The 114,683-nt window shown below is 65.6% G+C and carries 103 protein-coding genes and 4 pseudogenes (2 of these 107 cut by a window edge); 59 read left to right on the forward strand and 48 right to left on the reverse strand.

Annotated elements, in window-relative coordinates; translation table 11 throughout:
* Positions 1 to 1,417, reverse strand: partial view of a TonB-dependent siderophore receptor gene (locus tag JN302_RS04455; RefSeq protein WP_202332016.1) — the 5' portion only. It extends 776 nt beyond the left edge of the window; the window shows 1,417 of its 2,193 coding nt (coding positions 1-1,417); its start codon is at positions 1,415 to 1,417; the stop codon falls past the left edge of the window.
* Between the two features lie 196 nt (positions 1,418 to 1,613).
* Between JN302_RS04455 and JN302_RS04460 the strand changes: the two genes are divergently transcribed.
* From JN302_RS04460 to JN302_RS04500, 9 genes are all read left to right on the forward strand, one after another.
* The gene (locus tag JN302_RS04460) at positions 1,614 to 2,390 is read left to right on the forward strand and encodes an ATP-binding cassette domain-containing protein (protein WP_202310288.1); all 777 of its coding nucleotides are present in this window, start codon (positions 1,614 to 1,616) and stop codon (positions 2,388 to 2,390) included.
* Positions 2,391 to 2,612: 222 nt separating this feature from the next.
* A complete protein-coding gene (gene dinB / locus JN302_RS04465; protein WP_202332018.1) occupies positions 2,613 to 3,860 on the forward strand; it encodes a DNA polymerase IV in 1,248 nt (415 codons plus the stop codon).
* Positions 3,861 to 4,136: 276 nt separating this feature from the next.
* Positions 4,137 to 4,331, forward strand: a complete 195-nt coding sequence (locus tag JN302_RS04470; RefSeq protein WP_202332020.1) for a hypothetical protein — start codon at positions 4,137 to 4,139, stop codon at positions 4,329 to 4,331.
* Between the two features lie 476 nt (positions 4,332 to 4,807).
* Positions 4,808 to 6,424, forward strand: a complete 1,617-nt coding sequence (locus JN302_RS04475; RefSeq protein WP_202332022.1) for a peroxidase family protein — start codon at positions 4,808 to 4,810, stop codon at positions 6,422 to 6,424.
* Positions 6,425 to 6,531: 107 nt separating this feature from the next.
* Entirely contained in the window at positions 6,532 to 6,798 is a 267-nt protein-coding gene (locus JN302_RS04480; protein ID WP_202332024.1) for a DUF2277 domain-containing protein, read from the forward strand.
* A 298-nt stretch (positions 6,799 to 7,096) separates the two neighbouring features.
* Positions 7,097 to 8,083: a sulfate ABC transporter substrate-binding protein gene (locus tag JN302_RS04485; RefSeq protein WP_202332026.1), complete on the forward strand. Its 987-nt coding sequence runs from the start codon at positions 7,097 to 7,099 to the stop codon at positions 8,081 to 8,083.
* Between the two features lie 75 nt (positions 8,084 to 8,158).
* The gene (gene cysT, locus JN302_RS04490; protein WP_202332028.1) at positions 8,159 to 8,980 is read left to right on the forward strand and encodes a sulfate ABC transporter permease subunit CysT; all 822 of its coding nucleotides are present in this window, start codon (positions 8,159 to 8,161) and stop codon (positions 8,978 to 8,980) included.
* Between the two features lie 2 nt (positions 8,981 to 8,982).
* On the forward strand, positions 8,983 to 9,873 hold the full coding sequence (cysW, locus tag JN302_RS04495; RefSeq protein WP_202310293.1) for a sulfate ABC transporter permease subunit CysW: 891 nt from the start codon (positions 8,983 to 8,985) through the stop codon (positions 9,871 to 9,873).
* The gene (locus JN302_RS04500) at positions 9,870 to 10,892 is read left to right on the forward strand and encodes a sulfate/molybdate ABC transporter ATP-binding protein (protein WP_202332030.1); all 1,023 of its coding nucleotides are present in this window, start codon (positions 9,870 to 9,872) and stop codon (positions 10,890 to 10,892) included. Before cysW ends, JN302_RS04500 begins: the two co-directional genes overlap by 4 nt.
* A gap of 19 nt (positions 10,893 to 10,911) precedes the next feature.
* Here the strand turns inward: JN302_RS04500 and JN302_RS38940 are convergent.
* A pseudogene (locus JN302_RS38940) lies at positions 10,912 to 11,117 on the reverse strand (NADH-quinone oxidoreductase subunit B family protein); the annotation flags it as partial.
* Between the two features lie 359 nt (positions 11,118 to 11,476).
* Here JN302_RS38940 and JN302_RS04505 point away from each other — a divergent pair.
* From JN302_RS04505 to JN302_RS04520, 4 genes are read left to right on the forward strand one after another with little or no spacing between them, the layout of a single operon-like run.
* Positions 11,477 to 11,923: a Csu type fimbrial protein gene (locus JN302_RS04505; RefSeq protein ID WP_244742958.1), complete on the forward strand. Its 447-nt coding sequence runs from the start codon at positions 11,477 to 11,479 to the stop codon at positions 11,921 to 11,923.
* A gap of 20 nt (positions 11,924 to 11,943) precedes the next feature.
* The gene (locus JN302_RS04510) at positions 11,944 to 12,663 is read left to right on the forward strand and encodes a fimbrial biogenesis chaperone (RefSeq protein WP_202332032.1); all 720 of its coding nucleotides are present in this window, start codon (positions 11,944 to 11,946) and stop codon (positions 12,661 to 12,663) included.
* On the forward strand, positions 12,635 to 15,070 hold the full coding sequence (locus JN302_RS04515; protein WP_202332034.1) for a fimbria/pilus outer membrane usher protein: 2,436 nt from the start codon (positions 12,635 to 12,637) through the stop codon (positions 15,068 to 15,070). Before JN302_RS04510 ends, JN302_RS04515 begins: the two co-directional genes overlap by 29 nt.
* A gap of 57 nt (positions 15,071 to 15,127) precedes the next feature.
* Positions 15,128 to 16,048, forward strand: a complete 921-nt coding sequence (locus JN302_RS04520) for a Csu type fimbrial protein (RefSeq protein WP_202334187.1) — start codon at positions 15,128 to 15,130, stop codon at positions 16,046 to 16,048.
* Between the two features lie 234 nt (positions 16,049 to 16,282).
* Here JN302_RS04520 and JN302_RS04525 read toward each other — a convergent pair whose 3' ends face one another.
* Positions 16,283 to 17,053, reverse strand: a complete 771-nt coding sequence (locus tag JN302_RS04525; RefSeq protein ID WP_202310298.1) for a GntR family transcriptional regulator — start codon at positions 17,051 to 17,053, stop codon at positions 16,283 to 16,285.
* A gap of 181 nt (positions 17,054 to 17,234) precedes the next feature.
* On the opposite strand from JN302_RS04525, the gene JN302_RS04530 reads away from it, so the two are divergent.
* The 4 genes from JN302_RS04530 to kynU all read left to right on the forward strand — a co-directional run bounded on the left by JN302_RS04530 (position 17,235) and on the right by kynU (position 21,262).
* Positions 17,235 to 18,221, forward strand: coding sequence for an ABC transporter substrate-binding protein (locus JN302_RS04530; RefSeq protein ID WP_202332036.1), 987 nt, complete (start codon positions 17,235 to 17,237; stop codon positions 18,219 to 18,221).
* A gap of 66 nt (positions 18,222 to 18,287) precedes the next feature.
* Positions 18,288 to 19,070 (forward strand): ABC transporter ATP-binding protein, encoded by a 783-nt coding sequence (locus JN302_RS04535; protein WP_202310300.1) that lies wholly within the window; start codon positions 18,288 to 18,290, stop codon positions 19,068 to 19,070.
* Between the two features lie 2 nt (positions 19,071 to 19,072).
* On the forward strand, positions 19,073 to 19,996 hold the full coding sequence (locus JN302_RS04540) for an ABC transporter permease (RefSeq protein WP_202310301.1): 924 nt from the start codon (positions 19,073 to 19,075) through the stop codon (positions 19,994 to 19,996).
* Between the two features lie 18 nt (positions 19,997 to 20,014).
* Positions 20,015 to 21,262: a kynureninase gene (kynU, locus tag JN302_RS04545; protein WP_202332038.1), complete on the forward strand. Its 1,248-nt coding sequence runs from the start codon at positions 20,015 to 20,017 to the stop codon at positions 21,260 to 21,262.
* 99 nt (positions 21,263 to 21,361) lie between these two features.
* Here kynU and JN302_RS04550 read toward each other — a convergent pair whose 3' ends face one another.
* The 21 genes and pseudogenes from JN302_RS04550 to JN302_RS04645 form a co-directional block, all read right to left on the reverse strand.
* Positions 21,362 to 22,399, reverse strand: a complete 1,038-nt coding sequence (locus JN302_RS04550) for an AI-2E family transporter (protein ID WP_202332040.1) — start codon at positions 22,397 to 22,399, stop codon at positions 21,362 to 21,364.
* A gap of 161 nt (positions 22,400 to 22,560) precedes the next feature.
* Entirely contained in the window at positions 22,561 to 23,331 is a 771-nt protein-coding gene (locus tag JN302_RS04555; protein ID WP_202332042.1) for a hypothetical protein, read from the reverse strand.
* 81 nt (positions 23,332 to 23,412) lie between these two features.
* Complete coding sequence (locus tag JN302_RS04560) at positions 23,413 to 23,817, reverse strand: YciI family protein (RefSeq protein ID WP_202332044.1); 405 nt, start codon at positions 23,815 to 23,817, stop codon at positions 23,413 to 23,415.
* 95 nt (positions 23,818 to 23,912) lie between these two features.
* Positions 23,913 to 25,055 carry a DSD1 family PLP-dependent enzyme gene (locus tag JN302_RS04565; RefSeq protein WP_202332046.1) on the reverse strand — a complete coding sequence of 381 codons (1,143 nt, stop codon included), beginning with the start codon at positions 25,053 to 25,055 and terminating at the stop codon, positions 23,913 to 23,915.
* A gap of 141 nt (positions 25,056 to 25,196) precedes the next feature.
* Entirely contained in the window at positions 25,197 to 25,433 is a 237-nt protein-coding gene (locus JN302_RS39545; protein ID WP_274609256.1) for a PTS sugar transporter subunit IIA, read from the reverse strand.
* Between the two features lie 79 nt (positions 25,434 to 25,512).
* Positions 25,513 to 25,971, reverse strand: a pseudogene (locus JN302_RS39750) (hypothetical protein); the annotation flags it as partial.
* Positions 25,871 to 26,563, reverse strand: a complete 693-nt coding sequence (locus tag JN302_RS04575; protein ID WP_202332048.1) for a response regulator transcription factor — start codon at positions 26,561 to 26,563, stop codon at positions 25,871 to 25,873. The gene JN302_RS04575 and the pseudogene JN302_RS39750, both read right to left, overlap by 101 nt.
* The gene (locus JN302_RS04580; RefSeq protein WP_202332050.1) at positions 26,560 to 29,268 is read right to left on the reverse strand and encodes a sensor histidine kinase; all 2,709 of its coding nucleotides are present in this window, start codon (positions 29,266 to 29,268) and stop codon (positions 26,560 to 26,562) included. Before JN302_RS04580 ends, JN302_RS04575 begins: the two co-directional genes overlap by 4 nt.
* Before the next feature lie 133 nt (positions 29,269 to 29,401).
* Positions 29,402 to 29,968 (reverse strand): potassium-transporting ATPase subunit KdpC, encoded by a 567-nt coding sequence (kdpC, locus tag JN302_RS04585; protein WP_202332052.1) that lies wholly within the window; start codon positions 29,966 to 29,968, stop codon positions 29,402 to 29,404.
* Positions 29,969 to 29,978: 10 nt separating this feature from the next.
* Complete coding sequence (gene kdpB, locus JN302_RS04590) at positions 29,979 to 32,048, reverse strand: potassium-transporting ATPase subunit KdpB (RefSeq protein WP_202332054.1); 2,070 nt, start codon at positions 32,046 to 32,048, stop codon at positions 29,979 to 29,981.
* 28 nt (positions 32,049 to 32,076) lie between these two features.
* On the reverse strand, positions 32,077 to 32,250 hold the full coding sequence (locus JN302_RS04595) for a hypothetical protein (protein WP_202310312.1): 174 nt from the start codon (positions 32,248 to 32,250) through the stop codon (positions 32,077 to 32,079).
* Between the two features lie 122 nt (positions 32,251 to 32,372).
* Positions 32,373 to 34,076, reverse strand: a complete 1,704-nt coding sequence (gene kdpA, locus JN302_RS04600; RefSeq protein WP_202332056.1) for a potassium-transporting ATPase subunit KdpA — start codon at positions 34,074 to 34,076, stop codon at positions 32,373 to 32,375.
* Positions 34,077 to 34,107: 31 nt separating this feature from the next.
* The gene (gene kdpF, locus JN302_RS04605) at positions 34,108 to 34,197 is read right to left on the reverse strand and encodes a K(+)-transporting ATPase subunit F (RefSeq protein ID WP_202332058.1); all 90 of its coding nucleotides are present in this window, start codon (positions 34,195 to 34,197) and stop codon (positions 34,108 to 34,110) included.
* A 12-nt stretch (positions 34,198 to 34,209) separates the two neighbouring features.
* A complete protein-coding gene (locus JN302_RS04610; RefSeq protein WP_202332060.1) occupies positions 34,210 to 34,422 on the reverse strand; it encodes a hypothetical protein in 213 nt (70 codons plus the stop codon).
* 147 nt (positions 34,423 to 34,569) lie between these two features.
* Positions 34,570 to 35,226 carry an amino acid ABC transporter permease gene (locus JN302_RS04615; RefSeq protein ID WP_202310316.1) on the reverse strand — a complete coding sequence of 219 codons (657 nt, stop codon included), beginning with the start codon at positions 35,224 to 35,226 and terminating at the stop codon, positions 34,570 to 34,572.
* Between the two features lie 62 nt (positions 35,227 to 35,288).
* Positions 35,289 to 35,948: an amino acid ABC transporter permease gene (locus JN302_RS04620; RefSeq protein WP_202310317.1), complete on the reverse strand. Its 660-nt coding sequence runs from the start codon at positions 35,946 to 35,948 to the stop codon at positions 35,289 to 35,291.
* 18 nt (positions 35,949 to 35,966) lie between these two features.
* Complete coding sequence (locus JN302_RS04625) at positions 35,967 to 36,797, reverse strand: transporter substrate-binding domain-containing protein (protein ID WP_202310318.1); 831 nt, start codon at positions 36,795 to 36,797, stop codon at positions 35,967 to 35,969.
* 57 nt (positions 36,798 to 36,854) lie between these two features.
* The gene (locus JN302_RS04630; RefSeq protein ID WP_244846193.1) at positions 36,855 to 37,940 is read right to left on the reverse strand and encodes an alanine racemase; all 1,086 of its coding nucleotides are present in this window, start codon (positions 37,938 to 37,940) and stop codon (positions 36,855 to 36,857) included.
* 55 nt (positions 37,941 to 37,995) lie between these two features.
* Positions 37,996 to 38,928, reverse strand: coding sequence for a substrate-binding domain-containing protein (locus tag JN302_RS04635; RefSeq protein ID WP_202310320.1), 933 nt, complete (start codon positions 38,926 to 38,928; stop codon positions 37,996 to 37,998).
* 50 nt (positions 38,929 to 38,978) lie between these two features.
* Positions 38,979 to 39,932 (reverse strand): ABC transporter permease, encoded by a 954-nt coding sequence (locus JN302_RS04640; protein WP_202314535.1) that lies wholly within the window; start codon positions 39,930 to 39,932, stop codon positions 38,979 to 38,981.
* 95 nt (positions 39,933 to 40,027) lie between these two features.
* Positions 40,028 to 41,563 (reverse strand): sugar ABC transporter ATP-binding protein, encoded by a 1,536-nt coding sequence (locus tag JN302_RS04645; RefSeq protein WP_202310321.1) that lies wholly within the window; start codon positions 41,561 to 41,563, stop codon positions 40,028 to 40,030.
* A 110-nt stretch (positions 41,564 to 41,673) separates the two neighbouring features.
* On the opposite strand from JN302_RS04645, the gene JN302_RS04650 reads away from it, so the two are divergent.
* On the forward strand, positions 41,674 to 42,402 hold the full coding sequence (locus JN302_RS04650; protein WP_202310322.1) for a FadR/GntR family transcriptional regulator: 729 nt from the start codon (positions 41,674 to 41,676) through the stop codon (positions 42,400 to 42,402).
* A 131-nt stretch (positions 42,403 to 42,533) separates the two neighbouring features.
* On the opposite strand, the gene JN302_RS04655 is transcribed toward JN302_RS04650, so the two are convergent.
* Positions 42,534 to 43,301 carry an SDR family NAD(P)-dependent oxidoreductase gene (locus tag JN302_RS04655; RefSeq protein WP_202332064.1) on the reverse strand — a complete coding sequence of 256 codons (768 nt, stop codon included), beginning with the start codon at positions 43,299 to 43,301 and terminating at the stop codon, positions 42,534 to 42,536.
* Between the two features lie 269 nt (positions 43,302 to 43,570).
* Here JN302_RS04655 and JN302_RS04660 point away from each other — a divergent pair, with 269 nt between their 5' ends.
* The 9 genes from JN302_RS04660 to JN302_RS04700 all read left to right on the forward strand — a co-directional run bounded on the left by JN302_RS04660 (position 43,571) and on the right by JN302_RS04700 (position 52,170).
* The gene (locus tag JN302_RS04660; RefSeq protein ID WP_244846194.1) at positions 43,571 to 44,329 is read left to right on the forward strand and encodes an IclR family transcriptional regulator; all 759 of its coding nucleotides are present in this window, start codon (positions 43,571 to 43,573) and stop codon (positions 44,327 to 44,329) included.
* Positions 44,330 to 44,383: 54 nt separating this feature from the next.
* A complete protein-coding gene (locus JN302_RS04665; protein WP_202332068.1) occupies positions 44,384 to 46,123 on the forward strand; it encodes a hypothetical protein in 1,740 nt (579 codons plus the stop codon).
* On the forward strand, positions 46,120 to 46,824 hold the full coding sequence (locus tag JN302_RS04670) for a hypothetical protein (protein ID WP_202332070.1): 705 nt from the start codon (positions 46,120 to 46,122) through the stop codon (positions 46,822 to 46,824). The genes JN302_RS04665 and JN302_RS04670 overlap by 4 nt, the downstream gene beginning before the upstream one ends.
* Before the next feature lie 17 nt (positions 46,825 to 46,841).
* A complete protein-coding gene (locus JN302_RS04675; protein ID WP_202334188.1) occupies positions 46,842 to 47,807 on the forward strand; it encodes a membrane dipeptidase in 966 nt (321 codons plus the stop codon).
* Positions 47,808 to 47,842: 35 nt separating this feature from the next.
* Positions 47,843 to 48,913: an extracellular solute-binding protein gene (locus tag JN302_RS04680; protein ID WP_202332072.1), complete on the forward strand. Its 1,071-nt coding sequence runs from the start codon at positions 47,843 to 47,845 to the stop codon at positions 48,911 to 48,913.
* Positions 48,914 to 48,917: 4 nt separating this feature from the next.
* The gene (locus JN302_RS04685) at positions 48,918 to 49,823 is read left to right on the forward strand and encodes an ABC transporter permease (RefSeq protein WP_244846196.1); all 906 of its coding nucleotides are present in this window, start codon (positions 48,918 to 48,920) and stop codon (positions 49,821 to 49,823) included.
* 1 nt (position 49,824) lies between these two features.
* Positions 49,825 to 50,607 (forward strand): ABC transporter permease, encoded by a 783-nt coding sequence (locus JN302_RS04690; protein ID WP_202332074.1) that lies wholly within the window; start codon positions 49,825 to 49,827, stop codon positions 50,605 to 50,607.
* A 78-nt stretch (positions 50,608 to 50,685) separates the two neighbouring features.
* Positions 50,686 to 51,750 carry an ABC transporter ATP-binding protein gene (locus JN302_RS04695; RefSeq protein WP_202332076.1) on the forward strand — a complete coding sequence of 355 codons (1,065 nt, stop codon included), beginning with the start codon at positions 50,686 to 50,688 and terminating at the stop codon, positions 51,748 to 51,750.
* A gap of 72 nt (positions 51,751 to 51,822) precedes the next feature.
* Complete coding sequence (locus JN302_RS04700; protein ID WP_202332078.1) at positions 51,823 to 52,170, forward strand: RidA family protein; 348 nt, start codon at positions 51,823 to 51,825, stop codon at positions 52,168 to 52,170.
* A 208-nt stretch (positions 52,171 to 52,378) separates the two neighbouring features.
* On the opposite strand, the gene JN302_RS04705 is transcribed toward JN302_RS04700, so the two are convergent.
* The gene (locus JN302_RS04705; RefSeq protein WP_342215921.1) at positions 52,379 to 58,480 is read right to left on the reverse strand and encodes a DUF4082 domain-containing protein; all 6,102 of its coding nucleotides are present in this window, start codon (positions 58,478 to 58,480) and stop codon (positions 52,379 to 52,381) included.
* Positions 58,481 to 59,020: 540 nt separating this feature from the next.
* On the opposite strand from JN302_RS04705, the gene JN302_RS39755 reads away from it, so the two are divergent.
* Positions 59,021 to 59,332, forward strand: coding sequence for a hypothetical protein (locus JN302_RS39755; protein ID WP_244743726.1), 312 nt, complete (start codon positions 59,021 to 59,023; stop codon positions 59,330 to 59,332).
* Between the two features lie 659 nt (positions 59,333 to 59,991).
* Here the strand turns inward: JN302_RS39755 and JN302_RS04710 are convergent.
* Both JN302_RS04710 and JN302_RS04715 read right to left on the reverse strand, forming a co-directional pair.
* Positions 59,992 to 60,453: a nuclear transport factor 2 family protein gene (locus JN302_RS04710; RefSeq protein WP_202332082.1), complete on the reverse strand. Its 462-nt coding sequence runs from the start codon at positions 60,451 to 60,453 to the stop codon at positions 59,992 to 59,994.
* Between the two features lie 28 nt (positions 60,454 to 60,481).
* A complete protein-coding gene (locus tag JN302_RS04715; RefSeq protein ID WP_202332084.1) occupies positions 60,482 to 62,131 on the reverse strand; it encodes an FAD-dependent oxidoreductase in 1,650 nt (549 codons plus the stop codon).
* Positions 62,132 to 62,437: 306 nt separating this feature from the next.
* On the opposite strand from JN302_RS04715, the gene JN302_RS04720 reads away from it, so the two are divergent.
* Positions 62,438 to 63,292, forward strand: a complete 855-nt coding sequence (locus tag JN302_RS04720) for a helix-turn-helix domain-containing protein (protein WP_202332086.1) — start codon at positions 62,438 to 62,440, stop codon at positions 63,290 to 63,292.
* A 211-nt stretch (positions 63,293 to 63,503) separates the two neighbouring features.
* On the forward strand, positions 63,504 to 63,896 hold the full coding sequence (locus JN302_RS04725) for a hypothetical protein (protein WP_202310336.1): 393 nt from the start codon (positions 63,504 to 63,506) through the stop codon (positions 63,894 to 63,896).
* A 79-nt stretch (positions 63,897 to 63,975) separates the two neighbouring features.
* On the opposite strand, the gene JN302_RS04730 is transcribed toward JN302_RS04725, so the two are convergent.
* The 10 genes from JN302_RS04730 to JN302_RS04770 form a co-directional block, all read right to left on the reverse strand.
* Positions 63,976 to 65,055, reverse strand: coding sequence for a DUF917 domain-containing protein (locus JN302_RS04730; protein WP_202332088.1), 1,080 nt, complete (start codon positions 65,053 to 65,055; stop codon positions 63,976 to 63,978).
* 13 nt (positions 65,056 to 65,068) lie between these two features.
* Positions 65,069 to 66,172, reverse strand: a complete 1,104-nt coding sequence (locus JN302_RS04735; protein ID WP_202310338.1) for a DUF917 domain-containing protein — start codon at positions 66,170 to 66,172, stop codon at positions 65,069 to 65,071.
* Positions 66,162 to 67,709, reverse strand: coding sequence for a hydantoinase/oxoprolinase N-terminal domain-containing protein (locus JN302_RS04740; RefSeq protein ID WP_202332090.1), 1,548 nt, complete (start codon positions 67,707 to 67,709; stop codon positions 66,162 to 66,164). The genes JN302_RS04735 and JN302_RS04740 overlap by 11 nt, the downstream gene beginning before the upstream one ends.
* A 25-nt stretch (positions 67,710 to 67,734) precedes the next feature.
* Entirely contained in the window at positions 67,735 to 68,607 is an 873-nt protein-coding gene (locus tag JN302_RS38860) for an ATP-binding cassette domain-containing protein (protein ID WP_274609067.1), read from the reverse strand.
* On the reverse strand, positions 68,604 to 69,449 hold the full coding sequence (locus tag JN302_RS38865; protein ID WP_210382586.1) for an ABC transporter ATP-binding protein: 846 nt from the start codon (positions 69,447 to 69,449) through the stop codon (positions 68,604 to 68,606). The genes JN302_RS38860 and JN302_RS38865 overlap by 4 nt, the downstream gene beginning before the upstream one ends.
* Positions 69,446 to 70,324 carry an ABC transporter permease gene (locus JN302_RS04750; protein ID WP_202310340.1) on the reverse strand — a complete coding sequence of 293 codons (879 nt, stop codon included), beginning with the start codon at positions 70,322 to 70,324 and terminating at the stop codon, positions 69,446 to 69,448. Before JN302_RS04750 ends, JN302_RS38865 begins: the two co-directional genes overlap by 4 nt.
* Positions 70,321 to 71,346: an ABC transporter permease gene (locus JN302_RS04755; RefSeq protein ID WP_202332092.1), complete on the reverse strand. Its 1,026-nt coding sequence runs from the start codon at positions 71,344 to 71,346 to the stop codon at positions 70,321 to 70,323. The genes JN302_RS04750 and JN302_RS04755 overlap by 4 nt, the downstream gene beginning before the upstream one ends.
* 290 nt (positions 71,347 to 71,636) lie before the next feature.
* On the reverse strand, positions 71,637 to 73,202 hold the full coding sequence (locus JN302_RS04760) for an ABC transporter substrate-binding protein (protein ID WP_202332094.1): 1,566 nt from the start codon (positions 73,200 to 73,202) through the stop codon (positions 71,637 to 71,639).
* A gap of 301 nt (positions 73,203 to 73,503) precedes the next feature.
* Positions 73,504 to 75,903 carry a helix-turn-helix transcriptional regulator gene (locus JN302_RS04765; protein ID WP_202332096.1) on the reverse strand — a complete coding sequence of 800 codons (2,400 nt, stop codon included), beginning with the start codon at positions 75,901 to 75,903 and terminating at the stop codon, positions 73,504 to 73,506.
* Between the two features lie 378 nt (positions 75,904 to 76,281).
* On the reverse strand, positions 76,282 to 76,929 hold the full coding sequence (locus JN302_RS04770; protein ID WP_202332098.1) for a TetR/AcrR family transcriptional regulator: 648 nt from the start codon (positions 76,927 to 76,929) through the stop codon (positions 76,282 to 76,284).
* Between the two features lie 316 nt (positions 76,930 to 77,245).
* On the opposite strand from JN302_RS04770, the gene JN302_RS04775 reads away from it, so the two are divergent.
* The 3 genes from JN302_RS04775 (at position 77,246) to JN302_RS04785 (ending at position 80,911) form a co-directional block, all read left to right on the forward strand.
* Positions 77,246 to 78,049 carry an SDR family NAD(P)-dependent oxidoreductase gene (locus JN302_RS04775; RefSeq protein WP_202310344.1) on the forward strand — a complete coding sequence of 268 codons (804 nt, stop codon included), beginning with the start codon at positions 77,246 to 77,248 and terminating at the stop codon, positions 78,047 to 78,049.
* Between the two features lie 145 nt (positions 78,050 to 78,194).
* Positions 78,195 to 79,316, forward strand: coding sequence for a DUF5938 domain-containing protein (locus tag JN302_RS04780; RefSeq protein WP_202332100.1), 1,122 nt, complete (start codon positions 78,195 to 78,197; stop codon positions 79,314 to 79,316).
* 56 nt (positions 79,317 to 79,372) lie between these two features.
* On the forward strand, positions 79,373 to 80,911 hold the full coding sequence (locus tag JN302_RS04785; protein WP_202332102.1) for an acyl-CoA synthetase: 1,539 nt from the start codon (positions 79,373 to 79,375) through the stop codon (positions 80,909 to 80,911).
* A gap of 250 nt (positions 80,912 to 81,161) precedes the next feature.
* Here JN302_RS04785 and JN302_RS04790 read toward each other — a convergent pair whose 3' ends face one another.
* Positions 81,162 to 81,980, reverse strand: coding sequence for an alpha/beta fold hydrolase (locus tag JN302_RS04790; RefSeq protein WP_202332104.1), 819 nt, complete (start codon positions 81,978 to 81,980; stop codon positions 81,162 to 81,164).
* A gap of 189 nt (positions 81,981 to 82,169) precedes the next feature.
* On the opposite strand from JN302_RS04790, the gene JN302_RS04795 reads away from it, so the two are divergent.
* Genes JN302_RS04795 through JN302_RS04815 form a run of 5 tightly spaced genes read left to right on the forward strand, consistent with a single transcriptional unit; the run spans position 82,170 to position 86,787 of the window.
* Entirely contained in the window at positions 82,170 to 83,426 is a 1,257-nt protein-coding gene (locus tag JN302_RS04795) for an ABC transporter substrate-binding protein (RefSeq protein ID WP_244846197.1), read from the forward strand.
* Positions 83,427 to 83,430: 4 nt separating this feature from the next.
* A complete protein-coding gene (locus JN302_RS04800) occupies positions 83,431 to 84,168 on the forward strand; it encodes an ABC transporter ATP-binding protein (protein ID WP_202332107.1) in 738 nt (245 codons plus the stop codon).
* On the forward strand, positions 84,165 to 84,884 hold the full coding sequence (locus JN302_RS04805) for an ABC transporter ATP-binding protein (RefSeq protein WP_202332109.1): 720 nt from the start codon (positions 84,165 to 84,167) through the stop codon (positions 84,882 to 84,884). Before JN302_RS04800 ends, JN302_RS04805 begins: the two co-directional genes overlap by 4 nt.
* Positions 84,885 to 84,901: 17 nt before the next feature.
* Positions 84,902 to 85,777: a branched-chain amino acid ABC transporter permease gene (locus tag JN302_RS04810; RefSeq protein WP_202332111.1), complete on the forward strand. Its 876-nt coding sequence runs from the start codon at positions 84,902 to 84,904 to the stop codon at positions 85,775 to 85,777.
* Positions 85,774 to 86,787, forward strand: a complete 1,014-nt coding sequence (locus JN302_RS04815; RefSeq protein WP_202332113.1) for a branched-chain amino acid ABC transporter permease — start codon at positions 85,774 to 85,776, stop codon at positions 86,785 to 86,787. Before JN302_RS04810 ends, JN302_RS04815 begins: the two co-directional genes overlap by 4 nt.
* A gap of 203 nt (positions 86,788 to 86,990) precedes the next feature.
* On the opposite strand, the gene JN302_RS04820 is transcribed toward JN302_RS04815, so the two are convergent.
* Genes JN302_RS04820 through JN302_RS04825 form a run of 3 tightly spaced genes read right to left on the reverse strand, consistent with a single transcriptional unit; the run spans position 86,991 to position 89,293 of the window.
* Positions 86,991 to 88,034 carry a M20/M25/M40 family metallo-hydrolase gene (locus JN302_RS04820; RefSeq protein ID WP_244846198.1) on the reverse strand — a complete coding sequence of 348 codons (1,044 nt, stop codon included), beginning with the start codon at positions 88,032 to 88,034 and terminating at the stop codon, positions 86,991 to 86,993.
* Positions 87,923 to 88,309: a hypothetical protein gene (locus JN302_RS38950; RefSeq protein ID WP_244846199.1), complete on the reverse strand. Its 387-nt coding sequence runs from the start codon at positions 88,307 to 88,309 to the stop codon at positions 87,923 to 87,925. The genes JN302_RS04820 and JN302_RS38950 overlap by 112 nt, the downstream gene beginning before the upstream one ends.
* Before the next feature lie 42 nt (positions 88,310 to 88,351).
* Positions 88,352 to 89,293 carry a MurR/RpiR family transcriptional regulator gene (locus tag JN302_RS04825; RefSeq protein ID WP_202332115.1) on the reverse strand — a complete coding sequence of 314 codons (942 nt, stop codon included), beginning with the start codon at positions 89,291 to 89,293 and terminating at the stop codon, positions 88,352 to 88,354.
* A 149-nt stretch (positions 89,294 to 89,442) separates the two neighbouring features.
* Here JN302_RS04825 and JN302_RS04830 point away from each other — a divergent pair, with 149 nt between their 5' ends.
* The 7 genes and pseudogenes from JN302_RS04830 to JN302_RS04860 all read left to right on the forward strand — a co-directional run bounded on the left by JN302_RS04830 (position 89,443) and on the right by JN302_RS04860 (position 94,776).
* On the forward strand, positions 89,443 to 90,108 hold the full coding sequence (locus JN302_RS04830) for a TetR family transcriptional regulator (protein ID WP_244846200.1): 666 nt from the start codon (positions 89,443 to 89,445) through the stop codon (positions 90,106 to 90,108).
* Positions 90,109 to 90,120: 12 nt separating this feature from the next.
* Positions 90,121 to 91,089 (forward strand): annotated as a pseudogene (locus tag JN302_RS04835) (DUF3604 domain-containing protein); the annotation flags it as partial.
* A 40-nt stretch (positions 91,090 to 91,129) separates the two neighbouring features.
* A complete protein-coding gene (locus tag JN302_RS04840; protein ID WP_202332117.1) occupies positions 91,130 to 91,753 on the forward strand; it encodes a hypothetical protein in 624 nt (207 codons plus the stop codon).
* A 59-nt stretch (positions 91,754 to 91,812) separates the two neighbouring features.
* A pseudogene (locus JN302_RS04845) lies at positions 91,813 to 92,372 on the forward strand (HupE/UreJ family protein).
* The gene (locus JN302_RS04850; protein ID WP_202332118.1) at positions 92,369 to 92,968 is read left to right on the forward strand and encodes a HupE/UreJ family protein; all 600 of its coding nucleotides are present in this window, start codon (positions 92,369 to 92,371) and stop codon (positions 92,966 to 92,968) included. Before JN302_RS04845 ends, JN302_RS04850 begins: the two are co-directional and overlap by 4 nt.
* On the forward strand, positions 92,965 to 93,840 hold the full coding sequence (locus JN302_RS04855) for a peptidylprolyl isomerase (RefSeq protein ID WP_202332120.1): 876 nt from the start codon (positions 92,965 to 92,967) through the stop codon (positions 93,838 to 93,840). Before JN302_RS04850 ends, JN302_RS04855 begins: the two co-directional genes overlap by 4 nt.
* Positions 93,841 to 93,846: 6 nt before the next feature.
* Positions 93,847 to 94,776 (forward strand): HupE/UreJ family protein, encoded by a 930-nt coding sequence (locus JN302_RS04860; protein ID WP_244846201.1) that lies wholly within the window; start codon positions 93,847 to 93,849, stop codon positions 94,774 to 94,776.
* Positions 94,777 to 94,914: 138 nt separating this feature from the next.
* Here JN302_RS04860 and JN302_RS04865 read toward each other — a convergent pair whose 3' ends face one another.
* Positions 94,915 to 95,184 (reverse strand): hypothetical protein, encoded by a 270-nt coding sequence (locus tag JN302_RS04865; RefSeq protein ID WP_244846591.1) that lies wholly within the window; start codon positions 95,182 to 95,184, stop codon positions 94,915 to 94,917.
* 56 nt (positions 95,185 to 95,240) lie between these two features.
* On the reverse strand, positions 95,241 to 95,993 hold the full coding sequence (locus tag JN302_RS04870; protein ID WP_244846202.1) for a DUF2092 domain-containing protein: 753 nt from the start codon (positions 95,991 to 95,993) through the stop codon (positions 95,241 to 95,243).
* 521 nt (positions 95,994 to 96,514) lie between these two features.
* On the opposite strand from JN302_RS04870, the gene JN302_RS04875 reads away from it, so the two are divergent.
* From JN302_RS04875 to JN302_RS04940, 14 genes are all read left to right on the forward strand, one after another.
* Positions 96,515 to 97,519: an AraC family transcriptional regulator gene (locus JN302_RS04875; protein ID WP_244846203.1), complete on the forward strand. Its 1,005-nt coding sequence runs from the start codon at positions 96,515 to 96,517 to the stop codon at positions 97,517 to 97,519.
* A 187-nt stretch (positions 97,520 to 97,706) separates the two neighbouring features.
* On the forward strand, positions 97,707 to 99,086 hold the full coding sequence (locus tag JN302_RS04880) for a hypothetical protein (RefSeq protein WP_202332122.1): 1,380 nt from the start codon (positions 97,707 to 97,709) through the stop codon (positions 99,084 to 99,086).
* Entirely contained in the window at positions 99,025 to 99,804 is a 780-nt protein-coding gene (locus tag JN302_RS04885; protein WP_202332124.1) for a hypothetical protein, read from the forward strand. The genes JN302_RS04880 and JN302_RS04885 overlap by 62 nt, the downstream gene beginning before the upstream one ends.
* An 18-nt stretch (positions 99,805 to 99,822) precedes the next feature.
* The gene (locus JN302_RS04890; protein ID WP_202332126.1) at positions 99,823 to 100,176 is read left to right on the forward strand and encodes a hypothetical protein; all 354 of its coding nucleotides are present in this window, start codon (positions 99,823 to 99,825) and stop codon (positions 100,174 to 100,176) included.
* Positions 100,177 to 100,709: 533 nt separating this feature from the next.
* A complete protein-coding gene (locus JN302_RS04895) occupies positions 100,710 to 101,561 on the forward strand; it encodes a metallophosphoesterase (RefSeq protein ID WP_202332129.1) in 852 nt (283 codons plus the stop codon).
* Positions 101,562 to 101,590: 29 nt separating this feature from the next.
* A complete protein-coding gene (locus JN302_RS04900; RefSeq protein ID WP_202332131.1) occupies positions 101,591 to 102,892 on the forward strand; it encodes an ABC transporter substrate-binding protein in 1,302 nt (433 codons plus the stop codon).
* Positions 102,893 to 103,245: 353 nt separating this feature from the next.
* Positions 103,246 to 104,172, forward strand: a complete 927-nt coding sequence (locus JN302_RS04905) for a carbohydrate ABC transporter permease (protein ID WP_202332133.1) — start codon at positions 103,246 to 103,248, stop codon at positions 104,170 to 104,172.
* Between the two features lies 1 nt (position 104,173).
* Positions 104,174 to 105,031, forward strand: a complete 858-nt coding sequence (locus JN302_RS04910; RefSeq protein ID WP_202332135.1) for a carbohydrate ABC transporter permease — start codon at positions 104,174 to 104,176, stop codon at positions 105,029 to 105,031.
* Positions 105,031 to 105,786: a tyrosine-protein phosphatase gene (locus JN302_RS04915; RefSeq protein ID WP_202332137.1), complete on the forward strand. Its 756-nt coding sequence runs from the start codon at positions 105,031 to 105,033 to the stop codon at positions 105,784 to 105,786. Before JN302_RS04910 ends, JN302_RS04915 begins: the two co-directional genes overlap by 1 nt.
* A gap of 263 nt (positions 105,787 to 106,049) precedes the next feature.
* Positions 106,050 to 106,889 carry a cytochrome c oxidase subunit II gene (locus JN302_RS04920; RefSeq protein WP_202310367.1) on the forward strand — a complete coding sequence of 280 codons (840 nt, stop codon included), beginning with the start codon at positions 106,050 to 106,052 and terminating at the stop codon, positions 106,887 to 106,889.
* Positions 106,890 to 106,969: 80 nt separating this feature from the next.
* Complete coding sequence (gene ctaD, locus JN302_RS04925; RefSeq protein WP_202310369.1) at positions 106,970 to 108,748, forward strand: cytochrome c oxidase subunit I; 1,779 nt, start codon at positions 106,970 to 106,972, stop codon at positions 108,746 to 108,748.
* A complete protein-coding gene (locus JN302_RS04930; RefSeq protein WP_202332139.1) occupies positions 108,745 to 109,443 on the forward strand; it encodes a cytochrome c oxidase subunit 3 in 699 nt (232 codons plus the stop codon). The genes ctaD and JN302_RS04930 overlap by 4 nt, the downstream gene beginning before the upstream one ends.
* 11 nt (positions 109,444 to 109,454) lie before the next feature.
* Positions 109,455 to 110,165 carry a heme-copper oxidase subunit III family protein gene (locus JN302_RS04935; protein WP_202310373.1) on the forward strand — a complete coding sequence of 237 codons (711 nt, stop codon included), beginning with the start codon at positions 109,455 to 109,457 and terminating at the stop codon, positions 110,163 to 110,165.
* 9 nt (positions 110,166 to 110,174) lie between these two features.
* Complete coding sequence (locus JN302_RS04940; protein WP_202310375.1) at positions 110,175 to 110,549, forward strand: cytochrome C oxidase subunit IV family protein; 375 nt, start codon at positions 110,175 to 110,177, stop codon at positions 110,547 to 110,549.
* 23 nt (positions 110,550 to 110,572) lie between these two features.
* Here JN302_RS04940 and JN302_RS04945 read toward each other — a convergent pair whose 3' ends face one another.
* From JN302_RS04945 to JN302_RS04960, 4 genes are all read right to left on the reverse strand, one after another.
* The gene (locus tag JN302_RS04945) at positions 110,573 to 111,586 is read right to left on the reverse strand and encodes a phosphotransferase (RefSeq protein ID WP_244846204.1); all 1,014 of its coding nucleotides are present in this window, start codon (positions 111,584 to 111,586) and stop codon (positions 110,573 to 110,575) included.
* Positions 111,583 to 112,866 carry an aspartate aminotransferase family protein gene (locus JN302_RS04950; RefSeq protein WP_202332141.1) on the reverse strand — a complete coding sequence of 428 codons (1,284 nt, stop codon included), beginning with the start codon at positions 112,864 to 112,866 and terminating at the stop codon, positions 111,583 to 111,585. Before JN302_RS04950 ends, JN302_RS04945 begins: the two co-directional genes overlap by 4 nt.
* Positions 112,867 to 113,223: 357 nt before the next feature.
* Complete coding sequence (locus JN302_RS04955; RefSeq protein ID WP_202332143.1) at positions 113,224 to 114,165, reverse strand: ornithine cyclodeaminase family protein; 942 nt, start codon at positions 114,163 to 114,165, stop codon at positions 113,224 to 113,226.
* Positions 114,146 to 114,683: the 3' portion of a TRAP transporter small permease gene (locus JN302_RS04960; RefSeq protein WP_202332145.1), read on the reverse strand. It continues 5 nt past the right edge of the window; the window shows 538 of its 543 coding nt (coding positions 6-543); its start codon lies off the right edge, out of view — the gene reads right to left on this strand; its stop codon occupies positions 114,146 to 114,148. The genes JN302_RS04955 and JN302_RS04960 overlap by 20 nt, the downstream gene beginning before the upstream one ends.

Consider the following 114,683-nt stretch of genomic DNA (forward strand, 5'->3'; position numbering starts at 1 on the left):
CGCCTGCCGTCAGCGCCCAGTTGCCGAGCTTCGCCTGGTCCTGCGCGTAGATGCCGAACTGGCTCTGCTTGTTTTTCGAATCCTGATAGACGGCGAGCGGCGGGAGCGGCGCACCATAGACGGGATCGAAGATGTCGATCGGATCGACATCGGCATAGGTGCCCCAGTCGCTGTAGTCGTTGTACTGGTAGTCGAGGCCCATCAGCAGCTTGTGCCTGACGGGGCCGGTGTCGAAGTCGGCCTGCGCCTGGTTGTCGACGGCGAAGTTGCCGAGCTGCGAGCGGCCTTCGTCGGCGTAGCGGTTATAGGTCCGCCCGTCGGGTTCGAGGCCACTGCCGAAGACGCCGTCCTGGACGTTGCGGAGATAGGCGTATCGCAGGTTCTGGCGCACCTGCCAGGTCTCGTTGAAACGGTGCTGGAATTCATAGCCGATCGTGGCCAGCGTCAGATCGTATTTGTCGAAGTCCGGCTCGCCGACGAAGCGGCTGGCGGGCAGCCTGCCGAAGGGATTGGGCTTGACCGTGCCGCTGGCCGGCAGAAACTGGATGCCCCAGCCGGCATTGTCCTTCTGGAGGCTCGCCAGCAGCGTCAGGCTGGTGTCGGCGTCGGGCCGCCATGTCAGGGCCGGCGCAATGAAGAGGCGATTGTCCTCGACATAGTCGACATGGGTGTCGCCGTCGCGCGCAAGACCGGTGAGCCGGAACGTCCAGACGCCGAGATCGTCGATCTTGCCGCCCATGTCGAACTGACCCTGGAAACGGTCGAAGCTGCCGGCGCTGAACTCGACCTCGCGCAAGGTCTGGTCCACCGGGCGCTTGCTGACATAGTTGACGATGCCGCCGGGACTGTTCTGCCCGTAGAGCACCGAGCTCGGCCCGCGCAGGATCTCGAGCCGCTCCGCACCGTAGGGATCGAACGCCAGGAAGCTCGCGAAATCGGTCCCCTTCAGGCGCAAGCCGTCCTTGTAGAAAGCCTCGTCCGAAACGCCGAAGCCGCGGATCTGAAGACCGAAACCGCGCAGATCGTTGCCGAACTGCTCGCCCGTCACACCCGCCGTATAGCGAAGCGCATTGCCGATGCTCTCGACACTCTGCGCGTCCATCTGGTCGGCGGTGACGACGGAGATCGATTGCGGCGTCTCGATCAGCGGCGTGTCGGTCTTGGTGGCGGTCGCGCTCTGATGGGCGACGTAGCCGTCGACAGGCCCCCAGGCATTCTCGATGCGCTCCCGGATCGTGATTTCTTCCAGTTGGGCCGTCCGGACGCTCTGCGCCTCCTGGGCAAATGCCGCGGGCGCGGCGACGACGCCGATAACGGTCGATGCGAGCAGAAGGAGGCCGTGTCGACGGTGCGAAAGCCCACTGCGCCATTCGTCCCCGCGTGGCTCGTCCTGCGGTGCAGTGCTGCTTCCAATCATGCCGATCCCCTTTGTCGAAGCCGCAACGCACCATTCGAACGCCGCTGCAGCAGATGGCGGAACATGGGTTGCGGCTCGTCCCTCTCACCGCTGCCTAGGGTTGCTCCATTCATAATGTTGACTATGCATCTCATGTTTAATAGTCAACGGCCGACGGCGCTCTTTCCCCGCGCCTCGCAACAGGGTGAACTGGCCTGTGACGAATGCTTTCACGGTGGACGGCGCGCGTTTCGCGGTGCGCGAGCGCACCCTGCTCGGCCCCATCTCTCTGGAGTTCGAGCGCGCCCGGGTCTATGGGCTCATCGGGCACAACGGTTCTGGCAAGTCGACGCTGGTCAAGCTGCTTGCCCGGCAGCAGGAGGCGACGGCGGGTTCGATCAGCTTCTTCGGGCGGCCGCTCGCCCATTGGGGCGCGCGGGAGCTTGCCCGGTCCCTCGCCTATCTGCCGCAGACGACACCTGGTGCGACCGGCCTGACCGTGGAGGAACTGGCGGCCCTCGGGCGCTATCCCTGGCATGGCGCCCTCGGCCGCTTCGGCGCCGAGGACCGCCGCCATGTCGAGGACGCGCTCGCGCTCACCGACATGTCCGGCTTCGCGGACCGGCTGGTCGATGAATTGTCCGGCGGCGAGCGCCAGCGGGCCTGGCTCGCGATGCTGGTGGCGCAGAATGCCGGCGTCATGCTGCTCGACGAGCCGACCTCGGCACTCGATCTCGCCCATCAGGTCGAGGTGCTCGGTCTCGTACGGGAATTAAGCCGCAAGCGCGATCTCTGCGTGGTGCTCGTGCTGCACGATCCGAACATGGCCGCGCGCTATTGCGACGAACTGGTTGCGCTCAGGCAGGGCCGGCTTCTGACGCGCGGCTCGCCCGACGAGATCATGCGCATCGGGGTGCTGCGGGACATTTTCGGCGTCGAGATGGGGGTGTTCCAGCACCCCGTGACCGGGCAGCCGATCGGGTATGTGCAATAGGCCGTATCCGAGCTGGAGTCGCTGCTGCCGGAAAGCCGCTGCCTTGAGGACAAGCGACAGCGGTCAGCGCCGGGTGCGATGCAGCAGGCCCCGGTTGGGGAACCGATCAAGCCGCCGCGCCGACTTGACTCTCGCGCCCGTTTGTTCTCTTTATGTTCCATATCGAAGTCATCCCACAACAGTTGCGGCGGCCTGTCGGCTGACCGCGCGTCGACGGTCGGCATGGAAACGCCAGCCACGATATTGCATGCCGATCTCGACGCCTTCTATGCGTCGGTGGAGCAGCTCCTCGACCCCTCGCTGCGGGGCAGGCCGATCGCGGTCGGCGGCGGCGTTGTGCTGGCGGCCTCCTATGAGGCCAGGGCGTTCGGGGTGCGCGGCGGCATGCCGGGGCGGCGGGCGCGCGAGCTCTGCCCGCAGCTGGTTTTCGTGGGCGGCCACTTCAAGGACTATCAGCGGCTCGGCGACGCCGCGATCGCGGTGCTCGGGGATTACACGCCGCTGGTCGAGCGCATCTCGATCGACGAGGCTTTCGCCGACGTCGCCAGCTGCACGCATCTCTTCGGCCCGCCGGCCGAAATCGCCGCCACGATCCGGCGCCGCGTGCGGGACGAACTCGGCCTGCCGATCTCGATCGGGGTGGCGCGCACCAAGCATCTCGCCAAGATCGCCTCGCAGGTGGCCAAGCCCGACGGGCTGGTGGTGGTCGATCCCTCAACCGAGCTCGCCTTCCTGCACGACCTGCCCGTCGAACTTATGTGGGGCGTCGGCCCCGTGACGAAGGCGAGGCTCGCCGAGGCAGGCGTCTCGACCATCGGCGAGCTGGCGCGGACGCCGGGCCGCTCGCTCGAAAGGCTGCTCGGGCCTGCAGCCGGCGAAAAACTCTCGGCGCTCGCCTGGAACCGCGACCCCCGGGAGATCAAGACGCATCAGCGGGCGCGATCGGCCGGAGCCCAGTCGGCGCTGGGGATGAAGCCGGCGAAGGAACGGATCTACCGCCCGGCGCTGCGCCATCTCGCCGACCGCGTCTGCAGCCGGCTGCGGGCGAAGGACTGGCCCGGCCGCACGGTCACGGTGCGCGTGCGTTTCGCCGACCTGCGGTCGGTGACGCGCTCGGTCACGCTGGACGCGCCGATCTCGGCCACCGGAATCCTGGCCGAGATCGCCGAGGAGCTGGTGCGCTCCGCGCTTGCCGACCATCCTCAGGAAAGGACGATCTCGCTGCTGGCGATCTCGGTGTCCCATCTGGAGACGGAAGCCGGCCTGCAGCTCGACCTGCCGCTGGGGCTCGACGACGAGAAACGCCGCCCCGGCAGCAGCAGGGGCGCTGCCCGCTGGGTGGCCGACCGCGCGATCGACAGGATACGCGACCGTTTCGGCTGGGACGCTGTAGGCTACGGGTCGGTGGCGCTGGAGATCTCGCGATCGGTGCCCGATGCGTTCCGCGAACTGGCGGAGAAGGAGCTGTGACCGTCGAGGTTGAATGCCGATCGTCGCGGCCGCCCGTCTTCTCCCCGGCTCTCACGGGGGTCCGAAGGACGGGCGAGGCCCGTGGCCCGCAGCGGAACGGGTAATGGTGGGGGCACTTTTTTGAGAGGTCGGCGGCGTTCCGGGACCACCGCCCCTGTTCCGCCGCAGCCGGACGTTTCGACGCATGGCCGACCCGTCGGAACAATGGCACTCGAGAGGCGTTGACCAAAGCGATCCACAACACGGAAAGGCCCTTCACCAGAAGAAACAGGATCAATGTCCAGCTTCCAGTATTTCTCACATTCGATCGACGAGCAGACGCTGTTCTGCACCGGCTGCGGCCGGTTCCTCTCCGACCTGCAGTCTACCCGGCGTTGGCGGGGCAACAAGGTCCATCCGACCTGCCTCGACAGTTCCAACGTCGCCGCCATCAGCCATATCGTACGGAACCGCGCGCACCGGTCGCGGTGAAGCCGACGGAACAGACGCGACGCCCGTCCCTCGCGAACGGCTTTGCGCGCGTGCCGATTGTCCGCGCGCCCCGGATGCTGTGGCGGGTTGATCAAAACGTGAATACGGCCCTTGTGAAATGCAGCAGGCCAAACCGGACGCCCTCCCCGGATTCGCCAAGACTTTCTCTTCTTGGTCCATCAATAAACATCCGAAATCGACTTCGGAGTGTTCGGTTCGGACTCGCGCTGACCGTTACTTGATATATTACGACGTCGAGGCTATACTTTCCTTGCAATGGATTGACATTTGAATTTCTTCATATGCTTCAGGAGAAACACTCCTGAATCCTGTATCTTGCCGTGCCCGACAATGGCGCTTCGAGGGGAGGGGCAGGGACCGCATCGGAATCCGGCCAGGGCTCGAACAGCAGGATGGATCGGAGCGGCAGCCAGGTGCCGGGCAATCAAGCCCGACACCCGGCCCAGGAGCTCGCCATGTCACTCAAGCCCACATCAGCAGCCCAGACCTCGCCGGCGGCGGTCTTCGCCGCCAAGGTCGCCAATCTCGAAGCCAAACCGGCCGCCAACGCCAATGCCGTGAAGGTGACGCCGGGACATGGCGTCGCCGGGCGCCACGCGACGCGGGCGCTGCTCGACATTCTGTCTGGCAACAAGGATCCGGGCATGTTCGGCCGGATGTTTCCCAAACTGGCGCCGCTCAACGTTCCGGATTCCAAGCTGGAGACGCTGTCGAAGGCCATGGTGGACAAGGACCCCACGGCCGAAACGGGCGACAACAAGCAAATCCCAAGGGGCTTCACCTTTTTCGGCCAGTTCGTGGACCACGACGTCACGCTGGATCTCACCTCATTGGGCGACAAGGAGAAGGACCCGCTCGGCATCGAGAATTTCCGCACGCCGGGGGTCGATCTCGATTGCGTCTATGGCCTCGGCCCGGACGGCAGCCCGCATCTTTATGCGCGCAACCCGGCCAACGGCAACAAGCCCGGTCCGAAGATGCTGATCGGCAAGAACATCACTGTTCCGTTCGGCAATGTCGTCGGCGACTTCCGCAACGACCTGCCCCGCAGCCCGGAAGGTTTCGCCCTCATCGGCGACCACCGCAACGACGAGAATCTGCTGATTGCACAGACGCACCTCGCGTTCCTCAAGTTCCACAACAAGGTCTGCGACATGCTTTCCGCCGGCGCCAATCCGCCGGCCGATATCTTCAGGGAAGCGCGCAGGATCGTAACCTGGCACTATCAGTGGATCGTGCTGCACGACTGGGTCGAACGGCTCGCCGGAAAGGGCACCGTCGCGAAGATCCTGCATGACGGCCGGAAGTTCTACCGCTTCAAGAAGGTGCCGTTCATGCCGGTGGAATTCTCGGCTGCCGCCTACCGTCTCGGACACAGCATGGTGCGACAGGGATACGGTCACAACAGGATTTTCCCCGGCACCCCGTTTCAGCTCTTCTTCGACTTCAGCGGGCTCTCCGGAGGCATCGTCGGCGACCTCGCGCCAAATCCTCCCATCGGTCAGATCCCGGTCGCGGCCCTGCCGAGCAACGGGATCATAGACTGGCGGCGCTTCTATGCGCTCGGCGACAGCGGAGGGGCAGCGGTCCCGATGAGCCCGTCGCGCAAGCTCGACACGCAGCTGGCCGAGGTCCTGCACGCGCTGCCCGGCGGCGGCGGCAACCTCGCCTTCCGCAACCTGAAGCGCGGCGTCAATCTCGGCCTGCCTTCCGGCCAGGACGTGGCAAAGCACATGCGGATGAAGGATCCGCTGACGCCGGATGAGATCGCGTCGGACAGCAACGGCTCCACTGATGGCGCGATCTGCAAACAACTGGGCCTGCATACGGCCACCCCGCTCTGGTACTACATTCTCAAGGAGGCCAAGGTCCGCCATGACGGGCTGCGCCTGGGGCCGCTCGGCTCGATCATCGTCGCGGAGGTCTTCGTCGGCCTCATCCATGGAGACCAGAACTCCTTCCTGTGGAAGGCCAAGAACTGGAAACCGACCCTGCCTTCGGCGAAACCCGGAGATTTCACGATGGTGGACATGCTCCGCTTCGTGAACGACATCAATCCGATCGGCGACTGAGGTCGACCCGTGGCCTGTCTCAGCGCCGCCGCAGCTGGCGGCGCTGTCATGCCGCCCAGAGTGATCTATACTGCACAGGCAACCGACGACGAGTTCGAGGCAGTTCCATGTGCAGAAACATACGCACGCTTTTCAACTTCGAGCCGCCGGCCACGGACGAGGAGATCCGTGCCGCGGCCCTGCAGTTCGTGCGCAAGCTGAGCGGCTTCAACAGGCCTTCGCGGGTCAACGAAGAGGCTTTCGACCGTGCGGTGGACGAAGTCGCGGCGGCAGCAAACCAGCTTCTCGACGCCCTGCAGACGGCAAGCGCGCCGCGCGACCGCGAGACGGAGGCGATCAAGGCCCGCGCCAGGGCGCGCGAGCGCTTCGCCTGACCTGCGATCGGCGGCTCATAATCCGAGGGACCTCAGTCGCCACCGCGCCCATCCGGAGCGCTTGGCCATCACGCCGCCAGGATACCGAAGATCCTCCGTCCTGCTTCCGTCGGGCCAGGAAGGACGTGGAGGGCCCGAAGCCGGATGCTCCCGGATATGTCGAAATCGGGAACCTCCATGTCGCTCAATTGAGGTAAAATTTTCCAACATGCTCGAAGCCGGCAGACGCCGATGCCTCGTTCGGACGGGCAGCGCATGGTTACTTCGCCGCGAAACGCTCAGACACGAAGGCACATCCATGAAACGCTTGCTTCTGATCGGCGTGGCCGCCGCCACGCTCTTTTCGGCCTCGCTGCCCGCCTTTGCCGCCGACAAGCTGCTCAACGCCTCCTACGACATCGCACGCGAGCTTTTCGTGCAGGTCAACGAGGCTTTCGTCGCCAAGCATCCCGGCGTGAGCATCGACCAGTCGCATGGCGGCTCTTCCAAGCAGGCACGCGCCATATTGGAGGGCCTGGAAGCCGACGTGGTGACCTTCAACCAGGTGACCGACATCGATGCGCTGGTGAAGGGCGGCTTCGTCTCGGACGACTGGAAGAGCGAGTTCCCCAACAATGCCTCGCCCTATTATTCGCTGCCCGCCTTCCTGGTGCATGCGGGCAATCCGAAAGGAATCAAGGACTGGGACGACCTTGTCCGCGACGACGTGAAGGTGATCTTCCCCAACCCCAAGACCTCGGGCAATGCGCGCTACACCTATCTGGCCGCCACGGCCTACGCCAAGGAAGCCTTCGCCAACGACGACGCCAAGGTGCGGGAGTTCATCGGGAAGCTGTTCACGAACGTGCCCGTCTTCGACACCGGCGGCCGCGCCGCCACCACGACCTTCGTCGAGCGCGAGATCGGCGACGTGCTGATCACCTTCGAGGCCGAGACCCGCGGCATCGCCAGGGAGTTCGGCGAGGACAAGTTCGACATCGTCGTGCCTTCCGTCAGCCTGCTCGCCGAGTTCCCGGTGGCGATCGTCGACAAGGTGGTCGACAAGCGCGGCTCGCGCGATCTCGCCAGGACCTATCTCGACTTCCTCTACACGCCCGAAGGCCAGAAGATCCTCGCCGAAAACGGCAACCGTCCCAACGACGCGTCCGTCGCGGCAGAGTTCAAGGATCAGTTCCCCGCAGTGCGGCTGGTCAAGGTCGAGGACGTGTTCGGCGGCTGGGACAAGATCCAGGAAGAGCATTTCAAGGCCGGAGCGACGCTCGACCAGCTCTACGGATCGCGTTGATATCGGGAACTTTCCGACGTTAGAGGCGTGGGCCGCCCGGATCGACCCCGCTTCGTTTCAAGAAGGCTTTCGCAAGTGGCACGTCGCGTCCTGCCGGGTTTTCCCCTGGCGCTCGGGATCACGCTCTTCTACGTCGCGATCATCGTCGTGTTGCCGCTGGGCGCGCTGGTGTTCAAGGCGGCGGGGCTGGGGCCGGCCGATTATTGGCGGATCGTATCGTCCCCCCGCGCCGTGGCCAGCTATCGCGTGACTGCGCTGTCGGCGCTTGCCGCCACCGTCTTCAACCTGTTCTTCGGCCTGGCGCTGGCCTGGGTGCTGGTGCGCTACCGTTTCCCCGGGCGCCGCATCGTCGACGCGCTGGTGGACCTGCCTTTCGCGCTGCCGACGGCGGTGGCCGGCATCGCGCTCACCACGCTCTTCGCCAGCAACGGCTGGTTCGGCTCGCTGCTGGCCGAGATCGGCATCAAGGTCGCCTACACGCCGCTCGGCATCATGGTCGCCATGTGCTTCACCAGCCTGCCCTTCATCGTGCGCACGGTGCAGCCGGTGCTCGAGGACCTCGATCCCGCGCTGGAAGAAGCGGCCCAGACACTCGGCGGCGGCGACCGGGCGATCCTTCTGCGCGTCCTCCTGCCCCTGCTCACCCCGGCGTTACTCGCCGGCCTTTCGCTTTCCTTCGCGCGCAGCCTGGGCGAGTTCGGCGCGATCATCTTCATCGCCGGCAACCAGCCGTTCGAGACCGAGATCACGGCGCTGCTCGCCTTCATCCGGCTCGAGGAATACGACTACCAGGCCGCGGCGGCGATCGCCTCGGTGCTGCTGGTCACCGCCTTCGCCATGCTCGCGGCCACCAACCTCATGCAGGCGCGCGCCCTTCGCTACACGAGGAAGAGCTGACCATGAAGCCGCATCGCAAGGGCCGCCCGCCCCGCGTGGGCGACACGCCGCGCGTGCGCCGCACGCTGATCGGGGTCGTCCTCTTCCTGACCGCGATCGTCATCGTGGCGCCGCTGCTGGTCATCGTCACCCAGGCCTTCTCGCAGGGCGCGGCCGTCTTCGCCGCGGCGATCATGCACCCCGACACGCTGCACGCCATCCTGCTTACAGTGGTCACGGCGCTGATCGCGGTGCCGGTCAACACCGCCTTCGGACTGGCGGCGGCCTGGGCGATCACCAAGTTCGACTTTCCGGGCCGGCGCCTGTTGCTGGTCGTGATCGAAATCCCGTTCTCGATCTCGCCGGTCGTGGCGGGCGTCGCCTATCTCTTCGTCTACGGCCTGCAGGGGCTGTTCGGGCCGGCGCTGCAGGAAGCCGACATCAAGATCCTGTTCGCGCTGCCGGGCATCGTGCTCGCCTCGATGTTCGTCACAGCGCCCTTCGTCGCGCGCGAGCTGATCCCGCTGATGCAGGCGCAAGGGCGCGATCTCGAGGAGGCGGCGACCTCGCTCGGCGCCTCCGGCTGGCGGACCTTCTTCTTTGTCACCTTGCCCAACATCCGCTGGGCGCTGCTTTACGGCGTAGTGCTGTGCAATGCCCGCGTAATGGGCGAATTCGGCGCCGTCTCGGTGGTGTCGGGCAACATTCGCGGCCAGACCAACACGCTGCCGCTGCATGTCGAGCTGCTCTATCACGACTATCAGACGGCAGGCGCCTTCGCCGCGGCCTCGATCCTCGCATTGCTCGCCGTGCTGACGCTCTTCGCCAAGGTGCTGCTCGAGCGCCGGGGAGCGGGCCGCGCCCGCCGGCCGGCGCTCGCCGCCCCGCAACCCGTACAGGAACAGACGCCGTGAAAATCCGCCTAGACAACGTCGTGAAGACCTTCGACACGTTCCGCGCGGTGCGCGGCGTCTCGCTCGACATCGGCAGCGGCGAGCTCGTCGCGCTGCTGGGTCCCTCCGGCTCGGGCAAGACGACGATATTGCGCATGGTCGCGGGCCTCGAATATGCCGAGGCCGGGCACATCTATTTCGGCGATCTCGACGCCACCGACATCCCGGTGCGCGACCGCGGCGTCGGCTTCGTGTTCCAGCATTATGCGCTTTTCCCGCACATGACCGTGGGCGAGAACATAGCCTTCGGCATGAAGGTCTCGAAGACGAAGCGCAGCCAGGCCGAGATCGACCGGCGCGTCGGCGAGCTGCTCGGACTGGTTCGGCTCGACGGGCTGGGCAACCGTTTCCCCGGCCAGATCTCCGGCGGCCAGAGACAGCGCGTCGCGCTTGCGCGCGCGCTCGCCGTCGACCCCAAGGTGCTGCTGCTCGACGAACCCTTCGGCGCGCTCGACGCCAATGTGCGGCGCGACCTGCGCCGGTGGCTGCGCAGCATCCACGAGGAGCTCGGCATCACAACGCTGTTCGTGACCCACGACAAGGAGGAGGCGATGGATCTCGCCGACCGCCTTGTCATCCTCAACGAGGGCAAGGTGGTGCAAGAGGGAACGACGGAAGAAATCTGCCGGTCGCCCAACTCGGCCTTCGTCATGAACTTCCTCGGCGACGCCAACCGGCTCGCGGTCACCGTCACGGGCGGCGCGGCCGATCTCGACGGGACCAGGATCGCCGCACCCGGCGTGCCGGACGGGGAAGCCGAGCTGTTCCTCTCGCCGAACGACCTCGACTGGCAGCCCGGCGGCGCGGGCATTCCGGCGACCATCCTGCGGGTCATGGACCGCATGCAGGCGCGGCGCGTGGTGGCCGTGTCGGCAGGTGGCCGCACGCTCGAATTCGACGTGCCGCCCGAAACGTCGGTCAGGGCCGGCGAACGCGGACATGTGGCGATCCGCAACGCACGGGTGTTCGCGGCCGGCTAGCCAGGTTTGCCGTCTGGTATCAGCGCTCGATCGTGCCGGACCGCCGCATCTTCTTCTGGCAGCAGTAGCACTGCACAAAACAGCGCGTCGGCGGGCAACCGGGGACATAGACATCGACCGGAAGCAGGCGGTCGCAGCCGTGCACCACCGCATAGGAATAGTGATAGCAGCCGCCGCCGTTGGCGGATGAGCCCGTGAGATGACGTAGCGCGGCATGGCGAACTGCATCATCGCGATCCCGCAATAAGCCAGGAGCGCGAAACCATAGAGATCAAGGGCAAAGGGCGGATGAACCCCTGGACGCTGGTCGCGCGCAGGTTGTCCTGAACTCGGCAAATGCCCGGCACGATTCGGAATCTGGATCGCAAACAAATATAACTTGGGCGCTCAAGTATCACTCATCATGTTTGCATGCATCCCGTATACAGAAGACAATTTTACAACCTTATCTCCTGATGGTAATTTTGATTCGGGGCTTGTGAACTCGATCTTGGCTGGAAGCTGTTTCGGCTGACAGACTAACAGCAGGTGCGTGCATGATACGACGCGCATTCCTACATGTTTGCTTTCTCGCTCTTCCGGCGATGTTCGACAGCAATGCCTTTGGGCAGACCGCCACCACCCAGTTCAACGTCACGATCACCATAACCTCATCCTGCCAGATCAACTCGGCGTCCAACATGGACTTCGGGTCGACCGGTGTGATCAGCGCGGCGATACCGGCCACCGGCACCATAGCCGTGCAATGCACCAATGGAACGCCCTATACGGTCGGACTGAACAACGGGGCGACCGCAGGCGGCACGATCGCCGTGCGCAAGATGGCCGGGCCGAGCGCGCAGACGGTGGACTATTCGCTCTACAAGGAGGCCGGCCACACCAACGTCTGGGGCGATACGGGCGCCGACCTCGTCTCCGGCACCGGCGACGGTTCCGCGCAGAACTATACCGTCTACGGTCAGGTGCCCGTGCAGCCGACCCCTGGCGCAGGAACGTACAACGACACGATCACGGTCACCGTCACCTACTGACGGCCACATCGGAGGAAAGCATGATTCGGTCATTCGCCCGGGCCGTCGCCGGCCTGGCCGTGACGCTGCTTGCCGTTTCCGCGCATGCAGCTTCGCTGCGCGTCGCTCCGGTGATGCTCGACATCAAGGCGCCGACGGCCACTTCGAGCATTCGCGTCTGGAACGATTCCAAGCGGCCGCTCAACGTCCAGATCCGTATCTTCCGCTGGACTCAGCGGGACGGACAGGACGTCTACGAAGCGGCCGACACGGTTGCGGTCAGCCCGCCCATGACCACGCTGCGGCCCGGCGGCGAGAACCTGGTGCGGGTGGTCCGGACCTCGAAACGCCAGGTCCAGGCGGAGGAGAGCTACCGCCTCATCGTCGACGAACTGCCCGACGCCAGGCGTCGCAAGGACGGCACGGTGGTGCTCGTGGTGCGCCACTCCATCCCGGTCTTCTTCACGCCGGCGGGCGCAGACGGGGCGGATGCCTCGTGGACGGTCGAGCGCAAGAAAGGCGGTTATGTCGTCACGGTGCGCAACGACGGCGCAACGCGGCTCAGGGTTTCGAACCTCATGCTCGGCAATCGCGGCGGCCCTTCGGCGCGCCGCGACGGGCTGGTCGGCTACGTGCTGGGAAACTCCACGGTGCGCTGGTTCGTCCCCGGCGGCGGCCGTTCGGCCGGCAGCGCACTGAAAGTGAGCGCGGAGAGCGAATCCGGACGTTTCGATGCGACGGCTCGTCTCAGGGGCGGCTAGCATCCTGCTCTCGACAGCCATGACGGTTCCCGCGCTGCGCGGCATGGATGCCATTGCGGAGGCGTTTGCCGCCACGGCCAGCGGCACGGAAGCGGCCGCACCCGATGGCCCGCGCGAGCTTCAGCTCGAAGTGTTCATCGACGGCGAGCCGACCGGGTGGATCGCGGCGTTCCGGCGCGACGCCGACGGAAGGCTTTCGATCGAGCCCTATCAGTTGCGCAATGTCGGCATCGAGCCGATCGACGCGGCGACGCGGCCGGACGGCCGCATCGACATCGGCGCATTGCCGGATGTCTCCTACGAATATGACGAGGCCGGCCAGGCGATCCGTTTCATCGTCGGGTTCGACGCGCGGTCGGCCCGCATCATCGAGGCCCAAGAATCCGACGCCGAAACGCCGCAGACCAAACCCCAAAGCAGCTACGGCGCGCTCGCCAACTACACGCTCTACGCCAGCACCGGCGGCAAGGAGATCGATGATCTGTGGGCTTTCAACGGCGTGTCCGGCTGGCTCGAGGGGCGCCTGTTCAGCCCGTTCGGCGTGTTCAGCTCCTCCTATGTGGCCACCAGCGCGCCGAACGAGATCTACAGCTCGACGCGGCTCGACACGACATGGTCCTATTCGAGCCGCGGCCTGCTCACCACCATCAGCGCCGGCGACGTCATCAATGGCGGGCTGAGCTGGACGCGACCGGTGCGCCTCGGCGGACTGCAGGTCCGCCGCAATTTCGGCCTGCGGCCCGATCTCGTCACCATACCGCTGCCCGAACTGTCGGGATCGGCAGCCGTGCCCTCGACGGTCGACGTCTATGTCAACAATGCGCGCCGGCTATCGCAAGACGTTCCGGCCGGCCCGTTCCAGATCACCGACTTGCCGATCGTGACCGGCAGCGGCACGGCCCGCGTGGTCGTCCGCGACGCACTCGGGCGTGAGACGGTGTCGGAAACGCCCTTCTTCGCCTCGGCCGAACTGCTGGCCCCGGGATTGTGGGATTATTCGGCCGAGGCCGGCTTCGCGCGCCGGCTCTACGGGGTCGAATCCAACGACTACGATTCCAGCCTGATGGCGTCGGGCACGGCGCGCTTCGGGCTTGACGACTGGATGACGCTGGAAGCGCATGCGGAAGGCGGCGGCGGGCTGGTGAACGGCGGCGCCGGCGCGGTGTTCGGCCTCGGCCGCTTCGGCGTCGGCTCGTTCTCGGCTACGGCGAGCAGCTTCGAGGGCGGGACCGGCTATCAGCTCGGCGGCAGCGTCGAGCTGCAGCTGTGGACCATGCGGCTCTACGCGCGCGTCCAACGGGCATTCGGCGACTACACCGACATTGCCGCGGTCACGGCCGATCTCGGAGAGCCCGCCACCCCGGAGTTCGACTTCACCACCGTCGCACCGCCGCGCGCGCTCGACCAGGTCTCGCTTTCCGTGCCGCTGTCCTTCGACCCGGCGACGCTCAACTTCAGCTTCACCCGGATCGAGACGATGGAGGACGACCGGGCGCGCATCCTGAGCTTTCTCGTCAACCGGCCGATCGGCAGCCGCGCGAGCTTGTTCGCCACGGCCTTCACCGACCTCGACGACGGCGATTCCTTCGGCCTGTTCGCCGGCCTGTCGGTCCAGTTCGGCAACGGCATCGACGGTTCGGCCGGCGTTTCGTCCGATTCCGAAGGCACCAGCGTCGTCACGGACCTCGTCAGATCCGGCGATGCCTCCATCGGCAGCCTGAGCTGGCGATTGCGGGAAGGTGAAGGCGCCCACACCAACCGCGCCGCCGCCGCGGCCTATCGCGCGCCCGTCGCACGGCTGGCGGCCGGCGTCGAACAGTATGACGGCGACTACCGGGTGACCGGCCAGGTCGACGGCGCCGTCGTGCTGGCCGGCGGCGACATCTTCCTGAGCAACCGCATCGATGACGCCTTCACCGTGGTCGACACGGGCGCTCCCGGCGTCGACGTGGAGTTGGAGAACCGCCCCGCCGGCCGCACCAACCGCAACGGCAAGCTGCTGGTCACGGGCCTGCGCTCCTACGAGCGGAACCAGATCTCCATCGATCCCGCCAATCTGCCCGTCGACGCGGTCGTCGACGGCACACGCGAAACGACGATGCCGGCCGACCGGAGCGGCACCGTCGTCAAATTCGGCGTCGACAGGAATTCCGACGCTGCGCTGATAACCCTCCGCGACGAAGCGGGGGAGTTCGTGGAGGCGGGCGCGGCCGGGACGATCGACGGCGCCGGACAGGAATTCGTCGTCGGCTATGACGGCCAGGCCTTCGTCGCCGGGCTCGGTCCGCGCAACAGGGTCACGATCGACCAGCCCACACGCGGCCGCTGCGCAGCGGAGTTCGGCTTCGCCAGACAACCCGGCAAGCAGGTTTCCATTCCCGATGTCGTCTGCCGCTCGATCCAATGAGGTCCAACGATGATGCTCCGCCCGTCCGTTTTCTTCGGTCTCGCGCTCTGCGGTCTCATGCTCCCTGGCGTGCGTCCGTCGGCAGCCCAGAGTTGCTCCTTCACCGTGTCCGACATCAATTTCGGCACCGTCGACACGCTGGCGGGCGCGGCGGTCGACATGACGGGCAGCGTCGACATCTCCTGCGGCAACACCGGATTGGTCAACCTCCAATACATCGTCTGCCTCAACATCAATGCGGGCTCCGGAGGGACGATCTCAGGCGTCCGCCAGGCGCGCAACCCGGCGAACGCGCCGCTCGCCCTCGGTCTCTACCAGGATGCGTCCCGTACAACGCCCTGGGGCTCGCGCGAACAGCCTGCTCTCGGCAACCCCGTGGAGGTGCTTTTGCTGGTTCTGCCGCTCACCAACGGGACGGCGAGCCGGACGATCTATGCGCGGGTGGCCGGCGGCCAGCAGAGCGCCGCGACCGGCCTTTACACGTCGACCTTCGCGGGGGCCGAGATCAGCTTCAACTGGCAGACCTATGTGCTGCTTCCGCCCGCCTGCAGCGCGGTCACCGCCAACCCGACCCGACCGACCTTCACGGTGCGGGCCAACGTGCCGGCGAACTGCCTCGTCACCGCCCAGAACATCGATTTCGGCAATCACGGGGTGCTAAGCAGCCAGGTCGACGCCGCCGGCGGGCTCGGCGTGACCTGCACCCAGGGCACTGCCTATACTGTCGGCCTCAACAACGGCGTCACCGGCACCGGCCCCATGGCGCGGCGTATGACGAAGGGCGCGGAGGCCGTGGTCTACGGCCTTTACAAGGACACCGGCCGCACCCAGCCCTGGGGCAATTCGGGCGGCGAGCTGGTCCCGGGAACCGGGTCTGGCGCCACGCAGAACCTTCCCGTCTATGGCCGCGTGCCGGCCCAGACGACTCCATCTCCGGGAACCTACACCGACACGGTGGTCGTGACCGTCACCTATTGAGCAGCCAGCCAGGCGCCTTCTCGGCAAGACGCTTGAACGCCATGGCCTTGGTCAGCATATCATCATCGATGGCGGCCAGCCGAACGGCGACGCATGGAGATGATTCACACGATATGCAGGCAGGCCAGGTTCGCCTCCGGCAAACCGCCGGATCCGGAGAAGCGCTGAAACCAGGACGGCCGCCAGAGGCGCCAGATATTCCTGCCCGGAATGATCGTCCAGAGGGATAGCTTGCTATTCGGCTGCGGGACGCGACTTCAGCCCGCCGGCGGGCGCCTGCCCGGCATCGTCCGCGCTATGGACATAGACATGCATGGTGTAGCCGATATGAGCGGCCATGAGAGTTTTGGCCCGTTCGATGTCGCGGTCGAGCGCGGCCTTCATCAATTCGGTATGGCTGTCGATGGCCATGGCCTCGCGCAAGGCGGCGACGGCGGCCTCGTAGCCGTGCTTCATGCCAGCCGCCGCACGCAATGTCGGCGACAGGCCCAGGAAGCGGTGATGGCGGCGCAACTGGTCGGCGATGGTCGACCGGAAGCGGAGCAGCCAGCTCGACGTCGCCGCACTCAGCAAAGCCGCATGGAAGGCCTCGTGCTTCTCGTCCCATTCGTCCACCGCCTCGTCCGAAGGGTCGTCGACCGCGATCTTGCAGCGCGACAGCCGATAGTGGGCGGTGACGACGGCGGCCTCCCAGTCGCTGTCGCCCTTCTCGATCGATTCCGCCAGCAGCGGCAGCTCGACCACCATGCGCGCCCGTGCCAGGTCCTCGAGTTCCTCCCGCGACACCGGGGCCACGGTGAAGCCGCGATTGCTGATGGCGGTGACCAGACGCTCGGCCTCCAGCCGGGAAAGCGCCTCGCGCAGCGGCGTCCAGCCGAGACCGTAGGCGCTGCGCAGCGCGCTGAGCTTGAGCGGGGCGCCAGGCATGAGCCGCGTCGTCAGGATGTCGCGGCGCAGCAGCCGATAGGCCGCTTCCGTCTTCGAGGAGTGCTCGTCGTCCTGCATCGTCGTCTTCACTGGCAAGGTCTGGCACCGGTAAAGGCTGGCCGATGCCATGATTATATATCATGCGGCCGGATGACAAGAATTATATATAATCTTGACATCACTCTGCCGGGCTGCGCATGATCTCCCCCAAGCGGCCGCCTTGGAGAGCGGCGCGTTCTCGAATTTTTGGGAGGAATTGATGAGAAAGCTGAAATCCGGCCTGCTGTCGGGCCTGCTGCTCGCCGGCGCGCTGGCCGCGGGCATCGGCGCCGCGATGGCCGATCCGATCAAGATCGGCATTGCCAATTTCGGCGAGCACCCGCAGCTCAACGCCTCGATCGCCGGGTTCAAGAAGGCGCTGGCCGATGCCGGCTATGTCGAGGGCAAGGACGTCGTCTACAGCGAGAGCCACACCAATTTCGACGCCTCGCTGGTGCCGCAGATGATCGCCAAGCTCCAGGCCGAGCAGCCGACACTGGTGTATACGGTGACCACGCCGGTGTCGCAGATCGCCAAGAAGGCGCTCGCTGGCTCGGGCATACCGATCGTGTTCACGGCAGTCACCGATCCGGTCGCGGCCAAGCTGGTGCCTTCCTGGGATTCCGGTGACGACGGCATGACCGGCGCCTCCGACCTGCAGGACATCGCCGCGGTGATGGAGTTCACCAGGAAGCTGCTGCCCGACGCCAAGCGGTTCGGTGTGCCCTACAATCCGGGCGAAGCCAATGACGTGGCCCTGGTCGAGAAAATCAAGGAATTGGCGCCCGCCGCCGGCTTCGAAGTGGTGGCCGTCGGCGTCGACAACGTCAACGACATCCAGCAGCGCATCGCTTCCTTCGCGGGCAAGGCGGACGTGATCTACACGCCGGCATCGAACCTGCTGCAGCCGGCGATCGCCGCCGTCTCGGCAGCCGCGCGGCAGGCCGGCATCCCGATCGTCAACTCCGACGATGGCGCGGTGCGCGACGGCGTCGTCCCGGCGAGCTTCGCCGTGAATTACGAGCAGGTCGGCATCAATGGCGGCAAGATCGCGGCAGAGATCCTCAAGGGCAAGGACCCCAAGACGATCGCGCCCTCGCGTCCGGCCTATGCCGACCATGCGCCAACGATCTCCAGGAAGACCATGGCGGCCTTCGGCGTCGAGATCCCGGAATCGCTGGCCGATTGCGGCTGCATCGTCGACTGACATTTTCCGCTTCGTCGAAACGGGCGGCGGCGCGTAACCGCGCCGCCGCCTTTCCGGGAGGGACGGATGCTCGAAATCCGATCTGCACGCAAAGTCTTCTACAAGGGCCAACCGGACGAAAAGATCGCGCTCGACGGCCTCGACCTGTCGCTGTCCACCGGCGAGTTCGGCGTCGTCATCGGCTCGAACGGAGCCGGCAAGAGCAGCATGCTCAACGCAGTCTCCGGAGCGCTGGTGCTGGATTCCGGCAAGATCGTCATCAATGGCGACGACGTGACCGAGATGCCGGTGCACAGGCGCGCCATGCGGCTCGCCCGCGTGTTCCAGGACCCCATGCGGGGCACGGCCGCCAGCATGACGGTGGCCGAGAACATGCTGCTCGCCGAGTTGCGCAGCAAGAAACGCACGCTGCGCCAGGGGCTCAACGCCAGACGCCTCGCCGACTACAAGGAGCGGCTTTCGCTGCTGGGGCTCGGGCTCGAGAACCGGCTCAACACCCGAGTCGAACTGCTTTCGGGCGGCCAGCGCCAGTCGCTGTCGCTGATCATGGCGGTCGGCGGCTCGCCCGAATTGCTGCTGCTTGACGAGCATACCGCCGCTCTCGACCCGCGCACGGCCGACATCGTCATGCAGGCCACCGTGCGCGCCGTGGAAGCGCTGAAGCTCACAACGCTGATGGTGACCCACAATATGCAGCACGCCGTCGATTTCGGGCACAGCGTCATCATGCTCGACGCCGGCAAGGTCCGCCTCGAGATATCTGGCGAGGAAAAGTCCCAAATCACCGTGCCCGATCTCATCGGCCATTTCGCGGTCAAGACCGACCGCATGCTGCTCGCGAGCCAGTGACCATGGATTTCATCCAGTCGATTCTGTCGAGCTTTGTCTCGCTCATCCCCGTCACGCTGGCGCAGAGCCTGATCCTCGCCTTCGTCGTGCTCGGCATCATGATCCCGTTTCGCACGCTCAACTTCCCCGACCTCACCAGCGAGGGCGCCTTCCCGCTGGGCGGCTGCGTGTGCGGCGTGCTGCTCGCCGCTGGCGCCTCGCCGCTGACGGCGATCGCGGTCGCGCTGATCGCCGGCTTCCTTGCCGGCTGCTGCACGGCCTTCATCCATCTGCGCTTCCGCATCCACACGCTGCTGGCCGGCATCCTGATGATGACGATGCTCTACAGCATCAACCTGCGCATCATGGGCAAGTCGAACCTGTCGGTGTTCGGCGCGCCGACGGTCTTCGACTGGGCGCCTTTCACCCAGCCCGGCTTCCCGGCGAGCAAGATCGTGGTCGCCGGCCTGATCGGCCTCGTCGTCTTCGTTCTGCTCAACCTGTTCTTCAAGACCGAGAAAGGCACTGCGATCCGCGCCGTCGGCGCCAACCCCGACATGGCCGAGGCGCAGGGCATCAATGTCTGGGTCGCCACGATCGGCGGCGTGGGTCTCGCCAGCGCCTTTTCGGCGACGTCAGGCGCGCTGATGGTGCAATCGCAGGGCTTCGCCGACGTCAATATGGGCCTCGGCATCCTGATCAACGGCCTGGCCGCGCTGATGATCGGCGAAGCCATCGTCGGCAAGCAGACGGTGCTGCGCCAGCTGGCCGCGCCCTTCGTCGGCGCGATCGTCTATTACCAGCTCGTCTCGCTCTGCCTCGCCGCCGGCATGCCGCCCCCGGACCTGAAGCTCGCCACCGGCCTGTTCGTGCTCGCCATGCTGGCGCTACCCAGCCTGCGCCGCAGCCGCGGGCCTGCGCCCGCCCGCGAAACCGTCCGTGAGTAAGAGAGGCCTGCCCGCATCATGAACGCTCTACCCGATCTCGCCGCGATCGAGGCGATGGACGAAGCGGACCGGCTGCGGCCGATGCGCGACCGCTTCGTCGTTCCCGAAGGGCTGATCTATCTCGACGGCAACTCGCTGGGCGCGGCCTCGCCGGCCGCCTTCGCCGAGCTGCAGCGGGCCGCAGCCCAGGAATGGGGTCAGGACCTGATCCGTAGCTGGAACAAGGCGGGCTGGTTCGACATGCCCATACAGCTCGGCGACCGGATCGGCCGCCTGATCGGCGCCGCGCCCGGCCAGACGGTCGTGTGCGACACCACCTCGATCAACATCTACAAGGCGCTGCACGCGGCGATGGGGCTGCGCCCCGGTCGCTCGGTCATCGTGGCCGAAGCCAGCAGCTTCCCGACCGACCTGTATGTCGCGGAAGGCGTGGCCTCGACACGGCCGGATGCGGTGCTGAGGCTCGAAGGCGTCGACGCGCCCGATATCGAGGAGCTGATCGACGAGACTGTCGCGGTCGTGCTGGTCAACCATGTCAACTACAAGTCCGGCGCCCTGCGCGACATGGCCGCGCTGACCAACAAGGCCCAAGATGCCGGCGCGCTCGTCGTCTGGGACCTGTGCCATACCGCCGGCGCGCTGCCGGTCGACCTCGACGGCGCCAAGGCCGATTTCGCCGTGGGCTGCACCTACAAATATCTGAACGGCGGGCCCGGCTCGCCTGCCTTCATCTATGTCGCTACGCGCCATCTCGGCGAGGCGCGCCAGCCGCTCAGCGGCTGGTGGGGCCATGCGCGGCCCTTCGCCTTCGAGCAGCGCTATGCAGCCGACGCCGGCATCCGCCGCTTCCAATGCGGCACGCAGCCGGTGCTGTCGCTGCGCGCGCTCAAAGGCGCGCTCGACATCTGGGACGAGGTCGACATGGCGGCGGTGCGTGCGAAGAGCATGGCGCTTACCGACCTCTTCATCCAGCTCGTGGAAGCGAAATGCGGCAGCCACGGTCTGAGGCTCGAAAGCCCGCGCGACGGGACCAGGCGCGGCAGCCAGGTGTCCTTCGAACATCCTCATGCCTATGAGGTGATGCAGGCCTTGATCGAACGCGGCGTGATCGGCGATTTCCGCGCGCCCTCGACCATGCGCTTCGGCTTCACGCCCCTTTATATCGGCTTCAAGGATGTGTGGCGGGCGGTCGAGATCATGGAAGAGATCCTGCGTAGCGGCGCATGGAAGGACGAGCGCTTCGCCGTTCGCGCAGCTGTGACCTGACAACCGGCCTGGCGTGGGCCACGCTGTCGCGCGCTCCAACGGTCGACAAGATCGACCGTTGGTAAGGGTGGCCTCAATCGCCGGCGCGGCTGCGTGACGTCAGCGCAGGACATGCTCTTCCGAGAAAAGCTGCCAGACGACGACGAACAGCGCCGCGATCGCGGGGCCGAGCACGAAGCCGCTGAGGCCCAGAACGCCCAGGCCGCCGATGGTGGAGACGAGCACGAGATAGTCGGGCATGCTCGCCTGCCGGCCGACCACCACCGGCCGCAGCAGGTTGTCGGCCATGCTGATCACGAGCACGCCGTATGCCAGCAGGATCACGCCCTTGATCCAGGCTCCGCCGGCCATCAGGATCAGGGCGGCCGGCACCCACACAAGCGCCGAGCCGACTGCCGGAACGACCGAAACCAACGCCATCACCGCGCCCCAGAAGACGGATCCGCCGATCCCCAGTATCGCGAAGATCGTGCCACCGAGCGCGCCCTGGACCAGGCCGATGATGGCCGTTCCCTTCAGCGTGGCGATCGACACTTCGGCGAATTTGCCGAACAGGCGCTGTTTCTGATCGTCCGGGAGGGGCACCGCCTGGAATATGGCGCGGTAGATGCCGTCGCCGTCGCGGAAAATGAAGAACAGCAGATAAAGCGTCAGGAAGAAGTTGATCACGAAGGCTGCCGCGTTCTGGCCGGCGCCGAGCAGCAGGGACAGCACGAATTCGCCGCCGCGCAGAACCGCGGCCTGAAGCCGCTCCGTGATGCTGCCGAGATCGATCCCGACACCGGTCAGCCAGTGGTCGATCTCGGGCAGAAGCAGGCCTTGCAGCCGGCGGAATGTCGCATTGGGATCGACTTCGCCGCTCTGGATGCGGGCATAGAACGACGCGCCCTCGGCGAGAATCATCGAGCCAAGGACGAAAATCGGGATCAGGACGAAGACGATGATCAACAGCACCGTCAGGGCCGCGGCGATGCCGTGGCGCCCGGACAGCCGGGTCTCCATCCATTTCATCACCGGGCGGAACAGCACGCCGAGCACGACGGCCCAGAATATGGCCTGCCATACGACCGTCAGGATGAACGCGAAGGCGACCGTCGCGCCGGTCGCCAGCAGAATCAGGACGGCGTTGCGGTTCACGGGCCTTCCTTCATGGCCGACGGCGCGGCATCCCGGCCCTTCCTTGGGGGTGAGTGCGCCCGGCTTTCGCTTCATCCATCAACACTTCGCCGACGCCGAATGTCCAGAAGAATCATACGGGACCCCGGATGGCCTGGGAGGCGCCGAACGGCCGGCCGCCGTCACAACGAGAGCGGCAGCTCCAGCCAGTCGGCATAGATCCTGTCGCGGTGTTCGAGCAGGATGGAATCGAGTGCCGCCTCGGTCGCGGCGTCGCGCGTCTCGAAGACTTTCCGGGTCACGGGATCCATAGCGCATTGCGCTTCGGGCAACGGCACGAACATGCCCATGAAGGCCGCGCCGTACACATCCACCGCGGTCAAGGCATTGCCCAGGTAGAAGGGGCTCCCTGCGTCGCGCTGCACCTTCAGACGCGACGCGAGCATGCCGAGCAGCTCGACGACACGGCCGCCCGCGGCCGCGCCGGTCTCGGGCCTGTGGCCGTATTTCCTGCCGAGATATTTTGCAACGGGCGCCGGAAAGCCGCCGGCCTGTGCCAGGCCCATATGCACCAGTTGCAGGCGGCGCGACCAGCCGAGGCCGCCCTCGCCGCAGATCTCATGGGCGAGGCCGAAGGCAAGGGCACGATCGGCTGGATCCCGCGGCAGCAATGGCGGCTCGGGCGCGAGACGTTCGGCCAGGAGCAGGATGTCGTCCCAGCGGTCGCGGGGCCGTTCGCCCTCATAGATCGCCACCGGGCCGCTGCGCTGCCCTGCCCACTCCTTCAGGGTCTCGCTGTCATAGGCCAGCCGCACCGCAGTCCAGTCAATGCCCTTGACGTGCAGGATGCCCTTGGCCGCTTCACCCCAGGGGCTGGGGATGCCGCTGACCACCACCATGCGCAAGCCGCCGCGGCCGATCGCCTCTTCCACGCTCACATAGTCGAATGCCATTTTCGCTCCTGCAGGCTTGCTTCAGTGAGCATGCACAGTTCCACACCGGCGGGCAGAAAGGCAAGCGACGGGGCGAGACCCTCACTCCGGTTCGCCGATGCCTTCGGGTTTGGGACGCGCCTCGCCGGTGACGCTGTGGGTGTGCTCGAGCGCCGGCCTGACTTCGATCGATCCCATGGCGGCCATAGGGCTCCGCGCGGCGAGGCTTATGGCCTCGTTGAGATCGCGCGCCTCGACGAGGAAGAAGCCGCCGAGGAACTCCTTGGTTTCGACATAGGGCCCGTCGGTGCTCGACATCCTGCCGTTGCGCACACGCACAACCGCCGCCGTGCCCGGCGGTTGCAACGGCTGGGCCAGGACGAGATGGCCGCGCCGCCTCAAGTCCCAGTCGAATTCGATGGAATCGTCGACGAGCTTGTTGCCCTCTTCGGGTGACAGGGCGGCCATGGCCTCGCCGTCGACATGGACCAGGCAGACATATTTCATCACAGACCTCCATGTTTTGCTTGCACCAATGGTCGCCCGGGGCCTGGCGGCTTCGACGGAGCCGGGGAAAAATTGTCTGCGATCGGGTCGTCGGCCTACCAGCCCCGGAAGCGCGGCCAGTATTGCAGCGCGCCGTCGCCGGCGGCCGGGATCACCTCGTAGCCGTCGAACTGCGCGGCCGTAGCGCAGGCGTGATTGGGCAGGATGCGCAGCATGGTGCCGACGGGAAGATCGGGAAGCACGGCGCGGCTGCCTGAGCGGACCGCGACGATGCCGTGTTCCTGGTTGGCGCCGATGACGACGAGATCGTCGATCACCCGGCCCTCGATGCCGCAGACCAGCCCGTAACCCTGGTCCACCGCCTGGCTCGCCGTCCCGCGATCGCGCGACATCGCCATCCATCCCGCATCGACCAGCACCCAGCCGCGCTCCTTCTGGTGGCCGATCACCGTGGTCAGGACGGAAAGCGCGATGTCTTCGACCGTGCAGACGCCGATGCCGGCCATGACGAGATCGAAGAAGACATGCACCCCGGCGCGGACCTCCGTCACTCCGGTCAGGTCACGCGCGAAATGCGCGGTTGGCGTGGAGCCGACGCTGACCATGGGGCAGGCATGGCCGCCCGTCCGCAGTTCCTTGGCCGCTGCCACGACCGCGTCGCGCTCGCGCTCCGCGAAGGCGACGAGTTCGTCCTCACCTCGCGCACCGTAGCTGCCGCCCGCATGCGTCATGACGCCTCTGAGCTCTGCGCCGCCCGACGCCAGGATCGTTGCAATCTCCAGGACCGTCGGGTCGCCGGGCCGCAGCCCGGCGCGATGGCCGTCGCTGTCGATCTCGATCACGGCAGGAATCGCGTGCTTCGCCTCGCGCGAGGCCTGCGCGACGCACTCGGCCTGGGCGACCGAATCGAGAAGCACGATCAGGTCGCATCCGGTGCCGCGCAGCGCGAGCACACGCGGCAGCTTCTGCGGCGTGATGCCGACGGCGTAGAGGATATCGGTGATGCCGGCCTTGGAGAAGACCTCGGCCTCCCGCAGGGTGGAGACCGTCGCGCCGCTCGCCCTGGCCATCACCTGTTTCGCCGCGTCCACGGACTTGACCGTCTTCAGATGCGGCCGGCCGGCCACGCCAAGCGCCGACAGGCGGTCGTCGAGACGCCCGATGTTCCGCATCATGATGGCCTCGTCGAGGACGAGGCAGGGGGTCGACAGTCGGCTCAGGCTACTGGCGTGGCTCATGGTTCCATCCGTTCGGTTCTTTCGCAGCTTATCCGGGCCGGTTCGAGATTTCGATCACCAGCTGGCGCGCCGGCCGATCACGACGAGCCGCCCGGGGAAGCTCGTGCTGCGCCATGGAAGACCCGGGGCGGGCGGCCGAAGTCAGCCATCGCCCCGGAGCACCTCGCCGGAGGTCACGACGGCCCAGCACGCCTCCGCGCTGCCCGCCTGCCGGAGCTTCTTCAAAACCTCAGGCGAACGGAGCTGCCGCGCCACGGCCGCGAGCAGATTGAGATGATCCTTGCCGCCGTCTGCGGGGACGAGCAGCAGGAAGACGAGGTCGACCGGGATATCGTCGATCGCATCGAAGTCGATCGGCCGCGCCAGCCTTACGAACATGCCGAAGGGCCCGGGCAAGGCCCGCGACCCTGGTGTGCGGGATGGCGACGCCCTCGCCGATGCCCGTCGAGCCCAGTTTTTCGCGGGCATGAAGAGGGTCGAGGACCTCATGTTCGGCCAGGCCGAGCGTCTCCCCGGCCCGCTTCGCCAGGAACTCCAGCACCTTCAGCTTCGACGGCGCGGCGAGATCGGCGACGACGTCCCCCGGCTGGAGGAATTCCGATAGCTGCATGACCCTGCTCTCCTGATCTTTCGGCCGGCGTCGGTCCCACGCCGAATGTTCCGATGCGCAATTCCGGACGCAGGACGCTGCGCGCCCCTGCCGGAATTGCCTTACAGAGCGTCGCGTGAAAAAGGATTCGCGCGACACGCTGCAGGTTCTTGATTTGGCGCATGTCTTTTCCCCGAAACCGTTACACACTTTCGGGAGACATGCTTCAGTCCGCCTCGCGCAGGCGATAGCCGACGCCGGTCTCGGTGGTGATGTATTGCGGCTGATCCGGCGTCCGCTCGATCTTCTGGCGAAGCTGGCGCACATAGACCCTCAGATATTGCACATCGGTCAAACCGCCCCAGACCCTGTCCAGCAGGAACCGATGCGTCAGCACCTTGCCGGCATGCTGCACCAGCAGGCGAAGGATGTCGTATTCCTTGGGCGACAGCTTCACCTCGCGGTCGCCCACCTTGACGATGCGCTTCACCAGGTCGACGGACAAGTCACCGGTGTGGAACACCGGCCTCTCCCCTTGCTGCTGCAGCCGATGGCGCAGAGCCACCCGGATGCGCGCCACCAGCTCGTTCATGCCGAAGGGTTTCGTGACGTAGTCGTCGGCGCCGAGCTCCAGCGCCTTGACGATGCCGGCCTCGTCTGTGCGGCTGGACAGGATGACGACGGGCAACTCCAGCCCCTCGTCGCGCCACTGCCTGAGAAGATCGTGGCCGGCCATGTCAGGCAGGCCGAGATCGAGCAGAACCAGGTCCGGCCGCTCGGCCCTGACCTGCTCGACGGCGGTGCGGGCATTGCCGGCCTCGACGATCGCATAGTCCTGCGTGCCGAGCCCGACGCGCAGGAGCTTGCGGATCGGCGGCTCGTCATCGACGACAAGTATCTTCACGCCGGATGCGGTCATGTCGCTTGCTCCACCTCGGGGGCCTCGGCCGCAGCCGTCATGCGAATCGTGAAGACGGCGCCGGGGCGGTCGGTCCGGCTGCCGGCCTCGATCGTGCCGCCCATCGCTTCGACGAAGCCCCGGCAGATGGACAGGCCGAGACCGGTGCCGGCGCGCACCCGATCGCCCTTGCGCACCCGGTAGAAGGTGTCGAAGATCCGCTCGAGATCCGCCGCCGGAATGCCAGGCCCCTCGTCCATGACCTGCACCACGACCCAGCCATTGTCGCTCCAGCCCCGGATAAGGATGGCGGTGTCGGGAGGGGAATATTTGGCGGCATTGTCGAGCAGGTTGAACAGCGCCTGCTCGAACAGCACGGGGTCGACCTTCAGCATCGGCAGGTCGGGCGGCAGTTCCACCTCCGTCCGATGATCGGCCGTCACCTTGGCGGCGCGGCGCAGCGCGGAGCCGACGATATCGCCGACATAGTGCCAGGCGAAGTTCGGCTCCATCGCGCCGGATTCGATCCTGGTCATATCGAGCAGGTTGGAGATGAAGCGGTTGAGCCGTTCGGATTCGTCAATCACCGTGGTCAGGAGCTCCGAACGGCCGCCGTCGGGCAGCGACGCGCCGAAATCGCGCAGCGTGCCCGCCGCCCCCATGATCGCCGCGAGCGGCGTCTTCAGGTCGTGCGATATGGAGGTCAGCAGCGCCGAGCGCAGGCGGTCGGCTTCCGCCGCGAGCTTGGCCCGGTCGACGTCGGCAACGAGCTGGATGCGCTCGATGGCGATCGCCGCCTGGTCGGCGAGCGCGTCGAACAGGCGCTGCTGCTCGGGCGTCAGAAGCGGTCCCTGCCGGTCGTCGTCGAGGCCGATGACGCCGACAGCCTCGCGGCCGGTGCGCAGAGGCAGATAGAGCCGCTTCGCGCCAGGCAGCGTGTCCGCACCGCGCCCGGCCGGCCGATTGTGCTCCCAGGCCCAGCGCGCCGCAGCGATGTCGGCATCGACCAGCGTGTCATCGGGCGGATATCCGGCCCGTACCGCGATGGTACCATCCTCAGGCATCAACACCACGACACGCAGCTTCAGCATCGAGGCGATCTGGAACACCGTCGCCCACAACACGTCGTCGAGCGTGCCGGCACCGGCGAGCTTGCGGCTGAACAGATAGAGATCCTCGGTGGCCCGGGCGCGTCGCCGGGCGGCAGCCGCCTGGCGCTGGACGCGGGCCGTGAGGTTGCTTGCGATCACCGCCACAACCAGGAAAAAGCCGAGCGCGATGACGCTCTCCGGGTCGCTTATGGTGAAGGTGTAGCGCGGCGTCAGAAAGAAGAAGTTGAAGGCGAGCGAACTCGCCAGCGACGCGAACAAAGCGGGCCACAGTCCGAGAGTCACCGCTACGGTGAGCACCGCCATCAGGAAGACAAGGGCGATGTTGCGGACGTCGAGGAACTGGTCCATGCCGATACCGACGCCGAGCGCGGCGACCACGAAGGCGAGGCTGAGCACATAGGGCCAGAGCTCGAACTGCAGCGGCTGCGCGGCAGACCTCACGCCACGCGCCGCTGGGACACTGTCCTGCTCGGTACCCGACGTCACATGGATGCTGAGGTTGCCGGCCTGGCGGATCAGATCATGCGTGACGGATCCGCCGAAGAACTCGCGCCAACGCCGCTTGGCCGGCTTGCTGATGACGATATGGCTGAAGTTGTGCGTCGTCGCATGCCGCACGATCTCGTTCGCTGCGTCCTGGCCGGGCACGGTGACGGCCTCGCCGCCCAGTTGCTCGGCCAGCCGCAAGGTCGCGGCGAGGCGGTCCTTGTCGGCTTCGGACATTGTGGCCGAACGCGACGTCTCGACATGAAGAGCGGCCCAGGGCGCGCGCAGCCGATCGGCCTGGCGGCGGGCATAGCGCACCAGCGATGCGCCGCGCGGATGTTCGTCGACGGCGACGAGCACCCGGTCCCCGGCCGCCCACGGGCCCGGAATGGCGTGGGCCTGCATGTGGCTCAGGAGCTGCTCATCGACGCGCTGGGCGGTGCGGCGCAGCGCGAGCTCGCGCAACGCCGTCAGATTGCCCGGCGAGAAGTAATTTTCGACCGCGCGCCTGGCGGTGTCGGGGACGTAAACCTTGCCTTCATGAAGCCGCTTGATCAGATCGTCCGGCGTCAGATCGATGATCTCGACGTCGTCGGCCCGGTCGATGACGGAATCGGGAACGGTCTCGCGGACGCAGATGCGGGTGATCTGGGCGACGACGTCGTTCAGGCTCTCGACATGCTGGATGTTCATCGTCGAGTAGACGTCGATCCCCTGACCGAGGATCTCGAGCACGTCGAGATAGCGCTTGGGATGGCGGCTGCCCGGCGCGTTGGTGTGGGCGAGTTCATCGACCAGCACCAGGGACGGGCGGCGCTCGACGATGGCGTCGATGTCCATCTCCTGGAGCCGACGACCCTTGTAGTCGACGGTCTTGCGGGGGATGACCTCGAAACCCTCGACCAGGACTTCGGTCTCCTTGCGGCCGTGGGTTTCCACGACGCCGATGACCACGTCGCGACCATCGGCCTTCGCTGCGCGGCCCGATATCAGCATTTCATAGGTCTTGCCGACGCCGGGCGCGGCGCCGAGGAAGATCCTCAGGCGCCCACGGTTTTCGCGCTCAGCCTTCTCCAGGAGCGCGTCCGGCGACGGTCTGTTGTCGGCATCGCGGTTATCGTCCGGCATCAGAGCAGATCCGTCCTGGAGCGAGGCAGGATGAGGGGCGCTTCCACCATGATCCGAATTATCTCAAGTTACTGCTCAGAATCGGAGGCGTATCAATCGACTCCAGTCAATCTAGACCCACGGCATCGACCTGTCAGGGCCGGGCGGCGTCGAGCGCCATGTTGAGCGCCAGAACGTTGACCACAGGCTCGCCCATGAAGCCGAGCTTGCGGCCCTCGATGCCGGCATCGACGAGCTGCCGCACGGCAGCCTCGTCCATGCCGCGCGCTTTGGCCACGCGCGGCGCCTGGAAATAGGCTGCTTCCGGCGAGATGTGCGGATCGAGGCCGCTGCCCGAGGTGGTGACCAGCTCCATCGGCACCGGTGTATTCGGATTGGACACCTTCAGGGCCTCGGCTTCCACTTTGATACGCTCGATCAGTTTCGCGCTGGTCGGGCCAAGGTTGGAGCCGCTCGAGGCCGCCGCATCGTAGCCGTCGCCCGCGGCCGAGGGCCGGCCGTGGAAATAACCCTCTCCCGTAAAGGCCTGGCCGATCAACCCGGATCCGACGACCTTGCCGTCCTTCTCGACCAGGCTGCCATTGGCCTGGCGCGGAAACAGCACCTGGGCGAGTCCGGTCATCCCCAACGGATAGGCGAGCCCGGTGATGACGGTGAGCGCGACGATCATGACGATCGCGGGTCGCAATTGTTTCAGCATGGGGCGTTCCTTATGCGAGGCCGAGGGCCGTGACGGCGATATCGATCGCCTTGATTCCGATGAAGGGCACGATGATGCCGCCGAGGCCGTAGATCAGCAGGTTGCGGGACAAAAGCGCGCCGGCGCCGACCGCCCGGTATTTGACGCCTTTCAGCGACAGCGGGATGAGCGCCACGATGATCAGGGCGTTGAAGATGATCGCCGACAGGATCGCACTCTGGGGGGTGGTGAGCCCCATGATATTCAACGCGCCGAGTTGCGGATAGAAGGCGAGAAACATCGCCGGGATGATGGCGAAATATTTGGCGATGTCGTTGGCGATCGAGAAGGTGGTGAGGGCCCCGCGCGTCATGAGGAGCTGCTTGCCGATCTCGACGATCTCGATCAGCTTGGTCGGGTCGCTGTCGAGATCGACCATGTTGCCGGCCTCGCGTGCGGCGACCGTACCGGTGTTCATGGCGACGCCGACATCGGCTTGGGCAAGCGCCGGCGCGTCGTTGGTGCCGTCGCCGCACATGGCGACCAGCTTGCCTTTGCCCTGTTCTTCACGGATCAGCGACAGCTTGTTCTCGGGCGTGGCCTGGGCGAGGAAGTCGTCGACGCCGGCCTCGGCCGCGATCGCCGCGGCAGTCATCGGATTGTCGCCGGTGATCATGACGGTGCGGATGCCCATGCGCCGGAGCTCGGCGAAACGCTCCCGGATGCCGCCCTTGACGATGTCCTTGAGATGGACGACGCCGAGCAGGCGGCCGTCCCGCACCACGGCGAGCGGCGTGCCGCCGGCCTTGGCGATCTCGTCCGCGATCGCCTGGATGTCGCGGATCACCTCGCTGCCCGGGCGTGCGGCCGGCGACGCCGTCGCTGCACCGACATAGGCCAGCACAGCATCGACGGCGCCCTTGCGGATCGACGATCCGTCGAAATCGACGCCGCTCATGCGGCTCTGCGCGGTAAAGGGCACGAAGCTCGCGTGAAGCGTACCCATGTCGCGGGCCCGGATGCGGTATTTCTCCTTGGCGAGCACGACAACGGAGCGGCCCTCCGGGGTCTCGTCGGCAAGCGAGGCGAGCTGGGCCGCGTCCGCCAGCTCCTGCTCGGTGACGCCCTTGACCGGACGGAACGCCGTCGCCTGGCGGTTGCCGAGCGTGATCGTGCCTGTCTTGTCGAGAAGCAGCGTGTCGACGTCGCCGGCGGCCTCGACGGCGCGGCCCGACATGGCCAGCACGTTGAACCGCACCAGGCGGTCCATGCCGGCGATGCCGATGGCCGACAGCAGCGCTCCGATCGTGGTCGGGATCAGCGTCACGAACAGCGCGACCAGCACGATGAGCGGGATCGAGCCGCCTGCGTAGGAAGCAAAGCTCGGGATCGTCGCCACCGCCAGCACGAAGATCAGCGTCATACCGGCGAGCAGGATGTTGAGCGCGATTTCGTTGGGCGTCTTCTGGCGCTCCGCACCCTCGACCAGCGAGATCATCCGGTCGAGGAAGGTCGAGCCGGAGGCTGCGGTGATGCGCACGCAGATCCAGTCGGACAGCACCTGGGTGCCGCCGGTCACGGCCGAACGGTCGCCGCCCGATTCGCGGATGACGGGTGCCGATTCGCCCGTGATCGCGGCTTCGTTGACCGAGGCCACCCCTTCGATCACCTCGCCGTCGGACGGGATGATGTCGCCCGCCTCGACGATCACGAGGTCGCCGACCTTGAGGCTGGTGCCGGGGACCAGCTTGAACTTCGTGCGATCGTCGCCCGATAGCAGCTTGGCCTGCGTCTCGGTACGCGCCTTGCGCAGCGAATCGGCCTGCGCCTTGCCGCGGCCTTCGGCGACGGCCTCGGCGAAATTGGCGAACAGCACAGTGAACCAGAGCCAGAGTATGATCTGGAACGAGAAGCCGAGGCTTCCGGCGCCGGTGACGACATCGCGCAGGAAGAGCACTGATGTGAGCAGCGACACGACGGCCACCACGAACATGACAGGGTTGCGGGCGAGGCTGCGCGGATCGAGCTTGCGGAAAGCGCCGCCGATCGCGGGGACGAGTATGCCGGCATCGAGGATGCTGGCGGATCTGGGTTGGCTCATGACGAGACTCCGGAATTCGTGACGGCGCTCAGACTGCTGCGAAAAGCCGGGTGAGCGCGGAGGCGACAAGCACGACGCAGGCCATCACGAGCATCAGCCCGACGATGACGTCGGAGGCGCGGACGGGTTTCCTGGGCTCCCACGCCGACCATTCGGCGCGGGGATGGATGTGCTTGCGCAGGATGTTGATCGGGCCGGACATGGCGCACCTCTTGCTTTGACCTCAGTCGCCGGCGCGGCCCATCCGGGCCGCTTGGCTTTCGCGCCAACGGGCGTGGGCCGCGCAGTCGCGCGCTCCAGCGGTCGATCTATCGACCGCAGACATCAGAAGGTCTGCCCGAGTTGCATGGCGAAATGCTCGACGATCGGGCCCACCGCCAGAGCGGGAAAGAAGGTCAGGCCGCCGACGATCAGGATGACGCCCACCAAGAGGCCGACGAAGAGCGGCCCATGGGTCGGGAAGGTGCCGGCCGAGGCAGGATGGATCTTCTTCGCCACGAGCGAGCCGGCGATGGCGAGCGCCGGGATGATGACGAGGAAGCGACCCGTCAGCATCGCGAGCCCGATGGTGACGTTGTACCAGGGCGTGTTGCCGCTGAGGCCGGCGAAGGCCGAGCCGTTGTTGGCCGCGCCCGAGGTATAGGCATAGAGGATCTCGGAGAAGCCGTGCGGGCCGGGCGTACCGATCGAGGCGACGCCGGTCGGCAGCAGCACCGCGATCGCGGTGAAGATCAGCATGGCCGCCGGCAGACAGAGGATGGCGAGCATGGCCATCTTGACCTCCTTGGCCTCGATCTTCTTGCCGATATATTCGGGCGTCCGGCCGACCATCAGCCCGGCGACGAAGATCGCGATGACCACGAACAGCAGGATGCCGTAGAAGCCTGCCCCGACGCCGCCGACGATGACTTCTCCGAGTTCCATATTGATCAGCGGGATCAAGCCGCCGAGCGCGGTGAAGGAACCGTGCATGGCATTCACCGCGCCGCAGGAGGCAGCAGTCGTTATCACGGCGAACAAGGCCGACAGCGCAACGCCGAAGCGCACCTCCTTGCCTTCCATATTGCCGCCCTCGATGCCCAGCGCATGGACAAGCGGATTGCCGGCGGCTTCGGCCCAGTAGCAGACGGCGACGCCGGCCAGGAACAGCACGCCCATGGCGGCGAAGATCGCCCAGCCCTGGCGCTGGTCGCCGACCATGCGGCCGAAGACATTGGTCAGGCCGGCGCCGATGGCGAAGATCGAGACCATCTGGATCAGGTTTGAGATCGCGCCGGGGTTCTCGAAGGGATGCGACGAGTTGGCGTTGAAGAAGCCGCCGCCATTGGTGCCGAGAATCTTGATGGCAAGCTGCGAGGCAACCGGACCGACGGCGATGGTCTGCCGGGCGCCCTCCAGCGTGGTCGCCTGGACATAGCCGCCGATCGTCTGCGGCACGCCGAGCGCGACATAAACAAGCGACAGCACGATGCAGAGCGGCAGGAGCACATAGAGCGTTGCCCTCGTCAGGTCGGCCCAGAAATTGCCGATCGAGCGGCCGGAGGCACGCGCGAAGCCGCGGATCAGGGCGATGGCGATGGCGATGCCGGTCGCCGCCGAGACGAAGTTCTGCACCGTCAGCCCGGCCATCTGCACGAGATAGGACATCGTGCTTTCGCCGCCGTAGTTCTGCCAGTTGGTGTTGGTCATGAAGCTGGCGGCGGTGTTGAACGAAAGCTCGGGCGGCACGGCGGCCATGCCGGCCGGATTGAACGGCAAGCCGCCCTGCAGGCGTTGCAGGGCATAGAGCAGGAGGAAACCGGCAAGGTTGAAGAGCAGCATGCCGACCGCATAGGTCGTCCAATGCTGCTCCTCGCGATCGTTGGTGCCGGCAAGGCGGTAGAGGCCCCGTTCCACCGGACCGAGGATCGGTGAAAGGAAGGTGCGCTCGCCGCTGAAGACGCGCGTCATGTAGCCGCCGAGCGGCTTCACGAGCAGAATGACGATCCCGCAGAAGACGAGGATTTGGATCCAGCCGAAAAGGGTCATGAGGTCGGACTTTCGAACCGTGCCGTCGCGATCAGAAACGTTCGGGGCGAACGAGCGCGTAGGTGAGATAGGCGAGCAGGAACAAGGTCACGCCCCCGCCGAGCACATAATCGAGAAGCATAGGCGCGTCCTTTCAGAGACTGTCGCAGGCTTTTAGGTAGATGAAGCAAAGGCCGAAAAAGATCATGCCGATTGCCAGCACAACGATGTCCATCGCCGAGATGTCCTTCTGTTTACCCCACGACACCGAGACCTCGATCCCGGCATGCGCGAGCGCCCGCAGCGGCCTTGATCGGCCGCGATGATCTGCTTCGGTTGTCGAGGTGAATATGTGCCCGGTCGCCATAAGGGATCGAGAGAGCGCCGGGCGGAAAGATATAGGAATTCCATAATGGCGCCGGGGCCCTTGGGCTCCTCGCACAAGCGCCGGCCACGCAAGGTTCGCAAATCAGCAAGATATGGCTTCTGACGTACCTGAGGGCGGGCCGGACGCTCACGCTCCCGGCCGAAGCCGGCGCTCCGCGGCCCTGCCGAGCCGCTCGATGGCGAAGTTGACAGTGAAGTAGACGAGGCCGGCGAAGAGATAGAAGTCGAGCGTCATGAAGGTGCGGCCGATCACCTCCTGGGTCTTGAGCAGCAACTCGCCGACCCCGATGATCGACAGCAGTGTCGAGGCTTTGACGATCTCGACCGACGTGTTGACCCAGACGGGGGCGACCTGGCGAAGCGCCTGCGGCAGGAGGATGAGCAGGAGGACGTGCCGGAAGCGCAGTCCCATGCTTTTCCCCGCCTCGATCTGGGTCGGCGGAATCGCCTGCAGCGCCCCGCGAAAGATCTCCGCGAGATGCGCGCCGCAGAAGATCGACAGGGAAAAGATGCCGGATCCCGTCGCGGTGAACTGGATCCCGAAAGCAGCCAGGATGTAGAAACTCGCGAGGATCAGCACCAGGACGGGCGTGCCGCGCACGAGATCGACATAGGCGCGCAGCGGCCATCGCAAGGCCCGGCTTCCGAAAACCAGTCCGATGCCGGCAAACAATCCGATTGCCGACCCGAAAAGGATTGCGGAGGCCGACACTTCCACCGTCGTCATCAGGCCTTCGCCCAGCTGGGCGCGGACGTTCCAGAGCTCGGACAGGAATCCGATCATGGAAGATATCCTCCCGAAATCCTCTGGCTGCCTCGCTCGGGGCTCATGGTGCGCCAGGCCTCTCAAAACTTCGGGAAACGACGCTCCAGGCGGCGCAGCCCGGCGGCGATGACAAGCGAGGTCGCGACGTAGAGCACGCTCGCAGCCATCCAGGCCTCGACGACCCGAAACGTGTCGACATTGATGCGCCGCGCCTGGAAGGTTAGCTCGGGCACGGCGATCGCCGCCGCGATGGACGTGTCCTTGAACAGCGCGATGAAGGTCGAACCGAGCGCGGGCAAAGCGTTGCGCAGCATGATCGGGAAGCGTACCAGCCGCGCCACCTGGAACCGTGTCAGCCCGATCGCAAGGCCGGCATCGATCAGGCCGGACGGAATGCCGGCGAGGCTCGCCCGAAACACTTCCGTCAAATAGGCGCCGGCATAGAGCGCAAGCGAGGCGACGAAGCTCTCGATCTTGCCAAAACGCAGGCCGAGATCGGGCAGCGCGAAATAGGCGATGAGCACGATGACCAGCAGCGGCGTGTTGCGGATCAGCGCGACATAGGCCGCGACGCCATGGCGAAGCGCGGCAGAACGGCTGAAGGCGGCGAAGGCGCCGAACAGCCCGATGACCGCTCCGATGGCGATCGAGGAGAGAGCGAGCGCCAGACCAAGGGCCAATCCCCCCAGCAGTTCCCCGGCATTGGCCCAGACCACGCCGAAATTGAGCGTGTAGGTCATGGCGCCCGCTGATCGGCCTCAGCGCAACTCGGCGGGGAAGCCGATCGTCGGCGCGGGAGGAGCCTCGCCGAACCACTTCCTGAAGGACGCGCTGTAAGTCGCGAACTCCACCCCCGTCATCGCCTCGTGCAGCGCCGTGTTGACGAAGTTCAGCCAGTCGGCCTCGCCCCGCTTCACCGCGCAGGCGTAAGTCTGCGGGTTCCAGCCATAGCCGCTGTCCAGGTATTTTTCCGGGTTCTGCGTCATAAACCATTTCAGCGACGAGGCATCGGTGGCCGCCGCGTCCGCCCGGCCGGAATTGAGCGCCTGATACATGAGATCGACGCTGTCATACTGGTCGACCTTCGCTTCGGGCAGCGCCTGATGCACCATCTCCTCCGCATAGACATTCTGCAGCACGGACACGGTGACCGCATCGCCGGCCGCCTTCAGCTCGGCATGCGACTTGAATTTCCCGTCCCTGGCGAGCAGGAGGCCGACGCCTTCGCGGTAGTAGGGGATGGTGAAGTTGACGAGCTGGGCGCGGCCAGCCGTCACGGTCATGAACTGGCAGGTGATGTCGACCTTGTCGGTGACGACGTTCGGCACCCGGGCATCCGAGGCCTGGATGACGAACTCGATCTTTTCGGGATCGTCGAACAGGCCTTTGGCGACGATCCTGGCAATGTCGACGTCGAAACCTGCAAGGTTGCCGGCATCGTCGCGGAAATGCCAGGGCGGGTTCGTGCTGCCGGTTCCGACGACCAACCTGCCGCGCGCCAGCACGTCGGCAAGCTTGTCGGCCGCGGCCGGGGTCGCGGCGGCGAGGCCGCCGAGGCAGAAGATCAAAAATGCAGTTCGCCTGTCCATGTCTTCCTCCCGTGTCAGTTTACCCGGACATCGGATCGGCCCCGATGGCCAGACGCCTCAGCGCACCTTGCCTCGCGCCGCCACAGGCCAGACCAGCTCGACCATCCCGTCGCGCAGGCCAACGACCTCGTCGACCATGTTGGAAACGACGCAGCAATGGTTGGGCACGATGTTGACGACATCGCCGACCCTCGGCCTGTCACGGCACGCCGAAAGATCGATCACACCGTGTTCCTCGGAGAGATTGACGACGGTCGCGTCGGGATATTCCACGACGTGCCCGAAGTCGCGGACATAATATTGCTCCCGGGTCAGCACCTTGGAGCCGGCATCGATGACGGCGCGATCCGCCGTCGGCCGACTGACCACGGTTGTGCGCACATGCATGGCACAGTCGTTCCAGCCGGCGACGCCGGAATGAACCATCATCACGTCGTTGTAGACATAGGTGCCGGCGCGGTGCTCCGTCATCATCGGATAGTCGGACAGCGCGTTGAGGGACGGCGTGCCACCCCCCGAGAGCGTGGGGAGCGGCACGCCCGAGGCCCGGAACAGGGAGACGGCCTCGGAGAAGAATTCGAGCGTACGCGGCGCGGTGTTCGGGAAAACCATCAGACCCTCGAAGGCGAGGCCGGGAAGCCGGTCGGCCAGGCGCGCCAGATCGAGCGCGGCGCGCGGCGTCTGGACGCCGTTGCGCCCGAATCCGGAATCGCATTCGACCAGCACCGGGACGATGCGGCCACGGCCGCGCGCCGCCTCCGAAAGGCCGTGGAGCACCGTCTCGTTGTCGGCGACGACGGCCAGACGCCCGATACGCTCCGACAGGTCCATCAGCCGTCCCGCCTTTGCGGAGCCGACGATGTTGAAGGTGACGAGCAGATCGTCGGCGACGCCGGCGTCGATGAAGACCTCGGCCTCTCCGAGTTTCTGACAGGTCAGGCCTACCGCACCCGCGGCGACCTGCATGGCGCCGATCGCCGGGATCTTGTGGGTCTTGACATGCGGCCGGTTGCGCTTGCCGGTTCGCGCGACGATGTCCTGGACGCGCGCTATGTTGCGCTCCAGCCGGTCGAGCAGGACCGTCACGACGGGCGTGTCGAGATCGGCCGCAGCGATCCGTTTCCGGTCTGTCGTCTCGTGCATGGCCATCCCCGCTTCAAGTGCCGTTGACGTTCCTTCGCTGGTATTCTTTTGCCAGCTAAAAGCCCTTGCCGATCCATTCGTCGACATTGGTCGCGTCGACCTGATGCGTCGGCAGGATGATCTCCTTGTCGAGCTTTTCGCCCCTGGCGATCTTGTATCCGTACTGCACGCCCTCCGGGGCGACGAAATGATAGGTGAAGGTGGCCACCATCTTGCCGGCCTTGATTGCGTCGTAGGCGGCATTCTCGCCGTCTATGCCGACGACCTTGACCTCGCCCAGCCGGCCCGCCGCTTCGAGCGCGGTCACCGCGCCGAGCGCCATGTCGTCATTGTGAGCATAGACCAGCTGGATCTCGCCCGGCTTGTAGCGCTGCAGCATGTCCTCCATGAACTTGATCGCCGGTTCGCGCACATAGTTCGCGACCTGGTCGGCGACCACCTTCACATCAGGGCATTGCTCGGCGAGCACCTCGTGGAATGCATCGTGCCGGTCGACGGTCGCAGAGGCGCCCGCGGTACCCTGGATCTCGATCACATTGCCCTTGCCGTCGAGCGTCTTGCAGACGAACTCGCCGGCCGTCTTGCCGATCAGCACATTGTCGGCGCCGATGTGGAGGGTGACGTCGGTGTTGACCTTCCGGTCGAGCGTCACCACGGGGATGCCGGCGTCCATCGCCTGCTTGACGACCGGCGTCAGCGCTTCGGCGGTAACCGGGCTGATGATCAGGGTCTTCACCCCCTGGGCGATGAGGCTCTCGACGTCGGAGACCTGCTTGGACGCCTGGTTCTCGCCATTGGTGACGATCAGCTCGACGTCGGGAAGATTGGCCGCGGCGTAGTTCTTGTTGCCCTCGACCATGTTGACGCGCCAGGAGCTTTCCATCGTGCCCTGGCTGAAGCCGATCTTGATCTTGTCCTCGGCGCCGGCGATGCCAGCGAGGGCGAGCACCACCGTCGATGCCGCCAGAAGCTCCAGTTTTCCTTTCATCGTTTCCTCCTGTTTGCCGGGTTTCCTTCCCGTTTTGCCGTTGTCGGCATTCACGCATTGTCGCGTCGGCGGCGGTGCATCTCGAACAGAACCGCAAGCACGATGATGGCGCCCTTGACGATCTGCTGGGTGAAGGGCGACACGCCGGCGAGATTGAGAATGTTTGCGAGCACGGCGAAAATCGCCGCGCCGATGACGGTGCCGACAACGCCGCCCTCGCCGCCGAAGAGGCTGGTGCCGCCGATGACGGTGACGGCGATCGCCTCGAGCTCGATGCCGACGCCGGCGACCGGCTCGCCGACCGTCAGCCGCGACACGAAAATGAGAGCCGTGAGCGCCGAGAGCAGGCCGCTGATCACATAGACCGAGAAGACGACGAGCCGGACATTGATGCCGGCGAGACGCGCGGCTTCCGGGTTGCTGCCCACGGCGTAGACGTTGCGGCCGAAGGGCGTGTAGCGCAGCACGACATAAGCCAAGGTCGCGACTGCTGCGAATATCCACACAGGCACAGGCAGCCACAGCAGATAACCCTGGCCGAGCCAGGCGAAGTCGGCGGACGCGTTGGGGAAATGGATGGGGTGCCCGTCCGAGATCGTCATGGCGAGGCCGCGGCCCATGACCATCATTCCGAGCGTCATGATGAAGGGCGGAAGGCGGCCGAGCGTGATACCGGCGCCGTTGATCGCCCCGAGCGTGATCCCTACGCCGAGACCGGCCAGAATGACGAGAGGCACAGGCGTCCCGACATTGAGCAGCAGGGCCGAGACGACGGCGCTCACCGCGATGATCGAGCCGACCGACAGATCGATGCCCGCCGTCAGGATGACGAAGGTCATGCCGACCGAGACGATGCCGAACAGGGCGACCTGGCGGGCGACGTTGATGAGGTTGAACGGGTTGAGGAAGGCGTCCGAGATCAGCGCGGCCGCGACACACATCAGGATCAGCACCCACAGCAGGCCGGAGGCGCGCAGCGCCGTCCTGCCGCGCAGCCGGCGCATGAGGGCGAAGAGAGGCATGGAGGCATTGCCGGCCATCTGTCGCTCGCTCTCAGCCATGGTGCGGTGACTTTCGCTGCGGATGCATTCCTCGCCCCTCAAGCAGCCTGCGCCGCGTCGGCGCCAAGCGCGGCGGCCAACAGGCTCTCCTCGGTCGCCGCGCCGCGATCGAAACGGCCGGCGATCCGACCGTCGCGCATGACGACGATGCGGTCGCAAAGGCCGAGAATCTCGGGCAGTTCGGAGGAAACGATGACGATCGCCGCGCCATGCCCATCGGCCAGATCAGCCAGAAGCTGATAAATTTCGCGTTTGGCGCCGACATCGACGCCGCGCGTCGGCTCGTCGATCAGCAGGATGGCGCAGTCGGCGTTGAGACTGCGGGCGATCAGGCATTTCTGCTGGTTGCCGCCGCTGAGATCGCGGATCCGGGCAGCCGGTCCCGGCGTGCGGATGCCGAGGCGACGAATGAGAGCCGCCACCGCGTCGCGTTCGCTGTCCTCGCTCAGAAGCCCGTTCCGCGTCAGGGCGCCCAGCCGGGAGATGGTGATGTTGAAGGCGACGCTCTGCGGCAGGAAGCAGCCCTCGGTCTTGCGGTCTTCGGGCAGGAGCACCATGCCGTTGGCGATCGCTTCACGCGGCCCGGACGGCCGGCGTTCGCCATCGCCAAGGCGCCAGGACGCGCAGACCGCCGGATCGGCACCGACGAGCGCCCTCAGCAGCTCGGTGCGACCCGAGCCGGCCATGCCGCAAATGCCGAGGATCTCGCCCGAGCTGATATCGAGATCGATTCCACGGAGGACCCGCGGCCGGTTCAGGCCTCGGACGCTCAGCACCTCGCGACCGGGCCGGCGGTCGCGCAAGGGATAGATATCGGCGAGCTGGCGCCCGACCATCATGCGGATGAGCGTCGCAGCGTCCACATCCGCTACGGCATGCGTGCCGACGACGGCGCCGTCGCGTAGCACGGTCACGCGATCGCAGATGCGAAACACCTCCTGCAGCCGGTGGGAAATATAGACGAAGCCGACACCCTCCCTTGCGAGCTTCCTTATGACCTCGAACAGCCGGTCGAGCTCGGCGCCGCCCAGCACCGCCGAGGGTTCGTCGAGGATGACCAGCCGCGCATGGCGCGACAATGCGCTGGCGATCTCCACCATCTGGCGCTGCGCCACGCTCAGGCTGTCGAGGCGAGCGTCGGGGTCGACGTTGAAGCCGAGGCGGGCCATTGTTTCCAGACTGTTGCGGCGGGTTGCCGTCCAGTCGACCAGGCCGTAGCGGTTCGTCGGCAAACGTCCGAGGCAGAGATTCTCGGCGACCGTCAGATGGGGCGCCAGCATCATCTCCTGATAGATAACCGAGATGCCGAGCTCCAGCATCCGCTGCGGCGTCGGGCGCGCGATCCGTTCGCCGCCCATGACGATTTCGCCGGCATCGGCCTGATAGGCACCGGACAGGATCTTCATCAGCGTCGACTTGCCGGCGCCGTTCTCGCCAATCAGCCCCAGCACCTCCCCGCGGCGGACGTCGAGATCGACGTACTGGAGCGCCACGACCCCGGGGAATCTCTTGAGGATGCCGCGCATCGCAAGGATGGGTTCGTCAGGTCCTGGCTTGGATGCCGCTGCGGTCATGGAAGCGCTCGATCGTCTGTCGGCCACCAAATTATTCTATTATCTTTTTATATGATAAATTATCATGGACGCTTGTCAAGCGAGGCCAAGCAGCCCTAGAAATCAAGTGTATGAACGACAAATCCGCCCCCTCGCTTCGGATCGGCTCCGGCCGCAAGCGCAACCTGTTTGCCCAGGTGGTCGAGGAACTGGGCATCCGCATCGTCCGCGGCGATCTCCGGCCCGACGAGCCCTTCCCGAAGGAGGCCGATCTCGAACGCGAATACGGCGTCAGCCGCTCGGTCATCCGCGAGGCGGTGAAGACGCTGGCGGCCAAGGGCCTGCTCGAATCCAAGACGCGGACCGGCATCCGCGCCCTGCCGCCGGTGCATTGGAACCTGCTGGACGGCGAGGTCCTCAGTTGGCGCTATAGCGCAATGCCGCCGGTGCAATTCTTCGGCGAGCTTTTCGAGATCCGCAAGATGATCGAACCCGAAGCGGCTGCCCTGGCGGCCGTCAGGGCCACGCCTGAGGATCTCGAGGAGATAGAGGCGGCGTTCGCTGCGATGGTCGAAGCGAGCCAGGCGACCGTCCCCGGCATCGAGGCGGATCTGCGCTTCCACCGCGGCATCCTGGCCGCCGGACACAACCCGCTGCTTCTGCAGATGGGCAACCTGATCGGTGTCGGCCTGTTCATCAGCCACCGCTTCTCGCGCGAATCCTTCGTCATCTTCCTGCCGCAGCACCGCAAGGTGATGGAGGCGATCAAGGCCGGCGATGCCGAAGGCGCGCGCGCCGCGATGCATCGACTGCTCGGCGACACGGTCGCCTATATGAAGGACCATATCCACAACGATTGAGGCGTTCCTCCTCTCCCGCGAGGAGTCTGATCCTCGCGTCATCGCGGGAGTTGCAGAGGGGCGACCTCGGGGCTCCTCCTTCTCGCGCGGAGCATGCCGGTCCTGTCTACGGAAGGGAGGCAGGGCTCGCGTCATGCCACCGACCAGCCGCCGTCGACCAGTATGTTGGCACCGGTGATCAGCGACGCGGCCGGCGAAGCCAGGAAGACGACCGTGCCGGCAACGTCGATGGGGTCGCCGATCCGGCCGAGCGGTATATGGCCAAGCACAGCAGCGTGGAACGTCGGATCGGACAGGCTGGGGCGCGTTCCATCGGTCCAGATGAAGGTGGGCGCCACGCTGTTGACGGCGATGCCGTATTGCGCCCATTCGGCGGCGAGGCAGCGTGTCAGATGGTTTATGGCCGCCTTGGTCATGCAGTAGATCGCCTCGCCCTTCAGCGTCACCGTTCCGGCCTGCGAACTGATATTCACGATGCGCCCTGATCTCCGGGCAATCATCAGCCGGCCGACGGCCTGGGTCGTGAAGAAGGTGCCCTTGAGGTTGATCCCGACGGTGAAGTCGAAATCCTCCTCGGTCACGTTCTCGGCCAGGTTCTCGGGACCGACTCCGACATTGTTGACGAGCACGTCGATGCGGCCGAAGGCGGCAACGGCGGCCGCAACGGCACCGCGCACGGTCGCGAGATCGGCAAGGTCCAACTCGACCGCAACGGCGCGCCGGCCCAACCCCTCGATCTCGGCGGCGAGTGCCGCGCCGTCGGCGAGCCCACGGACTCCGACGATGACGTCGGCGCCCGATCCGGCGCAAGCCAGCGCACAGGCGCGCCCGATGCCGCGCGACGCGCCGGTGACGAACACCGTCTTCCCCTCCAGATCGAACCTGGGCGTGATTGCCATAGCCGTACTCCTCCCTATGACCGGACCCCAGACCTTCCGGCGCCAGGTACTGTTCTCCGCCAACCAACTTTTATTATCATATAATATGTATTTTGCAATGTACCGCACTCCGGGTCGACCCCAGCCGGTCATGTGCCTCCAGTAAGCCACGTGGCAGAACGCCGGAAAGACAGACGAAACAGACGCTTACGCAAGAAGGCCGTCGTCGCGAGGCAGAAGACGGCGGTTTTCGCGTTGACATGGATCAAATTATTTGCAGGATATTGTATATGGATACTGAATATTCAAATAGAATATCCGAGACTCAGACGAACGGCGTTCGGCCGCTGTCGACGGTGCTGAAGACGATGGAGGTCCTCGATGCGCTGGCGACGTTCCCGCGGGGGGTAAAGCTGTTCGAGCTGGCCGATCACCTCGCCATCTCCCGGCCGACCGCCTATCAGCGCCTGCTGACCCTGGTCGAAGCCGGCTGGGTGGAGCAGATCGAGGAGAGCCGCTACCGGCTCAGCCTGAAGGCCGTCGGCATTGGCGGGGCGGCGCTTGAGCAGGCCAATCTCGGCGAACGCACTGTACCGCTGCTCAAGGAACTCGCCGCCGAGGCCAGGGAAACCGCGTCGCTCGCGGTCCTGCAGGGCGGTCAGCCCTATATCGTCCAGCGTGCCGAGGAAGGCGGCCTGCTGCGCGCCCGCCAGCCGGTCGGCACAGGGTTTCCACTGCACAACTCCGCCTCGGGCAAGGTGCTGTTCGCCTTCGCCGACGAACACAGCGCCAGGATGATCCGCGCCCAGGCCGACAAGGTGCCCGACGAGGCGACCTGCGAGAAGGTGCGGGCCGACGGCTACGCCTTCTCCGACAATACGGGCGATGTGCGCGCCGTGGCGGCCCCGGTCTTCGACCACCGCAACGCCTGCATCGCTGCTCTGTCGCTGGTCGGGCCGGTGAGTCGCATCAACGCACCGGCACTTGTCGAACCGCTGGTGAGAACCTCCAGGCGGCTGACTGCGCTGCTGCAGGGCAAGGAACGCTGAGCCCGATCGCTTCAGAACAAGACCTTGGAAAAGACGAGCGAAAGCACTCCGAGAATGAACGCCATCATTGATCACAAACTCGACGAGAGCGGCGCCTACCGGCCGCAATCGCTGATGCGCGAGCCGTCGGTGCTGATGCGGCCCGAACGGCTTGCCGCGCTGCAGCCCTCGCGCGTCAGCGCGACCCGCTCGATCATCGCCAGGGCAGCCAGGGGACGCTGGACGATCACCCGGCAGCGTTTCGACCTCGACCACAAGGCGCGCGGCATCGCGCTCTACCGGATCGAGGCGGGAAGCTGCGTGTTCTCCTTCGTGGTCCACTCCTTCGAGCCGACCGCCAAAGGCCGTACCGGTCGCATCATCGGCACGGCCTGGGACATGATGGGGTCCCTGATCGAAGGGGAAGTGACCGAGCGCGACATAGAGCTGGTCGGGCAGGAGATGCCGCTTCTCTATCACGGCCGCGCCGCGCCGGAGACGCTGATCTGGTGCCGCTCCAACCGCAGCGGCCGGGTCTTCGATTCCACGGTCGCGGCGTTGGCGGCCGGCCGCCAGCCCGATACGGCCGAGCTCGCCGAAGCCACCTACATCATGCGCAACACCGGCCTCGACGGCAACGGGACCTTCGGAACCAAAAGCTTCCTCGCCTTTGCGCCGGGCCATCCGCTGCGGCCTTCGCTGAGCGCCCAGATGCTGACTGCCTATATGATGCGGGTCTTCGCGCTGGACCTCGCCCATCACCTGGCGCGCGCCGAGGGCGGGTCCACCGCGGTCGAACTCGACGAACAGATGGCGCGCTATCTCGGCGTCGGCAACGGCTCGGCACTCGGCCTGATGTTCTATGTGAACAACCATCCGCGCCTCGTCGACCGCTGGCTGAGGGCGCATGAGCAGGCGCTCGCCCAGGCGAAGCTGTCCGACGTCGTCAGGGGCGACGGCAAGGTCGAACTGCTGCTGCGGCTGATCGACAAGGCGATCGTCTACCGCGAACAGGATCGCACGCAATATACCGACTTCACCCCGAGCCGGACTATCGCCGACGACCTCAGGGGGATCCGCAAGGAGCTCGTCCTGTTCAAGGAGCGTTCCGACGCCGGCCTGCCCGGGCCGATCCTGCCGCTGGCCGACTTCGCCGCATCGCTCGAGGGCCGCTATGTCGCCGATGCGGTCGAAACCTTCAATTCGGCCCTTATCGAGCTCGTGCCGGACTATGCCGACCAGCTCGTCGACACGCTCGCCGTCGATGAGGAACTGATCGGCAAGCCGGAAATGTCGGTTGCCCGGCTGCGCGAGATCATCCACGCCGACTATGGCTGGGCCTTCGGCATGGACCTGACGTCGGAACGGTCCAGGCGCTATGTCTGGTACAAATCCGCCAATGCCGAGGAACCGAGGCGGGGCTTGCGCGAAGAAGCACCCGACGCCTTCAACCTCGGGCTCGACCTGCCGCGCCTCGTGGTTGCCCTCGACCACGACCTCGCCGAGACCGGGCCGCGAAGCAGTGTGGCCCGCTTCCTGCTCACACGCCCGCAACACCGCCGCATCGTGGCGCGGGTCCAGGCGCTGAGAGGCCTGCCCTATCATTCCCCCCATGCCGACATCATGAGCGAGGATTTCATTCCCGCCCACATGACCCGGCTGCTCAACGGCGCCATCCACGGCCTCGACAAGACGCAGGATGCGATGGGCCGCGTGCTGCGCGGCGTGCTCATGCAGGGCGCACCGCTTCCAGCGGAGGTCGCCACCGGCTCAATCGATCCCCACTGGTTCCATCCGGCCGAGCCTGTCCTATGAACGCTCCCTTCCTCGACCCGATGAACGCAACTCTGCGCGAAAGCCGCATGGTGCTCGAACGCCTCGTGCAGTGGAAAGGCGTGGAGCCCGGCATGATCTTCTCGGTCATGGACTGCGGCGTCTATTCCGCCGCGCTCGGCCCGTCCGGCTGTGAGGATCTCGAGCGCCAGATAGCGCTCCTCGCATCGTCGCCATCGGCGCCGATCTCGATCATCGAAGCCGGCGACGCCATCCGCATCGACGCCGGAGGCCGCCACGCCTGGCTCATCGCCGAGCCGGCGCTTGACCTCGCCATCGACGAATACCGGCGCAAGGGTGCCGGCGCCGTGACCGTCGTCAACGCGGTCGAGCCGGCCGAACTCGGTGTCGTCGCTGCGATCGCCGAGAAACACGAACTTTCCGCAACCGCCACGGCAGGTGACGACGGCTCGGTGAGGATCGAAGTCGGTGCACGCGATCCGTCCCGCCAGACCGTACTCGACCGCATCCGCCGACAAGGCATCCCGGTCCGCCGGGATCTCTGGTTTCACCTGTTCCACCTGTCGAGCAACGCGCTCGCCGAGGACACGGTGATTTCGCGCACTCACACCGGCGCCTTCATGATCAAGCCGGACGGAACGGTGGTCGGCGAGCACGACGAAGAATTCGCACATGAGGACATCTCGATGCTGACAGCCGAAGCCCTGGAGTTCAGACGATGACCGCCCATGACAGGACGATGCTGATCGACGCGCTGCAATGCGGTCGTTTCGACCGCAAGGTCATCGAGAAGCTGGTGGCGGGCGGCTTCGGCTGCGTGACCCCGACGCTCGGTTTCTGGGGCGGCGCCGTCGAGGGATTCGATTCGGTCGCCGAATGGTACGATCTGGAGCGCGCCAATGCGGATCTGATGAAGATCGCCCGGACCACCGCCGACATCCGCCAGGCTCGGCGGGAGGGCAAGGTGGCGTTCGTGCTCGGCTTCCAGAACTCCGGCCATTTCGAGGGACGGATCCGCTATGTCGAGCTCTTCGCCGCACTCGGTGTGCGGGTGACGCAGCTCACCTACAATATCCAGAACGACGTCGGCAGCTCCTGCTATGAGCCGGTCGACACCGGGTTGTCGCGCTTCGGCCGCGAGGTCGTGCGCGAGATGAACCGCCACGGCATCCTGGTCGACTGCTCGCATGTCGGCGACAGGACCACGCTCGACGCGATCGAGGAATCCGAAAAGCCGATTGCCATAACCCACGCCAATGCCGCGTCGCTCTTCCCGCACAGGCGCAACAAAAGCGACGAGGTATTGAAGGCGCTCGCCGCCAAGGGCGGCGTGGTCGGCTGCGCCACCTACCGCAACATCACGCCCGAAAGCGCCTGCGCTTCGGTAGACGGATGGGCGGAGATGGTCGCCCGCACGGTCGACATCGTCGGCGTCGACCATGTCGGCTTCGGCACCGACGACAGCCACTATGTCGGCCAGGCCGAACTCGACTGGATGCGTTACGGCCGCTGGACGCGCACGGAGCAATATGGGGCGGGCTCCAAGACGAATTCCGGGCCTTCCAAGCCGCCGGAGTGGCTGCCGGAGGTCTACAACCTCGCCGAAGTCCCGACCGCGCTCGGGCGCGTCGGCTTCAGCAGGGAAGAGATCGCGAAGGTCAGTGCCGAAAACTGGCTTCGCGTCTACGCGGCGAATTTTGGATAGGCCGCGCGGGGAACCATAGAAACAGGGAGAGTTCCATGGGTTACGTGCATGACAAGGGGCGCGGCTTCACGCGCCGGCAGTTCATCAAGTCGGCATCGGCCGCGGCGATCGGCGCTGTCGCAATGCCTTACGTTCACCGTGCCTACGCCGAAGAGAAGGTGCTTTATGTCAACACCTGGGGCGGCGGTTGGGAAAAGGCCGCCCGCAAGAACCTGTTCGATCCCTTCACGGCCGAGACGGGGGTCGAAATTCGTACAGTATCGCCGGTTTCATTCGCGAAGCTTGCCGCCCAGGTCCGCACCGGCGTCTACGAATTCGACGTCACCACCCTCGGCGTCGCCGATCTCGGACGTGCCAACAACGCCGAGTTGATCGAGAAGGCGGAGGGCCGTGTCTCGGCGAACGACCTGTTCGAAGGCGGTCTTGTCGCCAACGGTATCGCCTCCCACGCCTTCGGCAACGCCATCGTCTATCGCAAGGACGTCTACCCCAATGGCGGCCCGCAGAACTGGGCCGAGTTCTGGGACCTGCAGAAATTCCCGGGCGACCGGTCGCTCCAGCGCTATGCAGCCCGCGCACTCGGCATTGCGCTGATGGCGGATGGAGTCGCGCCAAAGGACCTTTTCCCCTACGACCTCGATCGCGCCTTCAAGTCGCTCGACAAACTCAAGGAGCATATCGCGATCTGGTGGACCCAGGGCCCGCAGTCGACCCAGATCATCCGCGACGGAGAGGTCGACGCGATCGGCATGTGGCCGGACTATGCCCGGACAGCGATGGACGAAGGCACGCCGGCCGAGATCGTGTGGAACCAGGCGCTCGTCGACACCGCGTTCTGGGTCGTGGCGAAAGGCACCCCGCGATCGCAGGCCGGATGGGATTTCGTGCGTTTCGCCGTGCAACCCGAACGCGTCGCCCACTTTGCCGTCGAAAGCGGATCGGGACCGGTCAATCCCGAAGCGTTCAAGTTCCTGACCGCCGAAGAGGCCGCCAAGGCCGTCACCTCCCCGCTGTACAAGGATCAGGTCGTGTTCTTCGACGTCGAGAAGATCTCGCCGCAGATCGACGAGATACAGCGCCGCTTCGACGAGTGGATCGGCGCGTGATCCCATGAACATGCGCGAGAGAGAATTCACGCCCGCCGTGACGCAAAGAACAACACCCGCACCGGAGCCGGAGCTGCGAAGGCGGCGTTTCGGGCTGTTCTCTCCCGCGCTGCTCTATCTGCCGCCGCTGGTCTTCCTCGGCCTGTTCTTCGTGGTGCCGCTGACGCTCATCGCCTGGATGAGCTTTACCGAGCCGGCACCGGGGTTCGGCAACTATGTGAAGTTCTTCTCCTCGCCCAGGGCGCTCGGCATCCTTGCCGAGACGGTCCTGACCGCGGGCACCGTCACCATCTGCGCACTCTTCGTCGCCTATCCGGTCGCCTATGTGGCGGCGACGCGGAACTCGGCCTTCGGCAACATCCTGCTTCTGATCGTTGCGCTGAGTTTCTGGACGAACTTCCTCGTGCGCACCTATGCCTGGATGGTGATCTTCAGCAACAATGGTCCGGCCCAGGCGGCACTCGCGGCCTTCGGCTGGAACCCGCCGCCGCGCCTGCTCTACACCTCCTTCGCGTCGACGCTCGCCATGACCCAGATGCTGACGCCGCTCATGGTGTTCATGCTCTACGCCGTCATGCGCCGCATCGATGGGGCCTATCTCCAGGCCGCCGGGAGCCTGGGCGCCACGCCCGCGCGTGCCTTCCTCACCGTCTTCCTGCCGCTCAGCGCCCCCGGCATCATCAACGGCGTGACGCTGGTCTTCATCACCTGCATGGGCTTCTACGTCACGCCGATCCTGATCGGCAGCCCGCGCGACATGATGATCTCCGGGCTCATAGCCGAGCAGATGGAGCAGTTCCTCGATTTCGGCGGAGCATCGGCTTCCTCGATGATCCTGCTCGTCTTCACCCTCGTGCTCTTCAGCGTCTACAACGCCTTCTTCGACATCGAGAAGATCTGGAGGCGATAGCATGTTTGCCCGCGCCCTCGCCTTCCTGACCGCCAACTTCCTGTTCTGGCCGACACTGATCGTGGTGCCGATGTCGTTCAGTTCGGCACCCTCGCTGCAGTTCCCGCCGCCGGGCTTCTGGATCGGCTACTACAGAGCGTTCTTTTCCGAGCCGAACTGGACCGGACCGCTGATGAACAGCCTGATCACTGCGTCCTGCACGACGCTGCTGACGCTGCTTATCGCCACCCCGGCCGCCTTCGCGCTGGTCAGGCTGGAGTTCTTCGGCAAGCGGGCGTTCCGCTTGCTCCTCTTGATGCCCCTGCTGGTGCCGCACATCGTGCTGGCCTTCGCCTACTATATGTTCTTCGGCGAGATCGGCCTCGTGCAGACCTATGCCGGCGTGGTCCTCGCCCATGTCTCTATCACCATCCCGATCGCGACGCTCATCCTGACCGCGGCGCTGCAGAGCTTCGACGCCAATCTGGAGCGCGCCGCCGCCTCGCTCGGGTCCGATCCGCTGACCACATTCCGGACGGTGACGCTTCCGGTGATGCGGCCGGCTTTCCTCGTCGCGGCCTTCTTCACCTTCATCAACTCCTTCGACGAGTCCGTGATCGCGCTGTTCATCTCCGGCCGCGACACGGCGACGCTGCCCCGGCAGATGTTCAACAGCTTCTCCATGGACGCCGATCCCGTGATCGCGGCCGCCTCGTCGATCCTCTTCGCCCTGGTCCTTGCCGGCGTCGGCATGGCCGCGGCCGCGCGGCTCGTCCGCGCCAGGCTGGCGCCCGCCGGCGCCTAGAGCGTGCCCTTCGTTTCACGCAGTTCCTGACCCGAGACCGCTGCGCACCTTGATGGAATTGCTCCAGGGAGATCTCCCATGAACGACAATATCCTCGCCATCGCCAATGCCCGGAAGTCCTACGACGGACGCACCAATGTGGTCGAGATTCCTTCCCTCGACATCAGGCGCGGAGAATTCGTCTCCTTCCTCGGCCCGTCGGGCTCCGGCAAGACGACGACGCTGATGATGATCGCCGGGTTCCAGGCACCGACCCAAGGTTCGATCCTGCTGAACGGCCGCTCGCTCGTCGATGTGCCGCCCTACAAGCGCAACATCGGCGTGGTGTTCCAGAACTACGCGCTCTTCCCGCATCTGACCGTGGCGGAGAATGTGCGCTATCCGCTCAGGATGCGCGGCGAGACGAAAGAGCGGTCCCGCAGCCGGATCGCCCACGCCCTCGAACTGGTCGGGCTAACCGGCATGTCCGACCGCTACCCCCGCCAGCTTTCGGGAGGCCAGCAGCAGCGCGTCGCGCTGGCCCGCACGCTCGTCTTCGAGCCAGACCTGATCCTGCTCGACGAGCCGCTCGGCGCGCTCGACAAGAATCTGCGCGAGCACATGCAGGTGGAGCTGCGGCGCATCCATCGCGAACTCGGCGTCACCATGATCTATGTCACGCACGACCAGACCGAAGCCATGACGATGTCGGACCGGATCGCCGTGTTCAACAGGGGCAAGATCGAGCAGATCGGCGCTCCGGAGGACGTCTATTACCGGCCGGCGACGCCCTTCGTCGCCTCCTTCGTGGGTGACAGCAACATCTTCGAGGGCCGGATGTCGGAAGGCGGCGCCGTCTCGGTCGCCGGACTCGGCGATGTCGACACCGGCCGCCACGACCTGCCGGCCGGTCGCGCGGTGAGCGTGATGATGCGGCCCGAGATCTTCAAGCTGCGCCCGCAAGCCAGGGCCGCAGCGGGTGCGAACGAGCGCGAGATGGTGATCCGGGATTCGGTCAACTACGGAGAAAGCCGGCTCATCATCGCCCAATCCGGCCCGCTGTCGATCCGCACACGCGTGCTAGGTGTCGACGCGACGCATATCGCGGCGGGCGACAATTGCGTCGTCGCCTGGGATCCGAAGCACGTTCACGTGCTGGCCTGACACGGGCGATCGGGCCGAACCACCACGGCTTGCGGGCGCGATGTCAGGCCGCCAGACACATGAGGGAAAGCAATGGATATCCGCCGGATCAAGCCGAGCGAACGGTCGAGCGCTGCAGTGACTTACAGAAACATGGTCTTCCTCGCCGGACAGGTGGGCGCGCCGGGCGAAAGCGTGACGGCGCAGACCAGGGCGGTTCTCGCCAGGATCGATGCTCTCCTGGCGGAGGCCGGCACCGACAAGTCGCGTCTGCTTCAGGCCACCATATGGCTGGCCGACATCGGCGACTTCGAGGAAATGAACGCGGTCTGGAACGCCTGGGTGGTTCCGGGCCAGCCGCCGGCGCGCGCGACCAGTGAAGCACGCCTGGCGACTTCGGACTACAAGGTCGAGATCATCGTGACCGCGGCCGCCGGATAAGCCGCGGCGGGCGGCACGATGTTTGAGGACAGTGCGGCGGCAGACCGACGGCTGGCGTTTGCGCCCGCCTACGACAGTCCGCTGAATGATCCGTGCACCAACGCCCTTCAATACTGAAGGCGCGACGGGCCGCGCCAGCGGTTCCGCACTTGCAGGCCAGACGCCGGAGCGGTCCTGGCGAAGCCCATAGGCGGAAATCGCCGAAGGTTCAGGCGACGAGTTGCGGCTGGAAGACCACATCGGCCCAGTAGTTTGCGGAAGCGAAAGTGTTCGTCGGGAACAGGCCCGTCGTGGCGGATCCGCCATAGGCGTAGACGCCGTTTCCGCCGGCGCTCGCGCTCGACGGTGCTGTCAGCGGTCCGTTCGTGACGGCACCGGTGAAATAGTTGTCCGTCGCCACATAGGTGCCGGTCGTGTGGTAGGACGCGACATAGATGGTGTTGGCGGCGATCGAGACGGGCGTCGCCAGGGCGACGGTCTGCCAGCCGCTTGCCGCGGTGTTGGTGAAGGTGGCGCTGGCGAGCCTTGTGCCGGTCGCCGTCCACAGGTCGAGGACGTTCTGGCCGGCGTCACCGGGGCTGCGGTAGAATTTCAGGGCCGTGATCTCGCCGGCAACATTCGACTGGAACTTGACGCCGACCTCGAGTTGCGGACCGTCGTTGAGGTTGGTCTGGGCCGGCGTGTCGGATGCGCTGAACAGGCTGTAGGTCGTCGGGGCCGTCGACACCGCGATGTCGAAGGTCTCGGTGGCGGCGAGGCTGCCGAGATCGGTCGCCGTCACCCGTATGCCGAGCGTGCCGACATCGGCCGCCGTCGGCGTGCCGCTGAAGGTTCGCGTCGCGGCGTTGAAACTCAGCCAGGCGGGAAGTGCTGCGCCGCTGGTGGTGCTGGCCGCATAAGTGAGCGTGTCGCCGCTGTCGACATCGGCGAAGGTATTGGCCGGCAGCACCAGCGAGTAGGCGGTGCCGACGGCGGCATTCTGATTGGCGGTCTGGACGGCAAGCACCGGCGCGTCGTTGGCGCCGTGGATGGTGACGGTGAGCGTCGCCGTGGCGGTGGCGCCGGCGGTGTCCCGCATCGTGTAGCTGAAGACGTCGGTGAGCGTGTCGGTCGACTGCCGCAGCGCCTGCACGGCGGCAGAGTTCTCGTTGACGGTGTAGGTGTAGGCACCGGACGCATTGAGCACGAGGCTGCCATGGGCGCCATTGAGCGCCGTGCCGAGCGTGCCGTTGGTCGAACCGAAGCTGACCGCGGTGACGGTCTTTGTGTCGCCGGCATCCGGATCGGTGTCGTTGGCGAGCACGTTGCCGGTGGCCGGCGCGCCGCCCGAGCCGTTGGCGACGCCGCCCTTTTCGGTGGCGTCCCCCGCGTCGGCAACCGCCGTCGGCGCCGTGTTCGGCGTCGTCGATATGGTGATGTTGAAGGTCTCGGTGGCGGCGAGGCTGCCGAGATCGGTCGCCGTCACCCGTATGCCGAGCGTGCCGACATCGGCCGCCGTCGGCGTGCCGCTGAAGGTTCGCGTCGCGGCGTTGAAACTCAGCCAGGCGGGAAGTGCCGCGCCGCTGGTGGTGCTGGCCGCATAAGCGAGCGTGTCGCCGCTGTCGGCATCGGTGAAGGTATTGGCCGGCAGCACCAGCGAGTAGGCGGTGCCGACGGCGGCATTCTGATTGGCGGTCTGGACGGCAAGCACCGGCGCGTCGTTGGCGCCGTGGATGGTGACGGTGAGCGTCGCCGTGGCGGTGGCGCCGGCGGTGTCCCGCATCGTGTAGCTGAAGACGTCGGTGAGCGTGTCGGTCGACTGCCGCAGCGCCTGCACGGCGGCAGAGTTCTCGTTGACGGTGTAGGTGTAGGCACCGGACGCATTGAGCACGAGGCTGCCATGGGCGCCATTGAGCGCCGTGCCCAGCGTGCCGTTGGTCGAACCGAAGCTGACCGCGGTGACGGTCTTGGTGTCGCCGGCATCCGGATCGGTGTCGTTGGCGAGCACGTTGCCGGTGGCGGGCGCGCCGCCCGAGCCGTTGGCGACGCCGCCCTTCTCGGTGGCGTCCCCCGTGTCGGCAACCGCCGTCGGCACCGTGTTCGGCGCCGTTGCCCTAAAGACCACGTCGGCCCAGTAGTTGGAGGCCTTGAAGGTCCTGTTCGGGAAGATGCCGGTGGTGCTGCTGCCACCGTAGCGGTAGACACCGTTGCCACTCGCAGGTGCCGTCAGCGGACCACTCGTCACGGCGCTGGTGAAGTAATTGGTCGTCGACGCGTAGGTCCCGGTCGTGTGGTAGGACGCGACATAGATGGTGTTGGCGGCGATCGAGACGGGCGTCGCCAGGGCGACGGTCTGCCAGCCGCTTGCCGCGGTGTTGGTGAAGGTGGCGCTGGCGAGCCTTGTGCCGGTCGCCGTCCACAGGTCGAGGACGTTCTGGCCGGCATCATCGGGGCTGCGGTAGAATTTCAGGGCCGTGATCTCGCCGGCAACATTCGACTGGAACTTGACACCGACCTCGATCTGCCGTGCGTCGTTGAGGTTGGTCTGGGCCGGCGTGTCGGATGCGCTGAACAGGCTGTAGGTCGTCGGGGCCGTCGACACCGCGATGTCGAAGGTCTCGGTGGCGGCGAGGCTGCCGAGATCGGTCGCCGTCACCCGTATGCCGAGCGTGCCGACATCGGCCGCCGTCGGCGTGCCGCTGAAGGTTCGCGTCGCGGCGTTGAAACTCAGCCAGGCGGGAAGTGCCGCGCCACTGGTGGTGCTGGCCGCATAAGTGAGCGTGTCGCCGCTGTCGACATCGGCGAAGGTATTGGCCGGCAGCACCAGCGAGTAGGCGGTGCCGACGGCGGCATTCTGATTGGCGGTCTGGACGGCAAGCACCGGCGCGTCGTTGGCGCCGTGGATGGTGACGGTGAGCGTCGCCGTGGCGGTGGCGCCGGCGGTGTCCCGCATCGTGTAGCTGAAGACGTCGGTGAGCGTGTCGGTCGACTGCCGCAGCGCCTGCACGGCGGCAGAGTTCTCGTTGACGGTGTAGGTGTAGGCACCGGACGCATTGAGCACGAGGCTGCCATGGGCGCCATTGAGCGCCGTGCCGAGCGTGCCGTTGGTCGAACCGAAGCTGACCGCGGTGACGGTCTTTGTGTCGCCGGCATCCGGATCGGTGTCGTTGGCGAGCACGTTGCCGGTGGCCGGCGCGCCGCCCGAGCCGTTGGCGACGCCGCCCTTTTCGGTGGCGTCCCCCGCGTCGGCAACCGCCGTCGGCGCCGTGTTCGGCGTCGTCGATATGGTGATGTTGAAGGTCTCGGTGGCGGCGAGGCTGCCGAGATCGGTCGCCGTCACCCGTATGCCGAGCGTGCCGACATCGGCCGCCGTCGGCGTGCCGCTGAAGGTTCGCGTCGCGGCGTTGAAACTCAGCCAGGCGGGAAGTGCCGCGCCGCTGGTGGTGCTGGCCGCATAAGCGAGCGTGTCGCCGCTGTCGGCATCGGTGAAGGTATTGGCCGGCAGCACCAGCGAGTAGGCGGTGCCGACGGCGGCATTCTGATTGGCGGTCTGGACGGCAAGCACCGGCGCGTCGTTGGCGCCGTGGATGGTGACGGTGAGCGTCGCCGTGGCGGTGGCGCCGGCGGTGTCCCGCATCGTGTAGCTGAAGACGTCGGTGAGCGTGTCGGTCGACTGCCGCAGCGCCTGCACGGCGGCAGAGTTCTCGTTGACGGTGTAGGTGTAGGCACCGGACGCATTGAGCACGAGGCTGCCATGGGCGCCATTGAGCGCCGTGCCGAGCGTGCCGTTGGTCGAACCGAAGCTGACCGCGGTGACGGTCTTTGTGTCGCCGGCATCCGGATCGGTGTCGTTGGCGAGCACGTTGCCGGTGGCCGGCGCGCCGCCCGAGCCGTTGGCGACGCCGCCCTTCTCGGTGGCGTCCCCCGTGTCGGCAACCGCCGTCGGCACCGTGTTGCCCGGCGACGAACTGGGGTCGAAAATCACGTCCACCCAATAGTTCGTCGCCTGGAACGTGCTGGTCGGGAACAGGCTGCTGCTGCCATAGGCGTAGACGCCGTTGCCGGTCGCGGGCGCCGTCAGCGGGCCGCTGGTAACATCTGCGGTGAAGTAGTTGGCAGTCGTGGAGTAGCGACCGACGTTGGTGTGGTAGGAGGCAGTGTAGGTGGCGCCCGGAGTCAACGTCACAGGGCTGGAAAAGGTCGCGCTCTGCCAGCCACTGGCAGTTTCGTTGGTAAATGTCAGGGTCGCCAGCCGCGCGCCGGTGCTGGACCACAGCGAGCCGGTATGGGTGCCGGTATTCTGGCTGCCCTTATAGAAGCGGATACCACTGACGGTGCCGGCCACTGACGTGCGGAATCTGACGCCGAGCTCGACCGCGGAAGCGTCGTTGGTGCTCACGACCGCAGGCGTCGCCGATCCGAACAGCGAGACATAGCTCGGTCCGCTGACCGTGATCGTGCGCCCAGTGGAAGGCGTTTCCAGGTTGACGCTGTCATCGACGGCGCGGGAACGAACCGTATAGGTGCCGGCAAGCTGCGGCGTCCACGTATACGTCCAATTCTCGTCGCCGGTTGCCGGATGCCAGCTTGCGCCGTTGTCGGTCGAGAACTCGACGCTGGCGATCACCCCCCCGATATCCGATGCGGTTCCGGAAATCGTTACAGTGCTTCCTGCGACAACGCTCGTGGGCGCCGTGAAAAGGGAGGTCGGGGCGGTCTGGTCGGTCGAACCGGTTGCGGCGACAAGCCCGGCCTGCAGCGTCCCCGGCTGTATGCCCATATCGGCAAGCAGATTGACCATTGCCTGCTGCACGCGCGCATCGGTGGGTGTCGGCTGAAGGTCGTGATTGTCGCTCAGGCCCCATGCCCAGTAGACGGTTCCAGCACCGAAGACCAATGCGCCGCTCGGAGCACGATAGAGCGTCAGATTATGGGTCGAGACGCCGCTGCCGGTCGTATTTCCGTAGTCGAGCAGATAAGTGCTTACCGGAATCGTCGTCGACGACAACTTTATCAGGCCGGCGGGATCAAAACCATTGTCGGGCGCTTCGTCCCACTCGTAGCCGAGATAGTTCTTCGTCAGCGTTGCCGTCTGACCGGGTTGCAGATTGGCAACGCTCGTGTCCCGCCAAAACCGCAGGTTGGCGTCATCGTAGGGAATCGTGATCGCCTGGAGATTGGAACCGACGTCATCGACCTGGAACATCGTCCCCGTCAGCGAGTTCTCCGGATTCCCTCCGCCGATCGCCGGCGGGCTGAGGCGTGGATCGCGAAAAGTCCCGGTCCACTCGCTGGAAGGATCGATACTGGCGCTGGGCGACCATGTCTCCTTGTAGCAGATCAGCGTGCGATAGGGCGTGCCGTCCGCGCTGATTGCGTTGCCCCAGCGGGTGCGCCAGTAGACTTCATTGCCGCTCCAGAACTGCAGGTTGACACCGGCATCGCGGGCTGCCTCGACATTGGTGCGTTGCTGACCGGACCAATACTCGTCATGGCCGACGTCGAGATACATCCTGTGATTCAGGAGCAGGCTGCCATAACGGTCAACGTCGACCCCCGACATGTAGGAGACGTCATAGCCGTTCTGCTCGAGCCAGTAGATCGCCGCATATTCGACGCCGAAAAGATAGTCCTGCGGGCCGGCATAGGTGCCGACTCCGCCGCGCGTCGCGATGGGCCGGTTGTAGCTGACCGCATAGGCGCGCCCCGCCCCCTGACCCGTCGCCGGACCGTTGCCGCCGTAGAAATTTGCCCCGCCCCAACCGTTATACGCCTGCCACGTTGTATCCGCAGTCTGGAAGACGATGTCGCTGTGGCTGCTGTCGTCCCGGACGATGAACGGGATGTGGTTCTGGCCGGCAGTTCCGTCCTGGCGCACGAGCTTGGCGATGTAGACGCCGGAGACAGCATCGGCGGGCACGGCCCATGACGCCGATACGGCCCAATTGCCGGCGTCCACCGTGCCGGTGGCGGCGTTGTACAAAGGCGCGGGCTGGTTCTGCAGTCCCGTGCGCTGAATCGTGGCGACCTTTCGCGCCCCCATGCCGCCATAGTAGCCGAGCCGATAGATGTCGATCCGATAGTTGTTGGAATTGGTGTCGATCTTGAAGCTGATCGTCTGGCCGCGATCGACGCTTATGTCGGTGGCGAAGCCCTCGATGTTCGAGTCGCCCGCGCCGACAATGCCCCACTCGCTTTCCGGATTGCCGGGCTTCTGGTTCTCGAGAACGATCGGATTGTTCGTGGCCGCGGCAAGATCCTGCGAGGTGGTCCTGGAGACAACCGCCCCTGTGGTGACCGAGCCGGACAGGATACCGATCTGGCCCGTCATCGTTCCGGTGCCGGTCTCCCCGCCTCCGGGCAACTGATTGCTCCACCCCTCCAAGGGCACTACGTTGCGCGATGATAGCGGATCGCTTATCGAGGCTCCGAAGAGAGCAGGACCGCTCGGCACATAGTCCGCTCCATCATACAGCCTCGTTCCCGGCAGTTGGCCGTCCGCCTGGAGAACGCTGCCGGCGGGCTGATCGAGCAGCCGTGTCGGGCAATTGATGTAGCCGCAACCCCCGCAACAGATGGCGTTGGAAATGGCAGCCGGCACAAATCCCACAAATGATTCGGCAATATCGGCAGTCAGCCTGGCCGAAGGAGCCGTCGCGTGGATGACCGTGCCGCTTGAAGTGGTCGATAAAGGTGCCAGGGGCGCTTCTGGCTCCGACGCCGCTGGGGCAGGACTTTGAAAGAGGTGAGAGGGATCGACGTTGATGCCCTCACCGGCTGCAGGCCGCGGCGAGCCGATCCCGAACGAGCCAGCACTTGGTAGCACTGTGCCGAGTGCCCGCGCGGCAGCGCCCGCCAATGACCAGGACGCATGAACGACGTCGGCCTGGCCGTGAGCCCCGGAATTGAGCCAGCCGCGTTGCCTGCGCAGGTGCCCATGGTCGATCGCCGGATCGACCATGACGCCGTGCTCGTTCACAACTTGCACAGCCGGATCAGGCTGCGGGTAGCCTTCGCGCCTATGCGTGGCCTTACGCGACGTCGTTTTGCCGCCAGCGGCCAGCCACCTCAGAACCGACGAGCCGAGGGCAACGGAACGGAAATCCCAAGAACGATCATCACCCTGCATGCGATGACCTTTGCGGAACTACTTGGAGTTGCGCGGCAAGGTCAACAAAACTGACCTCTCAGTGATGTTCATGCCACACAGTACAAGTATAGCTGATATGGCAACAAATATACCGTAGCTACTTCGAGCAGGATCAAACGGTCGATCCAGGGCACCTGTCACGCGGCACGTTGGAGTCGATGCCGACATGCGGGCAACGCATGAAAACGCAATGGTCGTGACAAGCAGCGAATCGCACGACTGTACCTTGCCGTGTGCGGGTTCCGGGCGAAAGACTGGATTCAGACTGGACGCAAGCAACCGCTGTTTCAGCAGGCCTTATCGGGCATCCGACACCGTTCACGTGCCCTGTATCCTGCTGCGGCACATTGAAGAGAGCCTCCCGCGTGCCAGTGCCGACCGGGTATTCCTTCCGAAGCCATCACTCAGTTGTGCCGCCTGAATGCCGAGTCGGATGGACGACAAGACCGGGGTCCTGCGCCCAGAGCGACGGTCGCATCGATGGAATCGGTGCTGCCGCTCTGACCGCTTGTTTGGGCGTCGGCGTCAGAATTCCCGGAGCGGCCAGGTTGGCTGCCGCTCCCGGCGGAATTTCGGGGAATGCGGCCGGCTCGCTTCCGGGATAGAACGCGGTGAAGTGCGCCTGGCACGTCCGGCCACAAGGCCGAAATCTCGTCGCCGCGGCGGATGACGGCCGCCGCGGCGAGCAAGAGCTACTTGCCGAGCCAGGGATAACGTTCGGTGTCTTTCCCGGCATAGTCGGGATCGAGATAGATGAAGCAGCGCTGGATCTTCCAGTCGCGGATCTCGAAGACGTCACACCAGCGCCCCGCCTGCCATTCCGGCAGGCCTGCCCGCCACGGACCGTCCTGGTGCTCGCCATGGCTGGTGCCCTCGCAGACGACGAGGTCCCTGCCGGAGAAGATCCAGTTGAAATGCGAATAGTGGTGGGTGATCGACTTCAGCGTGCCGCCGACGTCGCCGAACATCCTGCCGATCTCGTCCCTGCCGTTGGCGAGGCCCCATTTCGGGAAGTAGACCTGCGCGTCCTCGGCGAAGAGCTCGAGGATCGACCCACCGGTCGAGGTCACCCCGCCATTGTCGAATGCCTTGAGATATTCGAGCGCGACGGATTTGCGCTGCTCGTCGGTCATGGTCTGCGTGCTGAGTGCCATGGTTGCTTCCTCCCGGTAGAACACTCTCTCAATGCCTGCTTTCGGCATTCGCGGCATTGGCCGCGAGATAAGCGAAGGCGAGGATCGGCCCCAGCGTCGCGCCGCCCGCCCAATAGGCCCTGGCCGATGCCGAGGCGACGCAATTGCCGACGCCATAGAGGCCGGCGATCGGCGTGCCGGTATGGTCGAGCACCTGGCCGTCGGGGCTGGTGACGGGGCCGCCCTTGGTGTCGAGATTGCCGCCGGTGAGCAGCGCCGCGTAATAGGGCCCCTCGCCGGCGATCGGATACATGGTCGGATTGGGCGCCGCCGGGCTTTCGGCGGCCGGGCCGTTGAAGAGCAGCTCGACCTGGCGTTCGCCGCGACGGAAATCGAGGTCCCTTCCTTCCCTGGCAAAGCCGTTGAAACGCTCGATCGTGGCGGCGAGGTTCTTCTCGAAATTCCCGGAGAGCGCCAGGCCGCCGATGCGGCCGGCATGTTTCTCCAGGCGTGCGCGGATATTCCGAGACAGTTCCGCCAGGGTCGCGCCCTTGATGACATGGCGGTCGTCGGCGCCCTCGGGCACGATGAAGCGGCCATACTCGTCGCTGGCCGAATGCTCCTGGCTGCGCCGGTCCCAGATCGCCGCCAGAACCAGGTTCGGATATTCCGATCTGGCCGGATCCCAGGCGAAGAAGGCCTGCGCGGATTCGTTGTAGGCGAGCTTCTCGTTGGTGACGCGCTTCCCGTTCCGGTCGACATAGATCATCGAATCGCCCGAAGGCGAGAAGGTGCCGATCAGCGCGGGATCGTCGGCCAGCGCCTTCTCCAGCACGATCGGACACATCCAGGCATAGTTCATGTTGCGCAGTTCGGCCCCGGCGGCCGAACCGATATGGACGAAATCGCCCTCGTTGCTGCGCGCCGCGCAGCCGCCGAAGACGGGCACGCTGAGGAAGTTCTTGCGCAGCGCCACATCGTGGGTGAAGCCGCCCGAGGCGAAGATGACGGCTTTCGCCGCCCTGAAGGCAATTGTCCTGCCGTCGGCCGTGTCGGCCTCGATGCCGACCACTCTGCCGTCGTCATCAAGGACCGTGCGCTGGACGCGGTGCCCGGTGCGGATGTCGACGCCGTCGGCCCGCGCCCGGTCGCTCATCGTGCGTACCGCGACCTCGCCGCCGTCGGACATGCTCTCGCGCGCGCCCTTGGGCAGGAGCACGCGGCCCTTGGGCGCCTTGTCTTCGGGCAGCTCGGCCCAATAGTCCGGCACGAAATCGCAGTGGCGATACTCCAGCGCGCCCTTTTTCGCGAGCAGTTCCGTGGCCGGCGAGGCATTGTCGTAGATCGCGGCGTAGGAATCATATTCCCATTGACTCATGCCCAGCGTCGGATGGTCGGGATCATAGGCCTCCGGACGCGACAGCCGCGCCATGTAGCGCAGGCAGTCCTCCTTGCGGTCCTCGATGCCGACCTCCCGCATATGCTTGTTGTTCGGCACCCAGTACCAGAAGGCGGCCTTCCTGGTGGTTCCGCCGAGTTCGTCGGCCTTCTCCAGGAGCACCACGCTGTTGCCGTGCCAGCGGCTGAACAGGGCCGAGGCGAGCCCGCCGGCGCCGCCGCCGACAACGACGATATCGGCCTCGACATCGAAGCTCCGGCGCCTGGCGGGAGCGGCGGATTTCCTTGAAATGGACGGCATGGCCTTTCCTCCTGCGGCATGGCGGGAGGTCCAGACCTCCCTTCGAAACACCGCATCGCTCGATCCGACCGGATCCTCTCCCGGCGATGCTGCGGCCACCCTGCCCGTTCGCAAAGCGCACGTCTTTCAAATCCCTGCCCTTTACAGATTCCTGTAGCGGAATGATCGGAGGCTGCAGGGTTCGGAACGAGACTATTGTAGCACACGCCGTAATCTGCGACCATCGCGTCGCGGGCAACCGGCTGGAGGAAGCCACCCGTTCGCAAGGCGAACAGATAAGATTTGCCGGTCCAGGGAGGACAGAGATTGGCTGCGGCTATCGGACGGGCGCGAGATGTCCGCTATGGCGGGCTGGAGCAGTTTCCGATCAGGGGCGGTGTCGGCGGCATCGATTACTGCATTGCCGGGTCACGTCCCTACGCGCTCGAATTCATGAACGGCGTCGACGTGATCTGCCTTCTGCTCGGTGACGTTGTTTCCACGACACGGTTCGAAGATGACGCCGAGGAGCCGCTGGTCTTCCGGGGCGAGACGGCGGCGTTCCATCCGCGGCGCGGCCGGGTTCGCGTCGCCGCGAGCCATGTCAGGCACGGCTTCATCGCCTTCAGCTATTCGGATGAATTCCAGACCGACGTCTGCGATGTCAGGCTGAGCGAGGCGCGTAGGGCCGGCAGCACGAACAATATCGGGGGCGGCTCGATACGACACCTGGCGCGTTATGCGCGGGAGCGCATGCGCGGCGAACGCTCCCTCGACCCGCTCGAACTGCAATATCTCGGCGGGCTCGTCTATCTGGAAACCATGAACGGGCTGCAGGCCGTCCGCCCGGCAAGGCGGGCCGGCCTGTCGGACGGCGAGTTCCGCCGCATCGCCGACTTCGTCGAAGCAGGGCTCGACGGCGATATCAGCTGCGCGCGCATCGCCAGGGCAGTCGACCTGCCGCTACGCGTGGTGTTCGACGGAATGAAGGTGCGAACCGGCCTGTCGCCCTACCAGTTCGTGCTGGCGCGGCGGATCGACAAAGCGTGCGAGCTTCTTGCCCGTTCCGGCCTGCCGATCGCCGAGATCGCACTCGCCTGCGGCTTCGCCTCGCAACAGCATCTCACCGCGACGCTGTCGCGCAAACTCGGCAGCACGCCGCGGCGGCTGCGGGACAGATGAGGCGGGCGATCTCAATCGCCGGCGCCGCCCCTCCGGCCCGGTAGATAGCCGCGCATCCAATTGGACGCACACAGGTCGCTCCAACACTTTGACCCACGCTACGTGCCTTCGCGCCGACAGGCGTGAGCCACGCAGTCGCGCGCTCCGACGGCCGATACTATCGACCATCGATATGATATGATCCCCGTCGCGCAAAACCTGGGAGGAGGAGATGCATCCGCACTTGTCCGCTTTCGGGTCCGATGCTCTGGTACTCGCCGGTGTCCTGATCGCAACCAGCGTCGCCACAGCCGAGCCTGTCGTCTTCCATACGGCGCATTTTTCGGATGACGTCGTCATCAGCCTCAGCCTGGTCGGCGACAGCCAGTCCGCCGACCGCGACTATGATTTCGACGTACTGATCGGCCTCACCACGATCAGCCCCGATGGCCGGATCATCTATGCCGACCCGAGCAGGCACCCTGCGCGCGTGAGATGCGGCGCTCCCGCCAAGATCCTCGTCGGGGGCATCGAATACCCGGTCGGCGAGACGATGAAGGGCACCCAGCAGGAAAACTGGAAGCGGGATCTCTGGCATACCGTCTGCAAGACGCTTGTTTCGTGAGCGATACGATGCGGGTTCGTCCCTCCCCATGCTTCGAGCGGCGGGAGGGAAGATCCATTCGCCCCATGCTCCAATCACCTCACGCCGCGAAGGGCGTGTAGTCCACGTCGTAGCCGAAGTAGCGCGGACCGACGAGGGCAATGCCCTCCGGCGTCAGCCATTGCGGATTGCTGGGGAAGGCCAGCGCCTTCAGCCTGAGGCCGTAGCGTAGCGCATCCGCGGTGACCGGATTGCCGCTTTCGGCTTCGAGCAGCGTGATCAGGTCGGGTGTCGTCACCAGGATCTTGCCGTCGCGTTCGGCCATCAGGAACTCGTTCTGGAAGTCGAGCTTGAAGCTGTGGCCCTTCCATTCGTCGACGCCGTCGAAGCGCGCGGTGCCGCGGGCGAAGCCGCCGACAGTGCGGCGATCGATGTCCTTGGCGCGGCCGTGGAAGATGACCTTGGCGCCGAGCATTCCGACGATGGCGTCGACCGGATCGCCATGAGCGTGGCGGGTGTCACGCAGTGCGCGGCCAAGCTCTGCGCAGAGCGACAGGGTGCCGCGCACCACAGCCTTCTTCGCCACCGCACCGCTCATCGAATAGAAGGCGAGCAATGCGGAGCCCCCCATCTCGACGGTGGCGGCGCGCGCAAGGCGCTCTGTCCAGGCATTCCTCACCGTGTCGAGAACAAGTGAATTGCCCTTGTCGTCGCACAACACCATCGGGGTCGCGGAGACCCCGTGTAGGGTGAAGGTGACCATCTGCAGCTCGGGATAGGCGCGCCCCATGCCGTCGCCGTCGACCAGCGGCAGGCCGCTGGCGGCTGCCACCACGAAAGGAGTCGTGGAGTTCACGCCGCCGGCCTCGCCGCACAGCACCGCGTCGATCTTGCGGCCGAGAAGCTGCTCGAGCTGGCGGAAGGCGTTCATCAGTTCGTCGCCTTGCGGCAGCTTCTCCGTCATGACGGTCGGCGCGCCCATCATGCAGACGGGCACGACGAGCGCGTCGTCGGGCAGCTCGGCGACATCGACCAGTTTGACCGGCCCATGCTTCCTGATGGCCTGCTGCGCCATCAGCTTGCCGACATAGGGATCGCCGCCGCCGCCGGTGCCGAGGATGGCGCCGCCGGTCGCGATGTCCTCAAGATCGTCGGCATGGATCGTCCGAAGGATTTTCATCGTCTTGGTCCTTTCACGCGGCGATCGGGCCGGCCGCGAGCGGTCTGAACGTCAGGTCGGGATAACCGAAGGCTTTGGGGCCGACGATCTCCAGCGCCTTGGGCGTCTTCATCAAATCATGCACGGGAAGGCCGATGACGGCGATGCGCTGGCCGTAACGCAGGATCTCCGTGGTGATCGGCTCGCCCGTCTCGAGTTCGAGATTGACGATCAGGTCGGGCACCATGATCACCGGCTCGCCGTCGATCCACAGGACGAGGTTCTCGTTCTGGATGGCGATGCGTGCCTCCGAGCCCGCCCAGGCATCGATCCCCGCGAGGTGCGCATGTCCGCGCGCGAAACCGCCGGTGAGTTCGCGCCTGACATCGGTGACCTTGCCGGTGAAGAACAATTTGGCGCCCGTCGTCGCGACCACGCGCTCCACCACGTTCTGCCGTTTGGCGCGGGCGTCGAGCACGGTCTGGCCGATCCGGAGCGCCTGGGTGACGGTGTCGGGCACGGCGGTGCGGCGCACGAACTCCATCGACATCGGCGCGATGGCGAGCCCGGCTCCGGCGCCCATGCCGACGGATACGTCGCGGGCGAAACGTTCGAGCCAGAACATGTCGACCATGTCGCGGAACACCACGACATTGCCCTTGTCGTCGGCGATTGCCGCCGGCGCGGCCTTGGCGCCGTAGATGAAGAAGGTGGTCATCTGGACTTCGGGAAAGGCGCGGCCCATGCCGTCGCCGTCGACCACGGGCAGGCCGGCCATGGCCGCCGCGATGATCGGCTCCAGCGAGTTGGCGCCGCCGATCTCGGCCGAGATCAGGGCCGACATCTTCACCCCCGCGGCCTCCTCCACCGCGCGCATGGCGCGGTAGCACTCGCCGCCCTCCTCGACCTTCTCGACGCCGACGACGGGCGCGCCGATGCCGCCGACCTCGCCGATCCAGGCATCGTCCGGCAGCGCATCGAGCGGAACGACCCGGACCTCGGCGCCCTTGCGCATCAACTCGCGCGTGCGCAGCATTCCGATATAGGGATTGCCGCCCCCGCCGGTGCCGAGAAGTGCTGCGCCGATCGACAGCGGCAGGAGATCGGCTTCCTTCAGCAGATAGCCCTTAGCCGACATGGAGCTCTCCGACGGCTTTGATGCGCACGCGCGTCGCATTCCCGGGCAGATAGGCGAGCGGCACGTCCTCGACGTCGACAATCTCGATGCTGTCGCGCAGGGCTCCGGCCGCCACGGCCGCATCGACCGCGCGCTGCTTGGCGTCGGCGAGCGCCTGCTCGCGGCCGATCTCGGCCAGCGCATAGACGCGGTCGACCTCGCCGGAGACCTGCGCGATCGCAGCACCCACCGCATTGGCGACCGCGAAGTGGTGGGGCTTGATCACCTCCAGGCCGCCGATCGGACCGTCGACCAGGATCGAGCCGCCGCCGACCACGATGACGGGAAGCGGCTCGGGCGACAGGCGCGAGCGCTCGACGCAATCCTCCAGCATCTCCATGATCCTTGTCTGGGTGCGCGCGATCAGGTCGGGCGAGAGATGGGCGACCTTGGACCGGTCGCCGAAGTCGGCCCGGCCGGCAGCCGCCATGACATCGGATGTCGTCAGCGTCGAGCCGCCGAAGATCAGGGCATCGGTGACAAGCCGGTAACCGACCGAGGTCGGGCCGACCTTGATGCCGTGCTCGGTCTCGACCACATGCGAGCCGCCTCCCAAGCCGACCGAGAAGACGTCGGGCATGCGGAAATTGGTGCGCACGCCGCCGACTTCGACGGCGACCGTCGCCTGCCGCGGAAACCCCTTGTGCAGCGAGCCGACGTCGGAGGTGGTGCCCCCGATGTCGACCACGATCGCTTCGGAGACACCCGACAGGAAGGCGGCGCCGCGCATCGAATTGGTCGGACCTGAAGCGAAGGTCAGCACCGGGAATTTTTCGGCGAAAGCGGCATCCATCAGCGTGCCGTCGTTCTGGGTGAGATAGAAGCGGCCCTTGATGCCGGTCTCGGCGATGGCCTTGCGGAAGGCCTCGATCACATGGGCCGACAGGTCGCGCAGGCAGGCGTTCATGATCGCCGCGTTCTCGCGCTCCAGCAGCCCGATACGACCGATCTCGCTGGACAGCGTGATATGCGCGTCCGGCAGCGCCTTGGCGAAGATCGCACCCGCCTGCTTCTCGAACTCGCCGCTGACCGGGGAGAAGACCGAGGTGATGGCGATCGAGTTGATTCCCCTGGCCGTGATCTCGGCAACGATGCCGAGCAGCTCCTTCTCGTCGAGCGGCGAGATGACACGGCCGTCGAATTCATTGCCGCCATGGGCGAGCCAGGCATGGTTGCCGATCGCCTGCTTCAGGTCCTCCGGCCAGTCGACCATCGGCGGCAACGAGGCCGTTGCCGGCAGGCCGAGGCGGACCGCGGCGGTCGGGGCAAGATCGCGGCGCTGCACGACAGCATTGGTGAAATGGGTGGTGCCGATCATGACCACGTCGACGACGCCGGCCTTCATGCCTGAAGCGTCGAGCACGGCCTTCAGCGCATTGACCACGCCGCTCATGACGTCGGCCGTCGTGGCGGACTTGACGCCCGCAATCACGCGCGGACCGTCCATGATGACGGCATCCGTATTGGTGCCGCCGACGTCGATACCTATCCTGATCATCTGGTCTGAACCTCGCTTTAGATTTCTAGCCGCCCTGCGCCTTGCGCAGGGCGAGCAGCTTTTCGGCTGTCGGGATCTCTCCGTCGATCAGCTCGATCTTCGGGCGCATCGCCTCCTCCTCCGCCGAGATGACGGGGACCGAGGCGAGGAGGAGCCGGGTGTAATCGTGCCGGGGATTGTCGAAGACGGCGGCGGTGTCGCCGGTCTCGACGATCTCGCCGAGATAGAGGATCCCGACCTTCTTCGCGAAATTGCGCATCAGGCTGAGATCGTGGGAGATGAACAGGAAGGTGAGGTCGAGCTGGCGGCCGAGATCGACCAGGAGGTCGATGACCTTCGCCTGCACGGAGACGTCGAGCGCCGAGGTCGGCTCGTCGAGCACGACCAGCTTCGGCGCCACCGCGAGCGCCCGGGCTATCGCCACGCGCTGCTTCTGGCCGCCCGACAGCTCGTGCGGGAAACGCTGCGCGAAATCGGCCGGAAGCTGCACCATCTCGAGCAGCTCGGAAATGCGCCGGCGACGATCGGAACGCGGATGGCCGTGTGCCTCTAGCGGCACCCCGATCGACTGTCCGACCGTGCGGCGCGGATTGAGCGAGGAGCCGGGGTTCTGGAACACCATCTGCACCTTGCGGCCATGCTCGCGCGTGCCGCCGGTGCCGATGATGTTTTCGCCGTCGAGGAAGATGTCGCCGCTGTCGGGGCGGGTGAGGCCCATGATCGTGCGGGCGATGGTGGATTTGCCCGAGCCGCTCTCGCCGGCGAGACCGTAGACCTCGCCGCGCTCGATCGAGAAGGACACATGATCGACGGCCTTCACCTCGCCGGCCATGCGGCCGAAGACGTTGCGCACCGGAAAGCTCTTGCAGAGGTCGACCACGTCGAGCATCGGCTTCATGCGACGCCCTCCGGCCGACCGAAGCGCGTGCCGCCGGTGAGGCGCGGCACGGCATCGATCAGCGCCCGCGTATAGTCGTTCCTGGGTGCTGCGAAGAGCTCTGCGGTCGCGCTCGCCTCGACCACGACCCCCTTGTTCATGACATAGACATAGTCCGACGTCTCGCGGACCACGCCGAGATTGTGGGTGATCATCAACAGCGCCAGGCCGCGCGCCTCGACGAGATCCTTGAGCAGCTTCAGAATCTGCGCCTGGGTGGTGACGTCGAGCGCGGTGCCGGGCTCGTCGGCGATCAGGAGCCTCGGCTCGCTGAGCAGCGCCATGGCGATCAGCACGCGCTGCCGCATGCCGCCCGACAGCATGATCGGATAGGACCGCGTCACCCTTTCGGGATCACGCATGCGCACCTGGCCGAGCACCTCATGGACGCGATCCATCCGCTCGCGCCGGCCGCGGCTGCGGCCGAGACGCCGGTCGGCATATTTGAGGATCGTGCCCATCTGGTCGCCGATGGTGAAGACCGGATTGAGCGAGCTCATTGGATCCTGGAAGATCATCGACATGGCCGTGCCGCGCAGGGCCGTGCGCTCGCGCGCAGGCATCTTGAGCAGGTCGCGGCCATCGAAGACGATCTCCCCGCCCGATATGGTCGCCGGGGGATGGCGCAGCAGCCCCATGATCGCCTTCATGGTGACGGTCTTGCCGGAGCCGCTCTCGCCGACCAGCGCGATATGGCTGTGCGCCGGCACGTCGAGCGAGACGCCCTTCAGAACCCGGCTGGTCTGGCCGTAGGTGGTGAACTCCACCGAGAGGTCGCGAACGCTGAGCAGGGCCTCGCTCATCGCACGTCCTCCACGTCGAAGAGGTCGCGCAGCCCGTCGCCGAGCAGGTTGAATCCCAGCGCCACGAACAGGATGGCGCAGCCCGGCAGAACGGATTCCCACCAATAGTCCGGCAGGAAGGCAGCACCCGAGGCAACCATCGTGCCGAGGTCGGGCGTCGGCGGCTGGATGCCGAGGCCGAGGAAGGAGAGCGAGGCGCCGACCAGGATGACGAAGCCGGCGTCGAGCGATGTCTTGACGGCGAGCGCGGAAACGCAGTTGGGCAGGATCTCGCGGAACAATATGTGGAACTTGCTGGCGCCCAGCGTCTCGGCCGCCTCGACGAATTCCTGGGTGCGCAGCTGCCGCGTGATCGAATAGATGAGCCGCGTGTGCCAGGTCCACCAGAGCGCGGCGATGGCGAGCATGGCATTGACGAGGTCGGGCGAAAGCACCGCGGCGACAGCCAGCGCCATCACCAGCGGCGGGATGGCCAGCGAAATGTCTGTGATGCGCATGATGACGATCTCGACCCAGCCGCCGAAATAGCCGGCGAGCAGGCCGAGCACGGTGCCGACCGGAACGGCGGTGCCCAGCACGACGAGCGCGAGCAGGAGCGACACGCGCATGCCGAAGGCGACCCGGGTGAAGATGTCGCGGCCGACATTGTCGGTGCCGAACCAGTATTCGGCCGAGGGCGGCAGATGACGGGCGCGGAAATTGACGGCGGCGCCGACATGCTCCGGATAGGGCGTGATCAGCGGCGCGAAGATCGCGGCCAGCACGCAGATGACGACGATGGTCGCGCCGATCACCGCGGTCGGGTTGCGCGAGAAGCGGTACCAGTTCTGATAGGCGTTGGAGAGGCGGCGCGGGGCCTGTGCGATATCGGTCATCCGCGCCGCCCCCTGATGCGGACGCGCGGGTCGACGAAGCCGACGAGCACGTCGATGACCAGATTGACCATCACGAAGAACACGCCAGACACCATGACCACGCCCATCACGGCATTGAGGTCCTTCTGCAGGATGGTGCGGATGCCGTAGGCGGCCATTCCGGGCCAGGCGAAGACCAGCTCGACGACGAAGGCATTGCCGATCAGCGACGCGAATTCAAGGCCGAGGATGGTGAGCGGCGGCACGAAGCTCGGCCGCAGCATGTATTTGAACACGCGCAGCGGCTCGGGCACGCCGAAGGCCCGGCTCGCTTCGATATAGTCCTGGCTGGCGACGTCGATCATCGAGGAGCGGGTGATGCGGGCGATCTGCCCCATGGTGGCCGCAGCGAGCGCGATCGACGGCAGGAGCAGGTAGCGCAGCGCTTCCAGGAAGACGTCGAAGCGGCCGCGCAGCAGGGAATCGATGGTCAGCAGGCCGGTGATGTCGGCCGAGAACACCATATTCGGCGGCAGCCGGCCGGTGGTCGGCAGGATGTGCAGCACATAGCCGGCGAGGATCTGGAGGAGCAGCGCCAGGAAGAAGCTTGGCGTCACCGCGCTGAAGATGGCGATGAGGCGCACGACATTGTCCGGCCATCGGTCCTTCCAGCGCGCCGCCGCCACGCCCAAAGGGACGCCGAAGACGAAGGCGATCGTGATTGTGGCGAGCACCAGTTCGAAGGTCGCCGCGAATGTGTCGCGTATGTCGTCGTTGACGGGCCGTTCGGTGAGCAGCGAGCGGCCGAGGTCGCCCTTGGCCAGGCCGCCGATGAACATGCCGTATTGCTCGACAAGCGGCCGGTCGAGACCCAATGTCTGCTGAAGGGCCGCGACCTGCTCCTGGGTGGCTCGCGGGCCGAGCGCCAGGCGGGCCGGATCGCCGGGGATGGCGCGGGCGATCACGAAGATGACGACCGACAGGCCGGCCAGCACCAGAAGCGACCAGAGCACGCGCCGAATGAGGAAGAGAAGGAATTCCAACGATCCAGCTTTCGATTGCGTCAGCGTCGGGCTGTCTCGCGGTCGGGATCGAGTTCAAATCCCGAGGTCGGCGCGAGATACCCCTCATCCGACCGCGCTTCGCGCGGCCACCTTCTCCCACAAGGGGAGAAGGGGACACTGCGGCAACGCTTCCGCCAGTCGTCGACGTTGGTGACTTGCACAGCCGGCGAAGCCAAGCTCCCCCTTCTCCCCTTTTGGGAGAAGGGGGCCGCGCGCAAGCGCGGTCGGATGAGCGGTACTGGCCGTCCGGCGCCCGTTCCGCTCATCAGTTACTTGCAGGTCCAGCTGTAGCGCGTGAAGTCGTAGTCGAAGGACTGCATCGGCACGGCCTTGAAGCCGGTCAGGCACTTGTCCATCGCATGCTGCACGGTCTGGGTGAGCAGGAAGACGTCGGGCTGGATCTCGACCAGCTTGTGCTGGAGGTCGCGATAGATCTCGGCCTGCTTCTTGACGTCGCCTGTTCCGCGGGCGTCGTCGATCAGCTTGTCGATGTCGGGGTTCTGCAGCCATTCCATCGACATCCAGGTGCCGGCGGCCTTGGAATGGTATTGCGAGAAGAACATCGAATCCGGCGACGGATAGGTCGGGCCGTAGAAGATCTGGCTGACCGCCGGCGTGGTCTCCACCTTGGTGGCGAGCTCGGTAATGCGGTTCCAGGGATCGGACTGCTGGGTGACCTGGAAGCCGATCTGCTCGAGATTGGCCTGCATCAGGAGGCTGATCTCCTCCTCGAACTTGGTGCCGGCGACATAGCCCAGCGTGATCGGGATCGGCGCGCCGGCATATTTCGACTTGGCAACCTCCGCCTTGGCGGCCTCGAGGTCGTAGGTGGGCTCGGGGATGTCGTCGGCGTGGAAGTCGGCGAAGGCTTTCGGCAGCGGCGTCGACAGCACGCCGCCCGGGAAGATCACCTCGCGGACGGTCGCGTAGTCGGTGGCGAGCGCGATGGCGCGGCGGATGTGGACGTCGTCTGTCGGCGCGACCTTGGTGTTGAGCTTCAGATAGAAGGCCGTGGAGGTGTCCTCCGCGACGAGGTTGAAACGGCCCATGTCGACCAGCGCCTTGTAGGTCTCCGGCGACTGGTACTGGCTGGTCATGGTCAGTTCGCCCGATGCCGCCAGCGAGCGCACGGTCGCCTCGTCATTGGTGACGATCCAGCGTACCTCGTCGATGGGGCCTTCCGCGAAGCCCTTGTAGTAGTCCTTGTTGCGCACGATGGTCATCTGCGCGCCGCGATCCCAGCTCTTCAACGAATAGGCGCCGGCGCCGGCGACATTGGTCGCGAGCCAGGCCTGGCCGTCGTCGGAGCCTTCATGCGGCTTCACAGCTTTCTCGTTAAGGATGAGGATGGCGGGTACCGTGGTCAGGAACGGCGAGAAGGTTTTCGAAAGGGTGAACTTGACCGTGCCGACATCCACGGCCGTCACCGAGCCGGGTTTCAACACGTCCGCGAACAGGTTGGCCGGCCCCTGATTGATGCGCAGCAGGCGCTCCACCGTATAGACCACGTCGCTCGCCTGGACGGGCGAGCCGTCGGCGAACTTCGCGTCTGCGCGCAGCTTGAAGGCCACTTCCCTGGCGTCGTCGGAAACCGTCCAGCTCTCGGCGAGTTCCGGGATCAGATTGCCCTTCTCGTCTACGCTGACCAGTCCGTCATAGAGGTTCACCGCCGCCATATAGTCGGTGTAGTCGGAGATCTTGGCCGGATCGATGGTACCGAAGATCTGCACGGTGTTCATCGTCACCACGGTTTCGGCCGCTGCCGGCATCACGCCTGCGGCCCCCAGCATCAGGGCCGCCGTGGCGGTGGAAGTCAAATAGCCTCGTCTGATCATTGTCCGGTTCCCCTGTTGCACTCGGTTTCTTCTGTGTGCGGACTTGGCATCGCCCGCATCAGGGAGGAAAGGCCCCAACCTTCGACATCGAGGATGCCGGCCGGTCTTGCTTCTGTACGTCGGCAATTTCGTGCGGGCATCCTGTCGGTCCGGCAAGACCTCCCGATCCGGCCGGACTGACGACAGCTTCGCGCAATCGGAGGACCGGCCTCAAGTCGGCAAAAGGATAGGTTTTGCAGAAAATAGTCTAGGTTTGACGGAAGGGCCGCCGAGCCGGCGCAATACGCATCCAAGCCCCGGACTACGTCACGAGGCCGAGCGCCCTGGCGGCGCTGATCGCTTCCTTGCGTTTGGCGCAGCCGAGCTTGCGGTAGACATTGCCGAGATGGAACTTCACCGTCGCTTCGCTGAGCCCGAGCGTGTTGGCAATGTATTTGTTGGACCCGCCCTCGCAGATCATCAGCAGGATCTTGGTCTCCTTGCGCGACAGGCCCATCTTGGCGCCGAGCGCATTGGCGGGCAGGCTGCCGCCGCGCAAACGGCGCACCACCTGGCGCACCGGCGTCGACGTGTCGAGGAATTCGCTGATGCGCTTGTCGTCGATGAGCTCCGTGAGGAACATGCGCTCCTCTGCGAGCGGCGCGACGGCGCCGAGGCGCGAGGCATTCTCGAAGGCCTTCTGCAGCAGCGCGCGGGCACCGGAGAGGTTGCGCTGCCGCTTGCAGACGTAAGCCAGCCAGATGCCGAGACCGATGCGCTGCCGCTCCGTCAGATGCAGGCTGTTGAGCATGGCGAGCAACTGGCGGTCGAGATTGGGCCTGGTCGGCATCTCGTTGACGAGATGTCGGAGCCAGATCAGGGCCAGCGCGATCTCGTCGCGGTCGGTCAGCCGGGGCAGCTCGTCGCAGGCGGCGAGCACCCAGGCCTTGGAGATGCGCGACTGGATGGCGCCGAGCCGTTCGGCCGCCTCCTGCCACCGGTTGCCGTTCTGGAGGACCGCCGCCTCGCGGATCTCGATCATCTCGCGGAACTGGCGATTGCTGACCTGATAAACGCGCCAGCGGTCGAGAAAGCTGCGGGCCGCGATCGTCGAGAAGTGCTCGCCGAGCGCCTGGCTGCCGTAGTGCAAGGCAAATTCGATCAGGCTCGGCCAGATCTCGCCATGGGAAAAATCGTCGAGCTCGAGGCTGAGGAAACGCGCCAGCGGCTCCGGCTTGCCGCCCTCATAGTCTATGCAGGCCTTGAGCAGCGTGAGCAGCCGCTGATCGTTCGGGCTGTCGAAGGAGGTGGCAGCGAGGCAGCCGGCGGCATCGACGGCATGTTTGCGTGCGGTCAGGGCATCGCCCATCATCAGACGCATGATCGCCCGGTGCAGCGCGATGTAGAAGGACAGGATCGGGGCGCGGGCCTGCTCGTAGTGGTATCTGGCGCGCGAGGCCACGTCGTCGGCCTCTGCGAAGCGGCGACTGCGCATGTAGAATTCGAGGATGGCGTTGTAGAAGCTGCCGCGCTCGAGATGGGCATCGGAAGGGAATTCGGCGAGCAGGGCAAAGACCTGCTCCAGCAAGGCGTCGCTGAAGAAGACATCCTCGTAGATCAAGAGCACGAGGCGGAAGGCGCGGAACTCCTTCGGAAAGGACGAGCCCGGGACCAGCGCCTTGGACGGATCGTTCGCCGCTTCGCCGTAGCGTTCGGAGAGCAGACGCCGTGCCAGCGCCACATCGCCGCGCTTGCAGGCCTGCAGTGCGAGGCTGATGACCAGCACGTCGTGCCCCATCGCGTATTCGATGGGAAAGCCGGCGAGCACGCGGTCGAAGGCGTCAGGGCCGTAGTAGTAGATGAAGAAGCGATCGGTCGCCTCGATGAAGGTGGCAAGCGCAAGATCGAGGAAGCCGGCCTCCTGGAAGGTGGTGATCGCCTCGGTCATGCGGCCGCGCGCGGCATAGGCTTCCGCGACCGCCCTGGCTTCCTCCGGTTCGCGGCAACGCCCGATGAGCACAGCGTCAATCGCAGCGGCGAGAGGCTCGCGCAGCGCTTCCACCGAGAAGACCAGGCCGCCCTCAGGGCCACGCCGGGAGAAGGGCGCCAGCCGTTCCTCGTCGCCCGGGGCCGCCGTCCCGCCGGCGAGCAGGTCCTTCAACCCGACAAGGGTGGCTGACGGCAGCGGTTCGAGAATCTCCGTCCCCAGGAATTCCCGCAGGACCTCGCCATCGGGCAGGCGACCGCCGAAGCGCCCGACCAGCAGCGGCCAGCCGCCGCTCGCCGCCATCATGCGCTGAGCCGCGGCGGATCCGACGAGACCCGCCAGTTCGTCCGTATCGAACAGGAGGTCCAGCGTGCCGAGGCAGAAGGCCCGGCCGTATGTCACAGCGCGGGGAAGGCCGGGGAGATGCGCTTCCGGCCGTTTGGCGACCACGATGCGACCCTGACCGGCAACGAAGCGCTCGGGCAGGGCTTGCGGTGATAGAGCGGGCGGAATGTCCCAGAGCATGATGCCATCGCCATTCGCCGGCGCGGAGTCGCCCATATGCACCGTCGTGCCAAGTCGACCGGCGAGCTCTGCGAGGATCGTCGACTTGCCCGACCCCGCGGCCGCCTCCAGCACGACCACCGGCTCTGGCCGGCCGAGGACGAGCTCGACGAGCCGGCGGCGCGGCAGGAGGGTCCTTCCGGCAATGTCACGCGTCGATGCCAGGCGCATCCGATGGGCTTCCCGTTCGAAAGACGAGAACGCCAGAGCACGGCCAGGAGATCAAGCGGAGATTGGACTCTCGGCAGGCGCTGGGCCCAAGTTCCGAAAAATGCCAGCGCCTGAATCATGGTTGCTCATCCGACCTCGCCCTTTCGGGCGAGGCCACCTCCCACATGGGGAGAAGGGAACGCTGCGGCAACGCTTACGCCGGTCGTCGATGCTGGTGATTTGCACAGCGCGCGAGGCTAGGCACCTGCCTTCGCCCCTTGTGGGAGAAGGTGGCCGCGCCCACGGGTCTTGCCTCCGGCAAGCCCGAGGACAGGCTCCGCGCGGTCGGATGAGGGGTATGCTTCAACGCCTGCCGGTTTGCGGCCAAAAACCCCTTACTCACGCGATCAGCGGCAGGAGCCGCCGGACCTCCGACAGCAGTTCGGGGATCGCCTCGGAGTCGCCGGAGAGGTGCTTCAGAAGGTATTTCTGGAACAGCCCGTCGAACACGGCGTAGAGCGCGGCGGGGGTGACGGCCGGCTCGCGGCCGCCGAGTTCGGCGAAACGCGACGCCACGCGCCACACCATGTCCTCCAGGCTCTTGTCGATCTCGGTCACATCCTGACGGAAGGCGTCCTCGAACATGGCCTGGGAGCGCAGGTCGTACCAGAGGCGGTGCATATGCGCCTCCTCGCGGATCGTCTCGCCGAGCTTCTCCAGGAAGCCCTCGATGAGCTCGGCCCGGCTCTGCGCCTCGGCGGTGACCCGGTCATAGCGGGTGACGCATTTCGCCTTGTAGTGCCGGACCGAGCAGCAGATCAGATCGACCTTGTCGGTGAAATAGTAATGGAGGACGCCGTGGGTGAACTCCGACTTCTGCGCGATCTCACGCAGGCTGGTCCTGGCGTAACCCAGCTCGGCGAGCGTCTCCAGCGCGGCCTCGGCGAGTTCGAGGCGCCGGGCGCTGAACTTGTCGACGGGCAACCGGCGGCCCCGGCCCGTGGGCTTGGTCGCGCGCGGCGCGGTTCCGATCGTCTGCCGTTCCATATCCATCCGCATCCCCGTCCGAGACTTCGGTCTCGCCCTCGAGCCGTCGGCCTTTCTTCCATGAAGCGCCTATTTTGACAAGCGTCAAGGTTTTGCTTGACAAGTGTCCAGTCTTTGGACGATCGTCACGACATTCTTGGCCATCTGTCAAGAAAACCGATTGCGCGGAGCGTGAGGAGCGGCGCGCAAAGGGAGGATTGCCTTTTCAGGAAGATAGTGCCGCGGGCGTTGCCCGCCGGCGAGGCTGCGGCTGGCGCCGCGGAGCGACGGCGCGTGCGCGAGCCACTGATATCGAGAACTCAGGAGGAGCGAGACGATGAGCGAAAAGAGACTGACCGGCCGCAAGGCCCTCGTAACCGGCGGCGCGCGCGGCATCGGCGCGGCGATCGCCCAGGCGCTGGCGGATGCCGGCGCTTCCGTGATGATCGGCGACATCCTTGCCGACCTCGGCAAGGAGACCGCGGCCGGCATCGCCAGATCGGGCGTGAAGGCCGGCTTCGTGGCGCTCGACGTCACCGACGACGGGCAATGGGAGAAGGCCGTCTCGGCCACCGTCGAAACGCTCGGCGGCTTCGACATATTGATCAACAATGCCGGCATCGAGATCACCTCGCTTGTGGTCGATCTCAAGGCCGAAGACATCCGCCGCATGCTCGACGTCAACGTGCTGGGAGTAGCGCTCGGCATGAAACACGCCTTCCGCGCCATGCGGCCGGGCGGCGCGGCGGGCGCCGGCGGCGCCGTGGTCAACGTCGCCTCGGTCGCCGCGACGATCGCCTTCCCGGCGATCTCGGTCTATTCCGGCACCAAGTCGGCGGTCGACCGCATGACGCGCGTCGGGGCGATGGAAGCCGGCAAGCTCGGCTACGGCGTGCGCGTCAACTGCCTCTATCCGGGTCTGGCGCCGACAGAAATGGGCATGAAGCTCGCCTCCGACATCGTCGCCGTCGGCCTCGCCCCTGACGTCAACGCTGCCGTCGGTTCGGTCGTCGAACAGACACCGCTCGCCCGCCTGGCCGAGGTCGGCGACATCGCCGACGCCGCCGTCTTCCTGTGCTCCAACGAAGCGCGCTTCATCACCGGCGCCGGCCTGCCGGTCGACGGCGGCATGGGCATGTAAGGCTGGTACCGATGGGCCTCAATCGCCGGCGCGACCCATCCGGGCCGCTTGGCTTTCGCGCCAACAGGCGCGGCGCGCAGTCGCGCGCTCCAGCGGTCGATGAAATCGACCGCTGGCATAACACCCAATCTCTGGAGGAAAACAAATGACCGAGAAAAGACCCGTCGTCGTCTACGGCGTCTCCGGCTACACCGGGCGCCTGGTCTGCGAATATCTGAGGGAATACAACGTTCCCTTCATCGCCGCCGGGCGCGACAAGGCCAAGGTGCAGGCCGTCGTCGACAAGATCCCCGGCATCGAGACCGCCGACTATGAGGTGGTCGAGGTCGAGCACACGGTGGAGGCGCTGACCAAGCTGTTCCGCGGTGCCAAGGTCGTCAACAATGTGGTCGGCCCGTTCATCAAATATGGCAGCGAGGTCGTGGAAGCCTGCCTTGCCGCCGGCTGCCACTACACAGACACGACCGGCGAGCAGGACTGGGTGCTGCACGCCCAGCAGACATGGGGCGAGGCCTTCGCCAAACAAGGCCTGCTGCTCTCGCCCAATCTCGCGCAGATGTACACGACCGGCGAGATCGCGGCCAATATCTGCCTGGAGACGCCCGGGCTCGATACGCTCGACATATTGGTGTTCTGGAAGGGCTTTCCGACCTACGCCTCGACCCAGACCATCTTCACCATCCTCAAGGCGAAATGGTACTATCTCGAGCAGAACAAATTCGTCGAATGGGACGTGACGGCACGCGCCGACGTGGCCGTGCCGGGCCAGCATGAGACAGCGATCGCCGTGCCGTGGGGCGGCACCGCCCATCCGGTCTGGTTCAAGAACGATCCGCGCGTCTCCAACTGCCGCGTGATGGGCGGCGTGCTCGCGCGCCCGGTCATGGAGGGCGTGGTGCAGACCACGCAGATGGTGAAGGAGCAGATCAGGCCGCTGCCGCTCGACCAGCAGGAGAAGGCGCTGGCCGACATCGCCGCGACGGTGCAGGCGGCAATGCCGCCGCGCGAGAACCCGCGCATCAACACCTCGATCGATTCCGTCCATGCTTCGGGGCCGCTCGGGCGCGCGCATTGCGTCATCCACGGCAACTGCAACTACAAGCAGACCGGCATGCTGCAGGCCTATGCCTCGTTCTCGCTGCTGCAGCAGCCACCCAAGCGCGTCGGTTTCGCCTCCGGCTGCCAGGCCTTCGGCCATCGCGAGTTGCTCGGCCAATTGCGCAGCTTCGGCCTGGTCATGAACCCGATCCTGACTGTGCACGGCTGACGGCATTCCGGCGCGGGCGTTCGTTCGCGCCGGTCGAACAACGGCAGGAGACGGCGATGCGGCTGATCGACTATCTCGACAAGGGCGCTTCCCTCGGCGCCGATGCTCCCTGCCTGACGGCGGGCGCGAAGGACCTGTCCTATGGCGAGGTGCAGCGCCTCAGCTACCGCGTGGCGCGGGGCCTTGCCAGCTCCGGCGTGGAACCCGGCGACAAGGTGGCGATCCTTTCGAGCAACGACCCGATCGCATTCTCCTGCGTCTTCGGCATCGCGCGCGCGGGCGCCGTATGGTGTCCGATCAACCCGCGCAACGAGATCGCCGAGAACCGCTTCATCCTGGACGGCTTCGATTGCCGCCTGCTGATCTTCCACTCCAACTATGCCGCCATGGTCGAGGCCATGCTGCCCGACCTGCCCAAGCTGAAGAAGGTCGTCTGCCTCGATGCCGGGCTCGGCTTCGCCTCGTCCTTCGAGGACTGGCTCGCCGGCATCGACGACGCGCCCTTCGATCGCACGCCGCCCGACGACCTGGCCCTGATCCCGGGCACCGGCGGCACCACGGGAAAGCCCAAGGGCGTGATGCTGTCGGGCCGCAACATCGAGGCGATGACCGCGCTGACCCTCATGGGTTATCCGTTCAAGGGCCGCCCGGTCTATCTGGCGCTCGCGCCGCTTACCCATGCGGCCGGGGTGCTGTGCTTCCCGATCATGGCGCTCGGCGGGCGGATCGTCATCATGGCCAGGCCCGACATCGGCGAGTTCCTCGATCTCATCGAGCGTCACAGAGTGACCCACACCTTCCTGCCGCCGACGGTCATCTACATGCTGCTCGATCATCCGAAGCTCGCCGCGACGGATCTCTCCTCGCTGCAATGCTTCTGGTACGGGGCCGCGCCGATCTCGACCGCCCGGCTGGCCGAGGCGCTCGAGCGGATCGGGCCCATGGCCCAACTCTTCGGCCAGACCGAAGCGCCGATGATGATCTCGATGATGGCGCCCGAGGACCATTATCTGCCAGATGGCTCTGTCGCGCAAAAGCGCCTGGCTTCTGCTGGCCGACCCGGCCCACTGGTCCAGGTCGCGATCATGGACGCCGAGGGCCGCCTTCTGCCGTCAGGCGAGCGCGGCGAGATCGTGCTGCGCGGCTCGCTCGTCATGGAAGGCTATTACAAGAACCCCGAAGCCACGGCCGAGGCTTCGGCCCATGGCTGGCACCACACCGGCGACATCGGCTATCTCGACGAGGACAACTATCTCTACATCGTCGACCGCGCCAAGGACATGATCATCACCGGCGGCTTCAACGTCTATTCGGTCGAGGTCGAGCAGGCGCTTCAGGCGCATGAGGCGGTTCAGGATTGTGCCGTGATCGGCCTGCCCGACGAGAAATGGGGCGAGCGCGTCGTCGCCGTGCTGCAGCCGCGGGCGGGCAAGGAGATCGATGCCGCCGCCGTGGCGGCCTTCGTCAAGCAGAAGATCGGCAGCGTCAAGACGCCCAAGCAGATCGAGGTCTGGGACGACCTGCCGCGCTCGAAGGTCGGCAAGGTGCTGAAGTCGGATATCCGCGCCACGCTGCTCGCGAGGAGAAAGAGCTGAGACAACTGGCGACGTCGTCGCCGGGTCGGCAAGATCACGTTCTGGTCTGGCACTCCGGGACAGATAGTAAGCGCTCGTCCTGTCGTGAACGGATTGTTGAATTCCGTTCTGTTTCAGTCGGATAAGAGGTTCGGCGACGCCGCGAAACGCCCCTCATCCGGCTGCCGCCACCTTCTCCCCGCAATGAGGGGAGAAGGTGGCGGCAGCCGGATGAGGGGCTTCTCGCGACGGTCGAAAACACCGAGGCCCGTCAGGCTCGGTCGACGCTCTCCAGGAAACGGGCGAAGATCGGATCGAACTTCTGCGGCGCATCCCAGAAGGGCGCGTGGCCCGACTTCTCGATCCCGTGGGTCTTGCCCTCCCACAGATTGGCGTAGCGCACGCGGGATACGAAGCCGAGGTCGACGAAGGGCTCTTCGATGCCGTTCACGACGGCAAGCGGCACCGTCGCTGTGGCGACGATGACGGACTGGTCCTTGCCGCTGCCGGCGGCGAACTTCTCGAACATCAGCCGGCGCGCCCGTCCGTCGGTGCGCGCCACCATGGCGTGGAGCTCGGCGTCATAGGGTTCGCCGCAGGTGCTCCTGGCATAGGCTTCGGCGTCGGCCTCGGAGAAGACCTCCTTGCCGGCGAGCCCCATATGCGGGCTCGGCTTGAAGCCCTCGCCAACCTGCGAAGGAGAAACGGGCGGCGTACCGGTGATCATCAGGCCCAGCATGCCGGGGAAGCGGTCGATCATCTCCAGCCCGATATGGCCGCCCAGCGACCAGCCGAAGACGATCGCCTTGTCGATCTCCAGCCGGCGCAGCACCTCGACCATGGCGTCGGCATAACCTTCCATCGAGTAGCTGCGGTCGGCATCGACCGCGTCGGAGGACGCGCCGTGGCCCGGGAGATCGGGCGCGATCATCCTGTAGCGCCCGCCGAGCGCGCCGTTCATCTGGTTGCGGAACACCAGGCCGCAACTCGAATTGCCGTGGATCATCAGCACCGGCGTGCCTGTGCCGCCGCTCTCGCGGACCGCGATTTCCCCGTGGCTCGTCTCGACCGTCTTTTGCGAAACCGTCATTCCCAATTCCCCTTCCCTCACAGGCAAGACCTAATCCAACGCTCCCGTGCCGGGCAAGAGCAGACACGCTTTTCGACGGGCAGGGCATGAAAATATCTTTTCAAGCTGATCGTCCTATGCATAAATTGTCAATCGAATAACGCTCATCACAACAAGCTGACGTCAACTGGGGCAAGACAGGGGAACCTCATGAAATCGACTTCTATTTCCGGCACGCTCAAGCGTCGCGCCACTCTCGCCGCGTCGGCTCTGGCGCTCGTCGTCGGCATGGGCACCGCCGCCTTCGCCGACGTCGTCAAGATCGGCCTGCTGGCGCCGCTGACCGGCCCGGCCGCTGCCGACGGCCAGGAATTCCAGCGCGGCGCGCAGATGGCGATCGACGAGGCCAACGCCGCCGGCGGCATCGACGGCCACACTTTCGAGCTGGTGATCGGCGACGTGAAGGACCAGTCGGCGGCCAATGTGACCAGCGCCGTCGAACGCCTGCTCGGCGACCCCGACGTCCATTTCATGCTGACCGGCTATGCCAGCCTGACCAATTTCGAGATCGACAACATGGCGGAAGCGGAAATGCCCTATATGCTCGCCGCCACATCGCAGCAGACCAGGGACATCATTGCGCCGGATCCGGAGAAATATGGCTGCTGCTGGTCTCTGACCCCGTCCTTCGACGCCTACAACACCGACGTCACCTATTTCGCGGAGAAGCTGGCCAAGGACGGCAAGATCGCGCTGGCGTCCAAGAAGGTCGCCGTCATCTCCTCCGACAACGCCTATTCCAAGACGATCTCCGAAGGCATGAAGAAGACCTTCAGCGAGAATGGCTGGACCATCACCGTCGACGAGATCGTGCCGTTCGGCGAAGTGACGGACTGGCGCGCCATCCTGGCGAAGGTGCGCGCCGACGTCCCCGACGTGGTGATCAACACCGACTATCTGCCCGGCAACTCGGCCTCGTTCCTCAATCAGTTCCTCGAGCAGCCGACGAAGAGCCTGGTGTTCCTGCAATATGCGCCGAGCGTGCCCGAATTCGTCGAACTGACCGGCGCCAAGTCGAACGGCGTCGTCTACAATCTGCTCGGCGGACCGCTGACCTCGCCGAAGAACCCGCGCGCGGAAGAGGTGTCGACCAAGTTCAAGGAGAAGTACGGCGTCGAGAGCGGCACCTACGGCGTCGGCCTCTACGAGATGGTCAACGTCTATTTCGACGCGCTGAAGAAGGCAGGCGATCCCGCGGACCACGCCGCCGTGATGAAGGCGCTCGGCGAGACCGACAAGCAGGTCGCCGCCGGCCGGCTGAAATTCGACCCGGCCACCCACCTCGCCATGCAGGGCGACGACTACATCCCGATCACCTTCTTCCAGATCTGGGACGGCCAGCGCACGCTGATCTCGCCCGAGAAATACGCGACCGGCGAGTTCAAGCCGCAGCCCTGGACGAAATAGCGGCATGGCCCTGCTCGAGGTCGAAGGCGTCGCCAAGTCCTTCGGATCGCTCAGAGCCGTCGACGACGTGTCCTTCAAGGTCGAGGCCGGCGAGGTCTTCGGGATCGCCGGCCCGAACGGCAGCGGCAAGAGCACGTTGTTCAACGTGATCACCGGCATTCCGTTCAAGCCCGACCGGGGCGTGATACGTTTCGACGGGACCGAGATCCAGGGCAAATCGGGCAACGCGATCGCGCGGCTCGGCTTGGCGCGCACATTCCAGCGCGAGACCAGCTTCGATGGTCTGACCGTGTTCGAGAACGCGCTCATCGGTTCGAGCTACGGCAAGCCGGAACGGCCGGCGGCCGAAGCGCGGGCCTGTGCCGCAGAAGCGCTCGAATTCGTCGGCCTCTCTTCGGCCTCCTTCGGGCGGCTGGCGGGCGAACTGTCCGTCTTCGACCGCAAATGCCTGATGCTCGCCACGGCGATCGCCATGCAGCCGAAGCTGCTGCTGCTCGACGAGCCGGCGTCGAGCCTGACCAAGCCGGAGATCGAAAGCTCGATCGGCCTTATCCGGCGCACGGCCGAGCGCGGCATCACCATCGTGCTCATCGAGCATGTGCTGACGTTCCTGATGAGCCTGTCCAGGCATCTCCTGGTGCTGAACCAGGGCCAGGTGCTGGCATCAGGCGACCCCAAAACCGTCATCGCCGACGAGCGCGTCGTAGAAGCCTATCTCGGCCAGCGGAGGCCCGCCGCATGAGCGATGCTGCCCTGCTCACCGTCGAGGGCGTCAGCGCCGGCTATGGCCGCGTCACCGTGCTGCACGACATCTCTCTGGATGCCGGACGCTTCGGCAATGTCGGCCTGTTCGGGCCGAACGGCCACGGCAAGACCACGCTGCTGCGGGCCGTTTCGGGCCTGGTCGCGCCGAAGAAAGGGACGATCCGCTTCGACGGCGAAGACATCACCGGCCGCAGCGCCCGGGCGATCGTGGCCACGGGCCTCATCCATGTGCCGCAGGGCAACCGACTGTTCCCCGACCTGACGATCGCCGACTGCATGGCGCTCGGCGCCTTTTCGCCCCGGGCCAGGCCGCATGAGGCGGCGAACCGCGAGAAGGTCGTGAAGCTGTTCCCGAAGCTCGGCGAGCGCTGGCGCCAGCGCGTGCGCACCCTTTCGGGCGGCGAACGGCAGATGGTGTCGATCGGCACGGCGCTGATGAGTCATCCGCGCCTTTTGATCCTCGACGAACCGACGCTCGGCCTTTCGCCCAAGGTCAAGGACGAGCTGTGCGCGGCCGTGCTCGACATTTCGAAGAGCGGCGTGCCGCTGATCGTGGTGGAGCAGGACATCGAATTCCTGCTCGAGCTCTGCCAGCAGCTCTATCTCGTCGACCACGGCACCGTGGCGACGGAGATCCGCCCCGGCGAAAGCATCGAGCACGCCGAGATCATGGCCATGTATTTCGGACACTGAGTATTTCGGACACTGAGATGAGCACCTTTGCGGACATCTTCTTCGGCGGCCTGTTCCAGGGATCGCTCTATGCCATGATGGCGGTGGGACTCGCCCTCGTCTGGACGACGATCGGCGTGTTCAACTTCTCCCATGGGGTCTTCATGATGCTGGGCGCCTATCTCGCCTGGCAATTCGTCGCCATCGGCCTGCCTGCCGCGGTCGCCTTCCCGTTGGCCGTGATCGTCATGGCCGGGGTGGGCTGGATCCTGCAGGCCAGCGTCGTGCGGCCCCTCATCGGCCGTCCCAACATCGTGCTGGTCGTGGTCATCACCACGCTCGCCGCCGGCTCGCTTATCGAGAACGGCGCACTGGAAATCTGGGGCCCGCGCTCGAAGCAGCTGCCCAGCCTGATCGACGGCAGCACCACCATCGCCGGGGTCGGGGTCTCGCTCCACCAGATCGCCATCATCGTCATCACGCCGCTGATCCTGGCCGCCCTGTGGTCGTTCCTCAACCGCACGCGGCTCGGGCTGGCGCTGCGCGCCGTCGCCCAGAACGAGGACGCAAGCCAGCTCGTCGGGCTCAACGTCAAGGCCCTTTACGGCCTCGCCTTCGCCATCGCCGCCTCGCTCGCCGGGCTCGCCGGGATCTTCATGGGCGGCTATCGCTTCATGAGCCCGGTCATGGGCGCCGACCCGCTGCTCAAGGCCCTCATCGTCGTGGTCTTCGGCGGCATATCGAGCATTTCCGGGCCGATCTTCGCAGCCTATCTGATCGGGTTCTTCGAAGCCGTGTGCAACTATTATTTCGGCCTCTACTGGACGCCCGCGCTGCTCTTCATCGTGCTCATCCTGACGCTGATGGTGCGGCCGGAAGGCATCTTCGCCGGCCGCTCGCGAGGCCTCGCATGACGACCGCAACCGCCGCACTCCCGCTTCCCGCCGCCCCCGGCCGCACGCCCTGGAGAAACGAGGCTGTCGGCTTCACGCTCGGCTTCCTGCTCTTGGCGCTGCTGCCTTTCGTCTTCACCGACACCTACAGCCGGCACGTGCTGATCATGATCTTCACCTACGCCATCGTGGCGTCGAACTGGGATCTGAGCCTGGGTTACGGCGGGGTGTTCAATTTCGGCCATCTCGCGCTGTTCGGCATCGGCGTCTACGCCTACAGCCTGCTCACCAAGCTTGCCGGTGTCGACCCGTGGATCGCGGTGCTGGCGAGCGGCGTCATCGCCACGTTCGCAGCCGCGATCGTCACCATCCCGATCCTGCGGCTCAAGGGCATCTACATCATCCTGGTCACCTTCGGCTTCGCCCAGCTCGTGATGCAGATCATCCTCAGCCAGTCGGAATATACCGGCGGCACGCAAGGCATCGTGCGGATCCCCGGCCTCTACTGGTTCGACCACAACATGGTGCGCGACGGCAAATTCGCCTATTTCTACATCGCGCTCGCGCTTCTGGTGGCGAGCACTCTGTTCCTGCGCCTCTTCGTGCGTTCCCGCGCCGGCGCCGCAATCGTGGCCCTGCGCGACAATGAGGAATATGCGGTGAGCCGCGGCATATCGCTGGTGCGCCAGCGCCTCGTCACGCTCGCTGCCAGCGCCTTCTTCACAGGCATTGCCGGCGCCTTCTATGCGGCCTACCAGCGCAACGCCTCGATCGACGTCTTCGGCATGAGCATCGCGACCGTGATCCTGTCGATGGTGCTGCTTGGCGGCGCCGGCACGATCTATGGCGCGATTGTCGCCTCCTTCGTGCTCACTATCTTCTCGGAAGCGATGGCCGATTTCGGCGCCTGGCGGCCGATCATCACCGCGGTGCTGATCATCGCCATCATGCTCGCCTATCCGAGCGGGCTTGTCGGGATGATCCGCTCGGCCTGGACGGCGACGGCCGGAAGGGCCAAGCGCGCGGATTGACAGGCGAAACGTTTTCTCCCCCCTTGAGAGGGAGATGGCTGCCCAGCAGCCAGAGGGGGTTCGAGCGGCAGTGCTCGACGTTAGTACTTGCGTCGAGTCCAGCGGAGAGGACCCCACCCGGCCGCGGAGCCTGTCCTCGGGCTTGCCGGAGGCAAGACCCGTGGGCGGCCACCCTCCCCTCAAGGGGGAGGGAAACGACGGCGCTACCGGCGCACCCCGCACCAGTCGATGACGGTCGCGGCGATGACCTTGGTGGTCTCCACCAGCGAACCGATGTCGATGAACTCGTCGACGCCGTGGAACCCGTCGCCCGAGGGGCCGTAGATGACGCCGTCGACGCCGGCTCCGGCATAATGGGCCGCGTCGCACACGGCGACGAAGCCGCGCACCTCGGGCGCCTTTCCGAGCCGCATCTTGTTGGCGACCAGCGAGGTGACCAGCGGATGGTCGGCCGGCGTGTTGAGCGGCGGGAAGTGCAGCCCGCCCAGCTCCCACTGGATATCAGGCGGATTGTCGCGCAGCCAGGCATCCGTCTGGGCGAAATGATGCACGAAGCTCTCGAAATCGCGGCGGTAGTCGGCCGAATTCTCGTCGGGCAGGAACTTCATGTCGAGGTCGAGCACAACCGCGTCAGGGATGATCGCGGGGTTGGTCATCACCGTCGGCAGGCCGTTTTCGCCGAGCCCCGCGCCGCCATGGACGACGCCGATATTGATCGTGTTCATGCCCAGCGGCAGCAGCGGATGCGAGCGCGCCCTGGTCCGGTCGAGCTCGTACTGGCGCACGGCCCCGATGAAGCGCGCCGCCAGCTCGATCGCATTGACACCCGGCACCAGCCGGTCCTTGTCGTGGCGCTGTGGATAGATCTCGTTGTAGCGCAAGGCGGAATGGGCGGAGCGGCCGCGGATGGTGACGCGCGCCCATTCGAGCCCGCCTTCGACCGGCAGCACGTCGCCCCAGGTCGGCTCGGCGACCAGCACCGCCTTGGCGAGCTTGCCCTTCTTCACGGCGTCCATGGCGCCGAAGCCGCCGGCCTCCTCGTCGACCACCGCATGGATGGCGAGCCGGCCTTCGAGATCGATACCCGCCCGGCGGATGGCGCGCGCCGCCGCCACGCAGGCCGCGACCCCGCCCTTCATGTCGATCGAGCCGCGGCCATAGAGGCGACCGTCCCTGATGTCGCCGCCGAAGGGATCGACCGACCATTCGGCCGGGCGCCGACGGGCACCACGTCGATATGGCCGCACAGGATCAGGCTGCGCTCCTCGCTGCCGGCGCGTTCGGCGACGAGGTTCGGACGGCCGGGCAAGGCGTCCCATTGTTCCGTTGCGAAACCCTCGTCCCTCAGGATCGGGGCGAGCAGGGCCTGGACGTCCGCCTCGCGGTTGATGGCAGGATCGGCCTGGAATTTCGGGTTGACCGACGGAATGCGCACCATATCGCGCGTGAGCCCGACCACCCAGTCGCGCTCGGCCTCGATCTCGGCCAGCACGGCGGCGATCGCGGATTGCTTGTCAGCCATGTCAAGTCCTTCCTGCATTGTCGTGACGAGGGGCCCGCAGGGTCACGCCTGCGGCTTTTTCGGGGCGGCCTTCGAGGCCCTCCGCTTGCGGGCCGGCACCCGGCTCTCCGGCCGATCGGCGGCTGATTCCGAGACGTCGAGCGTGACCGCGTTGGCGCGGCGGATCGCCTCCATCTCCTCCATCCGCTTGCGCACGCCCTCGCCGTCGTTCTCCATCGCATGGGCGAAGACGGCTTCCATCTGGGCGACGGCGGTGGCCAGCGTGTCGAAGGGCGAACTGGCTTCGATTGCGGCGACCATTTTCAGGCCGGCATATTCGGCGATGGGCGACAGCCAGCCGTCGGTGAACAGGAGGATCGGGACCCCGCGCCCATGCGCTTGGCGCGCGAAGCTGACCACATCGGACTGGTAGCGCCGGTAGTCGAACACGACGAGCAGATCACGCTTGCCGAGGTCGATCAGCACATCGAAATCGGCCGCAGCCAGCGATCCCATGTCCCGGACCCCGGAGCGGAACTGCACGAGATAGCCGGCAAGCATGGAGGCGATGTGGCGGCTGAAGCGGCCGCCGAGCAGCACCACCTGGCCCTTGCATTCGAGCAGCATCCTGGCGGCGCGCGCATAGTTCTGCGAAGGGACCGCCGTGCGCGTGCGCTCGAGGCTCTCGGCGACGGAATGGAAATAGTCGAGCGCCGTCCCCTCGCTCTGGCCGCGCGGACGCTTGGCCTCCATCATCAGCAAGGGCGAATGCAGCCGCGATTCGACCTCGGCGAGCAGCCTGGCCTGGAAATCGGCGAAGCCGTCGTAGCCGAGCTTGATCATGAGCCGCATGACCGTCGGGTCGCTGACCCCGGCGCGGCGCGCCAGCCGGGTCGCCGTGCCGAGACCCGACATCGGGAAATCCGCCAGCAGAGCCTGGACGATCTTGGCCTCGGCCGAGGTGAGCGCCAGGCTGGTATTGGCCAGGTCTTCCCGTATCGACATCGCCAACCTCCCTTGCCGCGACGATGATAGAGAAGTTACAATTTCGCTCAGATTTGTCAATTTTGGAAGTGATTTTACACCGGAGCCGACGCGACTTCAGACCGGTTCCGCGTCACGCCAGCTTCACATGTCGGGCGGACAATGGCGGGATGACGATGCCCTTGCCCGCGACCATGCTGGACACCTCGAACCACACCGCCCTGAAGCTGCTCGACGCCTGTGAAAAGGTCCTGCGCGAAGTCGGCACGCTGGACAAGGTGACGGTGCGGCGCATCGCCGGCCGGGCCAAGGCCAACGCGTCGGCCATCAGCTATCATTTCGGATCCCAGGAGAAGCTGATCATCGCGGTCGCGCAGCGCGTCTACCGCCGGCTGAACGCCGAGCGGCTGGTGCTGCTCCAGAAGGCGGCGGCACGCCGCGCCCCGCAGCCGCCGGACCTGGAAGAGGTCATCGCCGCGCTCGTCGGGCCCTCGGTGCGCTGGAGCCACGATCCGGATTCCAGCTATCCGGTGCTGGTGCATTTCACCAACATGGCCCATGCCAGCAGCGACCCCGAGCTCTACCGCACGATCGTCGAAGGCGTCGAGCATCACCTGGCCTTCGTGCCTTACCTCAGGCGCATCGCTCCCTGGCTCGATGACGCGGCGATCGGCTGGCGCATCAGCTGCGCGCTGGGCATACGTTCCCAGCTCATCCACAACCGCCTGCGCACCGAGGCGCTGACCGGGCATGCCATCGACCTCGACGACCCCGACGAGGCGATCCGGCGCATGGTCGAGGTGATCGCGCCGATGTTCCGGCGCACTGCTTCTTGACGGCCGAGAGCGGGAACTTCCCGGGCCATCCCACCTGTGTCGCCGGGCAACCTCGATTGCAGCATCGCTAAGAAACCGGAGATGCTCGAGTTCGAATACGCGCGTTCCGCCTACAAGAACGGCCTGAGGCTCGAAAAGGAACTCGGTACCAATCCCTACAAGTTCGGCCTGATCGGCAGCAGTGATGCGCACAATTCGCTGTCGGCAATGGCGGAGGACAATTTCTTCGGCAAGACCGTGCCCCAGGAGCCCAGTCCGGAGCGCATGCTGGCGACCTTCGTCGACAACAAGGAAACCGGCGTCAGGATCATGGACTGGGAGGTCGGCGCCTCCGGCTACGCCGCCGTCTGGGCGGAAGAGAACACGCGTGAATCGATCTGGGACGCGATGGAGCGCAAGGAGACCTATGCCACCACCGGCCCGCGCATGGTGGTGCGCTTCTTCGGCGGTTGGGACTTCGTTGCCGCCGATGCACAGGATCGCCTGCCCGCCTATGTGGGATATACCAAGGGCGTGCCGATGGGGGGCGATCTGGGCCAAGCGCCCCAAGGCAAGGCGCCGACCTTCCTCGTCGCCGCGCTCAAAGATCCGATCGGCGCCAATCTCGACCGCTACCAGATCGTCAAGGGCTGGATGGAGGCCGACGGCACACTGCAGGCAAAGGTCTACGACGTCGCCTGGGGTGGCGACCGTCAGCCCGGTGCCGACGGCAAGCTGCCTTCGGTCGGCGACACGGCCGACGTCGCCAATGCGAGTTGGACCAACACGATCGGTGCACCGGAATTGATCGCAGTGTGGACCGACCCGGATTTCGATCCGTCCGAGCGCGCATTCTACTACGGCAGGGTCATCGAGATCCCCACGCCGCGATGGACTGCGTATGACGCCAATTTTTCCGGCACCACGCCTCTGGGCGGGACGCGCATGAAGCTCCAGGACCGGGCCTACACCTCTCCGATCTGGTACACTCCTGCACAGTAGGAGGTGGAAATTGCACCAGCCTGGCCGAAAGCCCGCGGTCGTGGGCCGTCTTCTTGCACATGTGCTGACCGCGGCCGCAGCAACCGCTGCCGCGGCGCCCGACGGAATCGCATGCGGCTATGAGGACCCGCGAAGCGTTTCGATCGGGATTCTCAACTGGGTCTATCCGGACGCGCTTCATGTGATGTCGGCCGTCTGGCAGGCCGAGCATGCCGGCGTCCTGCCGCCACGCGGCGCCTCGGCTGCATCGGGGCCACTCGCCTTCTACCGTGCCGCCTCGAGCATGGAGAAGCTTGGCGCGCGTCTCGAATATCGGATCGCGACGGAGGCGGGACCCGATATCGCGGTCGTGCTCCTGCCGGCGGCAATGTGGACCCGTCATGTCCGGCGCCCTGACGGCATCGATGTCAAGACACACGTGCCGGGGCCTGAAAAGGACGACGTCGTCGTCGTGACCAGTGAGAAAGTCGTGCGGGCACTGCTCGCCGGCGACATCACCCTGGAGGATGCCCAGGCGCACGGCCTGATGCACTTCTATGGCAAGGACGAGGCTCTGGCCGCGGCGCGCGCGACCTTCCGCACCACCTTTCCGGCGGCCGTACTTTCACCGCAAGATGCTGTGCCGGCCGATCACGCCGGTGCGATCGGCCAGGAGTATCCATGACGTTCGAAACCGCAAATGACCTAGGGCGCGGGAAAGCGCGGATCGCTCTGGCGGCATCGATGCTGCTCCTGGCCATCGCCACCCAGCCCACCCTTGCACATGAGGGCGAAGGTGTCGCGGGCGGCTTTCTGTCCGGGTTCCTGCATCCGGTTCTCGGCTGGGATCATGTCGCGGCAATGGTGGCGGTTGGCCTTTGGGGCGCATTCCTCGGCGCCCCGGCGATCTAGCTCCTGCCGATCGTCTTCCCGCTGGTGATGGCCTTCGGCGGCACGCTCGGCATCGCCGGTGTGCCGCTTCCGGCCGTCGAGACGGGCATTGCCGCCTCCGCGGTGGTGCTTGGCGTCATGGTGGCGCTCGGCGTGCGGCCACCGCTGTGGATCGCGGGCGTCATCGTCGCCGCCTTCGCCATCTTCCACGGCCACGCCCACGGCACCGAGCTTCCCGTCGCGGCCGACGCGGTCGCCTATGCGGTCGGGTTCGTGACAGGCACCGGGCTGCTGCACCTCATCGGCATACGTTCGGCCTGGCGACCAGGTGGGAAGCCGGCAAGGTGGCGGTCAGAGCCGCCGGCGACGCCATTGCCGTTGCCGGCCTCGCTTTCCTGACCGGCTTCGCATGAGAACCGCACTCGCCCCGGCGGTGGCGATCCTGTTCGCCTCATGCGGGGCGGCCACCGCCCACAGCCCGGTCAAAGGCATAGGGGCGTCCTACAACGGACTTCTGCACCCCCTGCTGGTGCCGGCGCACCTGCTGGCGCTGGTCGCGATCGGACTGCTCGTCGGCCAGCATGCGCCACGCCAAAGCCGAGCGGCTCTCCCGGCCTTCGTGGCAGCGACGGCGGCCGCGCTGACACTGACCTGCGCCTTGCCGACCCTGCCGAGGTGGCCGCCGCTGGCGGTCGCGCTGGCCGCGGGCCTCGCCGTGGCATCGGGCCGCTTGCCGGGACCGGCCTCGTGGCTGCTGGCGGTCGCGGCGGCCGCCGCGGTCGCGCTCGATTCGCAGCCCGACGCGATCCCCGCCGATCAGGCTTGGCTGGCATTGATCGGCACCGGCCTGGGTGCCGCGCTCATCATCGTTTATCTCGGCGGCCTCGCGGCCTGGCTCGATCGCCCCTGGCACAGAATCGCGATCCGCGCTCTCGGCTCGTGGATTGCGGCCAGCGCGATGCTCGTCCTCACGCTCGATCTGCTGTCGCCCGCGAGTTCGTCCGCATGAGCCTCATCCGACGGCTTCTGACGGAACCGCTAATCCAGTTCCTGATCATCGGCGGCGTGGTCGTCGCGCTCTGGAATTGGCTCGATCGGACGCCGGGCGCCAAAGACCTCCAGGTGATCGAGATCGGGCCCGGCCGGATCGCCCAGCTCTACGAATCGTTTTCTCGCGCCTGGCAGCGCCCGCCCACGCAGCAGGAGCTCGACGGTCTGATCGAAGCCTTCGTGAAGGAGGAGATCTTCTACCGCGAAGGCATCGGCATGGGCCTCGACCGTGACGACACGGTGCTGCGCCGCCGCATGCAGCAGAAGATGGAGTTCCTGATGGAGCCGGGCGCGGAGGAACTCGACCCCACTGACACCGAGCTTGAGGCCTATCTGAAGGACAACGCCGCCGCCTTCCATGTCCCTGCGCGCGTCGCCTTTCGGCAGATTTTCTTCGATCCTGCCAAACGCGGCGACAAGATGCAGTACGACATGGCCGGGCTGCTCGCCGTGCTCGGGGAGGGCGGCAAGGCGCCAGCCGACGCAGGCGATCCGACATTGCTGCCCGCAAGCCTGCCCTTGATGCCCATCGACCAGATCGCCCGCAATTTCGGCGACGCCTACGCCGAAGCGATCGCCTCCTCCGACGAAGGACGCTGGAACGGGCCCTTGGTATCGACCTTCGGTCGGCATCTCGTATTCGTCGTCGACCGGGCCGATCCACGCGACCCGTCGCTCGACGACGTACGCGAACTCGTGCTGCGCGACTGGCGCTCGGCAAAGCGACGCACGCTGGCGGAGGCGCGCTATCGGGAGATGCGCGCCAACTACCGTGTGACGATCGCGCTGCCGGAGCAGGACGCGACATCGTCGAGCGTTTCGGACGAATGAACGGCCATGCGCGCGCTCGCCGTTCTACTCCTTCTGTTCGGCCTGGGAATCGGCTGCGCGGGAGCACACGAACTGCGGCCGGCCTATCTGGAGATCCTCGAGACCGAGCCGGAAACCTACTCGATCCTCTGGAAGGTGCCTGCGCGCGGGGAATACCGTCTGTCGCTTCACGTTCGGATGCCGGAAAGCTGTGCCGAGACCGAGGCGCCGGTCACAGCGATCGCCGACGCTGCGTCCACGAGCAGATGGCGCGTCCGGTGTCCCGGAGGGCTGTCCGGGCGCACGATCGTCATCGACGGTCTGGTCGCGACCTACACCGACGCGCTGGCGAGGATCGTGCGCGCTGACGGCACCGTGCAGACGCAGCGGCTCACGCCGGACTTTCCGGAACTGACTGTCGTTGCCGCGCCCACCTCCGGGGATACCGCGCGCACCTATTTCCTGCTTGGCGTCGAGCACATCATGCTCGGTCTCGACCATCTGCTTTTCGTTCTGGCGCTGCTCCTCCTGATCGGCAGCCCTCGCAGACTGGTTGCCACGATCACCGCATTCACTGTCGCCCATTCCGTCACGCTTGCCTTCGCGGCGCTCGGCCTCGCGCGGGCACCCCAGGCGCCGGTGGAGGCGCTCGTCGCGCTGAGCATCGTTCTGGTGGCGGCGGAGATCGTCCTTAAGCAGCGCGGCAGGAGCGACCTGTCGAGCCGCTATCCCTGGGTGATCGCCTTCGTCTTCGGATTGCTGCACGGCTTCGGTTTCGGAGGTGCATTGGCCGAGATCGGCCTGCCGCAAAAGGACGTTCCGCTGGCGCTGCTGACTTTCAACCTGGGCGTCGAGGCGGGACAGCTCGTCTTCGTCATGCTGGCGCTGGCCGCGATCGGCAGCCTCAAGCTCCTGCTGGCCATCCCGCCCGCCCGAGGCTCTTCATCGCTTATGTGATCGGTTCTCTGTCGGCCGCCTGGTTCGTCCAGCGGGTGGTCGGCTTCGGCGTCTGATCGCCGCGAAGTACGCGGCGAAAACCAGGCGGCCGAGGCCGACAAGAGAGGTCACGTCGGCGGGAACCCCACCTGGCGGCACTCAGTCGATGTAGACCACGACATAACGCCCGCCATAGGGCTGATAGTAGGTTCCGCCGCAACTCCACACGACGGTGCCGTTGACGCTTGTCCGCACACAGCCGGCGGGAAGTGTGGCGACATATATCGACGAGCGACGGATTACGCGGCGCGTGGTGCGCCTCGCGACGCCGGCGACACTACCGGGCGTCGCGGGCCGTCCTACGACGGCATGGGCTGTCGATACGAAGGAACCGATTGGCGTCGGCACGAGACTATCCACCGCGAGCATGCTGAATCCGACGAGCGCTCCCAGGAGGAGTTTGATGCGCAGCTTGATCATCGTCTTCATTCTCCAGCCTCGAGCGACAGTTCGCCGGTAACATCGGCGTAAACCTGCTCGACCTCTCTCGCGCCCGCCGGGGGAGTGAACGAAAATTGAGCGGGGTCGACACCCTCGCGCTTCCAATTGGTCAACCGAAGGGAATATTCCGGTGCCCCGGTTACCCACTTCGTCGTGATGACGTATTTGAGCGGAACCGGCTTCTCGCCCTTGCTGATCCAGATCTGCCAATCGACGATATCGGTTCTGAAGGCGAGGTGATCGCATTCGATGCCACCGACGAAGCCTGATCCGACAACGGTCCCCTCGGTCACGCCCTCGGTGAGCACCGCATAGGGGTCGCTGGCCAACAGTTCGGCTCCCGGAGCATCGAGGCCGGTGGCGGCCCGAAACTCCTCAGTCGCTTCTTCGACGCTCGGCCCCGGACTGTCCATCTGCGCATAGACATTCAAAGCCTTGCCGTAGAGCGATATGGTCTTGCCATCGAACGTCACCTGCGCATCCGCAAATGGGCCCTTTCGGGTCATGCGGAAGCCCTTGGCGCGATCGAGGGCGAGAGAGCCCGAGGCGCTGTACTGGATTTTCTGACCGGCAAGGTCGATGATCTCGTGGTCCGCGTCATAATCGACACTGAATGTGGACATGGCCTTGAGATTTTCGCTCATCGCCGCGAGGATCTTGTCGGCCTCAGGATCGATCTTGTCCTGTGCAGCGGCCGGGTACGCTGCAGCAGCGGCCATAACGGCCAGGGGCAGCACACACCGCCGCGCACCCTTCCCGAGCCTTGTCAGTTTCGGTCCAATCATGGTCTCACCTTGAAGATGCTTCGTGTAAAGCACACCACCTAAAGGCCAGAGAGAATCTCCTCCGGACAGTCACCGTGCGCCCCTGGCCACATTGCTATGGGCGGCCCAATTCTTCTTGCCATTTTGCGCCAGGAACGCCTGGTAGCGCGATGCTTCATATGCATCATGGCGTCGCGATGTGGGCCTCTGGATCAGGCAGTGGCGACGCACCAGGGGTTGTGCTATCTGTGCGGCCGGCTGACCCTCAGAGATGGACGAACTCTATGTCGTTCCCGTCGAATACCTATTGATCGGCGGAAATGCCTTCCTTCGCACCGCGCTTTGAAAACCGGCTCTTGCAGTCGACTTCACCCTGCAAACTACTGACCGCGCTCGCTATCCGGCTTGCTTCCATTGTCATCGGTGATATGTGTAAACCATTCATTTTGCGCCAATGCCTAGTTTAGGAGTACTTTCAAATAGCCGCAGTCCCTGTGATCTCCAGCCACGTACTGCAGGGTCTGCCCGCATTCATACGAATTGAGCTCGGGGAGAAGGCGCTGCAACGCGCCAATCGTGCCGCGGGTTTCGATGTTGAATTGATCGAGGATCGAAACTTCTTCATTCCTCAGCGGTCCGTGGTCGGATTCGTCGACGAGACGGCAAGAGTGCTTGGCGATTCCAAACTCGGGCTTCTGCTCGTGCCGAGCAGGAACATCGCCGCCTACGGTACGTTCGGACGATACGTGACTGAAGCCGATACTCTCGGCCAGGCGATCACGCGGACTATCGCGACCCTCCAATACCACAGTACTTATGACGGGTTGTCTGTCGCAACCGCTGCAGATGAGGTACGTCTCAGCTATACATTTGCCTTGGCCGGTTCTCGGGGATACGCTTCTTCCGTCGCATGCGCCGCCGCCGGCATATTGTTGAGCCTCTTCAGGGCATATCTGCCCGATCATTGGCGCCCGCGTCGCATTGAACTCGACATCCCGACCCCCTGCCACACTTCTCCATTTGAAGATGTGTTTCAATGCCCGGTCGTGTTCAATGCACCTGCAGTGGCGGTCGTCGTTGAAGGGCATCGATTGATGGCAGCGCCGAGACGCACATCACGGCCGATTGTGACATTCGAAGACGTCGCGCGTGATCGCCGAGGCGGTGCGCCGCGGAGTTTGCTCGACATTGCCGTCGCCCAGATTCGTGCGCAACTTCAGGCGGGTGACGTGTCCATCGAGGACGCTGCGCGATCCATGGATACAAGCGTTCGAACGCTTCAGCGTGAGCTACAGCAGGCCGGTGCCGACTTTCGCAGCCTTACGAGTGCCGTGCGGATTGAACGGGCCACCGAACTCCTAATGGGAACGAACGTCTCTGTTACCAGCATTTCGGAGGAGCTGGGCTACTCGTCACCGGCGGGGTTTTCGCGGGCATTCCGGAAGGTCAAAGGCTTAGGCCCGCGGGAGTTTCGCTCGATGGACCCGGGCCACGACTGATTTGTGGCCGCGTGCCCACGCGACCGGAGGCCGTGGGTTGAACCAGGGCTATTTTCGGACCCCAAAGCCGCTCAGGCAACGATCGTCGTAGCGTGAAATGGCAAGACGCCTTCGTTGCTCCCATGGGATAAGTGCAGGTGCATCTTGTTCCCGGCGGAACACGGGCAAGCCGGCGCGATTGTACGAGGTGACGACGACCATGCGCCTGCCATTTCTTGCCTTTGCTTTTGTCACCGCAGCCTTCGGGCAGGTCGCTTCGGCCGAGCAACTTGTCGGCAACGTCAACGGCGGCGGCGGCCCCATCGCAAAGTCGACGGTGACGCTATGGGCTGCGGGCGAGGGAGCACCCACCAAGCTGTCGGAAACAAGCACAGGTGACGACGGCGCGTTTCGCTTTGAATTCGACATCCAGAAGGCTGGCGGCGACGTGCTTTACCTGACCGCCAGAGGTGGAGAGCCCAAGACTGGCGGCTCGCAGGGGGCGCACCCGGCCATCGCGTTGATGGCAACGTTAGGCACCATTGCCCCGAAAGAAGTGACCGTCAACGAGCTCACGACCATGGCATCAGTATGGACGGGCGCGCAGTTCTTGAAAGGCGAAACGCTGAGCGGGCATGCGCTCGGACTGAAGATCGCCTCGGGCAATGTGCCCAACCTGGGGGACCTCGCGACCGGCGGATTGGGGCCCGTGATCCAGGATCCCCTGAACAGCACGCAGACCACCTCTCTGGCTACGTTGAACACCTTGGGTGGCTTGCTGTCGGGCTGCATCACGCGCGTGCAGACGGACGCCTGTGAAAGGTTGTTTCAGGCTTCCACGCCGCCCGGAGGGGCCGCTCCGACCGACACGTTGACGGCGGCCCAGGCCATCGCGCTGCATCCGTGGAATGGGCCCGAGAAGCTGTTTGCGCTGTTGGACCATTTCTACCCGGCCCAGGACGGGCCGGGCTCCCGCACCGTCCCGTTCCGGCCATACCTTCTGTTCGCTCCCGGCACATGGACCATCGCGCTGCGTTACGCAGGGGGTGGTTTGAGCGGCCTCGGCGGCATCGGCATCGACGGCGATGGCGACGCCTGGGCGGCAAACAATCAGATGGCAGGCTCGCAATCGACCATGTACGGCGGGATCGGCGGCACGCTCTCCGAGCTTGCGCCGAATGGCCGCCCCATCTCGCCGATGACCACCGGCTATACTGGAGGCGGCGTGGACTTTCCCGGCTGGGGCCTCACCGTCGCCGGCGACGGCAAGGTGTGGGTGACAAGCATCACCGGGAGGACGATCCCTGTTTTCGATAAGACTGGGAAGCCTCTGTCCCCGCCGACCGGCTACAACCCGAATGGGCAACTTGGCGGCATGCAGGGCATCAATACGACCCCCCGACGGGGATGTATGGGCGCTGGATTCAAGCAAGAGCCAGATCGTCCACCTGCCGAAAGTCGATCCGGCCCAGGCGCGTATCCTGTGCCGCACCGTCGACGACAAGCCCGTCGACGGCACCTGCCAGGTGAAGGGACCGTTCCACGTCGCGGTCGATCTGCAAGGCCGCATCCTGGTTTCCAACGCTAACTCCAATACGGTCACCCGCTTCCCGGCGAATGATCCCGGCAAGGCCGAACAATTGGAAGTCGGTTACAGCCCCCATGCCATCTCTATCGATAGCCAGGGCAATGCGTGGGTCGCGAATACGCTGGGCGAGCCGAGCGCCAAGGAGAAGCTGGATCTGCTCCGGATGAAGTTGCGGAGCGAGTTGGAAAGCAGGCTGGAACCGGCTGGCGGCGGTGACGAGACGGTAGAAAAGTTCATCGCCCTGGTCCGCATAATAGAGGAGTTCCCCGGCGGCAGCGTGAGCATCATACGCCCCGACGGCACCCCGGCGCCCGCCCCGTCGTTTGACGGTGGAGGGAGCATTAGCGGGCCTTGGGGCATTACGATTGACGGCAATGACCACGTATGGGTTGCGAACGGTTTCGGCAAAACACTGACCGAGCTTTGCGGTGTGCGTACCGAGACGTGCCCTCCCGGCTTCAAGACGGGCGACCCGATCTCTCCACCCAAGACCGGCTATGCCGGGAAGGGGATGCAATTTCTGACCGGTGTTGCAGTCGATCCGGCTGGAAATGTGTGGGCCGCCAACAATATCGATCTTATGGATGAGGTTTGTCTAGCGAAGATGCCTGACGAAACCGTTTCAACGCGCTGTGGCGGCAACGGCTTCGTTGTGTTCTTCGGGTTGGCGAAACCCGTGAGGACACCGGTGATCGGCAGCCAGGTACGACGCTGGTAGGCGGCGACGGGGCGGCACATGAAGCATGTGCCTATATTTGCCGCGGTCGCCGAGATGGCGACCGGTCTTGCCTTGATCGTGGCCCCCTCGATGGTCGGGCAACTGCTGCTTGGCGTTCCCCTGGCTGAACCTGCCGCGACGGTGGCCGGCGTCCTCGACCTGGCCCTGCTGGGGCTTGGCGCTGCTTGCTGGCCAGGCCCCCCAAGACTTGGCATGCTGTTCTACAGCGCGCTTGTCACGCTCTATCTTGCCTATGCTGGATTTTCGCCCCTCCCGACCGGACCGCTTTTCTGGCCGGTCGTGGTGCTGCATGGCGTGCTGGCCATTTTGCTCCTACTCACCTGGAAACGATCCGGTAGCGGACGAGCATGAATTGAGATCCGGGCCAGGCATCACTCTCGTGGAGCTCGCCAGATAGCTGTTTCCGCGATGCCGAAGACGGATCCGGAAGCGGGCCTGGACCGGCGACCTTGTCGAATGCGGGTAGGGCCGAAGCATCCAGGCGAAACTCTGCAAGGGTCGCTGGGGTCCTCGCGTTGCCGCCGGCCTCATCGATGTCCGCCATGCGATCGGATCACAACGTTCGCCATTTCCAGAGGAAATGCCGGCTTGGCACGCGACCGCGACCTCCGCCAGCGGCCGCTGGCCGGCATGACTCGAACTTTTGCCACCGATAGCCGTCGTCTCAACCTTTCTTTCTCGGCGGCCATTCCCCGACTCTTGCTCTGGATGGTCCAGCGGCTGTCGGCGGTAGTGCAGTCGAGAAGCGGAAGTGGCTCTCCGGCGTCGATTCGAACACGGTTCTAAAACTGTCACGCGCGGGAAACAGGCACGGCCTATCGAGCCGTCAGCGAGGCGCATCGCTTCCGGGATGCGCATCCGACGGAGATCGAACGGAGCCTGCGATGGAACGCGAAACCACCTTCATCCACCTCACCGACCTGCATATCGGCCGACCCGGCCACGACGATCCGCATCTCTTCAGCGACACCACCGCGACGCTGGAAACGATCCTCGGCATGATCGCCACGATCGAGCCCCGGCCGAGCTTCGTCGTCGCCAGCGGCGACCTTACCAACCGCGGCGATGCGGAAAGCTTCAAGGCGCTGAAATCGGTCATGGCCAGGCTCGACCTGCCCGTCGTCTACGCGCTCGGCAACCACGACACCCGCGAGGGCTTCTACCGGGGCTTTCTCGACCGCGCCGAGGATCTCGACGCCCCCTATTTCCACGATCAGGTGATCGACGGCGTCCATCTGATCACGCTGGATTCGTCCATCCCCGGCCAGATCGGCGGCGCCATCGAGCCCGAGCAGTTCGCCTGGCTGGAAAGGGTGCTGGAAACCCATGCCGACCTGCCCAAGCTGATCGTCTCGCATCACCCGCCCGCGATCGGCGACGAAGGCGAATTCGCTCCGTGGCGGTCGATCCGCGGCGAGGATACGGCGAGGCTCGCCGCGCTCCTCAAGGGGCGCAACGTCGTCGGCATATTGAGCGGCCACATCCACTACGACCGCGTCACCGTCTGGCACGGCATTCCCGTCGTCATCGGCATGGGCCAGCACGCGGCGACCGACATTCTGGTGAGGGACGTGCTGCGCATGGTCAACGGCGCGTCCTTCGCGATCGGCACCGTCCGCGATTCGGGCCTGACCGTCTCCTTCGTGCCGCTGCCTTCGGACCGCGCCGAACTCAACCGCTACCCGCTCGACATGCTGCGCAAGCTCAACGAGGGCATGGCCGCCGCGGCCGAATAACCAGATCCCTTCCAGGAAAGGAATTGACGATGCTGAGAAGAAGCTGTCTCAAGCTGATGCTCGCCGCCGGCGCGGCGCTCGCGGCACCCGCCGGCATGGCCAGGGCCGAGATGCCGGCCACGGTCGACCAGCCGGTCACTATCACCTTCTACAACTACAATCTGGCCTCGGCGAGCGCCGGCGCCGACGCCACCCGCGAGCTGCTCAAGGAGTTCATGGCGGCCAATCCGAACATCACGGTAGAGGGCATCCCGGTGCCGCCGAACGAGATCCTGTCGCGGGTCCAGGCCGACATCGTCGCGGGGCGCCAGCCCGACGTCGCGCAGCTCGTCTTCCGTGACCTGATCTACATCGCCCAGGACCTCGGCGGAAACGCGCTGGAGGACATGGTGCCCGCCGCCGAACTGACCGACCACCTCTCGGGCATGATCCCGCAAGGTCTCGATCTCGGCCGGATCGACGGCAAGACCTACGGCCTCGCCTACACCTTCTCGACACCGATCCTCTATTACAATGCCGATCTCTTCAGGCAGGCAGGCCTTGACCCGGACAAGCCGCCCCGGACCTGGGACGAGGTCAAGGCCGCCGGCGAGGCGATCAGCCAGAAGACCGGCAAGCACGGCTTCTTCCCCGGCGCCTACGGTCCGGTCGACGGCACCTTCGTCTACCAGGCGATCGAGATGTCGAACGGCGGCAATGTGCGCGACGGCAACCGGCTGACCTTCGCAGAGGGCGACGCGCTGGAGGCGACCAAGATGCTGCGCGCCATGGTCGACAGCGGCGCCCACGCCCGCATCGACGTCGGCGCCCATATGGACACCATGGCGAGCGGCAATCTCGGCATGTTCCTCTATACCAGCGCCGTGCAGAACAGCCTGCTCAAATCGGCCGCCGGCAATTTCGAGCTGCGTGTGGCCGCCATGCCGGCCTTCGGCGAGAAGCCGACCCGGCCGACCAATTCGGGCAGCGCGCTCTTCGTCTTCAGCAAGGACCCGGTAAAGCAGCGGGCGGCCTATGAGCTGCTGAAGTTCCTGACTTCGAAGCACGCCTACACGGTCATAACCAGCAAGATCGGCTATCTGCCGCTCCGGCTCGATATCGTCGACGATCCGCAATATCTCGCCGAATGGGTGAAGACGCATCCGATGATCCGGCCGAATCTGGAACAACTCACGCGGCTGACCGCCAACGTCGCCTTTCCCGGTCCCAACTACCGGCAGGTCGAGAAGGTGATGATGGACGGCATCCGCGAAGCGGTCTTCGGCGAGGGCGATGCGGAAGCCGCGCTGAAGCAGGCCCAGGCCGACGCCCAGAGCCTGATGCCGGAATAGGGAAAGACCGGGGCGTCGGCAGGGATGCCGCCGCCTCATTCTTACCTCGCGGCTTGCACCCATCGGGGAAGTACCCCTCATCCGACCGCACTTCGTGCGGCCACCTTCTCCCACAAGGGGAGAAGGGAAGGCCCTGCCGCAGCGTTCCCGCCAGTCGCTGGCGTTGATTTGCACAGCCGGCCAAGCCAGGCTCCTGCCTTCCCCACCTGTGGGAGAAGGTGGCCGCGCCCGCAAAGGGCGCGGTCGGATGAGGGGTTCTTCCGCGATGCTCGCATATGTGGCGTCAGGACGGAAGGCTGACCGCAAGTCCCGCAGCGACACAACACAACCGACGGCAACAAAAGCACGCTCAGATGACCAACCCGCCCTCGTCCCACTTCAGCCCGCTCGACCGGCTGTTCGGCGAACCACGGCTGGAGCCCTGGCTCTATCTGCTGCCAGTGGTCGCCACGCTGGTGATCTGGGTCTATGCGCCCCTTCTCGAGGCGTTCCAGCTCTCCTTCTATCAATGGAACATGCTGCCGACGGCCTCGAAGACCTATGTCGGGCTCGACAATTACCGGCGCCTGTTCGTCCTGCCGGAAATGCAGCGCGCTTTGTGGAACACGGCCATCTACATCATCGGCCTGTTCCCGATGTCGGTGCTGATCCCCCTCGCCGTGGCGATCTTCACACAGGAACTCAAGGGCCCCTGGCGCAACCTCTACCGCACGCTGATCTTCGTGCCAATGATCATAGCGCCCGTCGTGGCGGCCATCGTATGGCGCTGGCTTCTCAACGAGGATCACGGGCTGGTCAACGAGATGTTCGCCGCTCTCGGCCTGTCCAGGATCGGCTTCCTGCAGGATCCGGACTATGCGCTGGCCACGCTGATCTGGATCACGGGCTGGAAGCTCGTCGGCTTCTCCACCCTTTTGTTCTCCGCCGCCAATGCCGGCATCAACCCCAGCTACATCGAGGCGGCACGCATGGACGGTGCCACGCCATGGCAGATCATCCGCGACGTCCGACTGCCGCTCCTGTCGCCGACCATCCTGCTCCTGTCGATGATGACGATCCTGTTCGGGGCGCAGTGGAGCTTCACCTATATCAACGTGCTCACTCAGGGCGGGCCGCTCAAATCGACCACCAACATCTTCTATCTCCTGTGGGACTACGGTTTCGGCAGCCTGTCCGTCGGCTGGAGCTCGGCGGCCGGCATGATCGCCTTCGCCGGCTTCGGGGCGATTGCCATGCTCCTGCTGTGGCTCATGCAGAGGCGTGCCTTCCATGACAACTGAGATGCAGCTGACACAGGCCGGCACGGCGGGTGAGGATTCGTTCAGCGCGCCGTTTCCGCTCGCGACCGTTGCCATGCATGCGACGATGATCCTGCTGTCCTTCGTGGCGGTGTTCCCGGTCTGCTGGATGGTCGTCTCGTCGCTGAAGGCCGAGAACGAAATCTTCTCGACGCGGCTCTGGCCGGCTTCACCCTCGCTCGACAACTACGCCTTCGTGCTGGCGCAGATCCCGATGCTGCGCATGCTCACGAACACGACGATCGTCTCGGCCGCGACCGCCCTCTTGCAGGTACTGACCGGCCTGCTGGCGGCGTATGCCCTGACGCAATGGCGCTTCCGCATGTCGGGCCTCGTGCATGGCTTGATCGCGCTCTCCTGGCTGGTGCCGTTCCAGGTCACGATGATCCCCAACTATGTGCTGGCGTCCCGGCTCGGCCTGCTCGACACGCTGACCGGACTGGTCGTGCCCCATGCCGCGGCCGCTTTCGCGGTCCTCATGCTCTACCATGCGATGAAATCCTTCCCGACCGAGGTTGTCGAGGCGGCACGTATGGACGGGGCCGGACGCTGGCGCATCCTGTGGGAGATCGTCGCGCCCAACATGCGCGCCTCGCTCGCCTCGCTCGGCATCCTTGCTTTCATTTCGTCATGGAACGAGTATTTCTGGCCGCTGCTGCTGTCGCGCAGCATCGAGAATTCGGTGGTGCAGATCGGATTGCAGATGTTCATGACCCAGGAAGGCAATCTCTGGGGACCGCTGATGGCCGCCTCGACACTCGCCAGCCTGCCGATCCTGGTCATCTATCTCGTCCTGCAGCGGCAGGTGATCGAATCCTTCATGAAATCAGGACTGCGCTGATGACTATCCCCCACGACCGTCTCCTCCGGCTGCAAGGAGCGCACAATATCCGCGACCTCGGCGGCTACGCCGTCGCCGACGGCAACGAGACGAAATGGCGCGCCGCTCTCCGTGGCGACGGTCTGGCCCGGCTGAGCGCCGGCGACCGGGCGATGCTGCTCGGCGAAGGGCTGCGCACCGTCATCGACCTGCGGAGCCGGCACGAGCGGCAGGCCGAGCCGAACCCGTTCGAGGGCCATCCCAATGTCTGGTTCCATAACATTCCGCTGTTCGGCGCCCTTGCGCCGATCGAAGCAGCGAAAGGCGCGGTCGGCCGGTTCGACATGGCGGCGCGCTATCGCGAGGCCATCGACCATTGCCAGGACCAGATCGCGCAAGTGATCTCGACGATTGCCTCGGCGGACGACGGCGTCGTGCTCTTCCATTGCAGCGCGGGCAAGGACCGGACCGGCATCATCGCGGCGTTGCTGCTCTCGCTCGCCGGCGTGGACGACGACACGATCGTCGAGGATTACGTACTGACCGCAGCGGTGGCGGCGCCGCTGCTCGAACGGCTGCGCGCCGAGGCGATCGGGCGCGGCGGATCCGCGGAGCTGGTCGACAGCTTTCTCACCAGCGAGCCGGAGACGATGCGCGGGCTGCTCACCCATATCGCGCAAGCCCATGGCGGCACGGCCGCCTATCTGTCGGCGATCGGGCTCGACCCCTCGATCCTGGCGACGCTCAAGCGGCGGCTGACCTCGCCGGTCGCGTGACGTTTCGTCGCGGCCTTTCCCAAGCAGGCGAGGCGCTGGCTCGCCGCCGCTTCACCCGCTTAGCCTCCTCTTTTGCCACGGGTTTTTGTCGGAAGCCGCGCGACACTTTTGCGAAACCTGCTTGGGAGTCGCGACGATTTGCCGCCGGTTGTATACAGAAAAGCAGCTTCGCGGAACTGGAAATCCCGATGCCGATGGAGCATCATCGCTCGGTTTTTCCAGAAGAATCAAGTATTCTCCTGGAATCCCGGGAGGAACGGAGGATGGCCTTAGCGCTCGTACTCGTTCTTGTGGTCGTGGGCTCGGTGCTCTTTCACCTGTTCAGCCCATGGTGGTGGACGCCCATTGCGTCCAACTGGGACTATATCGACCACACGCTCATCATCACGTTCTGGATCACCGGCGCCGTCTTCTCCGCTGTCGTGCTCTTCATGGCCTATTGCGTCTGGCGGTTCCGCCACAAGGAAGGCGCGAGCGCCCATTACGAGCCGGAGAGCAAGCGGCTCGAATGGTGGCTGACCGTCGTCACCGGCGTCGGTGTCGCGGCGATGCTGGCGCCGGGCCTCTATGTCTGGTCGCAATTCATCACCGTGCCCGAGGACGCCACGGATGTGGAGGTCGTCGCCCAGCAATGGCAGTGGAATTTCAGGCTGCCCGGCGCCGACGGCAAGCTCGGCACATCCGACAGCCGGTTGGTGAGTCCCGAAAACCCGCTCGGCGTCAATCCGGATGACCCCAACGGTCAGGACGACGTGATCGTCGAGGCGGCCGACCTGCACCTCCCGGTCGACAAGCCGGTCAAGATGCTGCTGCGCTCGATCGACGTGCTGCATGATTTCTACGTGCCCGAATTCCGCGCCAAGATGGATATGATCCCGGGCTCCGTCACCTATTTCTGGTTTACGCCGATACGCACGGGAAGCTTCGAGGTGCTCTGCGCCGAACTCTGCGGCACGGGCCATGGCTTCATGCGGGGCGTCGTCGCGGTGGATTCCGAAGTGGACTACCAAGCCTGGCTGCAGGAGCAGATGACCTTTGCCCAGCTGTCCACTCCGGAGAAGGTGGGCGCGCTCGAACCGGCCGGCGACGGAGCCGAGCCATGACGATGGAGGAGGCGGCCTAGCATAAGACGTTTCGCGACGGTCCGGGCCGCCTCGGAAATCCCGTCGAAGGAGGTAGAGTGATGGTCGATATCACACCTCGCGCGGCCGACGCCGTTCCGCCCGCCGAAGTTCCCGACGTCGAGCTTTACCATCCCCACAGCTGGTGGACGACCTATGTCTTCTCGCAGGATGCCAAGGTCATCGCCATACAATATGCCGGCACGGCGATAGCGATAGGCCTCGTGGCGCTGGTGCTGTCCTGGCTGATGCGACTTCAGCTCGGCTTTCCCGGCACCTTCTCCTTCATCACGCCCGAGGCCTACTACCAGTTCGTCACCATGCACGGCATGATCATGGTGATCTATCTTTTGACCGCGCTGTTCCTCGGCGGCTTCGGCAACTACCTGATCCCGCTGATGGTGGGCGCCAGGGACATGGTGTTCCCCTATGTCAATATGCTGAGCTACTGGATCTACCTGGTCGCGGTTCTCGTGCTGACGGCGAGCTTCTTCGCCCCCGGCGGGCCGACGGGCGCCGGCTGGACGCTCTATCCGCCGCAGGCGATCCTGTCGGGCACGCCCGGCGGCCAGCAGGCCGGCATCATCCTGATGCTGGTGTCGCTCATTCTGTTCATCATCGGCTTCACCATGGGCGGTCTCAACTATGTGGTGACCGTGCTGCAGGGCCGCACCCGCGGCATGACCCTGATGCGCATGCCGCTCACCGTCTGGGGCATCTTCACCGCCACGGTGATGGCGCTGCTCGCCTTCCCCGCGCTGTTCGTCGCCTGCGTGATGATGCTGTTCGACCGCCTGCTCGGCACCAGCTTCTTCATGCCGGCGCTGGTCGAAATGGGCGAACAGCTCAGCTATGGCGGCGGCAGCCCGATCCTGTTCCAGCACCTGTTCTGGTTCTTCGGTCACCCCGAAGTCTATATCGTGGCGCTGCCGGCCTTCGGCATCGTCTCCGACCTGATCAGCACGCACGCACGCAAGAACATATTCGGCTACCGGATGATGGTATGGGCGATCGTCATCATCGGCGCGCTGAGCTTCGTGGTGTGGGCGCACCACATGTATGTCAGCGGCATGCATCCGCTGTTCGGCTTCTTCTTCGCCACCACCACGCTGATCATCGCCGTTCCCACCGCCATCAAGGTCTATAACTGGGTGCTGACGCTGTGGCGCGGCGATATCCATCTCACCGTTCCGATGCTCTTCGCGCTCGCCTTCATCGTCACCTTCGTCAATGGCGGCCTGACCGGACTGTTCCTCGGCAATGTGGTGGTCGACGTGCCCCTCTCCGACACCATGTTCGTGGTGGCGCATTTCCACATGGTGATGGGCGTGGCGCCGATCCTCGTCATCTTCGGCGCGCTCTACCACTGGTACCCGAAGATCACCGGCCGCATGCTCAACGAGGCGATGGGCCAGTTCCATTTCTGGGTCACCTTCATCGGCACCTACGCCATCTTCTTCCCGATGCACTATGTCGGGCTGGTGGGCGTGCCGCGGCGCTACCCCGAGCTCGGCGAGACCGCCTTCATCCCGGAATCGGTCCAAACCCTCAACGGCTTCATCACGATCGCCGCCCTGGTTGTCGGCTTCGCGCAGATGGTGTTCCTGTTCAACCTGTTCTGGAGCCTGCGCCACGGCCGGGAGGCCGGCGGCAATCCGTGGCGGGCGACCAGCCTGGAATGGCAGACGCCGACGACCCCGCCACCGCACGGCAATTGGGGCAAGGAACTGCCGGTCGTCTATCGCTGGGCCTATGACTACAGCGTGCCGGGCGCGCCGGAAGACTTCATCGCGCAGAACGACCCCAGGCCGCTCGGCATGAAAGCGGGGGCGGCCGCATGAGCGTCATCCTCGTCTTCCTGCTGGTGATCGCCGGCGTATCCTTCTGGTGGCTTTCCCAGCAGCGCCTGATGTCGAAGCCATGGCTCGAGCATGGCGACGTGCTGCCCGAGCTGGAAACGACGGGGATACCGACGGCGAAGCTCGGCATGGTCGTACTGCTGGCCGTCATCGGCTGCCTGTTCGCGCTGTTCTCCAGCGCCTTCTTCATGCGCATGGCCGTCTCCGACTGGCAGGCGCCGCCGCTGCCGCGCATCCTGTGGCTCAACAGCCTCATCCTGGTGCTGAGCAGCGTGGCGCTGCAAGGCGCCGTCTCGGCCGTGCGCAAGGGCGACGCCGGCACCACGCGGCTCGCCCTCGCGACCGGCGGGTTGACCGCGCTGGCTTTCCTGGCGGGCCAGCTCGTGGCATGGCGCGAACTCGCCGCCGACGGCTACCCGCTCACCGCCAATCCGGCCAACAGCTTCTTCTATCTGTTGACCGGCATGCACGGGCTGCACATCGTGGCCGGTCTCGTCGGGCTCAGCGCCACCACCGCCAGGGCGTGGCAAGGCGAAAGGCCGGAAAGCCTGAAGAGCGCCGTCGAGCTCTGCGCCATGTACTGGCACTTCCTGCTGCTCGTCTGGCTCGGGCTGTTCGTCCTCATTGCCGGCTGGGCCGCCAGCTTCATCGACATCTGCCGCCAATTGCTCAGCTGAGGAACGAGCCGATGGCCGAAACCACGATCACGACACAGGAAAGGCCAGGCGGGCTGTCCGGTATCGCAGCCGATTGGTCGTCCGACCAGCGGGCCTTCAAGAACGTGTCCTGGGGGAAGGCCATGATGTGGATCTTCCTGCTCTCGGACACCTTCATCTTCGGCTGTTTTCTGCTCTCCTACATGACCGCGCGCATGTCGACGACGGTGCCGTGGCCTAACCCGAGCGAGGTGTTCGCGCTCCATATGTTCGGGCAGGACATACCGCTGATCCTGATCGCCATCATGACCTTCGTGCTGATCTCGAGCAGCGGCACCATGGCGCTGGCGGTCAACTACGGCTACCGCCGCGACAGGAAGAAGACAGTCTGGCTGATGCTCGCTACGGCGGCGCTCGGCGCGACCTTCGTCGGCATGCAGGCCTTCGAATGGACCAAGCTGATCAGCGAGGGCGTGCGGCCCTGGGGCAACCCCTGGGGCGCGGCGCAGTTCGGCTCGTCCTTCTTCATGATCACCGGCTTCCACGGCACCCATGTCACGATCGGCGTGATTTTCCTCATCATCATCGCGCGCAAGGTCTGGCGCGGCGACTTCGACCGTGGAACGCGCGGCTTCTTCACGAGCCGCCGGGGACATTATGAAAGTGTCGAGATCATGGGCCTCTACTGGCACTTCGTCGATCTCGTCTGGGTGTTCATCTTCGCGTTCTTCTATCTCTGGTGAGGGCAGGACATGGCACAGGCAGCCGCACACGGCCAGGCACAGGAAGAGGCGCTCGCCCCGGTGGCGCATGCAGCCGAAGGCCACCAGCAGCATCCGCTGAAAGTCTATTTCGTCGTCTGGGGCTGGCTGTTCGTGCTCAGCGCCTGCTCCTACCTGGTGGATTATATCGGCATCCAGGGCCATCTGCGCTGGTCGCTGATCCTGATCTTCATGGTGCTGAAGGCCGCGCTGATCGTGGCGGTGTTCATGCATATGGCCTGGGAACGGCTGGCTCTCGCTTACGCCATCCTGTTGCCGCCGATCGCTGTGCTGGTCTTCGTGACCATCATGGTGGTGGAATCGGACCACACGCTGCTGTCACGCATGGTCTATTTCGGCCAGTGAGATACGGAAAGGCCGAGCGTTCGTCACGCCAGGGCGTGCACCGCAGCCAGATCCAGCGCTTCTTCCGCGAAACGCCGCATGCGGCGTTCGGCGTGTGGGACTTCGGGCCGTTGCGCGATCCAGCCTATGTAGGTGAGGCTCCTCAGGACCAGGAACAACGGCAGGGTGGCCAGATCGTCGTCGGACAGTGCGCGCCGGCTGCGATAGCCCGCGACGAGCGATGCCCGGATGACGTCCCAGGCAGGCTCGTTCAGGTTCTTCGACAGAGCGGTGGCGATGTCGAACATACGCCAGCCGAAACCGGCATCGTCGAAATCGATGAACGCCACCTCATCGCCTCTCACGAAGATGTTCTCGCGCACCAGATCTGCGTGGATCAGGCCGTAATCGAGCCCGTTCTCCGCGAGGCGACGAAGGTGGGGACGAAGCGTGTGCCTGAGCGCACTCAAGGCCTGGCTCTGCGCGGTTGAAAGTCCTTCGCAATCCCAGAAACGCCCCCACAAGGGCGCATCGCCCAACAGGCCGTCGAGGTTCCAGGCGTGACGGCGGAAACCGGCGGGAAGCGTCCAGCGGTCCGACAGAGAGTGGAGATCGGCCATGCCCGCGCCAACCGCCGCGAAGATCGCGGCGAGCCGCTCGGGTGGATGCGCCAGCGGGAGGCCGGTCTCGCCGAGCGGCTCGCCGTCGACCCAGCTCATGACGTCGGCGTGCTGCCTGCCCAGTTCGGCACATGCCGGAAGTTCGACGTGCAGGTTTCCGTCCGCCGTCGCGAGCGGAGACGGCACGTTCATGCCGCCGGCGCGCAATTCGGCCAGCCAGGCGAGTTCCGAGCGCAGCGCGGTCTCGTCATGGTAACCGGGACGGTGAAGCCGCAGCGCCGCCGGCTTGCCGTCGAGCTCGACCCTGAACACTGCATTCTCGCGATATTTGAGCAGCCGCGGACGCGGGTCGGACGCGGTCCAATGGATGAGGGCGTCGCGAACCCGCGCATCGAGCGCCGAGGCGAGGCCTGCCGGCAGGTCGTCGGCGGCGCTCAAAGGCGGCTCAGCGCATCGTCGAGCGCCGCCAGCATCATGTCGGCATTCTCGATGGTGAACGGCATGGGCGGGCGTATCTTGGTGGCGTTCTGGTGGATGCCGAGCTTGCCCATCAGGATGCCGTTCCGCCGCATGTCGTTGATGACCCGGGTCGCGAGTTCCGCATCCGGCACCCTGCCCTTGCGGTCGGCCACCAGCTCCGCGCCGAAGAACAGACCGCTGCCGCGCACATTGCCGATGGCGCCGTGTTTCTGCGCCAGACTTTCCAGGCCCTTGCGGGCATGGTCGCCGACGACGACCGCGTTCTCCTGCAGTCTCTCCTCCTCCAGCACGTCCAGAACGGCCATCGCCGCCGCGCAGGAAACCGGGTTGCCGCCAAAGGTGTTGAAATAGCGGAAGGCCCTTCGGAAGGCATTGAGCGTGTCAGCCCCGGCGACGACGCCGCCGATCGGATGGCCGTTGCCCATCGGCTTGCCGAGCGTGACGATGTCGGGGACGATGCCGGCACGCTGGTGCCCCCAGAAATGTGACCCTGTGCGGCCGAAACCCGGCTGGACCTCGTCGCAAATGACAAGGCCGCCGGCCTTGCGCACGGCGGCGACCGCCGGAGCCAGGAAACCGGACGGCAGGTCGGGAAACCCTTCATTCGCAAAGAAAGGATCGACGATGAGAGCCGAAAAGCCGTGCGGCGTCTCCTGCAGCGAGGCGATGGCTTTCTCGACCTCATTCGCGAAGGCTTCGGCGAAAGGTGCTCCCGGCATGCCGCCCAGCGGCCGATAGCTGTCGGGCGCAGGCACATGCCGGACGTGACCGCCATAGCCGCCGACCGGCGGCATGCGGGTCGAGAGCTGCGACACCGCGGTCGTGTTGCCGTGGTAGGTGTGGTCGGTGGCGATCACACCCGTCCGGCCGGTGACGGCCTCAGCCATCCGCAAGGCCACGTCGTTGGCCTCGCTGCCGGTGCAGGTGAGGATCGCCGTGTCGAGGCTGGCGTCGAAGGTCGCCGTCAGCCGCTCGACATAATCGACAATGCCCACGTGCAGGTAGCGCGTATGGGTGTTGAGCGTCGCCGCCTGCCGCGCGATCGCTTCGACGACGCGCGGGTGACAATGGCCGACATGCGGCACGTTGTTGTAGCAATCGAGGTAGCGCCGGCCGTCCGCATCCCACAGCCAGACACCCTCCCCACGCACGATATGCACGGGATCCTCGTAGAACAGGGCCATGTTCCGGCCGAGCAGCCGCTCGCGGCGAAGCAGCAGGTCCGATGTCGTGGACATGTCGATCTCCCGTTTCGACGGAGCCATGGGCCATGGCGGACAGGATCGGAATCATGTCGTCCGGGAAGAGCGCCGGCAACGACGGCGGAATCGGCAGGACGGCAGATAGTTAACACAGAAACTAGTTTGTAGGCCGACGCCACGGAAGTCAATATGCAAACTTGCGGTTTGAATATCGTACCATCATGGGGCCGGTTCCGGAACGATGAGGCGGACCCCGGTCACGGCGCCGCGAACCGCGCCGGTCGCGATGAGATCTTCGTGGCGGCCATGATGGCGGCGTCCGGCCATCCGCCCGCCAGACGTGGTCCATTTCAGCCTCGCCGACACGAGAGACCGTTCCGTGTCGAGCCGATGCTATGGAAGACGCGACAGGATCTCGTAGGCTACCGCCAGATCCTGCGCCGCAACGCCGAGCGATTTGTAGATCGTCACATCGTCGTCCCTCAGGCGGCCGGCCAACGACCGGTCATAGACGCGACCGATCTCGCCGAGGATGTGTCCCTCTGTGATGACGCCCGCATTCAGGGCGTCGATATACTCGCCCGCCTGCGCCTTGGCGCCAGCCAGCGTGTCGACGAAGAACCGTCCGCGGGCGACCCCGGCATCGTCGATCTCGCGCGCCGAGGCGACGCTCGCCCCGACCAGGTTCACGTGCTGGCCGGGTTGCAGCCACTCACCCCTGAGGATCGCCGTCGGCGACGCGGTCACCGTTACGACGACATCGGCTCCGGCAACCGCTTCCTGTGCCGAAGCGACGGCACGAATGGAGCGGACCGAGTGGGCGTGGCGCGCCGCGAAAGCCTGAGCGTTGGCGAAAGTGCGGGTCCACACCCTGACTTCCTCAAACGCCCTGACCGCCAGATGGGCCGGCAGATGGTGCTCGGCCTGCTCACCGGCGCCGAGGATCGCCAGCACGCGCGCATCCTTGCGCGCGAGCGCCCGCGTCGCCGCGGCGCTCGCCGCGGCCGTGCGCTGCGCCGTCACGCTCGCGCCGTCCACCGCAGCGATCGGCCGGCCAGTTTCCGTGTCGAACAGGAGGATGACGCCCTGGTGGCTGGACAGGCCCCGCTCTGGATTCCGCGGGTATAGACTGACCAGCTTGATGCCGTGCACGGCCGGCGACGACAGACCTCCCGGCATGATGCCCATGGCATTGCCCGATCCGAGCGGCATCAGCGAACGGAGCGGCAGGACCGCCTGGCCGCGCGACACGGCGACCATTGCCTTGGCGACCACATCGATGCACTCGCCGATGGGCAGCGCCGCATAGACTTCTTCAGCCGATATCTGCCGCATGTTCGGGAACCTGTGTCTTGAGAGGGCCACCCACGATGCGCGCAGCCAGATGGGCGAGGATGACGATGCAGAAGGTCGGGATCGCGGCGGCTATGAAGATGAGGTTGATTCCAAGGCCCGACGAGGTGCGGGCAAGATTGCGCATCAGGAAGCTGCGGCCGGGATCCAGGCCCGGTCCGAAGAAGGAGAAATACAAGATCGGCACGACCAAGAGCGCAACGGCGACGACCAGCGCAACGCGTGCAAGGCGGCCCGACCAGCCACGCGCCGTCTCGTCGCGGCGCGTGACCGCGGGGTCCAGACCGCGTCGAAAGGCGGCGGTCGCGCCGAGCAGCCCGCCCCACACCATCAGGTAGCGGGCGAGTTCCTCGGTCCATCCCGGCGGCGATCGCAATCCATAGCGTGCAACGATCTGCACCCCGATCACCGCGACCATCGCGACAAGCGCCGCCTTGGCGGACAGGAGGCAGACGCGGTCGATCCGGTCGCTGGCAGCTATGAGGGCACGAGCGGCCCGG

It is taken from the genome of Mesorhizobium sp. L-8-3, assembly GCF_016756615.1.
Taxonomy (GTDB): domain Bacteria; phylum Pseudomonadota; class Alphaproteobacteria; order Rhizobiales; family Rhizobiaceae.

Bases quoted from the DNA above. Each gene is read 5' to 3' on its own strand.
- dinB (WP_202332018.1), top strand. From the start codon at position 2,613: ATGGAAACGCCAGCCACGATATTGCATGCCGATCTCGACGCCTTCTAT.
- JN302_RS04470 (WP_202332020.1), top strand. From the start codon at position 4,137: ATGTCCAGCTTCCAGTATTTCTCACATTCGATCGACGAGCAGACGCTG.
- JN302_RS04475 (WP_202332022.1), top strand. From the start codon at position 4,808: ATGTCACTCAAGCCCACATCAGCAGCCCAGACCTCGCCGGCGGCGGTC.
- JN302_RS04480 (WP_202332024.1), top strand. From the start codon at position 6,532: ATGTGCAGAAACATACGCACGCTTTTCAACTTCGAGCCGCCGGCCACG.
- JN302_RS04485 (WP_202332026.1), top strand. From the start codon at position 7,097: ATGAAACGCTTGCTTCTGATCGGCGTGGCCGCCGCCACGCTCTTTTCG.
- cysW (WP_202310293.1), top strand. From the start codon at position 8,983: ATGAAGCCGCATCGCAAGGGCCGCCCGCCCCGCGTGGGCGACACGCCG.
- JN302_RS04505 (WP_244742958.1), top strand. From the start codon at position 11,477: ATGTTCGACAGCAATGCCTTTGGGCAGACCGCCACCACCCAGTTCAAC.
- JN302_RS04510 (WP_202332032.1), top strand. From the start codon at position 11,944: ATGATTCGGTCATTCGCCCGGGCCGTCGCCGGCCTGGCCGTGACGCTG.
- JN302_RS04515 (WP_202332034.1), top strand. From the start codon at position 12,635: ATGCGACGGCTCGTCTCAGGGGCGGCTAGCATCCTGCTCTCGACAGCC.
- JN302_RS04520 (WP_202334187.1), top strand. From the start codon at position 15,128: ATGCTCCCTGGCGTGCGTCCGTCGGCAGCCCAGAGTTGCTCCTTCACC.
- JN302_RS04525 (WP_202310298.1), bottom strand. From the start codon at position 17,053: ATGCAGGACGACGAGCACTCCTCGAAGACGGAAGCGGCCTATCGGCTG.
- JN302_RS04530 (WP_202332036.1), top strand. From the start codon at position 17,235: ATGAGAAAGCTGAAATCCGGCCTGCTGTCGGGCCTGCTGCTCGCCGGC.
- JN302_RS04535 (WP_202310300.1), top strand. From the start codon at position 18,288: ATGCTCGAAATCCGATCTGCACGCAAAGTCTTCTACAAGGGCCAACCG.
- JN302_RS04540 (WP_202310301.1), top strand. From the start codon at position 19,073: ATGGATTTCATCCAGTCGATTCTGTCGAGCTTTGTCTCGCTCATCCCC.
- kynU (WP_202332038.1), top strand. From the start codon at position 20,015: ATGAACGCTCTACCCGATCTCGCCGCGATCGAGGCGATGGACGAAGCG.
- JN302_RS04555 (WP_202332042.1), bottom strand. From the start codon at position 23,331: ATGGCATTCGACTATGTGAGCGTGGAAGAGGCGATCGGCCGCGGCGGC.
- JN302_RS04560 (WP_202332044.1), bottom strand. From the start codon at position 23,817: ATGAAATATGTCTGCCTGGTCCATGTCGACGGCGAGGCCATGGCCGCC.
- JN302_RS04565 (WP_202332046.1), bottom strand. From the start codon at position 25,055: ATGAGCCACGCCAGTAGCCTGAGCCGACTGTCGACCCCCTGCCTCGTC.
- JN302_RS39545 (WP_274609256.1), bottom strand. From the start codon at position 25,433: ATGTTCGTAAGGCTGGCGCGGCCGATCGACTTCGATGCGATCGACGAT.
- JN302_RS04575 (WP_202332048.1), bottom strand. From the start codon at position 26,563: ATGACCGCATCCGGCGTGAAGATACTTGTCGTCGATGACGAGCCGCCG.
- JN302_RS04580 (WP_202332050.1), bottom strand. From the start codon at position 29,268: ATGCCGGACGATAACCGCGATGCCGACAACAGACCGTCGCCGGACGCG.
- kdpC (WP_202332052.1), bottom strand. From the start codon at position 29,968: ATGCTGAAACAATTGCGACCCGCGATCGTCATGATCGTCGCGCTCACC.
- kdpB (WP_202332054.1), bottom strand. From the start codon at position 32,048: ATGAGCCAACCCAGATCCGCCAGCATCCTCGATGCCGGCATACTCGTC.
- JN302_RS04595 (WP_202310312.1), bottom strand. From the start codon at position 32,250: ATGTCCGGCCCGATCAACATCCTGCGCAAGCACATCCATCCCCGCGCC.
- kdpA (WP_202332056.1), bottom strand. From the start codon at position 34,076: ATGACCCTTTTCGGCTGGATCCAAATCCTCGTCTTCTGCGGGATCGTC.
- kdpF (WP_202332058.1), bottom strand. From the start codon at position 34,197: ATGCTTCTCGATTATGTGCTCGGCGGGGGCGTGACCTTGTTCCTGCTC.
- JN302_RS04610 (WP_202332060.1), bottom strand. From the start codon at position 34,422: ATGGCGACCGGGCACATATTCACCTCGACAACCGAAGCAGATCATCGC.
- JN302_RS04615 (WP_202310316.1), bottom strand. From the start codon at position 35,226: ATGATCGGATTCCTGTCCGAGCTCTGGAACGTCCGCGCCCAGCTGGGC.
- JN302_RS04620 (WP_202310317.1), bottom strand. From the start codon at position 35,948: ATGACCTACACGCTCAATTTCGGCGTGGTCTGGGCCAATGCCGGGGAA.
- JN302_RS04625 (WP_202310318.1), bottom strand. From the start codon at position 36,797: ATGGACAGGCGAACTGCATTTTTGATCTTCTGCCTCGGCGGCCTCGCC.
- JN302_RS04630 (WP_244846193.1), bottom strand. From the start codon at position 37,940: ATGCACGAGACGACAGACCGGAAACGGATCGCTGCGGCCGATCTCGAC.
- JN302_RS04635 (WP_202310320.1), bottom strand. From the start codon at position 38,928: ATGAAAGGAAAACTGGAGCTTCTGGCGGCATCGACGGTGGTGCTCGCC.
- JN302_RS04640 (WP_202314535.1), bottom strand. From the start codon at position 39,932: ATGCGCCGGCTGCGCGGCAGGACGGCGCTGCGCGCCTCCGGCCTGCTG.
- JN302_RS04645 (WP_202310321.1), bottom strand. From the start codon at position 41,563: ATGACCGCAGCGGCATCCAAGCCAGGACCTGACGAACCCATCCTTGCG.
- JN302_RS04650 (WP_202310322.1), top strand. From the start codon at position 41,674: ATGAACGACAAATCCGCCCCCTCGCTTCGGATCGGCTCCGGCCGCAAG.
- JN302_RS04655 (WP_202332064.1), bottom strand. From the start codon at position 43,301: ATGGCAATCACGCCCAGGTTCGATCTGGAGGGGAAGACGGTGTTCGTC.
- JN302_RS04660 (WP_244846194.1), top strand. From the start codon at position 43,571: ATGGATACTGAATATTCAAATAGAATATCCGAGACTCAGACGAACGGC.
- JN302_RS04665 (WP_202332068.1), top strand. From the start codon at position 44,384: ATGAACGCCATCATTGATCACAAACTCGACGAGAGCGGCGCCTACCGG.
- JN302_RS04670 (WP_202332070.1), top strand. From the start codon at position 46,120: ATGAACGCTCCCTTCCTCGACCCGATGAACGCAACTCTGCGCGAAAGC.
- JN302_RS04675 (WP_202334188.1), top strand. From the start codon at position 46,842: ATGCTGATCGACGCGCTGCAATGCGGTCGTTTCGACCGCAAGGTCATC.
- JN302_RS04680 (WP_202332072.1), top strand. From the start codon at position 47,843: ATGGGTTACGTGCATGACAAGGGGCGCGGCTTCACGCGCCGGCAGTTC.
- JN302_RS04685 (WP_244846196.1), top strand. From the start codon at position 48,918: ATGAACATGCGCGAGAGAGAATTCACGCCCGCCGTGACGCAAAGAACA.
- JN302_RS04690 (WP_202332074.1), top strand. From the start codon at position 49,825: ATGTTTGCCCGCGCCCTCGCCTTCCTGACCGCCAACTTCCTGTTCTGG.
- JN302_RS04695 (WP_202332076.1), top strand. From the start codon at position 50,686: ATGAACGACAATATCCTCGCCATCGCCAATGCCCGGAAGTCCTACGAC.
- JN302_RS04700 (WP_202332078.1), top strand. From the start codon at position 51,823: ATGGATATCCGCCGGATCAAGCCGAGCGAACGGTCGAGCGCTGCAGTG.
- JN302_RS04705 (WP_342215921.1), bottom strand. From the start codon at position 58,480: ATGACGGGCCAGATCGGTATCCTGTCCGGCTCGGTCACCACAGGGGCG.
- JN302_RS39755 (WP_244743726.1), top strand. From the start codon at position 59,021: ATGAACGACGTCGGCCTGGCCGTGAGCCCCGGAATTGAGCCAGCCGCG.
- JN302_RS04710 (WP_202332082.1), bottom strand. From the start codon at position 60,453: ATGGCACTCAGCACGCAGACCATGACCGACGAGCAGCGCAAATCCGTC.
- JN302_RS04715 (WP_202332084.1), bottom strand. From the start codon at position 62,131: ATGCCGTCCATTTCAAGGAAATCCGCCGCTCCCGCCAGGCGCCGGAGC.
- JN302_RS04725 (WP_202310336.1), top strand. From the start codon at position 63,504: ATGCATCCGCACTTGTCCGCTTTCGGGTCCGATGCTCTGGTACTCGCC.
- JN302_RS04730 (WP_202332088.1), bottom strand. From the start codon at position 65,055: ATGAAAATCCTTCGGACGATCCATGCCGACGATCTTGAGGACATCGCG.
- JN302_RS04735 (WP_202310338.1), bottom strand. From the start codon at position 66,172: ATGTCGGCTAAGGGCTATCTGCTGAAGGAAGCCGATCTCCTGCCGCTG.
- JN302_RS04740 (WP_202332090.1), bottom strand. From the start codon at position 67,709: ATGATCAGGATAGGTATCGACGTCGGCGGCACCAATACGGATGCCGTC.
- JN302_RS38860 (WP_274609067.1), bottom strand. From the start codon at position 68,607: ATGAAGCCGATGCTCGACGTGGTCGACCTCTGCAAGAGCTTTCCGGTG.
- JN302_RS38865 (WP_210382586.1), bottom strand. From the start codon at position 69,449: ATGAGCGAGGCCCTGCTCAGCGTTCGCGACCTCTCGGTGGAGTTCACC.
- JN302_RS04750 (WP_202310340.1), bottom strand. From the start codon at position 70,324: ATGACCGATATCGCACAGGCCCCGCGCCGCCTCTCCAACGCCTATCAG.
- JN302_RS04760 (WP_202332094.1), bottom strand. From the start codon at position 73,202: ATGATCAGACGAGGCTATTTGACTTCCACCGCCACGGCGGCCCTGATG.
- JN302_RS04765 (WP_202332096.1), bottom strand. From the start codon at position 75,903: ATGCGCCTGGCATCGACGCGTGACATTGCCGGAAGGACCCTCCTGCCG.
- JN302_RS04770 (WP_202332098.1), bottom strand. From the start codon at position 76,929: ATGGAACGGCAGACGATCGGAACCGCGCCGCGCGCGACCAAGCCCACG.
- JN302_RS04775 (WP_202310344.1), top strand. From the start codon at position 77,246: ATGAGCGAAAAGAGACTGACCGGCCGCAAGGCCCTCGTAACCGGCGGC.
- JN302_RS04780 (WP_202332100.1), top strand. From the start codon at position 78,195: ATGACCGAGAAAAGACCCGTCGTCGTCTACGGCGTCTCCGGCTACACC.
- JN302_RS04785 (WP_202332102.1), top strand. From the start codon at position 79,373: ATGCGGCTGATCGACTATCTCGACAAGGGCGCTTCCCTCGGCGCCGAT.
- JN302_RS04790 (WP_202332104.1), bottom strand. From the start codon at position 81,980: ATGACGGTTTCGCAAAAGACGGTCGAGACGAGCCACGGGGAAATCGCG.
- JN302_RS04795 (WP_244846197.1), top strand. From the start codon at position 82,170: ATGAAATCGACTTCTATTTCCGGCACGCTCAAGCGTCGCGCCACTCTC.
- JN302_RS04800 (WP_202332107.1), top strand. From the start codon at position 83,431: ATGGCCCTGCTCGAGGTCGAAGGCGTCGCCAAGTCCTTCGGATCGCTC.
- JN302_RS04805 (WP_202332109.1), top strand. From the start codon at position 84,165: ATGAGCGATGCTGCCCTGCTCACCGTCGAGGGCGTCAGCGCCGGCTAT.
- JN302_RS04810 (WP_202332111.1), top strand. From the start codon at position 84,902: ATGAGCACCTTTGCGGACATCTTCTTCGGCGGCCTGTTCCAGGGATCG.
- JN302_RS04815 (WP_202332113.1), top strand. From the start codon at position 85,774: ATGACGACCGCAACCGCCGCACTCCCGCTTCCCGCCGCCCCCGGCCGC.
- JN302_RS38950 (WP_244846199.1), bottom strand. From the start codon at position 88,309: ATGGCTGACAAGCAATCCGCGATCGCCGCCGTGCTGGCCGAGATCGAG.
- JN302_RS04825 (WP_202332115.1), bottom strand. From the start codon at position 89,293: ATGTCGATACGGGAAGACCTGGCCAATACCAGCCTGGCGCTCACCTCG.
- JN302_RS04830 (WP_244846200.1), top strand. From the start codon at position 89,443: ATGACGATGCCCTTGCCCGCGACCATGCTGGACACCTCGAACCACACC.
- JN302_RS04850 (WP_202332118.1), top strand. From the start codon at position 92,369: ATGAGAACCGCACTCGCCCCGGCGGTGGCGATCCTGTTCGCCTCATGC.
- JN302_RS04855 (WP_202332120.1), top strand. From the start codon at position 92,965: ATGAGCCTCATCCGACGGCTTCTGACGGAACCGCTAATCCAGTTCCTG.
- JN302_RS04860 (WP_244846201.1), top strand. From the start codon at position 93,847: ATGCGCGCGCTCGCCGTTCTACTCCTTCTGTTCGGCCTGGGAATCGGC.
- JN302_RS04865 (WP_244846591.1), bottom strand. From the start codon at position 95,184: ATGCTCGCGGTGGATAGTCTCGTGCCGACGCCAATCGGTTCCTTCGTA.
- JN302_RS04890 (WP_202332126.1), top strand. From the start codon at position 99,823: ATGAAGCATGTGCCTATATTTGCCGCGGTCGCCGAGATGGCGACCGGT.
- JN302_RS04895 (WP_202332129.1), top strand. From the start codon at position 100,710: ATGGAACGCGAAACCACCTTCATCCACCTCACCGACCTGCATATCGGC.
- JN302_RS04900 (WP_202332131.1), top strand. From the start codon at position 101,591: ATGCTGAGAAGAAGCTGTCTCAAGCTGATGCTCGCCGCCGGCGCGGCG.
- JN302_RS04905 (WP_202332133.1), top strand. From the start codon at position 103,246: ATGACCAACCCGCCCTCGTCCCACTTCAGCCCGCTCGACCGGCTGTTC.
- JN302_RS04910 (WP_202332135.1), top strand. From the start codon at position 104,174: ATGCAGCTGACACAGGCCGGCACGGCGGGTGAGGATTCGTTCAGCGCG.
- JN302_RS04915 (WP_202332137.1), top strand. From the start codon at position 105,031: ATGACTATCCCCCACGACCGTCTCCTCCGGCTGCAAGGAGCGCACAAT.
- JN302_RS04920 (WP_202310367.1), top strand. From the start codon at position 106,050: ATGGCCTTAGCGCTCGTACTCGTTCTTGTGGTCGTGGGCTCGGTGCTC.
- ctaD (WP_202310369.1), top strand. From the start codon at position 106,970: ATGGTCGATATCACACCTCGCGCGGCCGACGCCGTTCCGCCCGCCGAA.
- JN302_RS04930 (WP_202332139.1), top strand. From the start codon at position 108,745: ATGAGCGTCATCCTCGTCTTCCTGCTGGTGATCGCCGGCGTATCCTTC.
- JN302_RS04935 (WP_202310373.1), top strand. From the start codon at position 109,455: ATGGCCGAAACCACGATCACGACACAGGAAAGGCCAGGCGGGCTGTCC.
- JN302_RS04940 (WP_202310375.1), top strand. From the start codon at position 110,175: ATGGCACAGGCAGCCGCACACGGCCAGGCACAGGAAGAGGCGCTCGCC.
- JN302_RS04950 (WP_202332141.1), bottom strand. From the start codon at position 112,866: ATGTCCACGACATCGGACCTGCTGCTTCGCCGCGAGCGGCTGCTCGGC.
- JN302_RS04955 (WP_202332143.1), bottom strand. From the start codon at position 114,165: ATGCGGCAGATATCGGCTGAAGAAGTCTATGCGGCGCTGCCCATCGGC.